This is a genomic window from Pseudomonas sp. LB3P31, assembly GCF_054897945.1.
This window is the reverse complement of sequence record NZ_CM142710.1, coordinates 4845001-4958603: the sequence shown is the minus strand read 5'-3', so window position 1 is coordinate 4958603 and position 113603 is coordinate 4845001. Positions and strand designations below refer to the sequence as shown.

102 protein-coding genes, 6 tRNA genes, 3 rRNA genes and 1 pseudogene (2 of these 112 only partly in view) are annotated in these 113603 nt (G+C 59.7%); 37 read left to right on the top strand and 75 right to left on the bottom strand.

The window, feature by feature from the left end; genetic code table 11:
* The 4 genes from fabD to ACYZTK_RS22640 all read right to left on the bottom strand — a co-directional run.
* Window positions 1–557 carry the 5' portion of an ACP S-malonyltransferase gene (gene fabD, locus ACYZTK_RS22655; RefSeq protein ID WP_462011865.1) on the bottom strand. Its footprint begins 382 nt before the window's first position, so the window shows 557 of its 939 coding nt (coding positions 1–557); its start codon is at window positions 555–557; its stop codon lies beyond the left edge, outside the window.
* A 125-nt stretch (window positions 558–682) separates the two neighbouring features.
* Window positions 683–1693, bottom strand: a complete 1011-nt coding sequence (gene plsX / locus ACYZTK_RS22650) for a phosphate acyltransferase PlsX (protein WP_462011864.1) — start codon at window positions 1691–1693, stop codon at window positions 683–685.
* 4 nt (window positions 1694–1697) lie between these two features.
* The gene (gene rpmF, locus ACYZTK_RS22645) at window positions 1698–1880 is read right to left on the bottom strand and encodes a 50S ribosomal protein L32 (protein ID WP_008152339.1); all 183 of its coding nucleotides are present in this window, start codon (window positions 1878–1880) and stop codon (window positions 1698–1700) included.
* Between the two features lie 13 nt (window positions 1881–1893).
* Window positions 1894–2421, bottom strand: coding sequence for a YceD family protein (locus ACYZTK_RS22640; RefSeq protein WP_004371317.1), 528 nt, complete (start codon window positions 2419–2421; stop codon window positions 1894–1896).
* A 105-nt stretch (window positions 2422–2526) separates the two neighbouring features.
* On the opposite strand from ACYZTK_RS22640, the gene ACYZTK_RS22635 reads away from it, so the two are divergent.
* Window positions 2527–3105 carry a Maf family protein gene (locus ACYZTK_RS22635; protein WP_462011863.1) on the top strand — a complete coding sequence of 193 codons (579 nt, stop codon included), beginning with the start codon at window positions 2527–2529 and terminating at the stop codon, window positions 3103–3105.
* A 115-nt stretch (window positions 3106–3220) separates the two neighbouring features.
* Here ACYZTK_RS22635 and sppA read toward each other — a convergent pair whose 3' ends face one another.
* From sppA to rluC, 3 genes are read right to left on the bottom strand one after another with little or no spacing between them, the layout of a single operon-like run.
* On the bottom strand, window positions 3221–4210 hold the full coding sequence (sppA, locus tag ACYZTK_RS22630) for a signal peptide peptidase SppA (protein ID WP_462011862.1): 990 nt from the start codon (window positions 4208–4210) through the stop codon (window positions 3221–3223).
* A 24-nt stretch (window positions 4211–4234) separates the two neighbouring features.
* Window positions 4235–4897: an HAD-IA family hydrolase gene (locus ACYZTK_RS22625; protein ID WP_462011861.1), complete on the bottom strand. Its 663-nt coding sequence runs from the start codon at window positions 4895–4897 to the stop codon at window positions 4235–4237.
* Window positions 4884–5846 carry a 23S rRNA pseudouridine(955/2504/2580) synthase RluC gene (rluC, locus tag ACYZTK_RS22620; RefSeq protein WP_462011860.1) on the bottom strand — a complete coding sequence of 321 codons (963 nt, stop codon included), beginning with the start codon at window positions 5844–5846 and terminating at the stop codon, window positions 4884–4886. Before rluC ends, ACYZTK_RS22625 begins: the two co-directional genes overlap by 14 nt.
* 700 nt (window positions 5847–6546) lie before the next feature.
* Between rluC and rne the strand changes: the two genes are divergently transcribed.
* A complete protein-coding gene (gene rne / locus ACYZTK_RS22615; protein ID WP_462011859.1) occupies window positions 6547–9807 on the top strand; it encodes a ribonuclease E in 3261 nt (1086 codons plus the stop codon).
* A 173-nt stretch (window positions 9808–9980) separates the two neighbouring features.
* On the opposite strand, the gene ACYZTK_RS22610 is transcribed toward rne, so the two are convergent.
* Genes ACYZTK_RS22610 through ACYZTK_RS22595 form a run of 4 tightly spaced genes read right to left on the bottom strand, consistent with a single transcriptional unit; the run spans window position 9981 to window position 14339 of the window.
* Window positions 9981–10571, bottom strand: a complete 591-nt coding sequence (locus ACYZTK_RS22610) for a nucleotidyltransferase family protein (RefSeq protein ID WP_462011858.1) — start codon at window positions 10569–10571, stop codon at window positions 9981–9983.
* Entirely contained in the window at window positions 10568–11551 is a 984-nt protein-coding gene (locus tag ACYZTK_RS22605) for an XdhC family protein (RefSeq protein ID WP_462011857.1), read from the bottom strand. The genes ACYZTK_RS22610 and ACYZTK_RS22605 overlap by 4 nt, the downstream gene beginning before the upstream one ends.
* Complete coding sequence (locus ACYZTK_RS22600; RefSeq protein WP_462011856.1) at window positions 11551–13872, bottom strand: xanthine dehydrogenase family protein molybdopterin-binding subunit; 2322 nt, start codon at window positions 13870–13872, stop codon at window positions 11551–11553. Before ACYZTK_RS22600 ends, ACYZTK_RS22605 begins: the two co-directional genes overlap by 1 nt.
* Window positions 13869–14339: a (2Fe-2S)-binding protein gene (locus ACYZTK_RS22595; RefSeq protein ID WP_462011855.1), complete on the bottom strand. Its 471-nt coding sequence runs from the start codon at window positions 14337–14339 to the stop codon at window positions 13869–13871. Before ACYZTK_RS22595 ends, ACYZTK_RS22600 begins: the two co-directional genes overlap by 4 nt.
* A gap of 771 nt (window positions 14340–15110) precedes the next feature.
* Here ACYZTK_RS22595 and ACYZTK_RS22590 point away from each other — a divergent pair.
* From ACYZTK_RS22590 to ACYZTK_RS22575, 4 genes are read left to right on the top strand one after another with little or no spacing between them, the layout of a single operon-like run.
* Window positions 15111–17273: a lipase family protein gene (locus ACYZTK_RS22590; RefSeq protein ID WP_462011854.1), complete on the top strand. Its 2163-nt coding sequence runs from the start codon at window positions 15111–15113 to the stop codon at window positions 17271–17273.
* Window positions 17274–17282: 9 nt separating this feature from the next.
* Window positions 17283–17519, top strand: a complete 237-nt coding sequence (locus tag ACYZTK_RS22585; RefSeq protein ID WP_462011853.1) for a hypothetical protein — start codon at window positions 17283–17285, stop codon at window positions 17517–17519.
* Window positions 17520–17521: 2 nt separating this feature from the next.
* The gene (locus ACYZTK_RS22580) at window positions 17522–18301 is read left to right on the top strand and encodes a hypothetical protein (protein ID WP_462011852.1); all 780 of its coding nucleotides are present in this window, start codon (window positions 17522–17524) and stop codon (window positions 18299–18301) included.
* Window positions 18298–19125 carry a hypothetical protein gene (locus tag ACYZTK_RS22575; RefSeq protein ID WP_462011851.1) on the top strand — a complete coding sequence of 276 codons (828 nt, stop codon included), beginning with the start codon at window positions 18298–18300 and terminating at the stop codon, window positions 19123–19125. Before ACYZTK_RS22580 ends, ACYZTK_RS22575 begins: the two co-directional genes overlap by 4 nt.
* A 153-nt stretch (window positions 19126–19278) precedes the next feature.
* On the opposite strand, the gene murB is transcribed toward ACYZTK_RS22575, so the two are convergent.
* From murB to ACYZTK_RS22535, 8 genes are all read right to left on the bottom strand, one after another.
* Window positions 19279–20298: a UDP-N-acetylmuramate dehydrogenase gene (gene murB, locus ACYZTK_RS22570; protein ID WP_462011850.1), complete on the bottom strand. Its 1020-nt coding sequence runs from the start codon at window positions 20296–20298 to the stop codon at window positions 19279–19281.
* Window positions 20295–20759: a low molecular weight protein-tyrosine-phosphatase gene (locus ACYZTK_RS22565; RefSeq protein WP_462011849.1), complete on the bottom strand. Its 465-nt coding sequence runs from the start codon at window positions 20757–20759 to the stop codon at window positions 20295–20297. The genes murB and ACYZTK_RS22565 overlap by 4 nt, the downstream gene beginning before the upstream one ends.
* Complete coding sequence (kdsB, locus tag ACYZTK_RS22560) at window positions 20759–21523, bottom strand: 3-deoxy-manno-octulosonate cytidylyltransferase (protein ID WP_462011848.1); 765 nt, start codon at window positions 21521–21523, stop codon at window positions 20759–20761. Before kdsB ends, ACYZTK_RS22565 begins: the two co-directional genes overlap by 1 nt.
* Window positions 21520–21705 carry a Trm112 family protein gene (locus ACYZTK_RS22555; RefSeq protein ID WP_007945752.1) on the bottom strand — a complete coding sequence of 62 codons (186 nt, stop codon included), beginning with the start codon at window positions 21703–21705 and terminating at the stop codon, window positions 21520–21522. Before ACYZTK_RS22555 ends, kdsB begins: the two co-directional genes overlap by 4 nt.
* Before the next feature lie 23 nt (window positions 21706–21728).
* Complete coding sequence (lpxK, locus tag ACYZTK_RS22550) at window positions 21729–22739, bottom strand: tetraacyldisaccharide 4'-kinase (RefSeq protein WP_462011847.1); 1011 nt, start codon at window positions 22737–22739, stop codon at window positions 21729–21731.
* Entirely contained in the window at window positions 22739–23170 is a 432-nt protein-coding gene (locus ACYZTK_RS22545; RefSeq protein ID WP_462011846.1) for an ExbD/TolR family protein, read from the bottom strand. The genes lpxK and ACYZTK_RS22545 overlap by 1 nt, the downstream gene beginning before the upstream one ends.
* Window positions 23167–23802 carry a MotA/TolQ/ExbB proton channel family protein gene (locus ACYZTK_RS22540; RefSeq protein ID WP_462011845.1) on the bottom strand — a complete coding sequence of 212 codons (636 nt, stop codon included), beginning with the start codon at window positions 23800–23802 and terminating at the stop codon, window positions 23167–23169. The genes ACYZTK_RS22545 and ACYZTK_RS22540 overlap by 4 nt, the downstream gene beginning before the upstream one ends.
* Window positions 23803–23900: 98 nt before the next feature.
* Window positions 23901–26135 carry a DNA internalization-related competence protein ComEC/Rec2 gene (locus tag ACYZTK_RS22535; protein WP_462011844.1) on the bottom strand — a complete coding sequence of 745 codons (2235 nt, stop codon included), beginning with the start codon at window positions 26133–26135 and terminating at the stop codon, window positions 23901–23903.
* A 136-nt stretch (window positions 26136–26271) separates the two neighbouring features.
* Between ACYZTK_RS22535 and ACYZTK_RS22530 the strand changes: the two genes are divergently transcribed.
* The gene (locus ACYZTK_RS22530) at window positions 26272–26787 is read left to right on the top strand and encodes a DUF2062 domain-containing protein (protein ID WP_462011843.1); all 516 of its coding nucleotides are present in this window, start codon (window positions 26272–26274) and stop codon (window positions 26785–26787) included.
* 138 nt (window positions 26788–26925) lie between these two features.
* On the opposite strand, the gene ACYZTK_RS22525 is transcribed toward ACYZTK_RS22530, so the two are convergent.
* The 4 genes from ACYZTK_RS22525 to ACYZTK_RS22510 form a co-directional block, all read right to left on the bottom strand.
* On the bottom strand, window positions 26926–27705 hold the full coding sequence (locus tag ACYZTK_RS22525) for an ABC transporter permease (RefSeq protein ID WP_462011842.1): 780 nt from the start codon (window positions 27703–27705) through the stop codon (window positions 26926–26928).
* Window positions 27702–28634, bottom strand: coding sequence for an ABC transporter ATP-binding protein (locus tag ACYZTK_RS22520; RefSeq protein ID WP_462011841.1), 933 nt, complete (start codon window positions 28632–28634; stop codon window positions 27702–27704). The genes ACYZTK_RS22525 and ACYZTK_RS22520 overlap by 4 nt, the downstream gene beginning before the upstream one ends.
* Window positions 28635–28767: 133 nt before the next feature.
* Entirely contained in the window at window positions 28768–29391 is a 624-nt protein-coding gene (locus ACYZTK_RS22515; protein WP_462011840.1) for a glutathione S-transferase family protein, read from the bottom strand.
* A gap of 43 nt (window positions 29392–29434) precedes the next feature.
* Window positions 29435–30094: a transglutaminase-like domain-containing protein gene (locus tag ACYZTK_RS22510; protein ID WP_462011839.1), complete on the bottom strand. Its 660-nt coding sequence runs from the start codon at window positions 30092–30094 to the stop codon at window positions 29435–29437.
* 246 nt (window positions 30095–30340) lie between these two features.
* Here ACYZTK_RS22510 and ACYZTK_RS22505 point away from each other — a divergent pair, with 246 nt between their 5' ends.
* Together ACYZTK_RS22505 and ACYZTK_RS22500 are read left to right on the top strand one after the other, a co-directional pair.
* On the top strand, window positions 30341–32788 hold the full coding sequence (locus ACYZTK_RS22505) for an acyl-CoA dehydrogenase (RefSeq protein WP_462011838.1): 2448 nt from the start codon (window positions 30341–30343) through the stop codon (window positions 32786–32788).
* A 74-nt stretch (window positions 32789–32862) separates the two neighbouring features.
* Window positions 32863–33270: a PA2817 family protein gene (locus tag ACYZTK_RS22500; protein ID WP_225570854.1), complete on the top strand. Its 408-nt coding sequence runs from the start codon at window positions 32863–32865 to the stop codon at window positions 33268–33270.
* A gap of 96 nt (window positions 33271–33366) precedes the next feature.
* On the opposite strand, the gene ACYZTK_RS22495 is transcribed toward ACYZTK_RS22500, so the two are convergent.
* Window positions 33367–34353, bottom strand: a complete 987-nt coding sequence (locus ACYZTK_RS22495; RefSeq protein ID WP_462011837.1) for a LysR family transcriptional regulator — start codon at window positions 34351–34353, stop codon at window positions 33367–33369.
* Between the two features lie 88 nt (window positions 34354–34441).
* On the opposite strand from ACYZTK_RS22495, the gene ACYZTK_RS22490 reads away from it, so the two are divergent.
* From ACYZTK_RS22490 to ACYZTK_RS22480, 3 genes are read left to right on the top strand one after another with little or no spacing between them, the layout of a single operon-like run.
* The gene (locus ACYZTK_RS22490; RefSeq protein WP_462011836.1) at window positions 34442–35068 is read left to right on the top strand and encodes an alanyl-tRNA editing protein; all 627 of its coding nucleotides are present in this window, start codon (window positions 34442–34444) and stop codon (window positions 35066–35068) included.
* A 56-nt stretch (window positions 35069–35124) separates the two neighbouring features.
* Window positions 35125–35895 carry a 2OG-Fe(II) oxygenase gene (locus tag ACYZTK_RS22485; protein ID WP_462011835.1) on the top strand — a complete coding sequence of 257 codons (771 nt, stop codon included), beginning with the start codon at window positions 35125–35127 and terminating at the stop codon, window positions 35893–35895.
* Between the two features lie 2 nt (window positions 35896–35897).
* Window positions 35898–36536 (top strand): LysE family translocator, encoded by a 639-nt coding sequence (locus tag ACYZTK_RS22480; RefSeq protein ID WP_462011834.1) that lies wholly within the window; start codon window positions 35898–35900, stop codon window positions 36534–36536.
* A gap of 115 nt (window positions 36537–36651) precedes the next feature.
* Here the strand turns inward: ACYZTK_RS22480 and ACYZTK_RS22475 are convergent.
* The 4 genes from ACYZTK_RS22475 to ACYZTK_RS22460 form a co-directional block, all read right to left on the bottom strand.
* Window positions 36652–36727: transfer RNA gene (locus ACYZTK_RS22475), tRNA-Gly, on the bottom strand.
* 3 nt (window positions 36728–36730) lie between these two features.
* A tRNA-Glu gene (locus tag ACYZTK_RS22470) sits at window positions 36731–36806 on the bottom strand.
* Window positions 36807–36910: 104 nt separating this feature from the next.
* Window positions 36911–36986, bottom strand: a tRNA-Gly gene (locus tag ACYZTK_RS22465).
* Between the two features lie 2 nt (window positions 36987–36988).
* A tRNA-Glu gene (locus tag ACYZTK_RS22460) sits at window positions 36989–37064 on the bottom strand.
* A 392-nt stretch (window positions 37065–37456) separates the two neighbouring features.
* Between ACYZTK_RS22460 and ACYZTK_RS22455 the strand changes: the two genes are divergently transcribed.
* Window positions 37457–38215, top strand: a complete 759-nt coding sequence (locus ACYZTK_RS22455) for a hypothetical protein (protein WP_462011833.1) — start codon at window positions 37457–37459, stop codon at window positions 38213–38215.
* 178 nt (window positions 38216–38393) lie between these two features.
* Here ACYZTK_RS22455 and ACYZTK_RS22450 read toward each other — a convergent pair whose 3' ends face one another.
* The 4 genes and pseudogenes from ACYZTK_RS22450 to ACYZTK_RS22435 form a co-directional block, all read right to left on the bottom strand.
* On the bottom strand, window positions 38394–39098 hold the full coding sequence (locus ACYZTK_RS22450) for a methyl-accepting chemotaxis protein (RefSeq protein ID WP_462014953.1): 705 nt from the start codon (window positions 39096–39098) through the stop codon (window positions 38394–38396).
* Window positions 39099–39140: 42 nt separating this feature from the next.
* A pseudogene (locus tag ACYZTK_RS22445) lies at window positions 39141–39452 on the bottom strand (HAMP domain-containing protein); the annotation flags it as partial.
* A gap of 1014 nt (window positions 39453–40466) precedes the next feature.
* On the bottom strand, window positions 40467–41855 hold the full coding sequence (locus tag ACYZTK_RS22440) for an aminotransferase-like domain-containing protein (protein WP_462011832.1): 1389 nt from the start codon (window positions 41853–41855) through the stop codon (window positions 40467–40469).
* Between the two features lie 218 nt (window positions 41856–42073).
* On the bottom strand, window positions 42074–42835 hold the full coding sequence (locus ACYZTK_RS22435; RefSeq protein ID WP_462011831.1) for an SDR family oxidoreductase: 762 nt from the start codon (window positions 42833–42835) through the stop codon (window positions 42074–42076).
* A 232-nt stretch (window positions 42836–43067) separates the two neighbouring features.
* On the opposite strand from ACYZTK_RS22435, the gene ACYZTK_RS22430 reads away from it, so the two are divergent.
* On the top strand, window positions 43068–44072 hold the full coding sequence (locus ACYZTK_RS22430) for an NADP-dependent oxidoreductase (RefSeq protein ID WP_462011830.1): 1005 nt from the start codon (window positions 43068–43070) through the stop codon (window positions 44070–44072).
* A gap of 143 nt (window positions 44073–44215) precedes the next feature.
* On the opposite strand, the gene pyrF is transcribed toward ACYZTK_RS22430, so the two are convergent.
* The 10 genes from pyrF to ACYZTK_RS22380 all read right to left on the bottom strand — a co-directional run bounded on the left by pyrF (window position 44216) and on the right by ACYZTK_RS22380 (window position 53032).
* Window positions 44216–44914: an orotidine-5'-phosphate decarboxylase gene (gene pyrF / locus ACYZTK_RS22425; protein WP_462011829.1), complete on the bottom strand. Its 699-nt coding sequence runs from the start codon at window positions 44912–44914 to the stop codon at window positions 44216–44218.
* A 115-nt stretch (window positions 44915–45029) separates the two neighbouring features.
* Window positions 45030–46082: an AI-2E family transporter gene (locus ACYZTK_RS22420; RefSeq protein WP_462011828.1), complete on the bottom strand. Its 1053-nt coding sequence runs from the start codon at window positions 46080–46082 to the stop codon at window positions 45030–45032.
* A 61-nt stretch (window positions 46083–46143) separates the two neighbouring features.
* Window positions 46144–46950, bottom strand: a complete 807-nt coding sequence (locus ACYZTK_RS22415; RefSeq protein WP_462011827.1) for a DUF4892 domain-containing protein — start codon at window positions 46948–46950, stop codon at window positions 46144–46146.
* A gap of 136 nt (window positions 46951–47086) precedes the next feature.
* The gene (locus ACYZTK_RS22410) at window positions 47087–47941 is read right to left on the bottom strand and encodes an alpha/beta hydrolase (RefSeq protein ID WP_462011826.1); all 855 of its coding nucleotides are present in this window, start codon (window positions 47939–47941) and stop codon (window positions 47087–47089) included.
* Entirely contained in the window at window positions 47938–48744 is an 807-nt protein-coding gene (locus tag ACYZTK_RS22405) for an alpha/beta fold hydrolase (RefSeq protein ID WP_462011825.1), read from the bottom strand. The genes ACYZTK_RS22410 and ACYZTK_RS22405 overlap by 4 nt, the downstream gene beginning before the upstream one ends.
* 101 nt (window positions 48745–48845) lie before the next feature.
* A complete protein-coding gene (locus ACYZTK_RS22400) occupies window positions 48846–49289 on the bottom strand; it encodes a hotdog fold thioesterase (RefSeq protein ID WP_462011824.1) in 444 nt (147 codons plus the stop codon).
* Window positions 49290–49321: 32 nt separating this feature from the next.
* Window positions 49322–50989, bottom strand: a complete 1668-nt coding sequence (locus ACYZTK_RS22395) for an AMP-binding protein (RefSeq protein ID WP_462011823.1) — start codon at window positions 50987–50989, stop codon at window positions 49322–49324.
* Between the two features lie 177 nt (window positions 50990–51166).
* A complete protein-coding gene (gene sixA / locus ACYZTK_RS22390; protein WP_462011822.1) occupies window positions 51167–51619 on the bottom strand; it encodes a phosphohistidine phosphatase SixA in 453 nt (150 codons plus the stop codon).
* Window positions 51616–51963 (bottom strand): DUF4389 domain-containing protein, encoded by a 348-nt coding sequence (locus tag ACYZTK_RS22385; RefSeq protein ID WP_462011821.1) that lies wholly within the window; start codon window positions 51961–51963, stop codon window positions 51616–51618. The genes sixA and ACYZTK_RS22385 overlap by 4 nt, the downstream gene beginning before the upstream one ends.
* A 43-nt stretch (window positions 51964–52006) precedes the next feature.
* Window positions 52007–53032: an NAD(P)H-dependent glycerol-3-phosphate dehydrogenase gene (locus tag ACYZTK_RS22380; protein WP_462011820.1), complete on the bottom strand. Its 1026-nt coding sequence runs from the start codon at window positions 53030–53032 to the stop codon at window positions 52007–52009.
* Between the two features lie 160 nt (window positions 53033–53192).
* Between ACYZTK_RS22380 and ACYZTK_RS22375 the strand changes: the two genes are divergently transcribed.
* The 6 genes from ACYZTK_RS22375 (at window position 53193) to ACYZTK_RS22350 (ending at window position 60761) form a co-directional block, all read left to right on the top strand.
* A complete protein-coding gene (locus ACYZTK_RS22375; RefSeq protein WP_462014952.1) occupies window positions 53193–55349 on the top strand; it encodes a TonB-dependent receptor plug domain-containing protein in 2157 nt (718 codons plus the stop codon).
* A gap of 1 nt (window position 55350) precedes the next feature.
* Window positions 55351–56283, top strand: a complete 933-nt coding sequence (locus tag ACYZTK_RS22370) for an ABC transporter substrate-binding protein (RefSeq protein ID WP_462011819.1) — start codon at window positions 55351–55353, stop codon at window positions 56281–56283.
* The gene (locus ACYZTK_RS22365; RefSeq protein WP_462011818.1) at window positions 56280–58181 is read left to right on the top strand and encodes a response regulator; all 1902 of its coding nucleotides are present in this window, start codon (window positions 56280–56282) and stop codon (window positions 58179–58181) included. The genes ACYZTK_RS22370 and ACYZTK_RS22365 overlap by 4 nt, the downstream gene beginning before the upstream one ends.
* A 247-nt stretch (window positions 58182–58428) precedes the next feature.
* Window positions 58429–58944: a 3-hydroxyacyl-[acyl-carrier-protein] dehydratase FabA gene (gene fabA, locus ACYZTK_RS22360; RefSeq protein ID WP_462011817.1), complete on the top strand. Its 516-nt coding sequence runs from the start codon at window positions 58429–58431 to the stop codon at window positions 58942–58944.
* Between the two features lie 15 nt (window positions 58945–58959).
* Window positions 58960–60180, top strand: a complete 1221-nt coding sequence (gene fabB, locus ACYZTK_RS22355) for a beta-ketoacyl-ACP synthase I (RefSeq protein WP_462011816.1) — start codon at window positions 58960–58962, stop codon at window positions 60178–60180.
* Between the two features lie 383 nt (window positions 60181–60563).
* Entirely contained in the window at window positions 60564–60761 is a 198-nt protein-coding gene (locus tag ACYZTK_RS22350; protein ID WP_462011815.1) for a hypothetical protein, read from the top strand.
* A gap of 56 nt (window positions 60762–60817) precedes the next feature.
* Here ACYZTK_RS22350 and ACYZTK_RS22345 read toward each other — a convergent pair whose 3' ends face one another.
* From ACYZTK_RS22345 to ACYZTK_RS22310, 8 genes are all read right to left on the bottom strand, one after another.
* Window positions 60818–61768: a hypothetical protein gene (locus ACYZTK_RS22345; RefSeq protein ID WP_462011814.1), complete on the bottom strand. Its 951-nt coding sequence runs from the start codon at window positions 61766–61768 to the stop codon at window positions 60818–60820.
* A gap of 222 nt (window positions 61769–61990) precedes the next feature.
* Window positions 61991–62533 (bottom strand): DUF2058 domain-containing protein, encoded by a 543-nt coding sequence (locus ACYZTK_RS22340; RefSeq protein WP_462011813.1) that lies wholly within the window; start codon window positions 62531–62533, stop codon window positions 61991–61993.
* A 28-nt stretch (window positions 62534–62561) separates the two neighbouring features.
* Window positions 62562–63395: a nucleoside triphosphate pyrophosphohydrolase gene (gene mazG / locus ACYZTK_RS22335; RefSeq protein ID WP_462011812.1), complete on the bottom strand. Its 834-nt coding sequence runs from the start codon at window positions 63393–63395 to the stop codon at window positions 62562–62564.
* 165 nt (window positions 63396–63560) lie between these two features.
* Entirely contained in the window at window positions 63561–65804 is a 2244-nt protein-coding gene (gene relA / locus ACYZTK_RS22330) for a GTP diphosphokinase (protein WP_462011811.1), read from the bottom strand.
* A gap of 75 nt (window positions 65805–65879) precedes the next feature.
* Complete coding sequence (rlmD, locus tag ACYZTK_RS22325) at window positions 65880–67280, bottom strand: 23S rRNA (uracil(1939)-C(5))-methyltransferase RlmD (protein ID WP_462011810.1); 1401 nt, start codon at window positions 67278–67280, stop codon at window positions 65880–65882.
* Window positions 67280–68182 carry a cysteine synthase CysM gene (cysM, locus tag ACYZTK_RS22320; protein ID WP_462011809.1) on the bottom strand — a complete coding sequence of 301 codons (903 nt, stop codon included), beginning with the start codon at window positions 68180–68182 and terminating at the stop codon, window positions 67280–67282. The genes rlmD and cysM overlap by 1 nt, the downstream gene beginning before the upstream one ends.
* Window positions 68183–68396: 214 nt before the next feature.
* Complete coding sequence (locus ACYZTK_RS22315) at window positions 68397–69821, bottom strand: histidine kinase sensor domain-containing protein (protein ID WP_462011808.1); 1425 nt, start codon at window positions 69819–69821, stop codon at window positions 68397–68399.
* Entirely contained in the window at window positions 69808–70530 is a 723-nt protein-coding gene (locus ACYZTK_RS22310; RefSeq protein WP_462011807.1) for a response regulator transcription factor, read from the bottom strand. The genes ACYZTK_RS22315 and ACYZTK_RS22310 overlap by 14 nt, the downstream gene beginning before the upstream one ends.
* Window positions 70531–70747: 217 nt before the next feature.
* On the opposite strand from ACYZTK_RS22310, the gene ACYZTK_RS22305 reads away from it, so the two are divergent.
* The 4 genes from ACYZTK_RS22305 to ACYZTK_RS22290 all read left to right on the top strand — a co-directional run bounded on the left by ACYZTK_RS22305 (window position 70748) and on the right by ACYZTK_RS22290 (window position 75461).
* Window positions 70748–73501, top strand: coding sequence for a response regulator (locus ACYZTK_RS22305; RefSeq protein ID WP_462011806.1), 2754 nt, complete (start codon window positions 70748–70750; stop codon window positions 73499–73501).
* A 51-nt stretch (window positions 73502–73552) separates the two neighbouring features.
* A complete protein-coding gene (locus tag ACYZTK_RS22300; RefSeq protein WP_462011805.1) occupies window positions 73553–74545 on the top strand; it encodes a 2-hydroxyacid dehydrogenase in 993 nt (330 codons plus the stop codon).
* 77 nt (window positions 74546–74622) lie between these two features.
* The gene (locus tag ACYZTK_RS22295) at window positions 74623–75057 is read left to right on the top strand and encodes a hypothetical protein (protein ID WP_462011804.1); all 435 of its coding nucleotides are present in this window, start codon (window positions 74623–74625) and stop codon (window positions 75055–75057) included.
* The gene (locus ACYZTK_RS22290) at window positions 75057–75461 is read left to right on the top strand and encodes an META domain-containing protein (RefSeq protein WP_462011803.1); all 405 of its coding nucleotides are present in this window, start codon (window positions 75057–75059) and stop codon (window positions 75459–75461) included. Before ACYZTK_RS22295 ends, ACYZTK_RS22290 begins: the two co-directional genes overlap by 1 nt.
* Window positions 75462–75544: 83 nt before the next feature.
* On the opposite strand, the gene ACYZTK_RS22285 is transcribed toward ACYZTK_RS22290, so the two are convergent.
* A complete protein-coding gene (locus ACYZTK_RS22285) occupies window positions 75545–76012 on the bottom strand; it encodes a redoxin domain-containing protein (RefSeq protein ID WP_462011802.1) in 468 nt (155 codons plus the stop codon).
* Window positions 76013–76126: 114 nt separating this feature from the next.
* Between ACYZTK_RS22285 and arsC the strand changes: the two genes are divergently transcribed.
* From arsC to ACYZTK_RS22270, 3 genes are read left to right on the top strand one after another with little or no spacing between them, the layout of a single operon-like run.
* Window positions 76127–76480 (top strand): arsenate reductase (glutaredoxin), encoded by a 354-nt coding sequence (gene arsC / locus ACYZTK_RS22280; RefSeq protein WP_462011801.1) that lies wholly within the window; start codon window positions 76127–76129, stop codon window positions 76478–76480.
* A complete protein-coding gene (gene wrbA, locus ACYZTK_RS22275) occupies window positions 76477–77073 on the top strand; it encodes an NAD(P)H:quinone oxidoreductase (RefSeq protein WP_462011800.1) in 597 nt (198 codons plus the stop codon). The genes arsC and wrbA overlap by 4 nt, the downstream gene beginning before the upstream one ends.
* Window position 77074: 1 nt before the next feature.
* Window positions 77075–77485, top strand: coding sequence for a DUF2069 domain-containing protein (locus tag ACYZTK_RS22270; RefSeq protein WP_462011799.1), 411 nt, complete (start codon window positions 77075–77077; stop codon window positions 77483–77485).
* A 148-nt stretch (window positions 77486–77633) separates the two neighbouring features.
* On the opposite strand, the gene ACYZTK_RS22265 is transcribed toward ACYZTK_RS22270, so the two are convergent.
* Window positions 77634–78308 carry a DNA-3-methyladenine glycosylase I gene (locus tag ACYZTK_RS22265; protein WP_462011798.1) on the bottom strand — a complete coding sequence of 225 codons (675 nt, stop codon included), beginning with the start codon at window positions 78306–78308 and terminating at the stop codon, window positions 77634–77636.
* Between the two features lie 33 nt (window positions 78309–78341).
* On the bottom strand, window positions 78342–79166 hold the full coding sequence (ttcA, locus tag ACYZTK_RS22260) for a tRNA 2-thiocytidine(32) synthetase TtcA (RefSeq protein WP_462011797.1): 825 nt from the start codon (window positions 79164–79166) through the stop codon (window positions 78342–78344).
* Window positions 79167–79435: 269 nt separating this feature from the next.
* On the opposite strand from ttcA, the gene ACYZTK_RS22255 reads away from it, so the two are divergent.
* A complete protein-coding gene (locus ACYZTK_RS22255; protein ID WP_462011796.1) occupies window positions 79436–80038 on the top strand; it encodes a Yip1 family protein in 603 nt (200 codons plus the stop codon).
* Between the two features lie 153 nt (window positions 80039–80191).
* Complete coding sequence (locus ACYZTK_RS22250; protein ID WP_462011795.1) at window positions 80192–80686, top strand: SprT family zinc-dependent metalloprotease; 495 nt, start codon at window positions 80192–80194, stop codon at window positions 80684–80686.
* A gap of 120 nt (window positions 80687–80806) precedes the next feature.
* Here the strand turns inward: ACYZTK_RS22250 and ACYZTK_RS22245 are convergent, their stop codons facing one another.
* Both ACYZTK_RS22245 and ACYZTK_RS22240 read right to left on the bottom strand, forming a co-directional pair.
* On the bottom strand, window positions 80807–81988 hold the full coding sequence (locus ACYZTK_RS22245) for a CaiB/BaiF CoA transferase family protein (protein WP_462011794.1): 1182 nt from the start codon (window positions 81986–81988) through the stop codon (window positions 80807–80809).
* 143 nt (window positions 81989–82131) lie between these two features.
* The gene (locus ACYZTK_RS22240) at window positions 82132–83466 is read right to left on the bottom strand and encodes a dicarboxylate/amino acid:cation symporter (protein ID WP_462011793.1); all 1335 of its coding nucleotides are present in this window, start codon (window positions 83464–83466) and stop codon (window positions 82132–82134) included.
* Between the two features lie 339 nt (window positions 83467–83805).
* Between ACYZTK_RS22240 and ACYZTK_RS22235 the strand changes: the two genes are divergently transcribed.
* A complete protein-coding gene (locus ACYZTK_RS22235; protein ID WP_462014951.1) occupies window positions 83806–84804 on the top strand; it encodes an AraC family transcriptional regulator in 999 nt (332 codons plus the stop codon).
* 4 nt (window positions 84805–84808) lie between these two features.
* Here the strand turns inward: ACYZTK_RS22235 and ACYZTK_RS22230 are convergent, their stop codons facing one another.
* The 3 genes from ACYZTK_RS22230 to ACYZTK_RS22220 form a co-directional block, all read right to left on the bottom strand.
* Window positions 84809–86155: an ATP-binding protein gene (locus ACYZTK_RS22230; RefSeq protein WP_462011792.1), complete on the bottom strand. Its 1347-nt coding sequence runs from the start codon at window positions 86153–86155 to the stop codon at window positions 84809–84811.
* Window positions 86152–86829, bottom strand: coding sequence for a response regulator (locus ACYZTK_RS22225; protein ID WP_462011791.1), 678 nt, complete (start codon window positions 86827–86829; stop codon window positions 86152–86154). The genes ACYZTK_RS22230 and ACYZTK_RS22225 overlap by 4 nt, the downstream gene beginning before the upstream one ends.
* Window positions 86830–86943: 114 nt before the next feature.
* On the bottom strand, window positions 86944–87546 hold the full coding sequence (locus ACYZTK_RS22220) for a hypothetical protein (RefSeq protein WP_462011790.1): 603 nt from the start codon (window positions 87544–87546) through the stop codon (window positions 86944–86946).
* Window positions 87547–87693: 147 nt separating this feature from the next.
* Between ACYZTK_RS22220 and ACYZTK_RS22215 the strand changes: the two genes are divergently transcribed.
* Both ACYZTK_RS22215 and ACYZTK_RS22210 read left to right on the top strand, forming a co-directional pair.
* Complete coding sequence (locus ACYZTK_RS22215; protein WP_462011789.1) at window positions 87694–88485, top strand: dienelactone hydrolase family protein; 792 nt, start codon at window positions 87694–87696, stop codon at window positions 88483–88485.
* A gap of 107 nt (window positions 88486–88592) precedes the next feature.
* A complete protein-coding gene (locus tag ACYZTK_RS22210; RefSeq protein WP_462011788.1) occupies window positions 88593–89318 on the top strand; it encodes a 4'-phosphopantetheinyl transferase family protein in 726 nt (241 codons plus the stop codon).
* 30 nt (window positions 89319–89348) lie between these two features.
* On the opposite strand, the gene ACYZTK_RS22205 is transcribed toward ACYZTK_RS22210, so the two are convergent.
* Window positions 89349–90968, bottom strand: a complete 1620-nt coding sequence (locus ACYZTK_RS22205; RefSeq protein WP_462011787.1) for an ATP-binding protein — start codon at window positions 90966–90968, stop codon at window positions 89349–89351.
* Window positions 90965–91678 carry a response regulator gene (locus ACYZTK_RS22200; protein WP_462011786.1) on the bottom strand — a complete coding sequence of 238 codons (714 nt, stop codon included), beginning with the start codon at window positions 91676–91678 and terminating at the stop codon, window positions 90965–90967. The genes ACYZTK_RS22205 and ACYZTK_RS22200 overlap by 4 nt, the downstream gene beginning before the upstream one ends.
* Before the next feature lie 735 nt (window positions 91679–92413).
* Between ACYZTK_RS22200 and ACYZTK_RS22195 the strand changes: the two genes are divergently transcribed.
* Complete coding sequence (locus ACYZTK_RS22195) at window positions 92414–95308, top strand: ribonucleoside-diphosphate reductase subunit alpha (protein WP_462011785.1); 2895 nt, start codon at window positions 92414–92416, stop codon at window positions 95306–95308.
* A 249-nt stretch (window positions 95309–95557) separates the two neighbouring features.
* Here ACYZTK_RS22195 and flgE read toward each other — a convergent pair whose 3' ends face one another.
* The 6 genes from flgE to ACYZTK_RS22165 all read right to left on the bottom strand — a co-directional run bounded on the left by flgE (window position 95558) and on the right by ACYZTK_RS22165 (window position 101463).
* Window positions 95558–96880, bottom strand: a complete 1323-nt coding sequence (gene flgE / locus ACYZTK_RS22190) for a flagellar hook protein FlgE (protein WP_462011784.1) — start codon at window positions 96878–96880, stop codon at window positions 95558–95560.
* Window positions 96881–96911: 31 nt separating this feature from the next.
* Window positions 96912–97637 (bottom strand): flagellar hook assembly protein FlgD, encoded by a 726-nt coding sequence (gene flgD, locus ACYZTK_RS22185; protein ID WP_462011783.1) that lies wholly within the window; start codon window positions 97635–97637, stop codon window positions 96912–96914.
* A 15-nt stretch (window positions 97638–97652) separates the two neighbouring features.
* Window positions 97653–98096 carry a flagellar basal body rod protein FlgC gene (flgC, locus tag ACYZTK_RS22180; RefSeq protein ID WP_462011782.1) on the bottom strand — a complete coding sequence of 148 codons (444 nt, stop codon included), beginning with the start codon at window positions 98094–98096 and terminating at the stop codon, window positions 97653–97655.
* A 3-nt stretch (window positions 98097–98099) separates the two neighbouring features.
* On the bottom strand, window positions 98100–98507 hold the full coding sequence (flgB, locus tag ACYZTK_RS22175) for a flagellar basal body rod protein FlgB (RefSeq protein WP_462011781.1): 408 nt from the start codon (window positions 98505–98507) through the stop codon (window positions 98100–98102).
* Between the two features lie 1147 nt (window positions 98508–99654).
* Window positions 99655–100482 (bottom strand): protein-glutamate O-methyltransferase CheR, encoded by an 828-nt coding sequence (gene cheR / locus ACYZTK_RS22170; protein WP_462011780.1) that lies wholly within the window; start codon window positions 100480–100482, stop codon window positions 99655–99657.
* 48 nt (window positions 100483–100530) lie between these two features.
* Window positions 100531–101463 (bottom strand): chemotaxis protein CheV, encoded by a 933-nt coding sequence (locus tag ACYZTK_RS22165; protein WP_462011779.1) that lies wholly within the window; start codon window positions 101461–101463, stop codon window positions 100531–100533.
* A gap of 83 nt (window positions 101464–101546) precedes the next feature.
* On the opposite strand from ACYZTK_RS22165, the gene flgA reads away from it, so the two are divergent.
* The 4 genes from flgA to ACYZTK_RS22145 all read left to right on the top strand — a co-directional run bounded on the left by flgA (window position 101547) and on the right by ACYZTK_RS22145 (window position 104165).
* Window positions 101547–102308 carry a flagellar basal body P-ring formation chaperone FlgA gene (gene flgA, locus ACYZTK_RS22160; RefSeq protein ID WP_462011778.1) on the top strand — a complete coding sequence of 254 codons (762 nt, stop codon included), beginning with the start codon at window positions 101547–101549 and terminating at the stop codon, window positions 102306–102308.
* A gap of 176 nt (window positions 102309–102484) precedes the next feature.
* Window positions 102485–102811 carry a flagellar biosynthesis anti-sigma factor FlgM gene (gene flgM, locus ACYZTK_RS22155; protein WP_462011777.1) on the top strand — a complete coding sequence of 109 codons (327 nt, stop codon included), beginning with the start codon at window positions 102485–102487 and terminating at the stop codon, window positions 102809–102811.
* A 48-nt stretch (window positions 102812–102859) separates the two neighbouring features.
* Window positions 102860–103327: a flagella synthesis protein FlgN gene (locus ACYZTK_RS22150; protein ID WP_462011776.1), complete on the top strand. Its 468-nt coding sequence runs from the start codon at window positions 102860–102862 to the stop codon at window positions 103325–103327.
* A 91-nt stretch (window positions 103328–103418) separates the two neighbouring features.
* Window positions 103419–104165 (top strand): flagellar brake protein, encoded by a 747-nt coding sequence (locus tag ACYZTK_RS22145; protein ID WP_462011775.1) that lies wholly within the window; start codon window positions 103419–103421, stop codon window positions 104163–104165.
* Between the two features lie 64 nt (window positions 104166–104229).
* Here ACYZTK_RS22145 and ACYZTK_RS22140 read toward each other — a convergent pair whose 3' ends face one another.
* From ACYZTK_RS22140 to ACYZTK_RS22100, 9 genes are all read right to left on the bottom strand, one after another.
* Window positions 104230–105615 carry an MFS transporter gene (locus ACYZTK_RS22140; RefSeq protein WP_462011774.1) on the bottom strand — a complete coding sequence of 462 codons (1386 nt, stop codon included), beginning with the start codon at window positions 105613–105615 and terminating at the stop codon, window positions 104230–104232.
* A gap of 70 nt (window positions 105616–105685) precedes the next feature.
* Window positions 105686–106927 (bottom strand): glutamine synthetase family protein, encoded by a 1242-nt coding sequence (locus ACYZTK_RS22135; RefSeq protein WP_462014950.1) that lies wholly within the window; start codon window positions 106925–106927, stop codon window positions 105686–105688.
* 199 nt (window positions 106928–107126) lie between these two features.
* The gene (locus ACYZTK_RS22130) at window positions 107127–107819 is read right to left on the bottom strand and encodes a sensor histidine kinase (protein WP_462011773.1); all 693 of its coding nucleotides are present in this window, start codon (window positions 107817–107819) and stop codon (window positions 107127–107129) included.
* A complete protein-coding gene (locus ACYZTK_RS22125) occupies window positions 107816–109420 on the bottom strand; it encodes a response regulator (RefSeq protein WP_462011772.1) in 1605 nt (534 codons plus the stop codon). Before ACYZTK_RS22125 ends, ACYZTK_RS22130 begins: the two co-directional genes overlap by 4 nt.
* 184 nt (window positions 109421–109604) lie before the next feature.
* A 5S ribosomal RNA gene (rrf, locus tag ACYZTK_RS22120) occupies window positions 109605–109720 on the bottom strand.
* Between the two features lie 156 nt (window positions 109721–109876).
* A 23S ribosomal RNA gene (locus tag ACYZTK_RS22115) occupies window positions 109877–112768 on the bottom strand.
* A 249-nt stretch (window positions 112769–113017) separates the two neighbouring features.
* Window positions 113018–113093, bottom strand: a tRNA-Ala gene (locus tag ACYZTK_RS22110).
* A 30-nt stretch (window positions 113094–113123) separates the two neighbouring features.
* Window positions 113124–113200: transfer RNA gene (locus tag ACYZTK_RS22105), tRNA-Ile, on the bottom strand.
* Window positions 113201–113284: 84 nt separating this feature from the next.
* Window positions 113285–113603 (bottom strand): 16S ribosomal RNA (locus ACYZTK_RS22100) (it continues 1218 nt past the right edge of the window).
* Together the 16S, 23S and 5S rRNA genes with 2 tRNA genes alongside form the textbook arrangement of a ribosomal RNA operon.

The following is a 113603-nucleotide window of genomic DNA, read 5'->3' as shown; positions in this document are numbered from 1 at the left end:
GCCTTGCAGCCTTCGATGGCGCGCTCTACTGCGGCCTTGGCACCGGCAATCACCACCTGGCCCGGCGAGTTGAAGTTGACCGCACTGACCACTTCGCCCTGGGCCGCTTCGGCACAGGCTGCCAGCACGTCAGCGTCGTCCAGGCCGAGGATTGCGGCCATGCCGCCCTGCCCCGCAGGAACAGCTTCCTGCATCAGCTGGCCACGGCGCTCGACGAGCTTGACCGCGTCAGCCAGGCTCAGGCTGCCCGCAGCGACCAGCGCGCTGTACTCGCCCAGGCTGTGACCGGCCACATAGGCCGGACGCGCACCGCCTTCTGCCAGCCACAGACGCCACAGGGCGATCGAGGCGGTCAGGATGGCCGGTTGAGTCTTGTCGGTTTGATTGAGTTGCTCTTCCGGCCCTTGCTGGGTCAGTGCCCACAGGTCGTAGCCGAGAGCATCGGAAGCTTCTTTGAATGTTTCAAGGACAACCGGATGTTGCGCGCCCAACTCGGTCAGCATGCCGAGGGACTGCGAACCCTGTCCTGGAAAGACGAATGCGAGGGAAGCAGACATGTAACAAGCCCCTAATGATCTTGTCGTCGGAGAAATGACGTCCCGCCTGGGGGACGCAAGAAACTGACAGTTGGATGGCCAATTGAACTGAGCGGTCACATTTAAGCATTGTCCGACGAAAACGCCTAAAGCAACAAATCCTCCAGACGACCGTGAATACGTTTCGGCAGATTTTCCTGGATCTCGATCAAGGCGCGCGATATCGCGCTCTGGAAACCCTGGACCCCGGCCGAACCGTGGCTCTTCACCACAATCCCCTGCAACCCGAGAAAGCTTGCGCCGTTGTGTCGCGCTGGCGCGAGGTCGGCCTGCAGGCGCCTCATCAGCGGCAACGCCAGGGCGCCGACCATTCTTGAGGCGAGATTCTTCCTGAACAGCGCTTCGATGCGCCCGGCAATCATGGTTGCCAAGCCTTCGCTGGATTTGAGCAGGATGTTGCCGACAAAGCCGTCGCACACCACCACATCCGCTTCGCCGCGATACAAACCATCACCCTCGACAAAGCCGATGTAATTGATACCCCGGGCCGTCTGCAACAGGGTCGCAGCGAGCTTGACCTGCTGGTTACCCTTGATGTGTTCGGTGCCGATGTTCAGCAACGCCACTCGCGGGCGGACGATGCCCAGGGTCTCGGCAGCCACCGAACCCATTACTGCGAACTGCAACAGGTGCTCGGCGCTGCAATCGACGTTGGCCCCGAGGTCGAGCAACTGGCAATAGCCCTTCTGCGTCGGAATCGCCGCGACCATCGCCGGCCGATCAATGCCCGGCAGGGTCTTGAGCACAAAGCGCGACAAGGCCATCAACGCCCCGGTATTACCGGCGCTGACGCAGGCCTGGACTTTGCCATCCCGCAACAGCTGCAGCGCGACACGCATCGACGAGTCCGGCTTGCCACGCAATGCCTGGGCGGGCTTCTCGTCCATGGCGATGACTTCAGACGCCGGCACGATAGTCAGGCGCGAGCGATCCGCAGCCGATTGGCCAGCGAGCAATTCTTCAAGGAGAGAGGGTTGACCGACGAGGATCAGGTGCAGCGAGGGCGTAGCATTCAGGCAAGCGAGGCTGGCCTGAACAATGCTGCGGGGACCGAAGTCCCCGCCCATTGCGTCAATCGCGATGACTTGAGCAGACAAGTGATTACTCGTCAGCGCCCTTGTCGATCACTTTACGGCCACGGTATACGCCTTCTGGCGATACGTGGTGACGCAGGTGAATTTCACCGGTGGTTTTTTCTACAGACAGAGTGCTTGCCGTCAGGGCGTCGTGCGAACGACGCATGTCACGGGCAGAGCGGGATTTTTTGTTCTGCTGAACAGCCATAATTGATTAACTCCTAAACGTTTGGGTCACGCTTTAACTGCGCCAATACACTGAACGGGTTGGACCGCGTTACCTCGTCCTCGCTCGGTTCGGGCTCATCGAGACCCGCCGGCTGCTGGCATTCTTCCGGATGATGAGCAGGCACAATGGGCAAGGCGAGCAAAAGCTCCTCCTCGATCAGTGACTGCAGATCCAATGGATCTTCGCCCAGTTCCAGCACGTCATAACCTTTCGGCAACGACTGGGTATTCGCACCCTCCTTCACCACAGCATAACTGCATTCGCTGTGAATCGGCAGGGTGACCAGCTCAAGACAACGCTGGCAAACCATTTTGACTTCGGTGTCGATAAAGCTGTGGATTACCACAGACTTACGTTCATCTCGTTCAAAAACGAATTTCGCCTGCACCGTACCGACAGTGTCGGAAAGCGGGTCGCAGAGTCTCTCCAAATCGGCCAGCAGCAGTTCACCTTGAAGGGTGGTGCCACGGTCAGCCAATTTGCGCGGGTCAACGTGAGGTGGAATCGGGTCATTCAACATAGGCGCAGCATTATAGGGATGCACCCAGCCATGTCAAAGGAAATTCAGCCCTGTGCGTCACTTGGAAGCCTCGTTAGACTTCGCGCATGACTTCTGGAGTTGCGCATGCTGCCTTTATTACTCGCTTCGAGCTCGAAATACCGCCGGGAATTGCTGGCCCGCTTGCAGCTGCCGTTCGTCTGCAGCTCGCCGGATATCGACGAAAGTCACCAGCCGCAGGAGCCCGCCATCGAGCTGGTGAAACGCCTCGCCAGGGAAAAAGCCCAGGCCCTGGCCGACACTCATCCTGATCACCTGATCATTGGTTCCGACCAGGTTGCGGTGCTCGGCGAACGCATTATCGGCAAACCCCACACCTTCGAAAAGGCCCGGGAGCAGTTACTCGCGGCCAGCGGCGCCAGCGTGACCTTCCTGACGGGGCTCGCCCTGCTCAATAGCCAGACCGGGCACTGCCAGGTGGATTGCGTGCCGTTCACGGTGCACATGCGCACTCTCGACCAGGCGAGCATCGAACGCTACCTGCACGCAGAGCAACCCTATGACTGCGCTGGCAGCTTCAAGGCGGAAGGATTGGGGGTGAGCCTGTTTCAACGCACGGAAGGCCCTGACGCTACCAGCCTGGTCGGGCTGCCGCTGATTCGGCTGGTGGATATGTTGCTGGCGGAAGGCGTGAGGATTCCCTGAAGATCAAAAGATCGCAGCCTCGTTGCACTCGACAGCTCCTACAGTGGAATGGGAATCCCTTGTAGGAGCTGTCGAGTGCAACGAGGCTGCGATCCCTTGACCTTAAAAACCTGAACTAGCGCAACGAAGGGCCGTGGAAACCCATCCACATCGCCAATTGCTCAGCAACACTGGCGCCGAGCTTTTTCGAGAAGCGATCGAACGTCGACTCCTGAACCGTGAAGTCAACAAGCTCTTTCTCGCCGATGACATCACGCGCCACCGAGCTGGCACTGCCCAGGCCATCGATCAACCCCAAAGGCAACGCCTGCTCACCCGACCAGACCAACCCGGAGAACAGCTCCGGATGCTCCTTGTCCTTTAGCCGATCGCCGCGACCCTTCTTCACGCTGCTGATGAACTGCTGGTGAGTGGTGTCGAGTACGCCCTGCCAGAACTGAGTTTCCTCAGGCTTCTGTGGCTGGAACGGGTCGAGGAATGACTTGTGCTCGCCGGAGGTGTAGGTACGACGTTCCACGCCCAGTTTCTCCATAGTGCCAACGAAGCCGTAACCGGCCGCAGTCACACCAATCGAACCCACCAGGCTGGCCTTGTCCGCGTAGATCTGGTCGGCGGCGCTGGCGATGTAATAGGCACCGGAAGCGCCAAGGTCGGAAATCACCGCGTACAACTTGGTATCGGGGTGCAACGCGCGCAGACGCACAATTTCGTCATACACATAACCTGACTGCACCGGACTGCCGCCCGGGCTGTTGATCCGCAGGACCACGCCCTTGACCTTGTCATCCTCGAAGGCCGCTCGCAGGGCACCGACAATGTTGTCGGCACTGGCCTGCTCCTTGTCGGCGATGACGCCGGTGACTTCGATCAACGCGGTGTAGTTGGCGCTGCGAGTGGCGGCTTTTTCCATGTCCATCAATGGCGTGAACAACATCAGCGCGCCAAACAGATACACAAAAGTCAGCAGCTTGAAGAAAATTCCCCAGCGACGGGACCGGCGCTGCTCCTGCACGCTGGCCAGCAAGGTCTTCTCCAGCAGCTTCCAGCTTTTCTCGTCACCGCTCTCTGCGCTCGCCTTGGCGGGCGCCTTCCATTCGTCGGTCATGCGGTCTACCCCAAAAAAATCCTGTTAGGCCCGCTGACTCAGCCAGGCGTGCAATTCTGAAAAACGATCAATCGCCAGTCGCGGCTCGAACAGTTTCAGCGCTTCTATCGACTGAGCGCCATAGCTGACGGCCACCGAGGCCATCCCGGCGTTACGCGCCATCTGCAGGTCGAATGACGAGTCGCCAACCATCAGCGCCTGCTCCGGACGAACCTCGCAATGGGCGAGGATCTGTTCCAGCATCAGAGGGTGGGGCTTGCTGGCAGTTTCATCGGCCGCACGGGTGATGTCGAAATAATCCTCCCAGCCATGGGCCTTCAGCACTCGATCGAGCCCGCGACGGGCTTTACCGGTGGCCACGGCGAGATGATAACCCTCGGCTCGGAACGCCTCCATCGACTCGACCACACCCTCAAACAAAGGCGAAGGCACGGCTTCGGCGGCAATGTAGTGATCGGCGTAATACTCACGAAAGGCAATCAGTTCGCCATCGCTGATTTCTGGATACAGGGTACGGATCGCTTCAGGCAGGCCGAGACCGATGATGCCCTTGACGGCAAAATCATCACGCAACTCGAACCCGGAGCGTTCTGACGCCACATGCATCGCATCGACAATCCGGCCAATGGAGTCCGCCAGGGTGCCGTCCCAATCAAATATCAGCAGTTTGCAATCAGATGGGTGCACTCAGGCGCTCCACGGTCTTGGCCCACATTTCATCTACCGGCGCCTGCAACTTCAGCTCGCCGCCATCGGGCAACGGCACGGTCAGCATGTAGGCGTGGAGGAACAGGCGCTTGCCACCCAGGTCGCGGATTTCCTTGCTAAAACCTTCGTCGCCATACTTGGTATCGCCCGCGATGCAGTGCCCGGCGTGCAGGGTATGCACGCGGATCTGGTGGGTGCGGCCGGTAATCGGCCTGGCTTCAACCATGGTCGCAAAGTCACCGAAACGACGCAGGACCTTGAACACCGTCACCGACTCCTTGCCCTCCTCCTCGTCGACCTCGACCATGCGTTCGCCGGAGCGCAGATTGCTCTTACCCAGCGAGGCACGGACCTGCTTGATCGAGGCCGCCCAGTTACCGCGAACCAGCGCCATGTAGCGCTTGTCCACGCCATCACCGCGCAAGGCGGTGTGCAAGTGCCGCAGCATGCTGCGCTTCTTGGCGATCATCAGCAGGCCGGAAGTGTCACGGTCAAGACGGTGAACCAGCTCGAGCTCCTTGCAATCCGGACGCAACTGACGAAAGGCTTCAATCACCCCGTAAGTCAGGCCGCTGCCGCCGTGAACCGCGATACCGCAAGGCTTGTTGATCACGATCAGCGCCTTGTCTTCAAAGACAATCGACGCTTCGAGGCGCTGCAACAGGCCTTGTGCCAGCGGTACCGGCTCATCGCGCTCAGGCACGCGAACCGGCGGCACGCGCACGATATCGCCCGCCTGCAGCTTGTATTCGGGCTTGATCCGGCCTTTGTTCACGCGCACTTCACCTTTACGCAAAATGCGGTAAATCAAGGTCTTGGGCACGCCTTTGAGCCGAGCGAGAAGGAAGTTATCAATACGTTGGCCGGCATATTCCGGCGAGACCTCAAGCAGTTGTACGCTAGGGGTCGAGGGGGCAGTAGTCGTCATGCTGCAGATGATATCAATTTTTTATGGAATTGAAGCACTTAATCATTACTGCTATAGTCGCGAACGCCGCCAAAAGCGGCCTGGACAGCGGACCAACGGTCAAAAACCGGCCCTGACCAATGCAGTTCACCAGGACGCGAGGCCGTCCTACGGGGCTTTTGCTACGTAACGGTGGAGTTTGCAGGTGTAACGAGCGCAGGTGACATGAGGCCTGATTCAAGCCGCAGAGCAGAGTTTTCACTCGCTTTGCGAGCCAATATTCATGGCCAGTTCACAAAGTGCAGTCAGCTGCGAATGACCCCGAGCGAAGGTTTCGGAAACAACGCCTAAATTAGCCATGATGCGTGACCTCCCCTTTTGGAGCTCACGGTAAATGCCAACCCGCTGCGGATTCTGCGCGCGGCAGCACCCGAATTATCAGGGATACGTGTAGGGTGGAGATGCACAACCGCTGGACTGTGTAGCATTAGGCTTTATCAAGACGCTTCATCTCGTCCACAGCCGCCGGTTGATTCCTCCTCCTGACTGAGTGCTTAAGTAGCCACAGCAAGCAGGACGCGTACGTCGCGATAACGGCCCAATTGGCCGCACATCGCTGGACACGGGAATGGCCAACCACTCCCGACGCACCTGACACCGACCTAGAGAAGTCGTGTGTGCCGAACGCCGTTTCCGGCAGCCCGGAAACCGACGGTACTACATGAAAAGAATGCTGATTAACGCAACTCAACCCGAAGAGTTGCGTGTTGCACTGGTAGATGGCCAGCGCCTCTACGACCTGGACATCGAATCCGGTGCACGCGAGCAGAAGAAGGCCAACATCTATAAAGGCCGGATTACTCGCATCGAACCAAGCCTTGAGGCTGCCTTTGTCGATTTCGGCTCCGAGCGCCACGGCTTCCTGCCCCTCAAAGAAATCTCCCGCGAATACTTCAAGAAAGCCCCCGAAGGCCGCGTCAACATCAAGGACGTCCTGAGCGAAGGCCAGGAAGTTATCGTTCAGGTCGAAAAAGAAGAACGTGGCAACAAGGGCGCCGCCCTGACCACCTTCATCAGCCTGGCCGGTCGTTACCTGGTTCTGATGCCTAATAACCCGCGTGCCGGCGGTATTTCCCGTCGCATCGAAGGTGAAGAGCGCAACGAACTGCGTGAAGCCCTGAACGGCCTGGTAGCCCCGGCCGACATGGGTCTGATCGTGCGCACTGCCGGCCTGGGCCGCAGCAGCGAAGAAATGCAGTGGGACCTCGATTACCTGCTGCAACTCTGGACCGCCATCAAAGAAGCCTCGCTGGATCGCTCCGCGCCATTCCTGATCTACCAGGAAAGCAACGTGATCATCCGCGCCATCCGCGATTACCTGCGCCAGGACATCGGCGAAGTGCTGATCGACAGCGTAGAGGCCCAGGACGAAGCCCTGACCTTCATCCGCCAGGTGATGCCGCAGTACGCCAGCAAGATCAAGCTGTACGAAGACAGCGTTCCGCTGTTCAACCGTTTCCAGATCGAAAGCCAGATCGAGACCGCCTTCCAGCGCGTTGTCGAACTGCCTTCCGGCGGCTCCATCGTTATCGATCCGACCGAAGCCCTGGTGTCCATCGACATCAACTCGGCGCGCGCCACCAAAGGCAGCGACATCGAAGAAACCGCCCTGCAGACCAACCTTGAAGCTGCCGAAGAAATCGCCCGTCAGTTGCGCTTGCGCGACATCGGCGGCCTGATCGTCATCGACTTCATCGACATGACCCCTGCCAAGAACCAGCGCGCCGTGGAAGAAAAAGTCCGCGAATGCCTGGAAGCCGACCGCGCTCGCGTGCAAGTCGGTCGCATTTCGCGCTTCGGCCTGCTGGAAATGTCCCGTCAACGCCTGCGTCCTTCCCTGGGCGAGAGCAGCGGCATCGTTTGCCCGCGTTGCAACGGCACCGGCATCATCCGTGATGTGGAATCGCTGTCGCTGGCCATCCTGCGCCTGATCGAAGAAGAAGCCCTTAAAGACCGTACCGCCGAAGTTCGCGCGCAAGTGCCGATCCCGGTGGCTGCGTTCCTGCTTAACGAAAAACGCAACTCGATCACCAAGATCGAACTGCGCACCCGTGCCCGCATCGTCATCCTGCCGAACGATCACCTCGAAACGCCGCACTTCGAAGTTCAGCGTCTGCGTGATGACAGCCCGGAAGCCCACATCAACCAGTCCAGCTACGAAATCGCTGCTGCCGCTGCCGAAGTGGAAGAAGTCCAGCCAGCCGCTGCGACCCGCACCCTGGTTCGCCAGGAAGCTGCGGTCAAGACTGCTCCGGCTCGCGCCAACGCTCCGGTGCCTGCCGAAGTTGTCGCTGCCGCGCCTGTTGCTGCACCGGCCGTCGTGCCTGAGCCAAGCCTGTTCAAGGGCCTGGTGAAGTCGCTGGTCAGCCTGTTTGCAACCAAGGAAGAGCCAGCTGCTCCGGTTGTGGTTGAAAAACCTGCGACCACCGAGCGTCCGGCCCGCAACGAAGAACGTCGCAACGGTCGTCAGCAGAGCCGCAACCGTAACGGTCGCCGCGATGAAGAACGCAAGCCTCGTGAGGAACGTGCACCGCGTGAAGAACGCGCACCACGTGAACCGCGCGAAGTTCGTGAGCCTCGTGAAGAAACCCCGGCCGTAGCCCGCGAAGAACGCGCTCCCCGTGAAGAGCGTGCACCGCGCGCCCCGCGTGAAGAACGTGCACCACGCGCTCCACGTGAAGACCGCAAGCCACGTGGCGAGCGTGAAGAACGTGTACGTGAATTGCGCGAACCTCTGGACGCGGTTGCTCCGGCTGTTGCCGCTACTGCTACCGCCGTCGCTGAAGAACGCCCGGCTCGCCAGCCACGCGAAGAACGTGCTCCACGCCCACCGCGTGAAGAACGTCAGCCACGTGCCGAGCAAGCAGTCGCTGCAGAAGCCGAAGAAGAGCTGCTGTCCAACGAAGAGCAACTGCAGGACGACGGACAGGAAGGCGCCGAAGGCGATCGTCCACGCCGCCGCTCCCGTGGTCAGCGTCGTCGCAGCAACCGTCGTGAGCGTCAACGCGATGCCAACGGCAATGTGATCGAAGGTTCGGAAGAATCCGAGTCTGCTGAAGGCGAAGGCGAAGGCGAAACATCTGCCACTGCCGAGGCGCCAAGCGCTGCCGATCTGGCCGCCGGCCTGGCTGTAACTGCAGCCGTCGCCAGCAGCGTGATCAGCGCTCCAGCCGAAGCCCAAGCCAATGAGCAGGCCGAACGCGCCACTGCCGCCACCCTGGAAACTGCTCCAGTCGAAGCGCCAGTGGTTGAAGCGACGTCCCCTGTCGAAGCTACTGCTTCGCCGGAAATCGAAGTTGCTCCAGTTCGCGAGGCACAGCCTGAAGTCGTAGCTGTTTCGCAACCTGCTGTCGTCACCGAGGCTCCAGCCGTGGTTGCCGAGCCAGCCGCCGAGACAGTCACTGAAACCGTGACCGAAACGGTTCGTGAAGTTCGCGAAGAGCAAACCGCTTTCAACTGGGTTGCCGAACCAGCTGTCGTGGAAGCCGCGCCAGCTCCGGTAGTGGAAACTCCGGTGTATCAGCCAGAACCAGTGGTTGCTGCGCCAGAGCCTGCTCCGGTGGTCGAAGCGCCGGTGGAAGCACCAGCTGAAGCACCGGTTGTAGCCGAAGTGGCTGCACCTGTGGTTGAAGCCGCACCTGCCAGTGCCCTGACCGAAAATGGCCGCGCGCCAAACGACCCGCGTGAAGTGCGTCGTCGCAAGCGTGAAGCCGAGCGCCTGCAGAAGGAAGCCGAACTGGCTGCCCCTGCTGCTCCGGCCGTGGTCGAGTCTGCACCGGTTGTTGTTGCTGAAGTGCCTGCTGAAGTCGCCGCTGAGCCTGTTGAGTCAGCGATCGACGAAGCACCGCGCTCCGTTCAGGAAGCGGTAGAGAAGCACGAGCAAGCCCAGGAAAAAGAGCACGAGCCTAAACCGCTCGTCTGATTCCAACGGCTGACAAAAAGCCCCGCCTGGTGATCCAGAGCGGGGCTTTTTTATGTCTGGAAGATCAAAAGATCGCAGCCTTCGGCAGCTCCTACAGGGTGAACACAATACAACTGTAGGAGCTGCCGGAGACTGCGATCTTTTGATCTTTTGATCTTTTGATCTTTTAATCCCTACACAAACACCAACGCCCCAGGCACATCCACATCCCACAACACCCCAGGATCATCCACCACCACTTCAACCACCCTGGCCGAAGCAAACAACGGCCTGGCACCGCGGTCACCCGACAATCCCTGCAACGCCGGCCCGAACGACCCTGCGAACCCCACCGGATGCCCATACTCGCCTTCATGCACCGGCACACTGATGGTGTTATCGGCCATGTCCGCCAACACCCGCTCAAGACTCGAAGGCAGGATGAACGGCATATCCCCCAACACAACCAACCAGCCGCCAAGCTGTGGGCACGCCGCCACACCGGCCGCGATGCTGTCACCCATGCCAGTGGATTCGATCAGGACCACCTCGAACCCGTAGGCCTGGGCCATGCGAATCGCCTGGGGTCGATCCTCGGTAGTCACCAGAACGCGCTTGCCTAAAGTAGCCGGCAGGCTTACCAGAACCTGTTCGATGACCGAACGAACCGCGCCGTCGCGCCCGGTGCAGTCGGCCAGCAACTTGTCCTTGTCGACCCCCGCCACCTGGCGAAACCGACTACCCTGCCCTGCCGCCAGCACAATGATGCCAATGGGCTCGCTCATGAATCCTCCTGCAAGAGCTTCTTCTGCTTGAGTTCGACTCCGTTCTTGATCGCGACAATCTCAGCCAGCAGCGACAAGGCAATTTCCGCCGGGGAATGGCTGCCGATGTGCAAACCGATCGGGCCGTGCAGCCGATCGATGGCTGCTGGTGACAAGCCTAGCTGAGCCAGGTTGTCCCGACGCTTCAGGCTGTTGACCCGAGAACCCAGCGCTCCCACGTAAAACGCAGGGGAATCGAGTGCCGTGAGCAGTGCCATGTCATCCAGGCGCGGGTCATGGGTCAGCGCAACAATCGCCGTGCGCTCGTCAGTCTGGATATTCAGTACCGCTTCATCGGGCATACCCGGCACAAACCGCCCGTGCTGCTCTTCCCAGCCGTAGACGAACTCGCTGCGCGGATCACAGATCAGCACTTCGAAATCCAGCAGCCGCGCCATCTCGGCGACATAGCGCGACAGCTGCCCGGCGCCGATCAGCAGCAGGCGCCAGCGCGGACCATAGATCGCCCGCAGGGTCTTGCCGTCAAACGTCAGCCCCTGGGACTTGTCGGCTGGCTCAAGCAGCACTTCTCCGGTCTCGACCGACAGCGAGCGCGCGACTATTTCATGCGCCTCGCACCGCGTCAGCAACTGCGCCACCCAGGCCGGATCGCCGACCCGCTCCTCGCTCAGGCGCAAGGTGCCGCCGCAGGGCAGGCCGAAGCGCGCCGCTTCCTCGCGAGTGACCCCGTAGGTGATCAATTGCACCGGCGGCCCGTCAGTCGGGATGCGCCCATCATGCAGACGGGCAATCAGATCATCCTCGACACAGCCGCCCGACACCGAACCGATCACCGCCCCGTCCTCACGCAGTGCCAGCATCGCACCAGGTGCCCGGGGCGCGGTGCCCCAGGTCTGGACCACGCTGTAAAGCACCACCCGCTGGCCTGCGTTGCGCCATTCCAACACGCTGCGCAGGACATTCAGATCGACGCTGTCCATCAGGCTTGCGCCTTCTGCCAACCTTGCAGCTGATAACGCACCGGCAGGTTACGAATACGCTGGCCAGTCGCGGCGAATATCGCGTTGCACAGCGCCGGCGCAATCGGAGGAACACCGGGCTCGCCGACTCCGCCCAGCGGCACGTCGCCCTTGGGAGTGACCAGGTGCACCGCGACCTCCTTCGGCGCCAGGGACATGCGCGCCACCTCGTACATATGGAAATTATCCTGCTGCACCCTGCCGTCCTTGAAACTGATCTCGCCCAGCACCGCGTTACCCAGGCCCATCACACACGCGCCTTCGAACTGCGAGCGGATGCGCTCCGGATTGATCTGCGGGCCGCAATCCACCGCGATGTCGGCCTTGTGCACGATCAGCGTGCCGTCGTCCTTGACCTCGACTTCGATCACTGCCGCGACATAGGTGACAAAACTGTAGTGCACTGCCAGGCCCAGACCGCGACCCTTGGGCAATTCACGACCCCAGCCGGCCGCCTTGGCCGCCGTTTCCAGCACTGCGCGCATGCGCCCGGTATCAATGGGATAACGTTCCGGCGACTCACCGTAGTTCCACTCTTCACTCAAGGTGCGCGGATCGATCTGGCGATCCGGGCCCAGCAGTTTGATCTGGTATTCGAGCGGGTCGCGGCCGGCCTTGTGCGCCAGCTCATCGACAAAGCTCTGGATCGCAAAGCCGTGGGGAATGTTTGACACCGAACGGTACCAGCCCACCCGCGTATGGACGGTCGCCTCGGGGTTTTCCAGGCGCACACTGGGGACCGCGTAGGCCATGTTGGTGAAACCCATGCCCAGTTCGAAAGCCGCTTCGTGGTTCATGCCCGGTGCAAACAACGCCGTGATGCTCGGTGCAACGGTGCGGTGCAGCCAGCCGGACGGCAGACCGTCCTTGTTCAGGCTGGCCTTCAGGTATTCGGCCGATACGGTGTGGAAATAGGAGCAATGGATGTCGTCTTCACGGGTCCATTGCACCCGCACCGCCTTGCCGGGAAATTCCTTGGCGAGGATCGCTGCTTCGATGACGAAATCCGGCTTGGACTTGCGCCCGAAGCCACCGCCGAGCAGGGTCACGTTCAACGTGACGTTATCAAAGGGGATGCCGAGGCGTTCGCCAATCCGTTCCCGCGTCACCTGGGGTGCCTGGCTCGGTGCCCAGGCTTCGCAGACGCCGTCCTTGAAGCGTGCGATGGCAACCATCGGTTCCATCGGCGATTGTGCCAGGTGCGGCAGGTAATAGGATGCTTCCAGCGTACTGTTGGCGCTGCCCATGGCCTCGTCGATGTTGCCGGTGTTGCGCACGACCTTGCCAGGCTTGAGCGCAGCCGCCTCCAGTTCCTTGCGGTAGGCGATCGAGTCGTAGCTGGCATTCGGGCCATCGTCCCACTCGATCTTCAGCGCTTCGCGGCCCTTTATCGCCGCCCAGGTGTTGCTGGCGATAACGGCTACGCCGCCCAGGGGCTGGAACTCCGACGGCATTGGCCGCCCTTCGATCTGAATGACTTTGAGCACGCCGGGCACTTTCAGCGCGGCAGCCGAATCAACGGATTTGACCTTGCCGCCATAGACGGCTGGGCGCGCAATCGTCGCATAGAGCATGCCGTCGAAATGCACATCAGCGCCGTAGACCGCACGGCCATTGACGATGTCGGCACCGTCGATCGCCTTGATGCCTTCCTTGCCGATGTAACGAAATTCCGCAGGCTGCTTGAGCCGCAGGCTGTCCCGAGCAGGTACCGACAATGCTCCAGCGGCAGCGGCCAGTGCGCCATAACCCAGCTCGCGTCCGCTAGGTTGGTGGACCACCTTGTGCAACTGCGCCCGACACTCGCCGACCGGTACTTTCCACTGCTCGGCGGCCGCTTGCTCAAGCATCGTCCGCGCGGCAGCACCGCAGCGCCGCATCGGTTCGTACCAATGGCGCATGCTGCGAGAGCCGTCGGTGTCCTGGTTGCCATAACGCACTTCATCACCAGGCGCCTGCTGCACCTTGACCAGCGCCCAGTCGGCATCCAGTTCATCGGCGACCACCATGCTCAGGCTGGTACGCACGCCCTGGCCCATTTCCGAGCGGTTGCACACCACGGTCACGGTGCCATCGGCGGCAATGCTGACGTACACCTTCGGATCATCGATCCAGCCGTTGGGCATACCTTCGGCGCCAAACCTGGGTGCTTTTTCCGCAGCAAGCGCGTCCTGCCAGCCCCAGCTCGCGGCAAGTACCAGCGCACTGGTGGCACCGACACCCCTGAGGAAACCGCGACGGCTCAAGTTGCTCAGCGCAAAATCGTTCGGCAACTGGCTCATGCGTTGGCCTCCTTCAGGTGGGTGGAGGCCTGGCGGATGGCGGTCTTGATCCGGTTGTAAGTGCCGCACCGGCAAATATTGCCCACCATCGCTTCTTCGATCTGCTCGTCGCTGGGGTTCGGGTTGATCTTGAGCAGCGCCGTCGCCGACATGATCTGGCCGCCCTGGCAGAAACCGCACTGGGCCACCGCCGTGTCGAGCCAGGCCTGCTGAACGATCTGTCCGACCGGGTCGCTGTGCAGGTTGTCGATGATGCTGACGTCCTGACCGACCACTGAACCAATCGGCGTGATGCAGCTGCGCGCCGGGGCGCCATCGATATGAATGGTGCAAGCGCCACACAGGCCCATGCCGCAGCCGAATTTGGTGCCGTTGTAACCGGCCACATCGCGGATAGCCCAGAGCAGCGGCATGTCCTCGGTGACATCGAGTTGATGGTCTTGACCGTTGAGTTTCAGGGTAATCATGGGCACGCCCGCATAGATAAAGACGGTTATGGGGTCGAGCAATCTGCCGCCAGAGGCTGGCGGTTGGCATCACGCAGATCGACTCAGGCTAAGGGGGCTCTCTTATGCCGACGGCGAGGTCTGCATCGGGCCTTTGGTGGAGTAAATGGTTGTATCGTTAGGCGGCTAAGTTAACCCAGGATTAACAAAAAAGCGCTGGGATTAGCTTTTTTACGCCTTGAGACTAAATCATGAAGCCGCCAGCAATCCTTATTTGAGAAAAGTAGAGGCTTGTCAGAATTAAAAGCGGATATCGGAGACTGTTCTGGCAGACTAGCCAGAGTGCGAACGCCAATAACGCAGAAAACCCCGTAAGAATAATTACCAACCTCAAACAAAACACCCAACTTTAAATATGCACTTATATATGCGTTACTTACGACGACGCATGCATACCTACACGTGCTGGGCGGTAAATGGCAGGATTTTAAAAGCCATAGGCAGGCGTAGTGACCGCCATAAACCCCAGCAAATACTAGGCGACACACCTAAACGGGGTTGGTAACGTTAGCAAAAGCGCTATGGACGACAAGTAAAAAGGAAACTTCCTACACATCTACCGGAACCAGTATCGCTATAATTTAGTTACGATTAAATATCGCACCTAACTTCTACTTCGCTGAGCGTTTCTGTAGGAAACGACTGTAAGACTTCAGGGAGATTTACAGGATTTTCGTAAAACTGGCAAAAATCACAGTTCCAGCCAAGACGACTTTTCACACCAATTATTGAATGTTAAATGGAAGACTTCTCATGTCTGATAGACACCATCGTACCGACACCATTTTGACGTACAAAACTATTCAAGTGGGTGAAACGGCAAAGTACTGGTTGGAATTCCAGTTAGTTGATGAGCGTGGAGAACCCCTGCCTCACCAACCTTATCGGGCGATCAACGAGGCAACCCGCTGCCAGCTGGTGCCGGAATTCAACGGCCAAAGCGATGCCCAAGGGGTGATCCGGCTGGAAAGCCTGCACCCACTGGCCGTGACCCTGCTGCTGACAGCGAATCCGCTGGCGGAAGTGTTGCAGACCCGACGCCTGCGCGCGCTGCGAGCCGAATTGCCTGTTTCGACGCCCTTGCAAATCCCTTATCGCTACAACGCGCCCCCAGCGGGTTTCTCTCCCTTGCAGAAACAGGCCTGGGCCGATGGGCACGAATATCACTATTTGCGCATTGGCCAATTATGCGATCGATTCCCGGACCTGAACCCTGCCTGGACAGGGCCGCACTCACTGCCAGCATTCCATTTTCCTGATCCGGACTTCAGCGGTTTCACGGTGCATGACGAACGGTTGAACCGCCGCCACGTATTGGAAATCTGTCCCTTCCGTGCCTGGTCGCTGGTACTGCACCACCAACCGGAATACAGCATGGCCAACGCCTACAACCTGGGATTGATGGCCAATCTGTCGTACAGCAACGTCGTCAAGAAGGCCTTGGAGATAAGGCCAGATGAGGATCCCAGCGCCATGTCCGGCTCGGTAGAGGAATTCTTTTTTCGCCAGTGCCTCGACCTGTCGCGCACGCCGATGATGATCGACGCCAACAGCACTCAGCTGCCGGCCTTGGTTGTAGACGTGCCGTTTGACCAGCGCTATGCCACAGCGGTCATGCTCGACTCACTGACGGCCGAGCGTCTGCCGGCTGGGTCGGACATTCCCTGGCGCATCATTGAAAACACTCAACTGTTCTATGTCATCAGCCAGACTCAGGTGGTGGTGGCCTGGCGCGGAACTCAGGAGCTGAAGGACTGGCTGACGGATTTGATGTACCGACCCGTGGCAACCGACGGCAGTGGCAGCGATTTGAAGGCTCCGGGTACGGCGCTGACTGGGGCGGGCAGTGTTCATTATGGGTTTTTGCAGGCGTTTGAGGTGGCTAAGAGGCTGTTCAAAGATCGATTCAGTGAAATAAAAGATGAAGCGTTTAACAAAGATTTTTTCATCTGCGGCCACAGTCTAGGTGGTGCATTAGCGTTGATTCACTCGGCAGAATTGAAGGACCGCAATCCAATTCTCTACACCTACGGCATGCCCCGCACCTTCACCGGCAAAGCAATCGAGCGCCTGCAAGACGTTACGCACTTCCGCCACGTCAACGATGCCGACACCATTACCAGCGTTCCGCCCGAGGCGGCACTGGACAACTGGCTGTACGACGCCCTCGGTCCGCTAGGCTCCGACCTGGGCTACATCTGGTCCGTGGGGCAGTTGCTGGCTGGCAAACTTGTTCGCTTTGGCGACCCGTACTGGCATCACGGGCAGCTCGTCATGTTCTACCGGGCCGACCAGCATCTGTCGTCCCAGGGCTCCTCCTACCCCGCCTATCGCAACAAGGACGGCCTGGGCGCGCCCTATCACAACACCATCACCCGACGTCTACCACACCGCACGCGCATCTACCTGGTGCCAAGCCTGAACGATGAATTCAGTCGCTTTGCTTTTGAAGAACAAAAGGTGCTTATCCGTTCGTTGAACCGGGAAAACCTCGCGCGCTTCCTGCCATCACACACCAATCCCGAGCGTAGTAACCAGCGCAGCAACCCGATGGATCACTCGATGATCAGAAACTACCTGCCGTTCTTGCATAATCAATTGCTGGAGTTGAGTGACCCCGAGCGGCCACTGGAGCGCAAGGACGTTCGGGCGCAGTTCGAACAGCAAATGCAAATGACGGGAATACCCGAACCGGAGAGGCACCGCAACAAGCAGTTTCTCGCCCTGCAAAAATTGTTACCCATGGCATTACGCATGACGCACGACCTGGAAGGTGGTCCCGAGGCCTTGCAGCGTTTCTGCCGCGAGCGAGAGTTTGGCGTGATGATCGAAGTCACCCAGCCCCGAGCCTGCGTTCCGGCAGAGCGCGACCAAGCATTTCAGCCACAGGGATAGGCGTAAACCATGAATATTCTGATCCACCCCGCGCAATTTCCAATGCAGCACGCGAGCTATCAGCTGACTGATGAAAGTGGAGCGGTCGCGAGCTACATCAGATACCGCGTCACCACCAAGGAACGCAAGGCGTACGAGGGCGTGAGCAACCGTGAAGGTGTTACCCAACTGATCCCCACTCCCTACCCCGACGAGATGACTATCGAAATCCCTGAGGGAGTGCCCTCCCCTCCGGAGAAATGTTGAGCATGAACGCGCTTCTCAGTTGCACTACCGCGAGCCTGTTGCTGTTCAGTCTCAGCGGTTGCGCTGTGGACCGTGGTCTGTCCCCGCCACTTGGCGGCGAACAAGTCAGCATGACGGTGAAGGTGCCCAAGAACCTAGCGGCCAGACCCATGCAGGTGATCTACCGCTCGGAGAAATGCACGATCAAGCGCTCCGGGCCGGATTGGAGCTCTTATGAAGAGGATGGCTATCTCGCTACCACGGTCCAGCCGCAACAGCAGGGGCAAAGTGACCTGTATGAGGCGAAGCTGCCTGTATATGGCGGGGGGCGATGCCAGTGGCGCTTGAGTAATGTGACCTTTGGTGTTACCTACGCCAACACATCAGCTTTCGGGCAAAATGTTCCATCTGGGGGCGGGGGCGGAGTGATCGTGGCATTCGATCATCACCTGCCACAACAGCGTTCAGTTTTCGAGCCAACCCAAGAAGCTAGTGGTGACTTGCTTGTCGGTGGTGACTATTACCCATGGATAAGTGAAGCCTTTCTGGGGGGACATGAGAAATTGGCCCGCTTGGTGGGAGCAGGGGATATCTACCTGACCTATAAGGCGCTAAATGCTAGAAAAGTTGTCTTCGAACCAATTTTGCATGCTGATAAGGTCGTCTATTCGAAAGAGCCTAAGGTAAAACAAAAAGGTAGTTACACTCGATTCACTTATCCCGATGGCAGTGCGGTGGCCGATGGTACCAGCAAACCAGATTTCAAGAAGCTCCAAGCCATTCGCCTGGGACAATCGCAATGAGTGCGCTGCGGGTTGTACCCATCCCCGCCCGCCGCAATTCAGTAATCATGAACGCCCTCATCCGTTGCACAGGCGCGAGCCTCTTACTGCTCAGCCTCAACGGTTGCGCCCTGGACCGTGGTTTGTCGCCGCCAGCAGGCGGCGAACAGGTCAGCATGACGGTGAAGGTACCCCAGAATCTCGCGGCGGAACCCATGCAGGTGATTTACCGCTCGGAGAAATGCACGATCAAGCGCTCCGGGCCGGATTGGAGTTCTTATGAAGAGGATGGCTATCTCGCTACCACGGTCCAGCCGCAACGGCAGGGGCAAAGTGACCTGTATGAGGCGAAGCTGCCTGTATATGGCGGGGGGCGATGCCAGTGGCGCTTGAGCAATGTGACCTTTGGTGTTACCTACGCCAACACGGCGCACTTTGGAGAGAACGTCAAAGCGGGACCAGGGGGTGGGGTGATCGTCATGTTCGATCATCATCCGCCACAGCGGCGCTCCGTGTTTGACCCGACTGAAAAGGTCAGTGGCGACCTGCTGATCAGGAAGGACTACTACCCATGGGTTAACGAGCAGTTCATTGGCGGACATGAAACGATCGTTTGGCTAGTCGGTGAAGGTGGCATCTATTCGTACTATCGCGCCCCAAATGCCCGCACGGTTATGTTCGAGCCCCTGCTTCATGCAGAGTACTTGGTCTACGCGAAGGGACCGAAATTGAAGCAAAAGGGAAATACAAACCAGTTCACATACTCCGATGGCAGTGTTGTGGCGGGTGGCAGCGATCCCAGCTTCAAGAAGCTCCAAGCCATTCGCCTGGGACAATCCCAATGAGTGCGCTGCGAGTTTCCCCGCGCGTGGCATTCGACCAACTCTCTGCTGCAACGTGTCATTGGTTGCAAGCTTTAAGCGGAAAGTAGAAACAAAACTGATTCTATTTGGAGTTGAGAATTCACACTCCGCCACTTAAAGCTCGCCGGCGCCCAATCAATACCGATTCGGCTCCATTTCCAGCTCGACTTGGAATCGTTGCAAGATATCTTGCTGAATCCTTTGCGCCAGCTCCAGCAACTGCAAGCCCGTGGCGGCGCCGTAGTTGACCAGCACCAGCGCCTGCAACTTGTGCACGCCCGCATCGGCGTCACGGAAACCTTTCCAGCCTGCGCGCTCGATCAGCCATCCGGCCGCCAGCTTCATCTGCCCATCGGGTTGCGCGTAGGCCACCAGGTCCGGGTATTCGCTTTTGAGTTGGGCGACCAGCGCAGCCGGCACCAACGGGTTTTTGAAGAAACTGCCGGCATTGCCCAATACCGCCGGGTCCGGCAGCTTTTCGCTGCGGATGCTGCAGATCGCCTGGCTGACGTCGCTGGCGGTCGGGTGATCGATACCTTGCTCGGTCAGGCGCTGGCGCACCGGGCCGTATTCCAGATGCAGATGCTCGCTGCGGTTCAGCTGAAAACGTACCCGCAGGATCAACCAGCGTCCGGGCTCCTGCTTGAACAGGCTGTCACGGTAGGCGAAGTTGCACTCGGCGAGGCTGAAGTCGCGCAACTCACCGGTGTGGCGATCGACGGCGGTCAGGCCGGCGAACACGTCCTTGATCTCTACGCCATAAGCGCCGATGTTTTGCATCGGTGCCGCGCCAACAGTGCCGGGGATCAGGCTGAGGTTTTCCAGGCCGGACAAACCCTGGGCCAGAGTGTGTTGCACGAACGGATGCCACGGCTCGCCGGCTTCCGCTTCAATCACCACCTGCTGGCCGTCATCGCTGATGATGCGCATGCCACGGGTGGCCATGCGCAGCACTAGCGCCTGGATGTCGGCAGTGAGCAACAGGTTGCTGCCCCCACCGATCACCAGCAACGGCACGTCATGCTCGGTGGCGTAAGCCAGGGCTTCGCGCACGTCGGCATCGCTGTGGGCTTCGGCAAACAGGCGGGCCTGCACGTCCACGCCGAAGCTGTTGAACGGTTTCAGTGAAACCTGGGTTTGCACTTGCAGACTCATAACCGGCCCTTCAATTCGACAACCAGCAAGTCACTGGCGCGCTCGATCAGGTCCAGTACCTGCTCGAAGCCTTGGTCACCGTCGTAGTATGGGTCCGGCACTTCGTCGAGTTCGCACTGGTAGCGGCGCAGGAACAGGTCGAGCTCAGCCCTGCCCTTGGCCGGTTGCAGTGCCTTGAGGTTGCGCAGGTTGCTGTTGTCCATCGCCAGGATCAGGTCGTACATGGCGAAGTCGGCGCGACTGACTTGCTGCGCGCGCTGGGCGGACAGATCGTAACCACGCAGGCGGGCTGCGGCTTGGCTGCGTTTATCCGGGGCTTTGCCAACGTGCCAGTCGCCGGTGCCGGCGGAGGCGACTTCTACCTGCTCGGCCAGTCCGGCTTCGCGCAGTTTGTGGCGCAGCACGCCCTCGGCGGTCGGCGAGCGGCAGATGTTGCCCAGGCAGACGAACAGAACCCGCATCACGCCTCCAGCAGGCGACGAACCCGCTCCAGGTCTTCAGCGGTATCGACGCCGGTGGGTGGTGCGATCAGCGCATCAGCCACGTGGATGCGCACGCCGTGCCAGAGGGCACGCAGCTGTTCCAGGGACTCGGTGTTTTCCAGCCAGCAAGGGCCCCAGCTGACGAAGTCATGCAGGAAACCGGCGCGGTAGGCATAAATGCCGATGTGGCGGCGATACGGCACGCCTTCCGGCAACTGCTCGCGACTCTTGGCAAACGCATCACGGGCCCACGGCAAGGTCGCGCGGCTGAAGGTCAACGCCAGGCCATTGAGGTCGCTGACCACCTTGACCACGTTGGGGTTAAACAGGGTTTCCACGTCTTCGATCGGCTCGGCGAGGGTGGCCATGCGCGCTTCGGTGTGGGCCGCCAGGTTGGCAGCGACCTGATCGATCACGCTCGGCGGGATCAGCGGCTCGTCACCTTGGACGTTAACCACGATGGCGTCGGGGGCCAGGCCCAGTTTCGCCGCCACTTCGGCCAGGCGATCGGTACCGGAGTTGTGGTCTTCGCGGGTCAGCACCACTTCGGCGCCAAAACCACGGCAGGCTTCGACGATGCGGGCGTCGTCAGTGGCGACCACTACGCGCTCGGCGCTGCTTTTGCTCGCCTGTTCCCAGACGTGCTGGATCATCGGCTTGCCGGCGATCAGCAGCAATGGCTTACCCGGCAGACGGGTCGAAGCAAAACGCGAGGGAATGACAACGGTAAAGGCTGTGGTCATTTATCCAGGCGCTCGTCGGTGGTCAACGTGCGCGCTTCGGTTTCCAGCATCACCGGAATGCCGTCGCGGATCGGGTACGCGAGGCCGGCACCCTTGCTGATCAGCTCGGTCTTGTCGGCGCTGAGTTTGAGCGGGCCTTTGCAGACCGGGCAAGCGAGGATATCGAGCAATTTGGTGTCCATGAGCATTCCCTGGATAAACGGAGTTAAGGCAAAAGACGATTCGGCACCAGGCGCATCAGCTGCGTATCGAACCAGGCGACAAAGGCCGGTGATGGCGCAGCATCGACCGCCAGGTACCACCAGTCGGCAGCGGCGAAGGCACGGCACTTCACCGCGTCCTTTTCGGTCATCACCAACGGCAATGACGGAGTGAAATTCAATGCCTGCACGCTGTACTCGGCGTGGTCGGCGAACGCGTGCGGGACCGGCTGCCAGTGTAGCGTCTCGAGGGTCGTGAAGAAACGCTGCGGATTGCCGATGCCGGCCACGGCGTGCAGCGCCTGACCCGGCGGAAAATGGTCGAGTGGCCGCCGTTCCCCGCTTTGCAGATTGATCAGGGCGGTGGGCTGCAACTGGAACGCAAAACCGTCCTGGCGATCTTCTGCAACGCCGTTGTAGAGCACCGCATCGACGCTCTCAAGGCGTTCTACCGGTTCGCGCAACGGTCCGGCAGGCAGGCAGCGCTGGTTGCCGAGGCCGCGGGCGGCATCAATCAGCACCAGTTCGAGGTCACGGGCCAGTCGATAATGCTGCATGCCGTCGTCAGACAGGATCAGATCCAGCGGCTCACTGGCCAGCAAGGCCTTGACCGCACGACTGCGGTCCGGGTCGATCATCAGCGGCACATCCGTGCGCTGTACTATCAACAAGGGTTCGTCGCCGGCAACATCCGCACTTTGATCGGCCTCCACCCGCCAGGGCAACTGCGGCGGCTTGGCGCCGTAACCGCGACTGACCACCCCTACGCGAAGGCCGCTGCGCTGGCAGTGCTGGATCATCCACAGAATCAGTGGAGTCTTGCCGGTGCCGCCGACTGTGATGTTCCCGACCACCACCAGCGGCACCGGCGGCTGATAGATCTCGCCCTCGCCCGCCAGGAAACGCTTGCGCTTGTTCATGACCACGCGCCGATACAGCCACTCCAGCGGCTGCAGCAGTTTCAGGGCTGGATGCCCCTGGTACCACGCGGCGAGCAATCGATCGGACATGGCCATCAGGGTGCGGGCGGCGCCGCCTCGACAGTGGTCATGCGCAGGTGGCTGAAGCCGAGTTTGCCGGCCGCATCCATGGCGGTGATGACGGACTGATGCTGGGTCTTGCCATCGGCGCTGATGGACAGCGGCAGACTGGTATCGCCACCGGATTCTTTCTGCAGCGCTTCCATCAGGGTCCCCAGGTCGTTCTTGGGCAAGACCTGGTTATTGACCGAGAACGAGCCCTCGGCATTGATCGCCACGTCCAGGTGCTTGGCCTGCTTATCGTCGTCAGGCGTACCGCTGACCGCTTCCGGCAGGTCGACGCGCAACTGGGTTTCACGGGTAAAGGTAGTGGTCACGACAAAAAACAGCAGCAGGATAAACACCACGTCAATCAGCGACGCGAGGTTTATATCGACCGTTTCCCGAGGCTTGCGGCGGAATTTCACGCTCGGCCCTCGGTCAGGTCAACATCCCGATCGCCCTGTACGACCTCAACCAGCTTGATCGCTTCCTGCTCCATGCCAACCACCAGCTCGTCGATCCGGCGTTGCAGGAAACGGTGGAAGAACACCGCCGGAATGCCGACCATCAGGCCCGCAGCGGTGGTGATCAAGGCTTTCGAGATACCACCGGCCAGAACTGCGGCGTTGGTGCTCATGCCCGTGCCCATGAACGCACTGAAGATATCGATCATGCCCAGCACGGTACCGAGCAAGCCCAGCAACGGCGCCATGGCGGCAATAGTGCCGAGGGCATTGATGTAGCGTTCGAGTTCATGAATGACCCGTGCGGCGGCTTCCTCAATGCACTCTTTCATGATCTCGCGGCCGTGCCTGGAGTTGGCCAGGCCCGCAGCCAGGATCTCGCCCAACGGAGAATTGGCGCGCAGTTCCTTGAGCTTGTCCTTGGTGAGCTGTTTGTCCTTGATCCAGACCCAGACCTGCCCGAGCAGGTGCTCCGGGGTCACACGGCTGGCACGCAGGGTCCACAGGCGCTCGGCGACGATCGCCATGGCCGCGATGGAACTCAGAATGATCGGCAGCATCATCCAGCCGCCGGATTTGACCAATTCCCACACAGTGACAGTCCCCTCGAAAAAGTGCGCCACTCTAACATAGGGGGTCCGCACACCGAAGACCACGATGGCGCATCCGGTCGGGGCCTGATGCGGGCCGTTCATTGCGTCGGCGGCGCTGGATCGCGCCAGAAACGCCGTTGCTGGCGCATAGTCGCCGGCGCCGCGAACGTGCCCAGTTGCAGATGAACGGCGCCCTGCTCGGCACTGTCGTAGATGCGCAGGCCGAGTTTTCGATAGCGGGCCATGACCGTCGGATGCGGATGGCCGAACGAATTGCCGTTGCCGCGGGAGATCAGCACGCCCTTGGGCTGGAGCACGCCGAGCAGAGCCATTGACGATGAGGTGCGACTGCCGTGGTGGGGAGACTGCAACCAGTCAGTGGCCTCAGCCAGCGGACTGTCGAGAAAAGCCTGCTCCGCAGCGTGTTCGATATCACCGGTGAGCAACAGACGCTCGCCCCCGGCTTCGATCTGCAGCACGCAGGAGCGAGAGTTGCTGTCCCTGGCCGAGGGCCATTGCCAGAGCTGGAAATTCACCCCGTCCCAATTCCACTGTCGACCACTCTCGCAGGCGTCAGCGAACAAGCCGTCAGACGCCGGAAAGGGTTCGCCACCGACGATCCGGCGCACTGATAATCCATCGGCGACCGCCCTGGCACCGCCGGCATGATCGGCGTGGGCGTGACTGATCAACATCAGGTCCAGCTCGTCGACCCCCAGCTTGTGCAAGGCCGGCAGCACCACCCGTGCGCCCATGTCCATGTCACCGAAACGGGGGCCGGCGTCGTACAGCAGGCTGTGATGGCGGGTACGCACCAAAATCGCCAGGCCCTGGCCGACATCCAGCAGCCAGACCCCGGCAATCCCCTCCGCCAGCATCGGGCGGGGCGGCAACGCCAACAACAGCAACATCGGCCAGCCCAGCCAGCGCATGGGCACACCCGCCGGCATCAGGAGCAGCAAGGCGCCGACTGCGGCCAATGCCCAGGTCCACAACGGAATCGCCACTGGCACCCAGGCGGGAAAATGCCCCGCCACCTGCGCCAGCCCCCGGAACAACCAGTCGATCAAGCCTCCAGCGAGCCACAGCAATCCTTCGCCGATATAAGGAATGGGCAACAACAAAGTACCGAGCAACGCGGGTGGCAGAACCAACAGACTGATCCAGGGCACGGCCAGCAGATTGACCAGCGGCCCGCTAAGACTGATCGGCAGGCCGAGGATCAACAGCAGCGGGCCTAGACCGATCGCGATCAGCCATTGCGCACGAGTCCAGGTTTGCCACCAGGGCGACGGGCCGAGGCGTCCACTGAAGGTAAAAATCAGAATCGCCACCGCCGCGAAGGACAGCCAGAAACCCGGCTGCAGGCTCGTCAGCGGGTCCATCAGTAGCACCCCGTTCAATGCCAGCAACAGCGGCCACCAGGCGCCCAGATGACGAAAGCGCAGGCGCCATAGCAGCACCAGGCCGATCATCGCGCAGGCCCGCCGCACCGGCACGTCGAATCCGGCGAGCAGTCCGTAACCAAGGGCCGCAGCGAACGCCAGGCCGCAGGCCCATGGCAGCCAGGGCAAGCGCCCTGGCCACAGGCCATAACGGGCCAGCCCGGCGATCAGCAAATACACCACACCGGCCAGCAAGCCGATGTGTTGCCCGGAAATCACCAGCAAATGCACGGTGCCGGTGTCTTGCAGTACCTGCCAGTCTTCGCGACTCAGGCCGCTGCCATCGCCCAGCACCAATGCTGCCAGCGCCCCACTACGCCCCTGCGCATCCACCGCCAGCAGGCGCTGCCGCAGGCTGTCGCGCCAGGCGCCACGGGCTTCGGCGAGTTTCTCGCCGTCCTTGACTGTGCCGGTGGCGCCGATGCGTTGCGCCAGCAGCCAGGCGTCGTAGTCGAAAGCGTGGGGGTTGAGCAGCCCGGACGGCCGTTTCAGCTTTACCGCCAGGCGCCAGCGCTCACCGCTGTGCACCGGCGGGCCGTCGTACCAGGCCAGGCGCATTCGTTGCGGCAGCCGGGTACGCCGCGAATGACTGTCGGTCAGTTCGAAACGCACGACCCCGTCGGCATTCTGCGGCAGTCCCGTCACCAGTCCCTCCACCCAGCGGGTTTCGCCCTCGAGCTGAATCGGCAGGCGATCGTCCAGCGCCCACTGGGCGTGGGTGCAGGCCCAGGTCAAGCCGAACAGGAAAAAACCCAGCGGATAGGCGCGAAACGGCAGCACTATCAGGGCTACTATCGGCATCAACAGCAACAACCAGACCGGCGGTAATGCCGGTAAAAAACGCAGGGTCAGCAAACCCAGCGCCAGCGCCATCATCCCTGTGCGCATACGCCCGTCCTTGAGAGTCCACCCCCTAGGCATAGCCGGCCCATCGCACGGCCGTCGTTATTAATTGTCACAAAGTCTGAATAGGCGGTTCATCGAATCCAGACATACTTGCCGCCTTAACCGACCGAGAAGCCTTATGCCCCGGCGCTTATTCAAACGCTACATGCCAGACCCGACGAGCATCAGGGAACACAAGTCCTTACGCTTTCTGGGCACCCTGCTGCATGACCCGAACCTCTGGCACCTCAACCGCCACTCCGTCGCCCGGGCGATGGCTGTGGGGCTGTTCGCTGCGTTTTTACCCATTCCATTACAGATGCTGGTAGCCGCTGCCCTCGCCATCATGGTGCGCGGCAATATTCCGATCGCCGTCAGCCTGGTCTGGCTGACCAACCCGATCACCATGCCGGTGGTGTTCTTCTGCACCTACCAGACCGGTGCCTGGTTGATGGACATCCCTGCTCGACACTTGCCGGACGAACTGACCTGGGAATGGATCAGTGGCGAACTGTCGACGATGTGGCAGCCATTCCTGTTGGGTTCTGTGGTCACGGGGCTGGCGCTGGGGGCGTTGGCTTATTGCCTGACGATGCTGTATTGGCGCTGGTGGGTTGCGCGGCAGTGGAAGCGGCGCAAGAAAAACCGGCTATAAAAATGCAAAACGGCCTCCATGTGGGAGGCCGTTTGTTTGTGCGGTGTCAGGAATTGACCCATCGCGAGCAGGCTCGCTCCTACAGGGGATCCCGTGTAGGAGTGAGCCTGCTCGCGATGGCAGGCGACTCGGTCGTCCTCAAGTACGCATCCCCCGCCCACTCACCAGCAACCGCGCGCAACCGATATACAGCGCCACCGTCGCCACCAGCATGAACGTGATCGCCACGCTGATCTTGATGTCCGAAACACCCAGGATGCCATAGCGGAAGGCGTTGACCATGTGCAGCACCGGGTTCGCCAGGGACACGGTCTGCCAGAACGGCGGCAGCAGGGAAATCGAGTAGAACACCCCGCCCAGGTACGTCAGAGGCGTCAGCACAAAGGTAGGAATGATCGAGATATCATCAAAATTGCGCGCAAACACTGCGTTGATAAAGCCCAGCAGCGAAAAAATCGTCGCTGTCAGCACCACCACCAGGATGGTCACGCCCAGGTGATGCACCTGCAAGTCGGTGAAGAACAGCGACAGTAGCGTCACGATCACCCCGACCATCAACCCGCGCAGCACGCCGCCCAAGGTGTAGCCGATCAGGATCGTATGCGGCGAAACCGGCGATACCATCAATTCTTCGATGGAGCGCTGGAATTTACTGCCGAAGAAACTCGACACCACGTTGCCGTAGGAGTTGGTGATCACCGACATCATGATCAAACCCGGCACGATGTACTCCATATAGGTGAAGCCACCCATATCACCGATCTGCCGTCCGATCAGGTTACCGAAGATCACGAAGTACAGGACCATGGTAATCGCCGGCGGCAGCAGCGTCTGCGGCCAGATCCGGGTGAAGCGCCTGATCTCGCGGTAGACGATGGTATTGAGGGCGACCAGGTTGGGTTGCAGCTCGGAACTCATACCGCCACCTTCGACAGATTTTTCTCCACCAGGGACACGAACAACTCCTCGAGGCGATTGGTTTTGTTACGCAGGCTCAACACTTCGATGTTCTGCTGTGCCAACTGAGTGAACAGCGCGGTGATGCCCATGGCTTTGTCGACCTGGACTTCGAGGGTGTGGCCGTCGATCAGCCTGGTCGGGTAGCCGAGCAGCTGCGGGGCGACGCTCAGGGTGTTCTTCAAGTCGAGCAGGAAAGTTTCCACATGCAGCTGGCCCAGCAACTGTTTCATGCTGGTGTTCTCGACGATGGTGCCGTGGTCGATGATGCCGATGTTGCGGCACAGCTGCTCAGCCTCTTCCAGATAATGCGTGGTGAGGATGATGGTGATGCCTTTCTGGTTCAGCTCGGTGAGGAAAGTCCACATCGAGCGGCGCAATTCGATGTCCACCCCCGCCGTCGGTTCGTCGAGGATCAGCAGGCGTGGTTCGTGAACCAGCGCACGAGCGATCATCAGTCGCCGCTTCATGCCGCCGGACAGCGAGCGCGACGGCGTGTCACGCTTGTCCCACAGGCCCAACTGAGTCAGGTACTGCTCGGCGCGTTCCTTGGCGATTTTCGGCGGGATGCCGTAGTAACCGGCCTGGGTCACGACGATGTCGAAGGTCTTTTCGAACTGATTGAAGTTGAATTCCTGCGGCACCACGCCGATGGAGCGCTTCAGCTGCGCAGGATTCTTGTCCAGATCGTGCCCAAAGATATTCACCGTGCCGCTGGTCTTGTTCACCAGGGTCGAGAGTATGCCGATGGTCGTGGATTTGCCGGCGCCGTTGGGGCCGAGCAGGGCGAAAAAGTCACCTTCGGCGACATCCAGATCGATACCACTCAGGGCCTGGAAACCGTTGCCGTAGGTTTTGGTTAGCTGCCGGATGGACAGAGCGGAACTCATATCGGATTACGCACCAAGAAGGGGAAGGAAGGGGTAAATAAGGGCGGACGGCGATGAACACAACCGCGGCGCTCGAGCGCAATGGTGCGTGTCGCCGTCACACAAGTACAGTCAAGTGTGTCGATAGTGAGTATTAAGTCAACGCGGTCATGACGGCTTTCTGATACGCCGGACGCTGTTTAAGCCGTGCATACCAGGCCTCCAGATGAGGCTTCGGGGCTCGCTCGATCGGCATCTCGAACCAGGCATAAATAAAACTGCCAAGGGGAATGTCGCCCATGCCGATTTCGTCTCCGGAGAGATAGGGTTGGGTCGCCAATGCCTGATCGGCCATGGCTAACAGAGCGTCGCACTCCTTGATCGCAGCCTGGATGGCCGGCCAGTCCTGTTTCTCGGCCGGAGTGCGCAGCACACCCCAGAACACCGTGCGGAATGGTCCGGCGAAGTTCGAGGTGGTCCAGTCCATCCACTTGTCAGCGCTGGCGCGAGCTTGCGGGTCAGCCGGGTACCAGGCGCTATCGATGGCGTGGCGGGCCAGCAGGTAGCGCACGATGGCGTTGGATTCCCACAATACGAAACCGTCATCTTCAATGACCGGCACTCGGCCGTTGGGGTTCATCACACGGTATTCGGCGGTATCCACAACGCCGAAGGAACCGCCTGCATCTATCGCTTCGTAAGCCAGGCCCAGCTCCTCGGCGGCCCACAATGGCTTTCTGACATTCGACGAATTTTTCCGACCCCAGATCTTCAGCATGACCGCCTCTTTATGGATGAATGCGCAGGCAGCATACGCCGGATCAGGCGCGACTCAAATCGCCCTGCATGTCCCCGAGCAGCATCGGTGAGTGCTCACCGAACAGGTGCGGATAGCATTTTTGCAGGTGCTCGAAGAAGAAGGTTTCAGGCACATCGGTGAACTGGCCATGATCGACCACGTACTCCATCAACTGCACGCCATCGCGATTGAAGGGGTGGAACACGCTGTCCTGGATGCCGTCGAACTCCAGTGGCGCGACGTTGAACAGTTCGCACAAGCCTTGGTTGAATGCTGGCGTGGCCTTGACCCAGCGTCCGTTCAGGAACAGTTCGGTATAACCGTGCATGGCGAATACATCAGTCTTGAGCAGTTCGAGCAATCGCGGAGTCGACAAGTGATTGCGCACATCAGCCAGGCCGATTCGAGCCGGGATTGCACAGTGTCGCGCCGCACCAGCGAGCAAGGTGGCTTTGGGCACGCAGTAGCTTTCCCCTGCTGCCAGCGCGTAGCTGCCGCACAGGGTCTGCGGGTCGCGGCTGAAGGTGTAGGGGTTGTAGCGCACGGCTTCGCGCACCGCGTAATACAGATTGATCGCCTGTTCGAGCGGGTCGCGACTGGCACCCCGATGTTTTTCAGCGAACTCCACTACTGACGGGTGGTCACTATCGATGAAGCGGCCGGGACTCAAATACTCGTGCATGAGATCAATCTCCTGGGGAAGGCCCGAGTCTAGCGACAGGTTGAGCACACAGATAACGGCATTTCGGCCAAACATGGGCGTATTGTCGCGCGAGCGGCGAACGATTGGCGCGGCCCGTTGCCAACCGAGCCTGCAAAACTTCTACAAGGTTTCTCACAAATCAACACCGCGCCCTGATCACCCTGTTTTACGGATGCCGTCTAAGCTCTGAGGGTTGGTTTTGCCCTGGTTCACGGAGGATTAAATATGCTGTTGTTGTGGATACTGGTTCTGATCGTCGGCATCGCCTACCTGGCTCACCGCCGCACCGCCCCGCTACCCGCCCTGTGCATCGTTGCCGTTTATGTGGTGGCAATGGGCGCCTTCAGTCACGCGCCCGGCTGGCTGTTGCTGCTGCTTTGGGTGTTGATTGCCGCCGTGGCGGCGCCGCTGTTGCTGCCAGATCTGCGCCGCAAGTTCTTCAGTGCGCCGCTGTTCAGCTGGTTCCAGAAAACCCTGCCGCCAATGTCGCAGACTGAACGTGATGCCATCGACGCCGGCACGGTATGGTGGGACGGTGAGTTGTTCAGCGGTCGTCCGGACTGGGACAAACTGCTGGCCTATCCAAAAGTACAGCTGAGCGAAGAAGAGCAGGCCTTTATCGATGGCCCGACCGAAGAGCTCTGCGCCATGGTCAGCGACTGGCAGATCGGCCAGGACATGGACCTGCCGCCAGACGCCTGGACCCACATCAAGGACAACGGCTTCTTTGCCCTGATCATTCCCAAGGAGTTTGGCGGTAAAGGTTTTTCCGCCTATGCCCACTCCCAGGTCGCGATGAAACTGGCGACCCGCAGCGGCGACCTCGCCTCCACCGTGATGGTCCCCAACTCCCTCGGCCCTGCCGAACTGTTGCTGCACTACGGCACTGACGAACAACGTAACCACTACCTGCCACGCCTGGCCCGCGGTGACGATATTCCATGCTTCGCCCTCACCGGCCCACTTGCCGGCTCCGATGCCGGGGCAATGCCGGACACCGGCGTCATCTGCAAAGGCGAATGGGAAGGCAAGGAAACCCTCGGCCTGCGCCTGAACTGGGAGAAGCGCTACATCACCCTTGGCCCGGTCGCTACCCTCCTCGGCCTGGCATTCAAGGCCTATGACCCGGATCACCTGCTGGGTGACAAGGAAGACCTGGGTATCAGCCTGGCGCTGATCCCAACTGATACCCCTGGCGTCGAGATCGGCCGTCGTCACCTGCCACTGGGCGCGGCGTTCATGAACGGCCCGAACTCCGGCAAGGACGTGTTTGTGCCGCTGGAGTTTCTGATCGGCGGCCAGGAAATGCTCGGCAAGGGCTGGATGATGTTGATGAACTGCCTGTCTGTTGGCCGTTCGATTTCCCTGCCGGCAGTCGGCACTGGCGCGGCCAAGTTCACCAGCCTGGTGACCGGTCAGTACGCCCAGGTCCGCGAGCAATTCAACGTGCCACTCTCGGCATTCGAAGGCATCCAGGAAGCCATGGCGCGCATAGGTGGCAACGCCTGGATGATGGACGCCGCGCGAATGCTCACTGCCAATGCGGTGGATCTTGGCGAAAAACCCTCGGTACTGTCGGCGATTCTCAAGTACCACCTAACTGAACGCGGTCGCGAGTGCATCAGCCATGCCATGGACGTGCACGGCGGCAAGGCGATCATCATGGGCCCGAACAATTACCTGGGACGCAGCTGGAACGGCGCGCCGATCTTCATCACCGTGGAAGGCGCCAACATTCTTTCGCGTAACCTGATGATCTTCGGCCAGGGAGCGATTCGCTGCCATCCGTTCGTGCTCAAGGAAATGGCACTTGCCGGTCGCGAAGACAAGGATCAGGCGCTGGTTGAATTTGATGCGCTGCTGCTCAAGCATATCGGTTTTGCGGTCAGCAACGCCGCGAGCACGCTGGTCCTGAACCTCGGTTTCGGACACTTCGAACGAGCGCCGGGCAACGCCCTGAGCCAGGGCTATTTCCGCGCTCTTAATCGCCAGGCCGCTGCATTCGCCATGCTCGCCGACCTCAGCATGATGTTGCTGGGCGGTGAACTGAAACGTCGCGAACGCCTGTCGGCACGCCTTGGCGATGTGCTCAGCAACATGTACCTGGCTTCCGCCGCCCTCAAGCGTTACCACGACCTGGACTCGCCCGAGCACATGGCGCCGCTGTTCACCTGGGCAATGGAAGAAAGCCTCGGTCAGTCGGAAAAAGCCCTGGATGAACTGCTGACCAACTTCCCGAACAAGGTGCTGGGCTGCCTGTTGCGAGTGATCGTGTTTCCATTCGGTCGTCGCCATAAAGGGCCGTCCGACAAACTCGGCGCTGAAGTAGCGGCAGTGATCGGCCGGGCCAAGGGTGATCCGACCCTGGAAGAGTTGCTGGGTGGCTGCTACCGTCCGCAGGCGGCAGATGATGCGGTCGGCGCGCTGCAGCACGCGTGCAATCTGCTGAATGCCGCGCAGCCGCTGCAGAAAAAGCTGCATGGGGCACTCAAGAGTGGCCAGGTCAAGCCGGCTGCCGGGGAACATGCGATTGATGCGGCACTGCAAGCGGGCGTACTGCAACCCGTCGAAGCGCTGACGCTGCGTGACGCCGAGGCGGCGCGACGCAAGGTGATCGATGTCGATGACTTCGACAAGGACGAGCTGGCGCTGGCTGACGGAAAGGTCCGCTGATCCCGCTCGACCTGTAAAAACGGGCGCAGGAGCTTTATACTCCTGCGCCCGTTTTGCTCTTGAGGACTTATCTCGTGTCCAACATCGTTGCCGATCATCTCGTCCTGCTGGACCACCTGCGCAGCATCCTGGTCGCTGTAGGTGAAGCCGAGCAGGTTCCAGAAGAAAGCCATGCCTTGTTCCTGGAGCGTTTCGACGAACTGCGTGCATTGCTTCCGGTCGATCCGATCGAAAGCCAGTACCTGGGCCAGGACATCCTGTGCCAGGTCATCACCCGCTACCCACAAATTGCCCACCTGGTCCCGCGCGACCTGCTGTGGTATTTCGCCGGGGACTGCCTGCACTACATGCCCGATGATGAAATCGACTTGTACCAGGCGCTGGAAGAACGCCGCTTCGAAGCCGAACAGAATGACGAACCGTTCGACTGGAATCAGGAGAAGCAGCTGTTGTCGATGTCCAATGACGACAGCAAGCACTGATTCACAATCAAAAGATCGCAGCCTTCGGCAGCTCCTACATTTGTACGGCGTACACCCCGTAGGAGCTGCCGCAGGCTGCGATCTTTTGATCTTCACTCAGAGCAACCCTTCACTTTCGGGCAATTCATAAGCCGCCAAGGCACCTCCCCGCCCCGGCTTGCCCAGGGTCGGCTCTTTCTCCAGGCACTCCACCAGATAATCAATAAACACCCGCAACTTCGGCGGCATGTACCGCGTCGGCGAATGCAACAGCCAGGCGCCGCCATGGTATGACGCCAGAAAAGTCCAGTCCGGCAGCACCTGCACGATCAACCCCTGTTCCAGCGCATAACGCGCGGTGAAGTACGGCAGGCTGCCAATCCCAATGTGCTGCAACACCGCGCCCAGTCGAACGCCGGTGTGGTTGGCGGCATAACGTCCGCGCACTCCGACCGTGACTGCCTTGGTACCCTTCTTGAATTTCCAGCGCGCATCACTCGGGGTTTCTCCCAGGTAGATGCAACTGTGGTTGAGCAAGTCGTGAGGATGCGTCGGCGTACCGTGTTCAGCCAGGTACTGCGGGGTGGCGCACAGCATATGATCGATGGTCAGCAACTGCCGCCCCACCAAACCTGCGGGTGGTCGATCGGTGATTCGAATGGCCAGGTCGACGTTGTCGTCGATCAGGTCCACCTGCCGATCCTCAAGTAGCAGTTCGACGTCCACTTTGGGATAACGCCGCAAAAACTCCGGCATATGCGGATGTATAACGAATCGCCCCACCGCCTTGGGCACGCTGATCCGTATCAGCCCCTCGGCTTCATCGGTGAACTGGCCACTGATCTCCATAACCGACTTGGCAGCGCTCACCATCTCCTGGCAACGCTTGAACACCTCCTCACCGCCATCGCTCAAGCGTAATTTGCGTGTGGTGCGTTGCAACAGGCGAGTGGCCAGCGCTTTCTCCAGGCGCGAGATGCTGCGACTGACAGCCGAGGGTGACGAGCCTAGCTGGCGAGCCGCTTCGGAGAAGCTGCCGGTCTCGACAACTTTGACGAATATCGCCATTTCACCCAGCAACGGCAGCGGTAAATTTATGCTCACAGCGCAACAGTCCTTTGATGTTTCAACGGATTATCACGCATTTCCAGCCTATCTATAATGAAAAACAGTAATTATTCGGACCTGAAACATGACGCTTCGCCTGTTTTTCCACAGTGATGAGCTTAATGCCAACGTGGAAGTGCTGGACTGCACGCCAAACGAGGACGAGTTCGCCGTCGTGTTGCGGGCCACACTGTTTCACCCTCAGGGCGGTGGCCAGCCTTTTGATACCGGCTGGATCGGTGAAAGTCAGGTGCTGCGGGTAGTACAGGATCCCGAGCGGATCATCCATTTCGTCGATCGGCCGGTCAGCTCTGGCATGAGCCGGATACGCGTCGATGAGCAACGTCGCCAGTTCAACACCCGTATGCACTCCGCTGGTCATTTGATCGGTCACTTTGTTCAGGCCAAAGGATGGATGCCGATCAAGGCGCACCACTGGCCGGGTGAAGGCCGGGTGCAATTCAAACCCACAGAGTCTGCGCATGAAGTCGACGCACAAACCGTCCAGCACGGTCTCGATCAGTGGATTGCCGACGACCTGCCACGCCTGACGTCGCTGCGCGAAGGCGCCAGGGAAATCAGCTTTGGCGAACTGCCTGCCTATGGTTGCGGCGGTACTCATGTGCGCAGCCTGAAGGATCTGGGCACGGTCACGATTACCTCTGTCTCCAGCAAAAAAGGCACCCTGTCAGTCCACTACAGCCTGGACTGAGCCTGCGGCCGCCTGGATTCGCGGCTTTCCTAATGCCCGGTTAGATGGACCTGAACATGATGCTGGACGTCGAGCGTCTCGATGAGACGTGCATAAAGAAATTGGCCAACGAGGACATTCTCGCGCTGCGGATCAAGGGCCTCCTGCCCTCCGCGCTGGCTATCGAGATTGGCAGCAAGATCCTCGCGCCGGGCTTTGAGGGCTATATCAATGCGCCGAGCATCGGCCGCATCGGCATGGCCTTCTATGAAGCCGAAAATCGCGCAGTGCTGGTCGAGGATTACTTCGAACGTGCTTCACGCAACATCACCGAGTTGCGCAACCGCTGCGCGCCTTACGCCTCGCCGGTGGATACCTTGCGCTGCATGCTCGACGAATCCTGGCCAGCCGGCGCCCACCTGGAAAACCTTTACGGTCGCAAGATGTACGTCGGGCTCTCCCGGGTAGTGGAACCTGGGGTGTGCTTTCTGGCCCACCACGACATTTTCGCCAAAGATGCCCCCCACAGCTTTCAGGCCAGAAGCCTGGAAGCACAGTTCGCCGGCAATGTTTACCTGAACATGCCCAGCGAAGGCGGCGAATTGCAGATCTGGAACCACGACATTTCAGCGGACCAGTTTGACGAGATGCGCGGTGACTGTTACGGCATAGACCCGTCGCTACTCGGCGCTCCTACCCTGCAGATCCGACCTGAGCCAGGCGACTTCATCCTGTTCAATTCGCGCTGCATGCACTCGGTGACACCGGGCATCCTGGCGCCGCGCCTGAGCCTTTCATTCTTTGTCGGTTACCGCGGCACTGCCTCCCCCCTGACCTTCTGGAGTTGAACATGCTGGGTAATTACCTGGGCGAGTTTCTGGCACTGGCAACCATCCACTTTCTCGCGGTGGTTGCTCCCGGACCGGATTTCGCCGTGACCATCCGCCAGAGCGTGCGCTTTGGCCGACTTGTAGGCATCTGCACCGCGCTGGGCATTGGCGCAGGCATATCGGTTCACGTGCTGTACACCCTGCTTGGCGTTGGCGCGTTGATGCACACCACGCCCTGGTTGTTGACCGTAGCCAAGGTTGCAGGGGGCGCCTACATTTTGTACCTGGGCGTCGGTCTGCTGCGCAGTAAGGCGAAAACCGTGCTGGAAGGCGAACAGGACAAGGACTCGCCGGTCGTTGAGCAATCCTTGATGAAGGCCTTCATCACTGGCTTCCTGACCAATGCCACCAACCCCAAAGCCACCCTGTTCTTCCTGGCGATTTTCACCACGATCATCAGTGCCACGACCCCGCTCAATATTCAAGCGCTGTACGGAGTCTGGATGTGCCTGGTCAACGCCCTGTGGTTTGTCATCGTCGCGTTGTTTTTTTCCAGCAACAAGGTGCGCGTGCTGTTCATGCGCATGGGCCATTGGTTCGAGCGGACGATGGGCGTGATCCTGATTCTGTTCGCCGGGCGCCTGATTCTTTCGATGTAAAAAACCAGGAGCGCAAAAGGCCCACTCAGTCTGACTGGCGGGTCTTTTTTACTCGCAGGATACAAATCCCGCGCAAACAAAAACGCCGCTCAATGAGCGGCGTTTTCGTTAAATATGGAGCGGGAAACGAGACTCGAACTCGCGACCCCGACCTTGGCAAGGTCGTGCTCTACCAACTGAGCTATTCCCGCAAATGGCGTCCCCTAGGGGACTCGAACCCCTGTTACCGCCGTGAAAGGGCGGTGTCCTAGGCCACTAGACGAAGGGGACACACAACTGAAACACATGGTGTGTGTTTCAGTGCCCAGAGATTAAATCCGAAGATTTTGCCCTGGTTTCACTCAGTGCCGCCCGAGAGCCACACTGCTTAAACTTGGAGCGGGAAACGAGACTCGAACTCGCGACCCCGACCTTGGCAAGGTCGTGCTCTACCAACTGAGCTATTCCCGCAATGGCGTCCCCTAGGGGACTCGAACCCCTGTTACCGCCGTGAAAGGGCGGTGTCCTAGGCCACTAGACGAAGGGGACACACGTACAACATTCACTTCCTACTGCGTTTCGCTGTGTGCTTTACGCTGTAAGTGGCGCGCATTCTATGGATGGATTGGGAGGTCGTCAACCCCCAACTATAAATTTATTTAAATCAATGACTTCGAACTGCTTTCAGGCGCGTTTCGGGCTTTTCCGCCGCCCGGGGTCTGACGCCTATATTCTGACACCTGCCAAGACGTTATAGTCGATCCGTAGCACCGATGATGGCAATGTGCACTCAAACACGATTGCTTATATAAGGCGCATCGCGGCCGATACAGGCAGAACACTGTCCGATTCAACCCGTCGTACAGCGCTATGCGCTCCAATGCCAAGCCACTACACTCGCTCGCGAATCCCATAAAGAGGTCTTACCGGTGACTCCACTCATGATCACCCTGCTCGTCGTAGCCGGGATCGCACTATTGATCGCCATTGGCTACATGAACCATGTGGTGGAAAACAACAAGCTGGAGAAGGCCCGCACCAAGGTTGAGCTCAACGATCGCCTGCGCCGTTGCGGCGAGATCACCGAGACATTCCCTGGTCAGTTGATGACACCGGCACTCAAGCTGTTGCTGACTCGCCTGGAACTGAATGTCTGCCAGCGCCTGTTGAATCTGGAGAAATCCAACGCTGGCCTCAAGGAACGGATTGCCGAGCTGAGCGCTTTAGTCGCCCAAGGCGAGTCGATCCCGGTCAACAACCCGCCAGCGCCGATCCAGACCGAAGCCAAAGCCAAAGACGTACGTTTCCTGCTGGAAGCCCTGCATGGTCAAATCACCCGCGCAGCCCAAGACGGTTTCCTGCCGACCAACGAAGCCAAGCGCTGGATTCGTGAAGTTCGACACATCCTGGTACTGCTGCACATCGAGTTCTTCAACAATCTCGGCCAGCACTCACTGCAGCAAAATCAACCGGGGCAGGCCCGCCTGGCGTTCGAGCGCGGCGTGCAATACCTGCGCAAACAGCAGGAACCGCAGGTTTACGCCGAACAACTGCAGTACCTGGAAAAACTCCTCGCTCGCGCCAACGCCCAGGTGATGGACAAGACGGCCCCGGCCGAGGACGAAGTGAACGAGCTGACCGAAGGCCTCAAGGACGTCGAAGCCGATGCCGACTGGAAGAAGAAAGTGATCTACGACTGACAGCGCCCGCCCGCGTTCACACCGGAAACCTGAGCGAGCTTGCTCGCGAAAAACCCAAGAGCGCCATGTGGTGTCAGGTTCCCAGCGTTATCGTTGGCGACCATCGTCGGAACGCCGCCCGGAGCAGGCTCGCTCCTACAGATTTAACCTGCGGGCCGAGCGGTATCGTTACCGGCCCCTACAGTTTGAAATGCCCTACCATCCCCTTCAACTCAATCCCCAACTGCGCCAGTTCGATGCTGGACGCAGCATTGCCTTGCATGGCCAGCGAAGACTGGTCGGCACTGGCGCGAATACTGGTCACGCTGCGGTTGATCTCCTCGGCCACCGAGCTCTGTTCCTCGGCCGCTGCGGCAATCTGCTGGTTCATCTGCTGAATCAACGACACCGCCGCCGCAATGCTGCCCAGCGCACTTTCGGTCTGCAGCGCGTCACTGACCGCCAGCTTGACCAGTTCACCACTGCGCTGGATCTGCTGCACTGACGACTGCGCCGCTGAACGCAGGGCGCTCACCAGACGCTCGATTTCCTCGGTAGACTGCTGGGTGCGCTTGGCCAGCGCCCGGACTTCATCGGCCACCACCGCGAAACCCCTGCCCTGCTCGCCGGCCCGTGCGGCTTCGATTGCTGCGTTCAGCGCCAGCAGGTTAGTCTGCTCGGCCACGCTCTTGATCACACTGAGCACCGTGCCAATGTTCTGGATCTCAGCGCTCAAGCTTTCGATACTTGAACTGGCCGAGGTGGCCGAGTCCGCCAGCAGCTCGATGCGCGCCATGCTCTGGCGCACCACTTGCTGCCCGCTTTCGACCTTGCCGTCGGCAGTCTGCGCGGCTTGAGCCGCCTCCTCCGCATTACGTGCAACGTCGTGCACGGTGGCGGTCATCTGGTTCATCGCAGTTGCCACCTGCTCGGTTTCCTCCTTCTGGCTACTGACTTCAAGATTGGTCTGTTCGGTGCCCGCCGATAACGATTGCGCCGAACTGGCCAACTGCTCGATACCTGCCTGCAGTCCGCTGACAATGCTGCTCAGCCCCGCCCCCATCTGCTGCATGGCCTGCATCAGCTGGCCGATCTCGTCGCGCCGCGTCACCTCGACCGTTGCGCTCAGATCACCCGAGGCGATTCGCTGGGCAACATGAATAACACTGCGCAGTGGCGCCACAATCAGGCGGGTAATCACCCACGCGGCAATCAAACCGACCAGCAGTGCCAGCGCCGAGGAACCGATGATCAGCATGGCGTTCTTTTTCAGCTCTGCCTGCATCGACTGGTCATCGGCAACGTAAGCCTGATCCACCCGCTCCACCACCTGGGCGGCACGCAGATGCAGCTGCGTGTAGACGGTTTTTTCTTGGGCCAGCAGCCCGGTGTACTCCGCGAGTTTTTCGCTGAAGCCAGCAATGTGGCCAGTCACTTCATTGAGGACTGTCTTGTAGCCGTCATCCGAGACGGTGGCCTTGAGCTGTTCAACCTGGGCCAGCGCCTGGTCAGCCTGTTCGATCTTGCCCTGGCCCGCACTGTCATCGCCCTTGCGGCTAAGGTCCAGGCGCACCCGCGCCTCGTTCAGGGCCTGCAGCATCAACCGCGAAACCTGGCTGACCTGGCCGGCCTGTTCGATAAACTGGCCGCCATCCTTGCCCTGCGACTCTTTCAAGGTATAGGCGCCGTCGTCGGCAAGCCCGGCTTGCAGGACATCAAGATTGTTGGCGACGCTGGAAACCGACCAGTTGGCCATCTCCAGCGCCAGGTCCTTGGTCTGGCTGAGCGAGACGAACTCGTCAAAGGCTTTTTGGTACGCGCCAAGGGACTGTTCGACGTCGACCATGACTGGAACATTCGCCGCAGACGTCTGCTTGAGCCCATCCGCGAGGGCGATCAGGTCATCGACCCCGGCGTGCAAGGCCTCGACGGTTTTCACGTCACCACGCAAGGCATACTCCTGCTCGAGCAAGCGCACCTTGAGCAAGCCGCTATTGAGTGAGGACATCTGCTTGAGGGCGTCGAAGCGCTGACTGATGGCCTGCAGCGACCACACCCCGATCGCGGCGATCAGCGCCGTCAACAACAGCACCAGGGCGAACCCCACGCCCAATTTTCTTGCCATACCGAGGTTGGCAAAACGTCCTTGCGCCACCGTGATCATTGCGTTGGGCCCCTTGACTGAGTCTATTCACGCAGATTCGCAATGGGCCCCAGTCAACACAAGGCTCTGGCGCCGGAATAATGGCAAAAAGCTACGTCTCCGTCGTTTTCAGAACGCTTGAGGTCGATCCAGTGAAGTCGCCTGAAAAAAACCTCGGGCTCGCCGGTCACAAGCATAGGCGACATTGATGCGCAGCCAGTCGGTCGCCTCTGCGGTGGAACTGAACGCGGTGGCCGACGACAACTGGATGCCGTGATACCGAGCCAAGGCGCCAATCTGCTGGTAGTCGTGCTTGCGCGAGCGCGCCCAGACGAACAGGCCTCCGCCAGGCTTGCCGAACACCTCCCACTCGGCGTCTTCCAGTATTTGCACTGCGATCTTTCGGTCGCTGTTCAACCGTTGTCGTTGGCGCTGCACCAACTTGCTATAGGCACCGCTGGCCAACAGGCAGGCCAGCACCGACTCGGCGAATGGCGAGGCGCCCTGGCTGCTGATCATCTTGACCTTGGCCAGCCGGGCGATGATCTCCGTAGGCGCTACCAGGAAGCCGACCCTGAGCGAACTGCTGAGGGTTTTTGAATAGCTGCCGACGTAGATCACCTTGTGGTCAATATCCAGCGCGGCCAATCGCGCGCCTGGCCCGGTTTGCAAATCCGCATAGACGTCGTCCTCGATGACCAGCACGCCATGGGCTTTGGCCAGCTGCAATACGCGCTGCGCAACTGGCCTGACCAGGCTGCTGCCGGTAGGATTCTGATGGAAGCTATTGATAAACAACGCCTGGGGCCGCTGCGTGAGCAGTACCCTTTCGAGCACAGCCAGGTCGGGCCCGGTCGGGGTTCGCGGCACCTCGATCATGGTCACTCCGTGCAAGCGCAGGAGATCGAACAACACACTGTACCCTGGGCTTTCCACCACCACACGGTCGCCCGGCTTGAGCAAGGTCCGCACGATCAAATCCAGCCCCTGGCTGGCGCCTGCGGTGGTCAGGACCTGATGTTCCTGCGCATGGATTTCCAGCCGACCGAGCCGCTTGAGAATCTGCTGGCGCAAGAGCGGCAGGCCAAGCGGTGTGCTGTAGTTGAACAGGCTGGCCATATCGGTGCGGCTGACCTGACGAATCGCGAAGGCCAGGTCATCGGTTTCCCGCCAGCTCTCGGGTAGTCCACCGCAGCCCAGGGGCAGTGCGTCATGCACCGCGTGCGGTGGTTGCCCAGCACCACCGCTCCAGGATAAGTCCCCATGCTCGATGGCCTGCGGCGCCGAGGCGACGAAAAAAGCCGGTCCACTGCGCGAGCCCAGCAGCCCTTTTGCCACCAGGCGCTCGCAGGCTTCGACGACGCAGGCCTGGCTAAGCAGATTGACTCGCGCAATCTGCCGTACCGGGGGTAGTCGGGTACCGGGTGCCACGTCGCTGCATCTCAGCCAGCGGATCAGTGAGTCGACGATTTGCTGTACGACCGGGACCAAAGCCTGGCGATCTATTCTCAGTTCCATGAGCAGCTGCCTCCTTGTTCGTTTTTACGCAAGGCAGTTAAGCAGGGTGCTCCTGAATGGATGGGGAACGGCGGATGGGAATGGGGGTGGATTTAATGTTCGGAAACAGTTTTGGGCTGTGGGGAGCGTGGTGGTTTCAGGATCAAAAGATCGCAGCCTCGTTGCACTCGACAGCTCCTACGCAGCTCCTGCGCGGCGCAAACAGGTGCAACGCAGTATCAGAAGGCTGTCACTCCGCCGTCTACTGCCAGTGAGTGTCCGGTGGTGAACGCGGCGCCGTCGCTGCACAGGTACAACACCGCGCTGGCGATCTCCTCGACCTTGCCGATGCGGCCGACCGGGTGCATCGCACTGGCGAATTCGCCCTTCTTCGGATCAGCCTCGTAAGCCCGTCGGAACATATCGGTGTCGATGACCGCCGGGCATACCGCGTTGACCCGAATTTTCTTCTTCGCGTACTCGATCGCCGCCGACTTGGTCAGGCCGATCACTGCATGCTTGGATGCCGCATAGATGCTCATCTTCGGTGCCGCCCCGAGGCCCGCCACAGACGCGGTGTTGACGATCGCGCCGCCGCCCTGGGCCAGCAGCAGGGGCAGCTGGTACTTCATGCACAACCAGACGCCTTTGACGTTGACGCCCATGATCGCGTCGAACTCGTCGAGCGTGCCGTCCGCCAGCCTGCCCTTTTCGATTTCAATGCCAGCGTTATTGAAGGCGTAGTCGAGGCGACCGTAGGTATTCACCACCTCATCCATAAGATGTTTTACCTCGCTTTCCTGCGTGACGTCGCAGCGCACGAAGGTCGCTTCACCGCCTAACGTACGAATCAGCGCCACGGTGCCTTCGCCGCCGGCTGTATCCAGGTCGGCCACCACCACTTTCAAGCCTTCAGCGGCAAACGCCTGGGCAGTCGCGCGGCCGATACCATTGCCGGCGCCCGTCACCACGGCGACCTGGCCAGAAAACGTCATGCTCATTGTCATGTCCTCAGAAAGATGCAGGGAAAGTGCGTCACCCAGTCTAGTCACAGGTGCTTGCAGCGCGGCAGCACTATCAAAAGGCCGGTTGCCTGCCCATGAGTTGCAGTGATGAAACCTGCGGCCTGACTATCACTGCACTGGATCTCAGTGCATTCGCCGTATCAGCCAAACTTGCGGCTTCGACCACTAAGAGCTATCAACAAGGCTTCATTCCTCTTGAGCGCCTGTCATGACTACCCAGACCAATCGCCAGTTCCTGCTCGCCAAGCGTCCAGTGGGCCCGGCGACTCGCGAGACGTTCACCTATCAGGAAGTACCGGTCGGCGAGCCGGCTGCGGGGCAGATCCTGGTCAAGAACGAATACCTGTCCCTGGACCCGGCCATGCGCGGCTGGATGAACGAGGGCAAGTCCTACATTCCACCCGTCGGTATCGGCGAAGTCATGCGCGCACTGGGTGTAGGCAAAGTCGTCGCCTCGAACAATCCAGGCTTTACCGTGGGTGATTACGTCAACGGCGCCCTCGGCGTGCAGGACTATTTCCTCGGCGAGCCACGGGGTTTCTACAAGGTCGATCCGAAACTGGCACCGCTGCCACGTTACCTGTCTGCACTGGGCATGACCGGCATGACCGCCTACTTCGCCCTGCTTGACGTTGGCGCGCCAAAGCCAGGTGATACCGTGGTGCTGTCGGGTGCCGCCGGGGCTGTGGGCAGCATTGCCGGGCAGATTGCCAAGATCAAGGGCTGCCGCGTGATCGGCATCGCAGGCGGCGCCGACAAGTGCAAGTTCCTGATTGATGAGCTCGGGTTCGACGGAGTCATCGACTACAAAAACGAGGACGTCGTCGCCGGCCTGAAGCGCGAGTGCCCGAAAGGCGTCGACGTGTATTTCGATAACGTCGGCGGAGACATTCTCGACGCAGTGCTGAGCCGCCTGGCCATGAAGGCACGCGTGGTGATTTGCGGCGCTATCAGCCAGTACAACAACAAGGAAGCGGTGAAGGGGCCGGCCAATTATCTGTCGCTGCTGGTCAACCGCGCCCGCATGGAAGGCTTTGTGGTGATGGACCACGCCGCACAGTTCGCCGCCGCCGGGCAGGAGATGGCGGGCTGGATGGCCAAGGGGCAGCTCAAGAGCAAGGAAGATATTGTCGAGGGGCTGGAGACGTTCCCGGAAACGCTGATGAAGTTGTTCAGCGGGGAGAATTTCGGCAAGTTGGTGTTGAAGGTTTAACCCGCCTCTTCAGTGACGCAAAATTACTGTAGGAGTGAGCCTGCTCGCGATGGCGGAGTATCAGTCGATAACAAATTTGACTGACACTGCGCCATCGCGAGCAGGCTCACTCCTACAGTGGGTTCAACTGTGTACGCAGACAGTTACGCCAACTCGGCTACTACAGCCGCCAACGCCTTGGCCGGATCAGCCGCCTGGCTGATCGGACGGCCAATCACCAGGTAATCCGAGCCCGCATCCAGCGCCTGGCGCGGAGTCAGGATACGGCGTTGATCGTCCTGGGCGCTGCCCGCCGGGCGAATCCCCGGGGTAACCAATTGCAGCGACGGGTGCGTCGACTTCAGGGCCTGGGCTTCCATCGCCGAGCACACCAGTCCGTCCATCCCGGCTTTTTCCGCCAGGGCCGCCAGGCGCAGTACCTGTTCCTGAGGCTCGATGTCGAGGCCGATACCGGCCAGATCCTCACGCTCCATGCTGGTCAGCACGGTCACGCCGATCAGCAGCGGTTTCGGGCCGGTGCGCTGATCAAGCACTTCGCGACACGCAGCCATCATGCGCAAGCCGCCGGAACAATGCACGTTGACCATCCACACGCCCATTTCCGCAGCGGCCTTCACTGCCATCGCAGTGGTGTTCGGAATGTCGTGAAATTTCAGGTCGAGGAACACTTCGAAACCCTTGTCGCGCAGGGTGCCGACAATTTCCGACGCGCAGCTGGTGAACAGCTCTTTACCCACTTTGACCCGGCACAGGGTCGGGTCCAGTTGATCGGCCAGCTTCAGTGCGGCGTCACGGGTGGGGAAATCCAGGGCGACGATGATAGGAGTCTGGCAGACGGACATGGGCGGGCTCTCAGGCAGGACGAAATCGGCGCGCATTGTAGCGGAACCAGCGGCGCTGCGGGACCCGATGATCGGTAAATCGTCCCGACTGATCCGCCAATTCCAGCTTTTTTCCTCAGCGGCGTTCTTCGATTCGGGCCTGGCTCTTGCTCCAGTCGGTCAACAGACTATAGGCCACAGCCAACAGAGTCGGGCCAATGAACAAGCCGATGAAGCCAAAAGCAATCAAACCGCCAAATACCCCCAGCAACACAATTACCAGCGGCAGGTTTCCGCCACGACTGATCAGGTAAGGCTTGAGCACGTTGTCGACACCGCTGATGATGAACGTGCCCCATACACCAAGAAAAATCGCCATCCCGTAGTCGCCCTTCCAGGCCAGCCACGCCGTTGCCGGGATCCACACCAGCGGCGGGCCCATGGGAATCAGGCTGAGCAGGAAGGTGACGATGCCCAGTACCAGCGCGCCGGGAACGCCGGCAATCAGGAAGCCGATCAACGCCAGCACCGCTTGGGCCGCTGCCGTACCAATCACTCCGTTCACTACTCGCTGTACCGTGCCGGCCACCAGCTCGATGTAATAGCCGGCGCGATCGCCAATCAGGCGCTCGAGCAACCCGTGGACGAACGCCGCCAGGCGCGGTCCGTCGCGGTAGAAAAAGAACACGAAGACAATGCTCAGGGTCAGCTCGAGGATGCCGCCGCCAATCTGCGCACTTCGGGCCAGCAGCCAGTTGCCGACCTGCCCCAGGTAAGGCTTGACCGACACCATCATCGCCGCGCCCTGCTGGTCGATGCTGTCCCAGATGCCCACCAGCCGTTCACCCACCAGCGGAATGCTGCCGAGCCAGGTCGGTGCTTCCGGCAGGCCGTCGACCTGCACGTCCTTGATGAAGGCAGTGGCGTCACGCACATGATCGGCCAGGTTGAAACCCAGCCATACCAGCGGCACCGCCACCAGCAACATCCAGCCCAGGGTCAGCACCGCAGCGGCCAGGGATTCACGGCCGTTGAGCCAGCGGGTCAGCAGACGCATCAGTGGCCAGCTGGCAAACGCCAGCACGGCGCCCCAGAACAATGCCGACCAGAACGGCGCCATCACCCATAAGCTCGCGCCAAACAGCACCAGGAGCAGGATCTGCACCAACAGCCGATCATTGTTGATCATGTAGGTCTCGTCATTCAGGAAGGAGTCGGCGAGCGCGCATCCGGCGCTCGCCTGGTGCAGCTTATCGCAATAGCTCGATGTGCAGGCCAGAGCCTTCGTTGCTACCGGTTTCCATGCGTGCCGCGCGCACGCCCTGCTTCATCAGTGACTGGCGCCAGGCTTCGGCATTCGGCCCGGAAACACTGACGCGCAGGCCGGTGTCCAGGTTCAGGCCGCGGGACAGCAAGCGCAGCCACGTATCGTCAGGATCGGCGGTCAGTTTCGGGAAGTCGAGTTCGCCTGTGCTTTTGAGTTGTCGCAGCAACGTCGCGGAAGTCGGCAGCAACTCGCCCAGAGGGGCGCCAGCGTCAAACTGCTCCGCATGCAGGTAGGCTTTGCGATTGCCCCGGGTGATGCTGTAGAGCGCAACCAGGGTGTTGTCCTGGGGAGCTGCCAGGCGTAGCAGCAGGTACGCCTGCTGATCGTCGGCCCCATACAGCTTGGCGTTGCCAAAGACTTCATTGGCCCACAGGCTGCTTTCCCCGCAATCACGGGCCTGGCACCAGAACAACAGCTCGGCGCCCTGCTTCTGCAGCGCCTCACGGGCTGCGGTGAAGGCGTCCGTGGAAGAATGCTCCGGCGGCAGCTCGTAGGTGACTGAGGTGATCTGCCCGCGGGCAGTGACTTGACCGTCGAAGCGCAATTGCCCGCTGATCTTGCGGATCGAGCCCAGCGGGTAGATTCGTTCCATCTCCACAGCGGGACGGTAATCGACGATTTGCGCGTCGCCCATCCGCGGCAGGATCTGCAGGTCCTGGCTGCCCGGCACATCGGCAGCGAACGACTGGGCACTGAGACAGCACAGCGCGAGAAAACTGAGTGAGCGCATGGACAGACTCATCGGATCGGCATGCCCTGGGCACGCGTGACGACCTTCTGGCCATTCGGGGTCGCTGCGGTGTAGAGGTCTATCATGGTTGTCTCCCATTTCAAGCCGCCCAGCCTCGACAGTTGCCCGGCGCAAGTCAAGGAACGGTGAAGAACCGATTGAAACAGTCTGCGACAAGATCCGCGCCGGCCTCGTCGTTCAGGTGCAAATGATGGCCACCTGACAGCTGTTCCCGGCTGAAGGGTAGACGCTCCAGCAACTCCTCGTGTCTGGCGAGCATACCTTCCGCAGCCACCACCAGTTTTGCCGGGCAACTGACTCGCTGGACAAAGGCCATCGCCTGCTCCGTGGTCAGGCGCAACGGCGACGGCAACGTCAGACGGTTGTCGGTGCGCCAGGTGTAACCACCCGGCACTGGCATCAGCCCGCGCTGGGCGAGCAATTCGGCAGCTTCACGACTCACCGCCACCAGGCCTTTCATGCGAGCTTCAATGGCTCGGTCGAGCGTGGTGTACACCGGTTTGCGTTTCTCCCGCAGATCCAGCTGCGCCTGCAAGGCCATCCCCATCCGTTCTGCAGCATTTTCCGCCTTGTCAGTAGGAGGAATGATGCCGTCGATCAACGCCAGGTGCGTCACGCGTTCGGGCATGGAACCGGCGATGATCAATGAAGCGATTGCGCCCATGGAGTGACCCATCAGGGCGAATCGTTGCAGCCCCAGTTGTTCGGCGACTTGCAGCACGTCGTAGGCGTAGTCCCACATGGCGTAGCTGGCACCTTCAGGTCGGTGTCCGGAATGCCCATGCCCGGCCATATCCAGCGCGATGATGCGCAAGCCGTGGAGCTTGGGCGCCAACCGGGCAAAGCTGTTGGCGTTGTCCAGCCAGCCGTGCAAAGCGATCACGGGCAACCCGTCTTCAGGTCCGAACAGGTGCGCCGCCAGTTCGATGTGCGGCAGGTTCAGGCGAATTTCTTCAACGGCATGGTTCATGCGCAATCCTGCTGGCGACGACCTTCCCAGCGGCTGAACAGGTTCTTCAGCAGCGTGGCGGTGTCCTGTGGACGTTCGAGCGGAAACATGTGGCCGCCAGGCATGGTCAGGAACTCGCCAAGCGGCATGCGCCCCACGCTACTCGCGTGATGGCGCATGACCACCCGGCTCTTGTGCCCGCGAACCACCGCCAGCGGCACTTTCAGCTGCCGGGCCCGACCCGGGCTGGTGTGGGGCACGCCACGGTAGATGCTGATTTCCGTGGCGGGATCAAAGCGCAGGCGTAACTTGTCGCCAACCTGCTGCAACCCGTGTTGCAGATAAGCGTCGAGGCATTCCGGATCAAAGCTGCGAAACAGCGTCTTGCCGGCGAAGTAGCGGCGCGCGCTGTCCAGGTCGGCGAATTCTTCGCGACGGCCCAGGGTACGACCGGCCGGCGTCAGGCGATCGATAAAACCAAAGCGCTTGGCAGCACGAATCACCCATTGGTCGGCGCGGGTCAGCACCGGTGAGTCGAGCATGACCACCCCGCGATACAGCTCCGGGCAGCGCAGCGCCGCGTGCAAATGCAGCACACCGCCAAAAGAATGGCCGACACCCCACACCGGTTCCGGTTGCTGCTGCAGATGATGGATCAGCTCGTCCACTAGGTTGCACCAGTTGTCATCCGCCGGAAAACGCGGATCGTGGGCGTGTTGCTGCAGATGCGTCACCTGATATTCAGGCGCCAGCGCCGCAAATAGTTTGCCGTAGGTCCCGGAAGGAAAGCCGTTGGCGTGGGCGAAAAATATCTGTTGCGACATACCGGCAAATCCATGAGCGAGAACAGGCGTTGATTGTCTGTAAGACCGCGTCCTGCGGCAATGACCGTAACTGCCAGGAATGATGACAGTCCGGTCATCGATCAGCGCGCGGGGGGGGTCTCGCCCAGGGGCACTACCGCCATGGTCAGGCGCGATACGCAACTGGCCTTGCCTTCGTCGCTGCTCAAGCGGATATCCCAGACGTGGGTGGTGCGGCCAATATGGATCGGCTTGGCGACTGCGGTCACCCGGCCACTGCGCAGGCCGCGTAGGTGGTTAGCGTTGATTTCCAGCCCCACGCAGTAGAACTTGCTGGAGTCGATGCACAGGTAGCTGGCCATGGACCCGACCGACTCGGCCAGCACCACTGAGGCGCCGCCATGTAGCAGACCGTAGGGCTGGTGCGTGCGATGGTCGATGACCATGCTCGCGGTCAGAGACTCGTCGTCGAACGATTCAAAGCGAATATCCAGCACTTCACCGATGGTGTTTTTCTGGATAGCGTTCAACTGTTCAATATTCGGGGTTGTGCGCCACAAACTCATCGCTGACATCCTTTGCTGGTTTTGTTCATCATTCAATCCTGCCACAGCACGGTCTCGTTGCGCTCGCTCCATTCTTCGAACCGCGCACCGTAGGCCGCTTCGATCACGTTGCGCTTGATCTTCAGGGTCGGCGTGAGAAAGCCGTTTTCCACGGCCCAGCTATCCTTGACCACCACCAGGCGGCGCAAGCGCTCGTGTTTGTCCAAGGCGCCGTTGACCTCCTCCAACAGTTTTTCCAGGCTTGAATGCAAGCCTGCGCGGGCGCTGCCGCCGGCGTCCTGCTGGCCGACTGCGGACAGCACGCACAAGCCCAAAGGTGCGCTCAAGCCATCGCCCACCACGCACACCTGCTCGATTCGCGAATGCACCGCCAGGCGATTCTCGATCGGCGCCGGGGCCACGTATTTGCCTTTGCTGGTCTTGAAGATTTCCTTCAGGCGTCCGGTCAGGCGCAGGTTGCCCTCGGCGTCTTCTTCTCCTTTATCACCGGTGCGCAGGAAGCCGTCGGCGGTCAGGGTATCGGCGGTTTTTTCCGGCTCCTTGAAGTAACCCAACATGGTCGCCCCGCTGCGTACCAGCACCTCGCCAGAGGGCTCAATGCGTACTTCGACCTCCGGACAGGGCTTGCCGATCCAGCCGGTTTTCTGCTGTCCGGGGAGGCAGATGTGCGAGTAGCCACAACTCTCGGTCATGCCATAGACCTCCAGCACATCCAGGCCGAGCTTGCGGTACCACAGCAGCAAGGTCTGCGGCACCGGTGCCGCGCCGGAGAGGGCCACGCGCAACGCATCCAGCCCGAGGCCGGCGAGCACCTTGTGTCCCACGCGCTTGCCGATGATCGGCAAACCGAGCAGGAAATCAAGGCGCTTTGCCGGGATTTTGCTGTACACGCCCATCTGGAATTTGGTCCAGATCCTTGGCACGCCAAACATGGCGGTGGGTCGCGCGCGCTGCAGGTCGGTGAGGAAGGTGTCGAGGCTCTCGGCAAAAAATACGGTTTGCCCGGTGTATATCGACGCGAGTTCGACGAACATCCGCTCCGCCACGTGACACAGCGGCAAATACGACAGCAGGCGGTCTGACTCGTTGAGGCCGAACAACTGCGTGCCACGAGTCGTGGCAAAGCCCAGGTTGGCAAAGCTGTGCATTACGCCTTTGGGCATGCCCGTGGTGCCAGAGGTGTAGATGATCGTCGCCAGTTGCTCGGCGGCGGGCTTGGGGTCGTCCTGGATCGGCGACGTTGCCTGCAGGTCGGCCCAGCTGAAATCGAAATTACCCGCTGGATGCAGCGGCAGGCAGATGGTCGGCAGGTCGGCAGCAACCCCGCGAGACATGCTCGGCCAGTCATCGAGCTTGCCAATGAAGGCCAGCGCCGCTTCGGAGTGCGCCAGGACCTGGGCCACGGATTCGGCGGTGAGATTGGGGTACAGCGGAACCGATACATGCCCGGCCATCCAGATCGCCAGGTCGGCAATGATCCAGTGCGCGCAGTTTTTCGAAATCAGCGCGATGTGACTGCCTTGCGGCAATTCCCGCGCCCGTAACCAGTGGGCGGCACAGCGCGCCTGATGGCCGACATCGGCCCATGTCAGGGTTTCGACCTGTCCACCGCCGGTGGGCTGGACCAGAAAGCGTTGGCGAGGATGGCGAGCTTCACGCTCGTAGAAGACGTCCAATGGCAATCGAAAAGCGGCAGACATGCGACTCGCTCCAGTTGTTTTGGTCTGGAGCAAGCGTAGTCAACCAAGCGGTTGCTTGGTTGGATATTTTGATTTTGTGAAAGCAAGGCTTGCCCGCGATTGGATCGCCGCGGTGGGCAGTCGTAACGAGACCAATCCATCGCGGGCAAGCCTTGCTCCCACAGCGATCTTTAAGCTTCAAGGATGCTTGATGCTGTTAAGCGTCATCGCCCCCGCCAACGGCCCTTCACCCTCAAGCTCGGCCAGGCCAGCTGTTTTTACCGATTCCGGTTCCTGCACATGCCCGTGCTGCAGGTACCCGAGCAGATTGCCCACCAGCGGGTTATGGCTGACCAGCAGCGCGTAATCGACCGCCACCAACTGCTCCGCTACCGTTTGCGGGCGGTAGTCTGGGGTCAGCCACTCAACAGTGCGAATCTCCGGCAGAAAGCCCAGGGCTTCACGCACCAGTTGCGCGGTCTGTTGAGCTCGCAGGAAAGGGCTGGCATAGATCGCCGTGAGCGGCTGGCCAACCAACTCGGCTGCGATGCGCAACACTTCGTCGCGGCCATTGGCCGTCAACGCCCGCTCGGAATCAGGACATGTACCGTAAGGCTCAGCTTCACCATGACGCAACACCCAGAATTTCATAACTTCGGTTCCTCATCGCGGGCTGGATGCGGGGCTGGCGGCACGGCGTGCGGCGCTTCACCTTCCGGGGTGCGCGGTGTCGGCCAGTCGGCGAAAGGCCAAGGTTTCTGGTCACTGTGGAAGCTGCCGAAACGACCGATCTGCGCCAGGAACTGGCTCAAGCTGTCGCCGAAATTCATCAGGCTGGCGCTCGGGGCGCCGTAGATCAGACGGTAGATCAGCTGAACCAGCACCACCGCGCCCAGAATGAATTGCGCCACTTGCCAGACCAGCACGTAAACGATCATCCACAACACACGCAGCAGGATGGACTCGTACTTGGCTTCTTCTTTCTGTTCGTTCATGTCTCGCTCCCTGATTCGGTAGATTGAACTGCTGCGGATAAATTCAGTTAAAACCACTGGTGGAAATGAAGTCGACGTCGGTTTTCGGTTCGCCCCGCATCAAATGCCCGATCACCTGCTCCAGCGTGCGCCCTTCGAACAGGATCGCGTGCAGCCCGGCGACCAGCGGCATGTACACGCCAACTTCCTGGGCCTTGGCCTTGAGCACTTTCAGGGTGTTGACCCCTTCGGCGACTTCACCGAGGCGCGTCACCGCGTCTTCCAGAGTCAAACCCTGGCCGAGGGCAAAACCCACCTGGTAGTTACGGCTCTTCGGCGAAGAACAGGTAACGATCAGATCGCCGACGCCCGCCAAGCCCAGGAAGGTCATCGGGTTGGCGCCCTGATTCACCGCAAAACGGGTCATTTCCGCCAGCGCCCGGGTGATCAACATGCTCTTGGTGTTTTCGCCCATGCCGAGCGCAACCGCCATGCCGGCGATGATCGCGTAGACGTTCTTCAATGCCCCGCCCAACTCCACACCGTAGCGGTCGGCGCTGGCATAGACGCGGAAGGTACGGCCATGCAGGGCCGCCTGCACCCGCTGGCACAGTTCTTCGTCTTCGCTGGCGACCACCGTGGCGGTGAGCGCATGTTCGGCGATCTCCCGAGCGAGATTCGGTCCCGACAGAACGCCGATGCGCGCTTGCGGGGCGATCTCTTGAAGGATCTCGCTCATCAGCTTGAAGGTGTGGGCCTCGATGCCTTTGGTCAGGCTTACCAGCAATTTGCCGCTCAGGCGTTCGGCATGCGGCACCAACACCGCGCGCAGCGCGCTGGACGGTAGCGCGACGAAGCAGAGGTCGCAGGCCTCCAGCGTGGCTTGCAAATCGGTGACCGGCTCCACCGCCGGCAAAATCTTGATGCCTTTAAGGTAGCGCGGATTCTCACGATTGACCCGGATGGCCTCGGCCTGCTCCGGGTCTCGCATCCACTGCCGGACCTGATGGCCGTTTTCAGCGAGAAGATTGGCCACGGCGGTACCAAAGCTTCCGCCTCCCAGGACTGCGATTGGGCGCTGTTCAGTCATATGCAATCCATTAATCCATACCAGTGGCGATGCCGGCATTATACGGGGCGGCCCGGTCGCGGCCAGCCCTCAAGTCAATTAGCCCGCTCTGCAGCAACAAGCGGAATTAATCCCGGGTAATGCAGCATCGTGCATGGAAAAGTCCGATGGCTCGGTTAACATGCGCGCCATTCACCACGATCAAGGATGTGATGTGTCTTTGGGCTCTACCTCACCGCGCTCGCCGCTGGTTCTGGCGCTGATCTTCAGCTCGCCGCTGCTGGCAGACGACCTGTTTCTGGATGGAGAGCCATTGCCGCAAGTCCTGACGGCAACTCGACTCAAACAATCGCCTGCGGCGGTGCCAGGCAGCATGACGGTGATCGACAGTCAGCTGATCACGGCCAGTGGCGCCCGGGATATCAGCGAACTGCTGCGCCTGGTGCCCGGGATGATGGTAGGCAACATCAGCGGCAACCAGGCCGCAGTGAACTATCACGGCACCAGTGCCAGCGAAGCACGGCGCATGCAGGTGCTGATCGATGGCCGCTCAGTGTATCGCGCAGGCTTGTCCACGGTGGACTGGAGCGATATTCCGGTGCCGCTGGACGACATCGAGCGCATCGAAGTATTTCGCGGGCCGAACACCGTCAGCTACGGCGCGAATGCGTTGATGGCGGTGGTCAACATCATTACTCGCCGCCCCGCCGATAGCCACGGCACCCGGCTGAAAATCACCCAGGGCCAGCGCGGCATCAATGATTATTACGCCAGCCAGGGCACAGGCTGGGACGGTGGCGATCTGCGCCTGTCGCTGTCCGGACTGCAAGACGACGGTTTCGACTCGGACCGCAACGGCGGCGATTACCGCGACAGCCGGCGCCTCAACCGTATCAACCTGGCGATCAGCCAGACGCTGGATGAACGCCAGAGCATCGACTGGCAGCTCAACGCCAAGGACGGTACCAACCAGCGCCCGTACACCTACCGACCGGTGTTCTCGGGAATCACCGATGCCGGGAACAATTCCGACGTGGTCGCCAAGACCTACGCAGGCTCCCTGCGCTGGAACCTCGACATCGATCCGGATCACAGCCTTTATGTACAAGGCACGGCCCAGCACTGGGACCGCCAGCAAACATGGCGCGCCTGCGACGCCGAAGTGTCGTTCAGCCCCGAGCTGACCCGACTCTGGCAGATCAACCCCAATTACACTGAGGGCCTGGCGCGCAACATCGAGCGTTTCACCGGCGCCGGAGCCCCTCCAGGCACTGCTGCTGAACAGCAACTGGCCAGCCAGGTACTCAGCCAATGGAACAACGGCGCGCGCCAGACCTTGTGCGGCGACCTCGACCAGAGCACCCGGGAATCGCGCTTCGACCTCGAATTGCAGGACACCCTGAGCCTGGCCGATAGCCTGCGCCTGGTCAGTGGCTTGAACTATCGTTACGACCGGGCAGACTCCGAGACCTACTTCAATGGCACCCTTAACGACACCACCGTGCGGGCATTCGGCCAGCTCGAATGGCGCGCGACCGAGCACTGGCTGTTGCAGGGCGGAGCGATGTTCGAGGACACCCGGTTGATTGGCAGCTCGCTTACCCCGCGCATGGCGGTCAATTATTTGATCAATCCGCGCCACGGCCTGCGGGCGGTGTACTCGGAGGCCATTCGCTCGCCGGACATGTTCGAGAACAACGTCGACTGGAGCTACCGGGTCACCAAGCTGCACCCAAGCGCCTACGGCCAGTCCAGCGCGCGCTATTTTGTCCGCACCCGAGGCCCGGGCGACCTTGAGCAGGAACACATGCGCTCGCGGGAGCTGGGCTATAACGGCTACTTCGTCGAAGTGGGGCTGGCCGTCGATGTGAAAGTGTTCCACGACGAAATCAGCGGGATGATCAGCGAACCGCTGCGCAACAACCAGTACATCGCCAGTAACTCCAACAAAGCGCGTTATACCGGAGCCGAAACCCAGCTGGATTGGAGCATCAATCAAGCAGACCGCCTGCGCCTGACCTATGCCTACGTCGATGCCAAGGCGAGCAACCCCGCAGATCAGCTGCAAACGGCGCGTAACAGCGGTTCCGCCGGTTGGCTGCGAGATTGGGGGCATGGCTGGAACAGCGCCCTCTTCTATTATGGCGACGATGCGCTCAATGGTTACCGCTTCGAACGAGTCGACACGCGCATCGCCAGGCGCATTCACTGGGGCAAGGCCAGCCTCGAACTGGCGGGTGTGCTCCAGCAACGCCTCGACAATCAACCCACCACCTTCATCGACAACCAGTATGACCAGCGTCGAGTGATGTACTTCAGTGCGGAGCTGGAGTTTTAGGATGCCGGGCTGTCCGTCAGGGAAGACGCCAACCATTGGCCGCCTGCTGGCCGTACTGTGCCTGTTAATTATCGGCCTGCTGAACCCGCTATCGGCCAACGCCGTGGACATCCTGCTCACCGGCGCCGATGACAGCCCAGGCATGCGCTCCTTCACTGCGGCCCTGAGCGAGCGGCGCCCCGGCGATCGTGTAAGTTTCGAGCCCCTGGCCAATCTGCCTGCTCCGGGCAAACTACCCGCCAACACGCGCCTGATCCTGCTTGATTCGCCCAGTCTGGACTGGCGCCTGCGAGATGCCCAGGGCCCACCGACGCTGGTGCTGCGCATCAGCCGCCTGCAAGCCCGCCAGCGCCTGGGCGTCGCCCTGCCTCCACACTTGAGCCTGCTGTGGAGTGATCCACCGCTGCAACGCCAGCTGCGCCTGATCCGTATTTTGTTACCCCAGGCGAAGCGGATTGGCGTGCTTTACGACCATCACAGCGAATTTCTCCTCCAGGAGCTGCGCCAGGCCGCTGCTCCGCTGGGACTGGAAATCGTCGCCGAACACTGGGACGACACCAACGACAGCCGCCCCCTGCAAAACCTGCTGAAAAACAGCGACGTATTGCTGGGCCTCGACGATCCGGACCTGTACAACCCCAAGACGGCAAAAAACCTGCTGCTCAGCAGTTATTCACGGCAACTGGCCCTGGTCGGGCCCAACGCCGCGTTCGTCAAGGCGGGCAGCCTGGCCAGCACCTACAGCGACCAGAACGACTGGCTAAGCATTCTCGATCAATTACTCGACCGCTCGCCGAACACTTGGCCGCGCACCCATTATCCCTACCGGTTCAAAGTCTTGAGCAACCCGCAGGTCGCTCGTTCATTGGGTATTGAACAGATCGATGAAGCATCTGTCGCATCACAGTTGGCCGAAGGAGTAAGCCGCCCATGACTTTCCATCGTCGCTGGGACATCAACACCCGCACGCAACTGATCAGCCTCGGCCCTGCCCTGTTGCTGACGCTGCTGTTGATCAGCTTTTTCACCTTCGTGCGCATCCAGGACCTGCGCCAGGAGCTCAACCACACCGGCCAGCTGATTGCCAACCAACTGGCGCCGGCCGCCGAGTACGGGGTTATCTCGGGTAACAATGAAGTGCTCGAAGGCCTGCTCAAAGCGACGCTGGCCACGCCCAATGTGCGTTTTCTCGAAGTCCAGGACAGCGCCAACCGCATCCTCGTGTACGTCGAGCAGCCTTCGGAAATCCACAACCGTTCCCAGCAGGTCGAAGTGTTCCAGGCCCCGGTGCGCCTGCAACGGATCGCGCTGAACAATGATTTCTTCCAGAACAGCCGCGTCGCCAACTTTGCCCCGACCGAGGATTACCTGGGGCGGGTCATCGTCGGCCTATCCAATGACGCATTCAGCCAGCGCCAGCAGGAGATCCTGCTCAAGGCCGCGATCCTCGCATTGTTTGCCCTGCTGTTTACTTTCCTGATCGCCCGGCGCCTGGCGGGCAGCCTGTCGCAACCGATTCGCGACATCGGCAACGCGGTCAAGGCGATCCAGGATGGCGATTACAAGACGCCCCTGCCGATTGTCGATGACACCGAGCTGGGCGCGCTGTCCCAGCACATTAACAATCTCGCCAGCGGCCTCGAGCAAGCCAGCCGTGAACAGCATCAGGCGATGGCGCAGCTTATTCAGACGCGCGAAGAAGCGGAAAAGGCCAACAACGCCAAATCCGATTTCCTGGCGATGATGAGCCACGAACTGCGCACCCCGATGAATGGCGTGCTGGGCATGCTGCAATTGCTCGAAACAACCGAGATGACCGAAGAGCAGGTGGAATACGCAGCGCTTGCCTCGGAGTCCACTGAACACTTGCTCAAAGTGATCAACGATATCCTCGACTTCTCGCGAATCGAGCGTTCCGCGCTGGAGCTGGAACACATTCCGTTCAACCTCGCGGACCTGATCAGCAGCTGTGCCCAGGCGTTCCAGCACAGCGCCGCGCAGCGTGGACTCGAGCTTTCGCTAGTGATTCCCGAGGACATGCAGGCGCTGCAGGTTCAAGGCGACCCGACGCGCATCCGGCAGATCCTGGTGAACCTGGTAGGCAATGCGCTGAAGTTCACCGAGCACGGCCGCGTCAGCATCGAACCGCAGTGGCAATCGCTGGATCACGAACTGCTGTGGTTCACCTGCACCGTTCGCGACAGTGGCATCGGTATCTGCGCCGAAAGCCTGGAGTCGATGTTTAACGCGTTCCAGCAAGCCGACAGTTCCATTTCCCGGCGATATGGCGGCACTGGCCTGGGCCTGCCGATTGCCCGCACCCTGGCTGAGCGCATGGGCGGCACCCTGCGCGCCATGAGCGAGGAAGGACTGGGCTCGGTGTTTACCCTGGAAATTCCGCTGGCGCATTACAAACAAGCGCTACCCGCAATCGAACCGCGCACTCGCGCCAACCCCGGCGACGGCAAGGGCCGCAACGTGCTGCTGGTGGAGGACAACCCGGTCAATCAAACCGTGATCGAGGCAATGTTGCGCAGCCTGGGCTTTACTGTCAGCGTCGCAGTAGATGGTGCGCAGGCGGTGCGAAGTGCCGAAAGCCTGATCTTCGAGGCGATCCTCATGGATTGCCGGCTGCCGGTCATGGACGGCTACGAGGCTACCCGGAAAATCAGGAAGCTGCCCGGCTGCGACAACCTGCCGATCATCGCGCTGACCGCCAACGCCTTGCAGGGCGACCGCGAAGCGTGTTTAACGGCGGGAATGAACGATTATCTGGCCAAGCCGTTCAAACGCAACGACCTACAGCAAATTCTGCAACGATGGGTGCAGTAGTACAGGCCTTTGACCATCTGCGACTGGCGTGAAAGGCGAAATTGCGGCAGTCTTAGGCACCCGATCAGGCCCTCCAAGGGGCTTGAAAAATAATTTCAGTGCACAAGTGTACTTTCATGTCCTTGTTGCTGTGACTTTCACCACAACGCAATAGTCTATGAGTAGGCTGCTGACTCGAGGCATTAAACGCTTCGATCGGCCGGGAAGATTTGCCCCACCTGCCGCATCGGATTATTGAGGAGCTCGCATGACCAAACAAAACGCCTTTACTCGGGAAGACCTGCTGCGCTGCAGTCGCGGTGAGCTGTTCGGCCCAGGTAACGCGCAACTGCCCGCCCCGAATATGCTGATGATGGATCGCATCACTCATATCAGTGCGGAGGGTGGCAAGGATGGCAAAGGTGAATTGGTCGCCGAGCTGGATATCACTCCTGACCTGTGGTTTTTCGCCTGTCACTTCGAAGGTGACCCGGTGATGCCAGGCTGCCTGGGCCTGGATGCCATGTGGCAACTGGTCGGTTTTTTCCTGGGCTGGCAGGGTCTGCCTGGCCGCGGTCGTGCGCTGGGTTGCGGTGAAGTCAAATTCACCGGCGAAATCCTGCCGACTGCTAAACTTGTTACCTATAAAATCGACATCACTCGCACGATTATCAACCGCAAACTCTCCGTGGCCTTCGCCGACGGCAGCGTAAGCGTTGACGGCAACCTGATCTACACAGCCAAAGACCTCAAGGTTGGCTTGTACAAAACCACTGACAACTGATTAAGGGTTAATCGCATGCGCCGCGTCGTAATCACTGGTCTGGGCATCGTTTCGTGCCTGGGCAATGACAAAGAGACCGTCTCCGCTAACCTGCGTGCAAGTCGCCCTGGCATCCGGTTCAACCCGGAATACGCCGAAATGGGTCTGCGTAGCCAGGTTTCCGGCTCCATTGACCTGCCCCTCGAAGAACTGATCGATCGCAAGATCTATCGCTTTGTTGGCCACGCGGCGGCTTACGCCTACCTGGCTATGAAAGACGCCATCGCCGACTCCGGTCTGAGCGATGAGCAGGTCTCGAACCCGCGTACCGGCCTGATCGCCGGTTCCGGTGGCGCCTCCACGCTGAACCAGATGGAAGCGCTGGATATCCTGCGCGAGAAAGGCGTGAAGCGCGTCGGCCCATACCGTGTAACGCGGACCATGAGCAGCACGGTTTCCGCTTGCCTGGCCACGCCGTTCAAGATCAAGGGCCTGAACTATTCCATCGCTTCTGCCTGCGCCACCAGTGCTCACTGCATCGGTACTGCCATGGAGCAGATCCAGATGGGCAAGCAGGACATCGTGTTCGCCGGCGGCGGTGAAGAAGAGCATTGGAGCCAATCGTTCCTGTTCGACGCCATGGGCGCACTGTCCAGCCAGTACAACGAAACCCCGGAAAAAGCTTCCCGTGCCTACGACGCCAAGCGTGACGGTTTTGTCATCGCCGGCGGTGGCGGCATGGTCGTGGTTGAAGAGCTGGAACACGCTCTGGCCCGCGGCGCAAAAATCTACGCGGAAATCGTCGGCTACGGCGCGACCTCCGACGGCTACGACATGGTCGCGCCAAGCGGCGAAGGCGCCATCCGCTGCATGCAGATGGCGATGTCCACCGTTGACGCACCGATCGACTACCTGAACACCCACGGCACTTCGACTCCGGTCGGCGACGTCATGGAAATGAAAGGTGTGCGTGAAGTGTTCGGCGACAAGGCTCCGGCCATCAGCTCCACCAAGAGCCTGTCGGGTCACTCCCTGGGCGCCGCTGGCGTTCACGAAGCTATCTACTGCATGCTGATGATGGAAGGCAACTTCATGGCGGGTTCCGCCAACATCGACGAACTGGACCCGGAAGTGGCTGACATGCCGATCCTGACCAAGACTCGCGAAGACGCCACCATCAATACCGTGATGAGCAACAGCTTCGGTTTCGGTGGCACCAATGCCACGCTGGTACTGAAGCGCTGGTCGGGCAAGTAATAAGCCCCGCCTCTGCTGCGCCACACAAAAAAAACGCCCCGACTGGTTCGGGGCGTTTTTTTATGCTTGCCAATCACCGCGATCCCCGGTAGGAGCTGGCGCAGCCTGCGATTTTTTGATCTTAAAAAATCAAGATCAAAAGATCGCAGGCTGCGCCAGCTCCTACGGGTGTTGTGTGAGCCAAGCCATCTTCGAACATGAAGCTTTTGTCATGAAACCAAACGCCCTGCGACCGAATGTCACGGATTTAAAGGGCTGCAGGACTTTCTCGTGTTTTGCAAAAAACCCTTACCCAAACCAGCTGTTTACTTAGCAAGCTATCCAAATATATAACAGAGTCCTGCACATGCCTTGGTGCAGGTAACTGAAATTGGAGCAAGCAGATGACTGTGAAAGTAACTGAACGCGACGATTCACATAAGTCCCACGAAGGTGTAGCCGCCGGTATCCGGATCTGGGATGTGCACCAACAGGATTTGCTGGTCGGTATGTTTCACTCCGAGTCTGACGCCCACAGCTACAAGGCCGAGCTGGAAAAGCTGGAACAGAACGCAGTGTCCAGGACAGCTGAACCGGCGTGACCTGAGAATGCCTGCCCAGCCACGTACTGCGGCAGGCATCTGCGTGAGGGGGCCAGTCAGTCCAGCTCTACTGCAGCCAGGTGTAGCGTGTCCTCGATGATTATGGAAGGCACCACGCTGGTGATCCTGCCTTCCTCAACACGCACGAACTCACAGCTGCCGTCTCCCATCCCATCGTTTCTCACGGCGAATCTGACACTCTGCGGATAACTTTTTTCTTCAATGAAAGGCATACCGCAAGCTATCAGGAAATCGATCTTCGAGCCGAGTGTTTCCAGTTCCTGGTCTCGCTCTCCCTCTTCCAGCACACTGTAATCGAGACATAGATTCAAACTGAAAGTAACACCCGGAATCAAGGTATTATAAAACGCCGAATTGTAACTACCTGCGGCGTGCTCCTCCGCCGCCACCGAACTCAGGTTCTTCACCTTAACACTCAGATCATCCGAAAGTTTGAAAAACCAATATCCGTTTTCACTTTTCACATGCGACCCAAAATCAATCCCCGACACATGGCGCTTGGGCCACATCGACAACTCTGGAGAACCATCACTGTGAAAGTTGAAATTATTGACTGACAGCAGATAGTTGATCACGTCAAAGTAAGCATCCTCTCCCTCTCCGACTTTGATCAACGTGGCACAGGTGCCGGCGAGCAATATTACTTTTCCATGTGTTTCCTGGCGCGCCCAACTCATCAGCCGGTCCATGCATTCAGGCATCCTGTCCATACACGCCCAGCCGAACTCCAGTAGATCGTCCTCACTGCGGACGCTCTCCCAAGGTACGTTCCAGAAGAATTCGGGCAGTGTGAAGAACAGGCAGGCGCTGCCCGGATATTGCTCACGTGCCGCCTGAGCGGCTGTGTCGAGCCGGTCGCTGACGAACTGCACCCGTCGATCGAGTTCCTGGCTCACATAATCAGTCATGGACTGATCCGGCTTTCGCGGCCAGGAAAATTCGGAATTGAAAGTAGGCTGTTGCAAAGAAGCGATAGTAATCAGCATCAAAGACCTCGTTTAATCGTAATTGACGACACTCCTTCCCGATAAAAAACAAATCTTTAAATTAATTAACAACTATAACAATCTCAATGTTAACTGAAAGATTTTATTACACATAAGAAAGAAGAGCCCAAGCAAGCGTACTGACACGCCTGCCCGGGCTCAACACTATTTTCCGCAAATAAGTACTAGCGCATATGTAGCACCAATAATTACTTCAATAAGTTACCACATCAAATCATCTGGAATCTGATAGGCCGCGTACGGATCATCTTCCGCCGCCGCTTCTTCAGTCTGCACGTTCAGCTGCACGATTCGCTGCGGATCGCGCTCCTGAATCTTCAGGGCCGCCTCACGGGGGATTACCTCGTAGCCGCCGGCATGGTGCACGATCGCCAGCGAACCGTTGCTGAGCTTGTTGCGCATCAGCGGGTTGACGGACAGGCGCTTGACCTTCTTGTCGTCGACGAAGTTGTAGTAATCCTCGGTCGTCAACTTCGGCAGGCGCGAAGCCTCGATCAGTTGCTTGACCTGGGCGGCACGCGCCTTGGCCTCGGCCTTTTCCTGCTGCAGGCGGTTCAACTCCTGATCACGCTTGACCTTTTCGGCCATGGCTTCCTGAGCCGCCCGTTGCTGCGAATCATCCTGCTCGATCTGGCCTTTATGGACCAGGCGTTGCTGCTTCTGCTTTTCTTTGCCGACCTGTTTGGCCTGCTTCTGGTTGACCAGCCCTGCTTTGAGCAACTGGTCGCGAAGGGAAATGCTCATGGTGCTTAATACTCACTTAGGCAACTGCTCAACCGCAGCTGGGCATATTCTTTTCCTGGCGTTTGGCTTCGCCCCACAAGGCGTCCAACTCTTCGAGGGTGCAATCTTCCATGGGACGGTGGGTGTCGCGCAATGCCTGTTCGATAAATCGGAAGCGCCGTTCGAATTTGCCGTTGGCGCCGCGCAGTGCAGTTTCCGGGTCAACCTTGAGATGGCGAGCCAGGTTGACCACGGAAAACAGCAGGTCACCGACTTCATCGGCCACCGCAGCGGGATCGTTATCGGCCATGGCCTGGAGCACTTCATCGAGCTCTTCGCGAACCTTGTCCAGCACCGGCAACACGTCCGGCCAGTCGAAACCGACCTGCGCTGCGCGCTTTTGCAACTTTGCCGAACGGGACAACGCCGGCAAGGCAGCGGGGACGTCATCGAGTAACGACAACTGCTCGGGCGCAGACGATTGCTCAGCGCGCTCCTCGGCCTTGATCTCTTCCCAGCGCTGCTTGACCTGTTCTTCGTTCAGGCGCGGGACATCCAGCGGCGCGTACAGATCGCCGGTGGGAAATACGTGCGGGTGCCGACGGATCAGCTTGCGGGTGATGCTGTCGATGACTCCGGCGAATTCGAAGCGCCCTTCTTCCCGCGCCAGCTGGCTGTAATAAACCACCTGGAACAGCAAATCCCCCAGCTCACCCTGCAAGTGATCGAAGTCGCCGCGCTCGATGGCATCAGCCACTTCATAGGCTTCTTCGAGGGTGTGCGGGACGATGCTGGCGTAGGTTTGCTTGATATCCCAAGGGCAACCGAACTGCGGGTCGCGAAGGCGGTTCATCAGGTGCAGTAAATCTTCAAGGCTATACATTACTCTTCTCGCTCAACATACCTGTGGGAGCAAAGACCTGTGGGGACAGACCCTGTGGGAGCAAAGCTTGCTCGCGATGGCGGTTAACCTGATACACCGCTTTCGCGAGCAAGCTTTGCTCCCACAGGGCTTTGCTCCCATAAGGATCAGTGCAACATCAGAGATTCAAGGCGTACGGTTACGCCGGGTTTCGATGATGTTCGGCAGCTGGGAAATCCGTCCCAGCAATCGACCCAATGCATCCAGCCCCGGGATCTCGATGGTCAGGGACATCAGCGCGGTGTTGTCCTCCTTGTTCGAGCGGGTGTTGACCGCCAGCACGTTGATTCGCTCGTTGAGCAGCACCTGGGACACATCACGCAGCAAGCCTGAACGGTCGTAGGCGCGGATGATGATGTCCACCGGATAGGTGAGGACCGGTACCGGGCCCCAGCTGACCTGGATGATCCGCTCCGGCTCACGCCCGCCCAGTTGCAGCACCGACGCGCAGTCCTGGCGGTGAATGCTCACGCCGCGGCCCTGGGTGATGTAGCCGACGATCGCATCCCCCGGCAGCGGCTGGCAGCAACCGGCCATCTGCGTCATAAGGTTGCCGACGCCCTGGATCTGGATGTCGCCGCGCTTGCCCGGTTTATAGCCGGTGGCCTTGCGTGGAATCAGCTCCAACTGCTCGTTGCCGCGTTCCGGCTCGACCAGTTGCTGCGCCAGGTTCACCAACTGCGCCAGACGCAAATCGCCAGCACCCAATGCGGCGTACATGTCCTCGGCGCTCTTCATGTTGGCCTTGTCGGCCAGCTTGTCGAAATCCACCGCCGGCAGACCGAGGCGAATGAGTTCGCGTTCGAGCAAGGTTTTACCGGCGGCGACGTTCTGGTCGCGCGCCTGCAGTTTGAACCAGTGGACGATCTTCGCCCGTGCCCGCGATGTGGTGATGTAACCCAGGTTCGAGTTCAGCCAGTCGCGGCTTGGGGTGCCGTGCTTGCTGGTGATGATCTCTACCTGTTCACCGGTCTGCAGGCTGTAGTTGAGCGGTACGATGCGCCCGTTGATCTTCGCGCCACGGCAGTTATGACCGATTTCGGTGTGCACCCGATAGGCGAAGTCCAGCGGCGTCGAGCCCTTTGGCAAGTCGATGGCATGGCCGTCGGGGGTGAAGATGTAGACCCGGTCCGGCTCGATATCGACCCGCAGCTGTTCCGCCAGCCCGCCGATGTCACCCAGCTCCTCGTGCCACTCGAGCACCTGGCGCAGCCAGGAGATTTTCTCCTCGTAGTGATTGGAGCCGGACTTGACGTCGGTGCCCTTGTAGCGCCAGTGGGCGCAAACCCCCAGCTCGGCTTCCTCGTGCATGGAATGAGTGCGAATCTGCACTTCCAGCACCTTGCCTTCAGGACCGATCACTGCGGTGTGCAGCGAGCGGTAGCCGTTCTCTTTCGGATTGGCGATGTAGTCGTCGAATTCCTTCGGAATGTGCCGCCACAGGGTGTGGACGATGCCCAGCGCGGTGTAGCAGTCGCGCATTTCCGGGACCAGTACGCGAACCGCACGAACGTCGTAGATCTGGCTGAATTCCAGACCCTTGCGCTGCATTTTGCGCCAGATCGAGTAGATGTGTTTGGCCCGGCCGCTGATGTCGGCATCGACGCCGGTGGCCTGCAGTTCGACCTTGAGCTGGCTCATCACGTCAGCGATGAACCGCTCGCGATCCAGCCGCCGCTCGTGCAGCAGCTTGGCAATCTGCTTGTACTGGTCCGGCTCCAGGTAACGGAAGGACAAATCCTCCAGTTCCCACTTGATGTGCCCGATACCCAGGCGGTGGGCCAGCGGCGCATAGATGTCGAACACCTCGCGCGCGACCCGGTTGCGCTTCTCGTCGTCAGCGGTTTTCACCGCGCGAATCGCGCAGGTGCGTTCGGCCAGCTTGATCAGTGCGACTCGCACGTCGTCGACCATCGCCACCAGCATCTTGCGCAGGTTTTCCACCTGGCCCTGAGTGCCCAGCACCAGGGATTGACGGGGGCTCAGGCTGGCGCTGATCGCCGCCATGCGCAGTACGCCGTCGATCAGCTTGGCGACCACCGGCCCGAAGCGCTGACTGATCGCCGGCAACTCGATCTGACCCTCGCGCACGCCACGGTACAAAACCGCCGCCACCAGCGAGTCCTGATCGAGTTTGAGGTCGGCGAGAATTTCCGCGATCTCAAGGCCCGTGCGAAAACTCGAGGTCCCTTCGGACCACAGGTTCTTGGCCGCATTGGCCTGTTGTTCAGAGGTGCGAGCGAACTCGCACGCTTCTTTCAAGGCTTCGCGATCCAGTGCCAGATCGACACTGACCGCGTGATCGAGCCAAGCCTCGAGATTGATACTGCCGTCGGTGTTGATCGGCTGGTGTGCTCTCACCTGTACCATCTTGCATACCTTCCCTACGACGCAGATTCAATGCGTCAAATCGCTGACCTTTATTGCCGGGAGACACTCGTGGGGCTAATTCGAGCGCTGTGCGGGCGGGTCAGTCGGACCAGACGAGCCATCCTGGCTCGCTTCAAATAACGCCATGGCCTCGACATGTGCCGTCTGAGGAAACATATCGAGAATCCCGGCACGTTTTAACCGGTAGCCCTGCTTGATCAATTCGACCGTATCGCGCGCCAGCGTCGCCGGGTTGCACGACACATACACCAGGCGCTGCGCGCCAAGTGATTTGAGCTTGCGCACGATCTCGTACGCACCGTCACGCGGTGGGTCCAAGAGTACCGCACAAAAGCCTTCGACTGCCCACTCGGCATCGGTCAAAGGCTGGGATAAATCGGCCTGGAAAAAATGAGTGTTATGCAGATTGTTGCCAGCTGCGTTGGCGGCTGCACGCTCGACCATGGTCTGCACGCCTTCCACCGCCACCACTTCGCGCACGACCTTGGCCAATGGCAGGGCAAAGTTGCCAAGGCCGCAGAATAGATCGAGTACCCGATCATCCGGCTGCGGTTTCAGCCAATCCAGCGCCTGGGCCACCATGGCTTCATTGACGCCAGCATTCACCTGGACGAAATCGCCCGGGCGGTAGGCCAGTTCCAGATCCCAGCGTTCCAGTCGATAACCCAGGGATTGATCGGCGTCGACCGGTTGTGGTTCGCCTTCACCCTGCAGCCACAATTGCGCGCCATGCAAAGCGCAGAATTCCTTGAGAATCGTCAGGTCGGCCTCGGACAACGGCGCCATGTGCCGCAGCAGTACCGCCAGGGATGAGCCGCTGAACAATTCCACATGCCCCAGCTCCTTGGGCTTGCTCAAGCGCCGGAGCATTTGCGGCAAACTCGTCATGATCGGTTGCAAGGGCTGTACCAGCACCGGGCATTCGCTGATCGCAACGATGTCCTGACTACCGGCCGCACGGAAACCGACTTCGAGTTGCTTCGCTTTCATGTCCCACCGCACCGCCACTCGGGCGCGACGGCGGTACCCGAATTCCGGACCACTCAATGGCGCTGCCCACTCCTGAGGTTCGACACCGGCGACCTTGGATAATTGCTCGGCGAGCATGCGTTGTTTCAGTGCAAGCTGCTCTCCATGGGGCAGGTGCTGCACGCTGCAGCCACCGCAGCGCCCAAAGTGCGGGCAAGGCGCGGGACGGCGCAGTTCACTGGCCTGGAACACCCGTTCGGTACGCGCCTCCACCACCTTGCCGTGGGTGCCGAGCACCCGTGCTTCAATTTCTTCACCCGCCAGCGCGCCCAGGACAAACCAGGTGCGGCCTTCGAAAAACGCGATGCCACGGCCGTCGTTGGCCAGGCGCTCGATGGTCAGGCGCTGCTTCTTGCCGGTGGGGATTTGTGGTGCCTTGCTGCCGCCAGTCGGCTGGAAGCGCAGACCTCTCTCGTGCTTGGCCATCAGTTGGGCGCGTCGAAAATGCCGGTCGACAGGTAACGGTCGCCACGGTCGCAGATGATCGCGACGATCACCGCGTTTTCAACTTCCTGGGACAGGCGCAGCATCGCTGCCACTGCACCGCCCGAGGACACTCCGCAGAAGATGCCTTCTTCGCGGGCCAGACGACGGGTTACGTCCTCGGCTTCTGTTTGCGCCATGTCGACGATCCGGTCCACGCGATCAGCCTGGTAGATCTTCGGCAGGTATTCCTGAGGCCAGCGGCGGATGCCTGGAATGGCCGAGCCTTCCATGGGTTGCAGACCGACGATCTGCACGCTTTCGCTCTGCTCTTTCAAGTAGCGCGAAACGCCCATGATGGTGCCGGTGGTGCCCATGGAGCTGACGAAATGGGTAATGGTACCTTCGGTCTGGCGCCAGATTTCCGGGCCGGTGGAGGTGTAGTGCGCTTCAGGATTGTCGCCGTTGGCGAACTGATCCAGCACCTTGCCACGGCCTTCGGCTTCCATGCGCTGGGCGAGATCACGCGCGCCTTCCATGCCTTCTTCCTGGGTCACCAGAATCAGCTCGGCACCGTAGGCAGTCATGGCGGCCTTGCGCTCGGCGCTGGAATTGTCCGGCATGATCAGGATCATCTTGTAACCCTTGATTGCGGCAGCCATCGCCAGCGCAATCCCGGTGTTACCGGAAGTCGCCTCGATCAGCGTATCGCCGGCCTGGATCTGCCCGCGCAATTCGGCACGGGTGATCATCGACAGCGCAGGACGGTCCTTGACCGAACCCGCCGGGTTGTTCCCTTCCAGCTTGAGCAAAAGGGTATTGCTGGTGGCGCCAGGCAGGCGCTGCAAACGAACCAGCGGGGTATTGCCGACGCAATCGGCGATGGTTGGGTACTGCAATGTCATGGCGTATTCGCAATCCAGACTGCGGGGGCGCCCATCATACCGGCAAACCCGCAAAGGCCATATCACGCAAAGTGCGGTGCTTATGGCTTGTGGGAATAAGCAGATAAAAGTCTCACCAGTGGTGAGACATTTATCAGAGGCATTCTGACATTCCACTTGCGGAAGGGATGGCCTCTTCGCCAGCAAGCCGGCTCCCACAGGGGATTTGTGTTGTTCAGATGATTTGTGGGCGACGCATGTCCACTGTGGGAGCGGGCTTGCTCGCGAAGGCGTCAGGAATAACACCACCGCCTTCAGCCACCAACCGCATATTCATCCGCAACCCCGTCCCGCTGTTCTGCGCCCAGATACTTCCGCCCTGGCGCTGCACCGCATTGCGCGCAATGCTCAGGCCCAGGCCAAAGCCGCCGTTGCCCGGGCGCGAGCCGTCGAGCCTGGTGAACGGCGAGAAGATCCTTTCGAGGTCAGCTTCAGCCACACCACCCCCCTCATCCTCCAGCCACAAATGCCAGAAGTCGCCGTCACGCCGACCGCCCAGGGTCACTACCCCACCCTGGGGCGAGTGACGAATGGCATTGCGCAAGATGTTTTCCAGCGCCTGGGCCAGGGTGTTGAGATTGCCGCGCACCCAGCAGGAAGCATCCACGGTGCAGACCAGTTGCGCAGACGGCCAGCAACTCTCATAGCAGGCATTTTCCGTGAGCATCTCCCACAGCGCCTGGACCTGGATCGCTTCGTCGGGCAAGGGCGCGCGTTCGGTGTCGAGCCAGGCCAGTTGCAAAGTGTCCTCCACCAACCGCTGCATGCCGTCCACTTCGCGACCGATGCGCTCGCGCAATTGCATCAGGCCCTCCTCGCTTTCGCTGGCCACCCGCAGGCGGCTCAGTGGCGTGCGCAGTTCGTGGGACAGGTCGCGCAGCAGCTGCTGCTGCAGGGCGACCGTACCCTGCAACCGTTCTGACATGTGATCGAAGGCCCGACCCAACTCGCCCAGTTCATCCTGACGGTTGGTGGTGCGGCTCGACAGGCGCACGCCCAGTTGATCGGCGCGCCAGGCGTTGGCCTGTTCACGCAAATTGTTCAGCGGCACCACCAGCAGGCGATACAGCCCGACGCACAGCAGCAGCGTGAAGAGCCCGGGGATGATCCCGTTGGTGATGACGCGCCAGAACAGCCGATATTGGCCCGGCACAAAACGCTGGGGCAACTCGATGACCAGGCTGCCGGCGGATGAGTCGCCGGGAAAGGGCACACGCAGCCATGGCAGGCCTTTCTTGTGAATGGGCCAGTCTAGGCCGCGCAGGAAGGTCAGGCGCTCGGTTTCCTTGACCGTCAGCTCCTGGCTGCTTAAAGACTGCAGGTCACCACTGATGACGCCGACCCACCCCGCCTCAAGCTCGCGCATACCCTGCAACCAGCGATCGACGCCGGTCTCCTGGCCCCGCTGCCAGGCTTGCTCGGCTTCGGCGGCATAGCGCGACAAGGTGCCCCGGGCTTCATCCGAAAGGAACTGGTTGCGCTGCTCCATGTAGCGGCCCCAGGACCAGCTCAGCCAGATCATCAGCAGACAGAACGCTACCAGCATGAAGGCCAGTTTCCAGAACAGCGAATGCCGCCCCGGCAGGTCAGACCACTTCATCGGCGATACTCAATACGTAGCCTTTGCCCCAGACCGTGCGCACTTCGCGCTCCAGGTAGTCGATGGCCTTGAGCTTGCGGCGGATCTGGCTGATGTGCATGTCCAGGCTGCGATCATGGGCCGCGTAGCCGCGCTGCAGGACCTGCTGATAAAGGAAGGCCTTGCTCAATACTTCGTCGCCATTGCGGTTCAGGGTTTCCAGCAGGCGGTACTCGCTGCGTGTCAGGCCCGCAGCCCGGTCACGGTAGAAGACGTCGAAACAGCCATCGTCAAAGCGCAGACTGTCGACCACAGGCGCACAAGCGACCGGCGCTGGCCGGCGGTCCAGCGCCACCCGCCGCAGTATCGCTTCGATGCGCACCCGTAATTCCGCCATGCTGAATGGCTTTGGCAGGTAATCGTCCGCACCCAGCCGAAAGCCGCTGATGCGATCGGCTTCCGCCCCGAGCGCTGACATCAGCAGCACCGGGGTCGAATGACTCTCGCGCAACTGGGTCAGCGCCTGGAGGCCATCCAGCCCAGGCAGCAGGATATCCATCAGCACTACATCGAAGCGTTGTTCGCGCGCCAGGTCCAGGCCCTCCTGGCCGTTCTTGCACCAGGTCACCTGAAAGCCGCTACGGCCCAGATGCTCGTGCACATAGGCGCCGAGGACCAAATCGTCTTCGATGGAGAGGATGCGTGGATAATCGCTTGAAATGGGAGTCATGAGTATCTGCAAATAATTCTCAGTTGATTGATTATTCAAGATTGCCTCGCCAGGGGCAACCCAAGGTTCATCGGCCCCCTCGATAGGCCGCGTCGTCCGACGAACAACCGGCACAATTTTTACGGCGATTGGCCGCAAGCAAATCGCTACACTGCGCAGGTGGCGCGAACCCGGACGTAAGCGCAGGTCATTCAATCGCTGGATGCAGGAGAGATGCGTGCTCAAGAAACTGGGAATAAAAGGCCGCGTATTGCTGCTGACCCTTTTGCCGACCAGCCTGATGGCCCTGGTGCTGGGTGGATATTTCACCTGGATGCAGCAGTCCGACCTGCAAACCCAGCTGATGCAGCGCGGCGAAATGATTGCCGAGCAGTTGGCGCCTCTGGTCGCCCCCGCCATGGGGCACCACAACAACGAAATGCTCGAACGCATCGCTACCCAGGCGCTGGAGCAACAGGACGTTCGCGCCGTCACCTTCCTCGCCGCCGACCGCACGCCCCTGGCACATGCCGGCCCGACCATGCTCAATCAGGCGCCCTTGGGCGACGGCTCGCAATTGCTGCGGCGCAGTGGCAATGACGCGACACGTTACTTGCTGCCGGTATTCGGCAAGCATCGCAACCTGGCGGGCGACCTGATTCCCGAGGAGGCTGATCGACTGCTCGGCTGGGTAGAGCTCGAACTGTCCCACAACGGCATGTTGCTGCGCGGCTACCGCAGCCTGTTCGCCAGCCTGCTGCTGATCGGCGTCGGTCTGGGTGGTGCGGCGCTGCTGGCGTTGCGCATGGGCCGCACGATCAACCGGCCAATCGGCCAGATCAAGCAGGCCGTGGCGCAACTCAAGGACGGTCACCTGGAAACACGCCTGCCGCCCCTCGGCAGCCAGGAACTGGACGAACTGGCTTCCGGCATCAACCGCATGGCCGGCACCCTGCAGAATGCCCAGGAAGAATTGCAGCACAGCGTCGACCAGGCCACCGAGGATGTGCGCCAGAACCTGGAGACCATCGAGATCCAGAACATCGAGCTCGACCTGGCGCGCAAGGAAGCCCTGGAAGCGAGCCGGATCAAGTCCGAATTCCTGGCCAACATGAGCCATGAAATCCGCACCCCGCTCAACGGCATCCTGGGTTTCACCCACCTGCTGCAAAAAAGCGAGCTGACCCCGCGCCAGCTCGACTACCTGGGCACCATCGAAAAATCCGCCGACAGCCTGCTGGGCATCATCAACGAAATTCTCGACTTCTCGAAAATCGAGGCCGGCAAGCTGGTGCTCGACCACATTCCGTTCAATCTGCGCGACCTGTTGCAGGATACCTTGACCATCCTCGCCCCCGCCGCGCACGCCAAGCAGCTGGAGCTGGTCAGCCTGGTGTACCGCGACACGCCGTTATCGCTGGTGGGTGACCCGCTGCGACTCAAGCAGATCCTGACCAACCTGGTCAGCAACGCGATCAAGTTCACCCGCGAAGGCACCATCGTCGCCCGCGCCATGCTTGAAGACGAACACGAAGACAGCGTGCAATTGCGCATCAGCATCCAGGACACCGGCATCGGCCTGTCGAGCCAGGACGTGCGCGCGCTGTTTCAGGCATTCAGCCAGGCAGACAATTCGCTGTCCCGGCAACCCGGCGGGACCGGCCTGGGCCTGGTGATTTCCAAGCGCCTGATCGAACAGATGGGCGGCGAGATCGGCGTCGACAGCACGCCTGGCGAAGGCTCGGAATTCTGGATCAGCCTGAGCCTGCCCAAGACCCGCGACGACGCCGAGGATCTGCCCGGCCCGCCGCTGCTGGGACGTCGGGTTGCGGTACTGGAGAACCATGAACTGGCACGTCAGGCCTTGCAGCACCAACTGGAAGACTGTGGTCTCACGGTGACGCCGTTCAACACCCTGGAAAGCCTGACCAATGGCGTAACCGGCGTGCACCAGACCGATCAGGCGATCGACCTGGCCGTGCTGGGCATTACCAGCAACGACATGCCGCCGGAGCGTCTCAACCAGCACATCTGGGACCTTGAGCATCTGGGCTGCAAAGTGCTGGTGCTGTGCCCGACCACTGAACAGACACTGTTCCACCTGTCCGTGCCCAACCCCCACAGCCAGCTTCAGGCCAAACCGGCGTGCACACGCAAGTTGCGCCGGGCCTTGTCCGACCTGGTCAACCCGCGTCAAATGCGCAACGAGCCGGGCGAGCCGCTGTCCAGCCGCGCGCCGAAAGTGCTGTGCGTCGACGACAATCCGGCCAACCTGCTGCTGGTGCAAACCCTGCTCGAAGACATGGGTGCCAAGGTGCTGGCGGTGGAAAGTGGTTATTCCGCAATCAAGGCGGTGCAGAGCGAGACCTTCGACCTGGTGCTGATGGACGTGCAAATGCCCGGTATGGACGGACGCCAAAGCACCGAAGCGATTCGTCAATGGGAGAGCGAGCGGCATTGCACACCACTGCCAATTGTCGCCCTCACCGCCCACGCCATGGCCAACGAAAAACGCGCTCTGCTGCAGAGCGGTATGGATGACTACCTGACCAAACCGATCAGCGAACGGCAACTGGCGCAGGTGGTGTTGAAGTGGAGTGGCCTGGCCTTGCGCAATCAGGGCCCTGAACGTATCGGTGACCGGCACGCCGGCGCCCCGGAGCTGCAGGTACTGGATCACGAGGAAGGCCTGCGCCTGGCCGCCGGTAAGGCGGACCTGGCAGCGGACATGCTGGCCATGTTGCTGGCATCTCTGGAAGCCGACCGTGAAGCCATTCGGTTTGCCCGCGACATCGATGACCACAACGCCCTGATCGAGCGCGTCCATCGTCTGCATGGCGCGACCCGCTACTGCGGCGTGCCGCAGTTGCGCGCCGCCTGCCAACGCAGCGAAACCCTGCTCAAGCAACAGGACCCGCGCGCCTATAGCGCCCTTGAAGAACTCGATCGGGCAATCAACCGCCTGGCGGCTCAGGCCCGAATAAACGCGTGACCTACCGCAGGCTTCGCAAGCTGCTACACAGGGTTATCAAAGGAGGATTGCATGCGTACTATTCTATTCAGCAGTCAGACCTACGACCGCGACAGTTTCCTTGCCGCCGATCTCCCTGCCGATATCGAACTGCAGTTTCAACCCGCGCGCCTGAGCATCGATACCGTGGCGCTGGCCGAAGATCACGAGGTGGTGTGCGCTTTCATCAATGATGACCTCAGCGCCCCGGTGCTCGAACGCCTGGTCGCCGGCGGAACGCGCCTGATCGCGCTGCGCTCGGCGGGTTATAACCATGTCGACCTGGCGGCTGCCAAGCGTCTTGGACTACCGATTGTGCGCGTTCCTGCCTATTCGCCGCACGCCGTGGCCGAGCATGCCGTGGCGCTGATCCTGGCGCTCAACCGCCGTCTGCATCGGGCCTACAACCGTACTCGCGAAGGCGATTTCAGCCTGCACGGCCTGACCGGTTTTGACCTGGTGGGCAAGACGGTCGGGGTGGTCGGCACCGGGCAGATCGGCGCGACCTTCGCAAAAATCATGCATGGCTTTGGCTGCCAGTTATTGGCGTTCGACCCCTATCCCAACCCGCAGGTCGAAGCCCTGGGTGCGCGTTACCTGAGTTTGCCAGAACTGCTCGCGCAGTCGCAGATCATCAGCCTGCACTGCCCGCTCAACGAGCAGAGCAAACACCTGATCAACCGGGCGTCACTGGCGCATATGCAACCCGGCGCCATGTTGATCAACACCGGGCGCGGTGGCCTGGTGGACACACCGGCATTGATCGACGCCCTGAAGGACGGCCAGCTGGGTTATCTGGGGTTGGATGTATACGAGGAAGAGGCGCAGCTGTTTTTCGAAGACCGCTCCGACCTGCCGCTGCAGGATGACGTGCTCGCGCGATTGCTGACCTTTCCGAACGTGATCATCACCGCGCACCAGGGGTTCCTGACTCGCGAAGCTCTGGGGGCGATTGCCGCTACTACATTGCAGAATATTGCCGCCTGGGCCGCAGGAACCCCGCAAAACCAGGTGAATGCAGGTTGAACCGGATCGAAGGTCAAACGCCCGCAGCATGATCAGCAGATGTCCGTGCTAGCATGCCGCGCATATTTGGAGGACCCATGGTCGAACACGATTTCCGCTATACCCTGATGAACCCGCAACACACCCTCACCGAATGCCGCGCCCTGGTGCCGGGGCGTTATCAGGTCACCGGCAACGGCGGCTCGATTCGCAACAATGACGTGCTGGTCGTGACCCTCAAAGGCGCCAAGGACCTGTCCATGCGCCTGACCGTCGAAACGGTTCGCCACCTGATCAACCCTCCCGGCCAATGGGTGGCGGTGGCCAGTGGGCCGGTGTTCGGCGAGTTGGCGATACACACCTGGAAAGTCAATTGCGACAGCTGCGCCAAGGAACTGAGTTTCGAGTTCGCGGTGGACGCCAAGCTGGGCAACAAGGTTGAGAAACCGGCGGCCAATGCGCGGATCGCCGAGCTGGGTTGGACCAGCGTTGCTGACAAGCATCTGTGCCCGAAATGCCAGGAGCCTGCGTGATGCAACGCCTCGCCCTGACCGCATTGGTTAGCGCCGGCCTGCTGGGCTGCGCGGCTCAACCCGTGCAGCTGCAGCAGAATCGCAGCTATATTCTGGAGTGGATTGGCGAACGTCCCTTGATGGATTACAGCCACCTGACCATTACTCTGGGTGAAGACGGTCGCGCCTATGGCAATGGCGGCTGCAACCACTGGTTCGCGCCGTATACCCTTGAAGGCGACAAGCTGAGCTTCGGTAAAGTTGGCAGCACTCGCAAACTCTGTGCGCCGGCGTTGATGGAGCAGGAGCAGCGGTTCCTCCAGGCCCTGGAAAACGTCCATCGCTGGGATGTGTCGCCGATCGAGCAGATGCGCTTCTGGCCGGCGCAAGGCAAGCCACTGCGCTGGTGGCTTGAAGAGGGTTAAGCCTCAGAAAAGATCGCAGCCTTCGGCAGCAGCCGAACACTGTAGGAGCTGCCGAAGGCTGCGATCTTTTTCTCAAAGCCCCCTCAATTTTTCGCCTGCAACGCCTCCAGCTTCGCCAGCACCCCCGCCGCCGTCTGCTCACCCAGCAACTGCTCACGCACCTTGCCCTTGTCATCGATGATGTACGTCACCGGCAACGCCTCGCTGCGCGGCACTTCGAACAATTCGGCCGGATCCTGCGCCAGCACGGTGAAACCGATCCCCAGTTTCTCACTGGCGCTTTTCAGCTCTTCACCTTGCACGTTGTCGAAGTTGACCCCGAACACTCCGATGTTCCTGCCCTTGAGCTGCTCGGCCAGGGCATTCAGTTCCGGAATCTCGGTTCGGCAAGGCCCGCACCACTCGGCCCAGTAGTTAAGTACCAGCCATTGTTTGTCCAGACGCTCGGCAGCCACTTTTTGCCCGTTCTGGTCGATCCCGTAATCGTTGCCACATCCCCCCAGCATCAATGTGCCGATGATCGCCAGTGCCGCTGCCAGTCGTCTGTTCATGTCGTGATCCTTGTCGAAAAAAGAATACTGCCGCGGCCCATTGCCTCCCCAGGTTCTGGAATCCGCGCTGCACAGTTAGAATAGCCGTCACCTTACGCAAGATGCGACCCGCACATGACCGATCTGACGCTTTATCACAACCCGCGCTGCTCGAAATCCCGCGGTGCGCTCGAACTCCTTGAAGCCCGTGGCCTGGCCCCTACCGTGGTGCGCTACCTGGAAACGCCGCTGGACGCCGCGCAAATCCAGAGCCTGCTGAAAAAGCTCGGGCTGGGTGCCCGGCAACTGCTGCGCACCGGCGAGGACGAATACAAAACCCTCAACCTGGCCGATAGCAGCCTCAGCGAGGCGCAATTGATTGCTGCCATCGCGGCTCACCCGAAACTCATGGAGCGGCCGATTCTTGAAGTCGGCGACAAGGCGGTGATCGGTCGTCCGCCGGAGAACGTGCTGGAGTTGCTGCCGTGAGCGCGCCGTACATTCTGGTGCTGTATTACAGCCGTAGTGGCTCGACCAATGAAATGGCCCGGCAGATTGCCCGCGGCGTCGAGCAGTCCGGAATGGAGGCGCGCCTGCGCACGGTTCCGGCGATTTCCACCGAGTGCGAAGCCGTGTCGCCCGACATCCCGGACGCAGGCGCGCTGTATGCGAGCCTCGATGACCTGAAAAACTGCGCCGGCCTGGCCTTGGGCAGCCCGACGCGATTTGGAAACATGGCCGCGCCGCTCAAGTACTTTCTCGATGGCACCAGCAACCTGTGGCTGACCGGCGCCCTGGTCGGCAAACCGGCCGGGGTGTTCACCTCGACCGCCAGCCTGCATGGCGGCCAGGAAACCACCTTGTTGTCGATGATGTTGCCGTTGCTGCATCACGGCATGCTGATCACTGGGTTGCCGTACAGCGAATCGGCGCTGCTGGAAACCCGCGGTGGAGGAACGCCGTACGGCGCCAGTCACCACGCCGGGGCGGATGGCAAGAGCGGCTTGAACGAACACGAAGTGGCCCTGTGCCGGGCATTGGGCCTGCGCCTGGCGAAGACCGCGCAAAAGCTGGGGAACTGACGTGGCGAAAAAGCCGAAGGTATTGCCGTCCATTGAGTGGCTCGAACCGCGGGTACGGGCGATGCGAGCCATCAGCCTGCTGTGTTATCTGGGGCTGGTGGGCTTGCTGTGTGTTTATTACCTGCTGATCGCCGATCTGCATGGCGCACGACCGTGGGTGATTATGCTGATCGAACTGGTGCCGCTGTTGCTGCTGGCACCGGGCATGATCATGGGCAGCGCCCGTGGGCATTCGTGGATGTGTTTTGTGGTGAACCTGTACTTCATCAAAGGCGCACTGGCGGCCTATGACCCGAACCGGCAGCTGTTTGGTTTGCTGGAAATGGGCGCTAGTCTGGCGGTGTTCTGCTCGGCGCTGATGTATGTGCGGTGGCGGTTTCAGTTGAATCGCAAGTTGGCGGGTGAAGGCTAAATCTCCGTCGCCTGATACACCGCCATCGCGGGCAAGCCTTGCTCCCACAGAGTTGTGTGAACAACACAAATCCCCTTCTGCAGGAGCAATGCCTGTGGAAGCAAGGCTTGTGGGAGCAAGGCTTGCCCGCGATGGATTCACCTCGGGCTCAATGATTAACGGTATAAGCCAGCATCATCGAAATCTGGCTCATCGCCCGCCCGCCACTCTGTTCATGCCACTGGTTGAACACGTCCTGCACCAACGCCAGATCCCGCTGACTGGTCGGCACCTTGTCGACGATCTTCTGCGCATTCAACCCCGCCACCACGTCATAGCTCGGCACAAAGGTGTCCTTGCCGACCATCCGCAGGAATCGCGGCGCCGACAAACCGCCCAACTGACTGCCGCGCTTTTTCAGGAAGGTCCACAACCCGACGATATCGGACACCGGCCAATCGGCGATCAGCGCGCCAAAGCTGCCATGTTCGTGGGCGACATCGAGGATGAACTGCGCATTGCGCGGCACACTCTTGAGTTTGCCCAGGTGGCGGATGATCCGCGCATCCTGCATCAGACGCTCCAGATGTTCGGCGCTCATCAGCACAACTTTTTCCGGGTCGAACCTGAAAAACACTTCCTCGAAAGACGGCCATTTCGCGTCTACCAGGCTGTGCTTCAGCCCGGCGCGGAACACGCGCAGGGCCATGGTCGAGAGGTAGCGGTCATCGCTGATCTTGCGCAATTGCGCGGGTGTCTTGGGAACGGGCAGATGGGCTTCCAGTTCAGCCGCCGAACCGAAGCGGTTCAGACAGTATTCGTGTAGCCACTTGTAATCGCGCATGCCCTCTCCTGAGGATTTAAATGAGAACCCCTGTTAGAGGTTTACGACATTGACGAACCGCGAAGCGGCGGTTTCATCAATCTTGAGGCTGGTGAAATCAAACAGATTACGGTCAGCCAGTTGCGACGGGAGCACGTTCTGCAGACTGCGGAAAATGCCTTCGATGCGCCCCGGGGTCTTGCGCTCCCACTCCAGCAGCATGTCCTTGACCACCTGACGCTGCAGGTTTTCCTGGGAGCCGCAGAGGTTGCACGGAATGATCGGGAATTGCTTGAAGTCCGCGTAGGCCTGAATGTCTTTTTCGTTGCAGTAGGCCAGTGGGCGGATGACCACGTTGCGGCCATCATCGGAGCGCAGTTTTGGCGGCATGGCTTTGAGTGAGCCGTTGAAGAACATGTTCAAAAAAAATGTTTCGACGATGTCGTCGCGGTGATGACCCAGGGCCATCTTGGTAGCGCCGATTTCATCGGCAAAGGTGTAGAGCGTGCCGCGGCGCAGGCGCGAGCACAGCGAGCAGGTGGTCTTGCCCTCAGGGATCAACTCCTTGACCACCGAGTAGGTGTCTTTCACGACGATGTGATACTCGACGCCCAACGCTTTCAAATAGGCCGGCAACACATGCTCGGGGAAGCCGGGCTGTTTCTGGTCCATGTTCACGGCCACGATCTCGAACTTGATCGGCGCAACCTTCTGCAAATGCAGCAGCACATCAAGCATGGTGTAGCTGTCTTTGCCGCCAGACAGGCAGACCATCACCTTGTCGCCATCCTCGATCATGTTGAAATCGGCGACAGCCTCACCCGCCTGACGGCGAATGCGCTTCTGCAGTTTGTTCTGGTTGATCGTAAGAGTGCCCATGACGCGAATCCGTGAGATGTGACGAAAGGCCGGCATTTTACGCAAAAACCCAACCACCACGTAATACCCCGTTGCTGACGCAAACCCATCGCGATTAAGCCGGGCATTTACAGCGCGATTTGCTCTAAGCCCTATCACCTGCGCCGTTAAGTCCTTTCTATACTGCGACATAAGGTCGCATGACTATCCAGACCTATCCCTTACTTGGCCACCTTGGCCCGTAGGCGCTCCGCTGGGGGGCGATGGTAAAAACAAGAGGAGTGACTGGCATGATCCATCACGTAGTGGGGCTCTTCACCCACCCTGACCAAGAATGGAAGGAGATTCGTGGCGACCAGGAGGAAAGCATCAGCCACATGTATCTCACTCACACCCTGATTCTCGCGGCGATTCCAGCTGTGTCGGCATTTATCGGCACCACCCAGGTGGGCTGGGTCATCGGCAGTCGGGCTCCGGTGATGCTGACCCAGGAAAGCGCACTGTGGATGACCATCATGTCGTACCTGGCGATGCTCGGCGGCGTAGCCGTGATGGGCGCCTTCGTACACTGGATGGCTCGCACCTATGATGCCAACCCGAGCCTGGCGCGCTGCGTGGCATTTGCTACCTACACCGCGACTCCGCTGTTCATTGGTGGCCTGGCGGCGCTGTATCCACACATGTGGCTGGGGATGGTCGTCGGCACCGCAGCCATTTGCTACACCGTGTACCTGCTGTATGTCGGGCTGCCGACGTTCATGAACATACCATCGGATGAGGGCTTTTTGTTTTCGAGTTCGGTACTGGCCGTAGGATTGGTGGTGCTGGTGGCCATCATGGCATTCACGGTGATTGTCTGGGGACTGGGCGTGGGGCCCGTCTACACCAACTGACTGCACATAAAAACCAGATCTGCCAATACAGGCCGCCGCGAGGCGGCCTCTTAATGTCCGGGAATGACCCGCCGCGACGACCATTCGGCGCCCGGACGATTCGCAAGTACCCGGGGTTGCGGCATACTCGACGTCTCTGGAGACCCATCAAGCATGCCCGAGCAACTCAACACCCGCGTCGAAGATTGTTACCAACTCGCTGAATCCTTTTTCAAACGTCCATTCAAGCGCCCCGTGGTGAGCCTCAAGCTGCGCGGTCAGAAAGCCGGTGTCGCGCATTTGCACGAGAACCTGCTGCGCTTCAATCCGCAGCTATATCGCGAGAACGCGCAGGACTTCCTCAAGCAGACCGTGGCTCATGAAGTAGCGCACCTGATTGCCCATCAGCTGTTCGGCGACCGCATTCAGCCTCACGGCGAAGAGTGGCAACTGATCATGCGCGGGGTGTACGAACTGCCGCCCAACCGCTGCCACACCTATGACGTCAAACGCCGCAGCGTTACCCGCTACATCTACAAGTGCCCGTGCGCCGACAGTGACTTCCCGTTCTCGGCGCAGCGCCATGGGCTGGTGCGGCAGGGACGGCGGTATTTGTGTCGCAGATGCAGGAGTACGCTGGTGTTCAGTGGGGAGATGAGGGTCGAGTAGGCGAGATTTGCAGTGGCAGCACGGGCCCCATCGCGAGCAGGCTCACTCCTACAGGGATTCTGTGAACGGCACATATCCATTGTAGGAGTGAGCCTGCTCGCGATAGCGTCCTCATCATCACTACACAACTACCTTGGCACGGCGCAATTCTTCGATCCGCTCGGCGCTAAACCCGAGCCCCCGCAACACCTCATCCGTATGCGCCCCCAACTCCGCACCGATATGCCTGGGCTCAGGCAAGCCTTCGGAAAATTTAAGCGGGCACGCCATCTGCGCCTGAGTCGAACCATCACCGCGCGGCACTTGCGTCACCACTTGCCGCGCCTGCAGTTGCGGATGCCTGACTGCCTCGCCAAGGCTGAGCACCGGTTCGACGCATGCATCAAGCTCGGCAAACAAAGCGCTCAACTCGGCAAAGTCGTGTTTCTCGAACTCGATCCTCAATGCCTCCTTGAGCTTTTTCTGATGCGCCGGGTGCGGCGACAACCCCAGTGTTGCCGCCTCCTCCAAGCCCAGCGCAGTGCACAGTTGCTTCATGAACGCCGGTTCCAGGCTGCCCACCGATAACCACCGCCCGTCACGTGAACGGTAGTAGTCGTAAAAACTGCCACCATTGAGCACCTGGTTTTCCCGCGCCGGCTCCTCGCCACAGGCCAGATACCCGGCGCCCGCCATGGCATTCAGGGTGAATGCGCAATCGGTCATGCTCACATCCAGATATTGCCCCTGCCCGGTCTGCTGGCGCGCAATCACCGCTGCCAGCAGGCCGATCACTCCATGTAGCGAACCCCCCGCGATATCGGCCACCTGCATGCCCAGCGGCAGCGGCCCACTGTCAGCCCGGCCGGTATGGCTCGCCAGTCCCGCCAGGGCGAGGTAGTTAATGTCGTGGCCGGCGCGGTCCTTGTAGGGCCCGGTCTGGCCGTAACCGGTGATCGACACATAGATCAGCTTCGGGTTGATCGCCTTCAGGGCTTCATAACCCAGGCCCAGGCGCTCCATCACCCCTGGCCGAAATTGCTCCAGGAGGATGTCGTGGTCTTGCAGTAATTGTTTGACCACTTCCAGCGCCTCGGGCTGCTTGAGGTCCAGCGCCAGACTGCGCTTGTTGCGATTGAGGTACGCGTGGCTGGCCGACACCCCCTGGTCGTGGGGCGGCAGCACCCGCAACAGGTCCATGCGGGTGGGCGACTCGATGCGCAAGACATCAGCGCCCATGTCCGCCAGCAACAGGGAGGCGAACGGCCCCGGTAGCAGTGTCGAGAAATCCAGAATCTTCAGTGAAGCCAGTGGACCGGGCATGTGATACCTCCAGAGCGTTCCTCCCAGCCTAGGCAGCCATTGGCATTGGAGCAATCACCGGATACATCAGCCGTAGTGACCGTTGCGCTCAAATCGCGCCCATGAAAAAACCCGCCGCAGCGGGTTTTCTCATTACAACAGTCTTACTTGACGTTGCTTGGGGTCGGGCCTTCGGCTACGCCGAGGTCGTCTTCGGCACGTTCGTCGGAGATACCACGACCGCCAGATGCCAGCTCAGCGTGCATCACGTCGACGTCCAGCTCCTTGACCCACTTGGCCACAACCAGGGTGGCGACGGCATTACCCACCAGGTTGGTCAGGGCACGGGCCTCGGACATGAAGCGGTCGATACCGAGGATCAGCGCCAGGCCAGCAACCGGCAGGTGGCCGACGGCAGACAGGGTGGCGGCCAGCACGATGAAACCACTACCGGTTACGCCAGCTGCGCCTTTGGAGGACAGCAGCAACACCACCAGCAGGGTGATCTGGTGACTGATGTCCATGTGGGTATCAGTTGCCTGGGCAATGAACACCGCAGCCATGGTCAGGTAGATGGCGGTACCGTCGAGGTTGAACGAGTAGCCAGTCGGAATTACCAGACCTACCACGGATTTCTTCGCACCCAGACGCTCCATCTTGATCAGCATGCGCGGCAGTACCGATTCCGAAGAAGAAGTACCCAGCACGATCAGCAGCTCTTCACGGATGTAACGAATCACTTTCAGCACGCTGAAGCCGTGAGCGCGGGCGATACCGCCGAGCACGATCAGGATGAACAGCAGGCAGGTGATGTAGAAGCAGGCCATCAGCTGACCCAGTTGCACCAGCGAGCCCACACCGTAGGCACCGATGGTGAACGCCATGGCACCGAAGGCACCGATTGGCGCGAGCTTCATGATCATGTTGATGATGTTGAACATGACGTGGGCAAAACGATCGATGAAGTCCAGCAGCGGCTTACCGTAGGCACCCAGGCGATGCAGGGCGAAACCGAAGATCACCGAGAACATCAGCACTTGCAGGATGTCACCGGTAGCGAACGCGCCAACGATGGTGGACGGGATTACGTTCAGGATGAAGCCAACGATGCTCTGATCTGCACCGGCCGCCACATACTGGGCAACTTTGGAAGCATCCAGAGTGGTCACATCGATGTGCATACCATTACCTGGCTGCACGATGTTCACCACCACCAGACCAACCAGCAGGGCGATGGTCGAAACGATTTCGAAGTACAGCAGCGCGTAACCGCCAGTCTTGCCAACCGACTTCATGTTCTGCATGCCAGCGATACCGCTGACGACGGTGCAGAAAATAATGGGGGCAATGATCATCTTGATCAGTTTGATGAACCCGTCACCCAGCGGCTTGAGGGCTACGCCGGTCTGCGGGTAGAAGTGACCGAGCAGGATACCGATGGCGATGGCAACGATCACCTGGAAATACAGGGATTTGTACAGTGGCTGACGAGTCGTCATTGCAAAGTTCCTCAAAAGTGCCCGCTGACAACATCCATCTGTTGTCCATGACACCTGAATTGCGAACCCTCCTGCACTGGAGGGATTTGTTTTTTCGAGCTGCGCGATGGCAGACATCTGCACGTTGCATCGCAAGGCCCGTGCCACCTTCACCAAATTGCCAGCTAGGCATTGGACATCAAGCCTTACAAGTTTTTCATCACCAGCGGTCACCGCAGAGATGTGGCGGATTTCCGCCGATCTGCCAGGTCACGTCCGACAATTTGGCGGATATCCGCCTTGTTGAGGGACCCATCCGTGTCTACTATCCGCCATTCAATGGACGGACCTTTCTTTCATATGCGCGAACGCACCATCGCCAGCCATTTCGCCCGTGCCGCCCTCGGCGGTGCTCGTCGACGTGGGTACGATTACTCGGGCCTGCTCCAGCAACTGGGGATCAGCCCCGAGCTGCTCGACGAGCCCCGAGCGAGGATTGCGCCCGAGCAGTTCACCCGACTGCTCCAGGCTCTATGGCTCGCGCTGGACGACGAGTACCTGGGTTTTGGACCGACGATCAGCCGACCCGGCAGTTTCGCGATGATGTGTCATGCGCTGATTCACTGCCGTAGTCTGGATAAGGCTCTGCATCGCGGCTTATTATTTTATAGCCTGTTCCCCGACGGCCCGCGCCTGACCATAAGCCGCGAAGACGAAATGATCCGCCTGAGCCTGGACGATTCGCAATTCCAGGATCCAGACCATTTCCTCACTGAAAGCCAGTTGATGGTCTGGCATCGCCTCAGCAGCTGGCTGATCGGCCAGCGCATCCGCCTGGAACAGGTGACCTTCAGTTATCTGCGCCCAGAACATGGCGCCGAATACGATCTGCTGTTCTCCTGTCCCCTGGTTTTTGGCGCAGCGCAGAGCAGCCTGCTGTTCCACAGCCGCTACCTGAACATGCCGCTGCTGCAGGACGAGCGTACCCTCAAGCACTTTCTCGAGCGCTCACCCGCCGACCTGCTGGCTCGCCCCGATGACGGCGACAGTCTGAGCAGCCAGTTGCGGCGTTTGCTCAGCCGCGACAGTTCGCGCTGGCTGGATTTGGAGGCGGTGGCTGCGCATCTGAATATCAGCCCGCAGACCTTGCGCAGGCACTTGCGCGAAGAGGGTTCGAGTTTTCAGGGACTGAAGGATCAACTGCGGCGGGATATTGCGATCTACCACCTCAGCCGCACCGATCTGTCATTGCAGCAGATCGCCGAGCAACTGGGGTTTTCCGAGCCTTCGGCGTTTCACCGGGCGTTCAAGAAGTGGACCGGACTGACACCGGGGGCCTATCGGGCTCAGGAAAACTGAACCCCTAGGCCTGCGGAAAATGAATCCGGAACGCCGCCCCGCCCATGGGCGAGTCATCCAGGGTCAGCTTCGCGCTGTAGCTCTCGATGATATCCTTGACCACTGCCAATCCAATCCCTTGCCCCGGATGCTGACGATCCAGACGCTCTCCTCGCTGGAGAATCCGCGCGCGTTGATCAGCCGGCACACCGGGACCGTCATCCTCGACGCACAGCTCGATGCCATCCACCGAGTCCCGCATGCTGACCCGCACCTCGCCCAGGCATAGCCGATAAGCGTTTTCCAGCAGGTTGCCCAACATTTCCAGCAACGCCCCCTGCTCGATCGGCACATAACAAGGTTCGGGCAGGTTGAAGCTCACCTGCACACGCTTGTCGCGATACACCTTGTCCAAGGTGTCACACAGGCTTTGCAACACCGGGCGCAAGCGCACCTGATGGCGTACCAGGCCACTTTTGCGCAGGCTGGCCCGTTGCAACTGGTAACTGATCTGCTGGCTCATTCGCTCGATCTGACTTTGTAGCACTCGCGCCTGATCGCGGTTTTCGGGGCGCTGGGCCATGTCCTCGCTAACCCCTTGAAGAACGGTCAAGGGGGTTTTCAGGCTGTGGGCCAAGTCGTCCAGGGAATCACGGTAGCGACTGCGTTGTTCTCGTTCGCTGTGCAGCAAGCGGTTAAGAGAGCCGGTGAGGCGCAGCAGTTCACGCGGGTGCTGCTCACTGAGGCTTTCCCGGGTGCCACCTTCGATTTCGTCCAGCTCCTGGCTTAACCGGCGCAACGCGCGCAAACCCCATGTCAGGCCGATCCATAGCAACGCCAGCAGCACCAGCAACGCGGCGCCGAAGCCCAGGTAGAGATTTTCCCGCAAGCCCTCGAGGGTCACCTCATATTCACGAACCGGCTGCAAAGCGACGATGCTGAACGCTGCGCTTTTGCCGCCGAGCAGTTTGACCTCGACGTCGTAGACGAAGAATTCCTGGCCATTGGCCTCGCGAATCCTCGCGAATTCATTACCGCGCCCGTCGTAACGGGGCGTGTAATTGATATGTTCTTCCTGGGTACCGTTCGAGCGCCAGACCAGATGACCGTCGCGATCGTAGATATAGCCCAGCAGACGGCCATCGGTGAGGTTAAATCGCTCATCGGGCAGTTGCGCCGGCATCCGCAAGTTGTTGCCATCCACCCGCGCTGCGGAGATCAGCGTAGTGACATCCGAGGCCAGACGCTGCTCGATGGAGTCCTGAAGCGCCAGGCTGAAGGCGCCCTGCATCGCCGGCAGTAATGCCAGCATGAACAACACTGCCAGGGTCGTGGCAGCGAGCATCAAGCGAACACGTAGCGAACGAATCAAGTGCAGCGCTCGGTGAACAGGTAGCCGAGGCCACGTACAGTATCGATCGGCTTGAATCCAGCCGGCCCCTCGAGTTTGCGGCGCAGTCGGCCTACCAGCACTTCGATGACATTCGGATCGCGCTCGTCGTCATCGGGGTAGAGCTGCTCCATCAAGCGATCCTTCGGCACAACTTGCTGATGATGGCGCATCAAATATTCGAGAATGCGGTACTCGTACGCGGTCAGCGCCAGTGGTTGCTCATCCAGTGTTGCCTGTTTGCGATTCAGATCCAGCAGCAAGGGCCCGGCCACGATAGTTGACTGGGTGAAGCCGCTGGAGCGGCGCAACAAGGCATTGAGCCGGGCGTCCAACTCTTCGAACTGGAATGGCTTGACCACATAATCATCGGCGCCGGCGGCAAGCCCTTCGACTTTATCCTGCCAATTTCCGCGCGCTGTAAGAATGAGGATGGGAAAGACCTTACCCTGTGAACGCAACTGACGGATCAGGTCAAGCCCGCCCATTCCTGGCAGGCCAAGGTCGATCACTGCCAGGTCATGGTTGAATTGCTCGGCCTGGTACAGCGCCTCTTCGGCGTTGGCCACGGACTGCACCACATGACCACTGTCCGTGAGGCGGGTTTGCAGGTGATGACGCAACAGTGCTTCATCTTCGACAACCAGCAACTTCATTGCAGACTCCCTAGAAAACCAAAATCTCCAGGGGCACTAAAGTGCACCTCGAGGGCTAACGGGCCTGGATGATCCCGGTGAAGAGATCGGCGCAGGCCCGTCTGAGAACGCATGTTAGAAAGCGTAGTTGGCGGCCAGATATGTCTGGGCGCTGCTGATCATGTTCAGCGAACCCTGTTTGCTGCCACTGCGTTCCCTCATCTCGGTGCTGGCATTGCTGCGCAGGTAACGATACCCCAGTTCAAGCGAAGTGTTTTTCGAAACCTGTTGCAGAACTCCCACCTGTCCGCCCAAGGCGTAGCCGATGTCGCTGTCGCGGCTGAAACCGCTGGACTCCTGGGTCATTTTGGTCAAGCCAAGGGTAGCGCCGGCGAACAGTTTGGTAGTGTCACCCACAGGGAAAAACTTATCGTAGCTGCCCAAGAGGTTTTCATGGCGAATTTTGATACCGCTATGGGAGTCCGACACATAGTCGTAAGTAGCGTAAATACGGCCATCATTGTTTTGTCGACCGAGCCTGACGCCCCAGGTGCCGTTCTTATCAATCACGCCGTTGGTGTTCGGATGATTGAGGTTGTCACTCAACAGGCGGGACTTATTGACCTTGTCGCTGGTCTGTCCAAGAGTAAGGCTGGCAAAATTTTCTTCAGCGGCCCCGGCAACAGTACTAGCGCCCAGGACGGTGATAGCCAGCAGCAGTTTTTTGAATCCAGTCATTGGGTGTTTCCTTGTGTTGTTATGTGCGTGTTGGGTATGGGAGAAGATTACCCAGCGCGCCCTGAACTCCCCCTGAACGCCTTCTGAACCTGGGCTGAACCAGATCCAACCGACCCTTTTCGATGACTGACTGTGGGAGATCCAACCATGCGTGTGTTTCTAGCCCTCGTATTAATCGCCTTGAGCGGACTCAGCCAGGCGGCAATCCAGACCCGGGAAATTCCCTACCAGAGCGCCGACGGCACCAAGCTGATCGGTTATTACGCCTACGACGACGCGATAAAGGGCCCACGCCCGGGGATTGTGGTGGTGCATGAATGGTGGGGGCTCAATGACTACGCCAAGCGTCGTGCCCGTGACCTTGCGGGCCTGGGCTACAGCGCGCTGGCTATCGACATGTACGGCGACGGCAAAAATACCGAGCACCCGAAAGACGCCATGGCCTTCATGCAAGCCGCCATGAAGGACAGTTCGGCGGCGAGTGCGCGCTTTCAGTCGGGACTTGACCTGCTGAAACAACAACCGCAGACCGATCCTGACAAACTTGCGGCCATTGGTTATTGCTTTGGTGGCGCCGTGGTGCTTAATGCCGCGCGCCAAGAGTTGCCGCTGGCGGGCGTGGTGAGCTTCCACGGTGCGCTGGCGACTAAAACGCCGGCTGCGCCCGGCAGTGTGAAGGCGAAAATCCTGGTTGAGCATGGGGCAATGGACAGCATGGTCACCCCCGAAAACGTCGCGGCGTTCAAGGCGGAAATGGATAAGGCCGGCGCGGACTATCGCTTTGTCAGCCTCAACGGCGCCAAGCACGGCTTCAGCAACCCTGATGCGGATCGACTGGGCCACGGCGAGCATGGCGGGCCGGACATCGGTTACAACAAGGCGGCGGACGAGAAATCCTGGGCGGACATGCAGGCGTTCCTGAAGAAGATCTTTTCCTGAATCAACTCTGAGCAAAGTTACTGTGGCGGGGCTGATCCCTCGTCACAGGACAGCCAAAGCAGCAACGACCCTACCCAGCCAGGAGGCAACCCGGCAAAATGCCAGACATGAATTTCTCCCCCGCCCTGCCCGCCTGCTGCACTCCGCTCGACGCTCGTTGGCCGCTGCCGTTTGCGCTGCCCGATACCGTGCTGCTGAGCACTCACTTCGATAGCACTTTGCTAGCCAGCGATGACTTTCAACGCAGTGCCATCGCCGCACCTGCAAGCATCCAGCGCTCAGTCGCCAAACGCCAGGCGGAGTTTCTTGCCGGACGGCTCTGTGCCCGAGGCGCGCTGCAGCAACTGGACGGGCTGGATTTCAGCCCGGAGATTGGCGCAGACCGGGCGCCGGTGTGGCCCGCACACATCAGCGGTTCGATCACCCATAGCACCGGTCGGGCTGCAGCAATCGTTGCAAAAAAAAACCATTGGCGCGGATTGGGGATGGACCTGGAAAACATCCTCAATCCGGAACGAGCCGAACGCCTGGCAGCGGAGATTCTCACGGCAGCGGAGTTGAAGCGCATGGCCGCAGGTCGTCGAGAGCAGTTGGCGCTGCTGGTGACACTTACGTTCTCGGTAAAGGAAAGCCTGTTCAAGGCGCTGTATCCGATCGTGCAGCAGCGGTTTTACTTTGAGCATGCTGAAGTGCTGGAATGGAACGAGCGCGGTGAAATTCGCTTGCGCTTGCTAACGGATCTGTCCAGTGAATGGCGCAATGGCTCGGAGCTGGAAGCACAGTTTGCAGTGATGGATGGACAGCTGTTAAGCCTGGTCAGCATCAAGGCTTGAAGACACACTCCAAAAAACCGACGCAGGCCGCTACAAGTGTTGGCGTTTCTCCTGGTTTCGCGGCCAGCTCAGGCTGAAACAGGCGCCGCCCAGGCTTTTGCTTTTGCCGATCAGCGCGCGCCCATCGTGCCAATGGATGATGCGCCGCACGATTGACAAGCCCAGTCCGTGCCCGCCCGACGCCCGCGTACGACTGTCGTCGAGGCGCAGAAACGGGGTGAAAATTCTTTCCCAGGCAATCTCCGGCACACCCGGGCCGTCATCCTCGACATCAATCCGGCACCGCTGCTGACCCACTTGGTAGCTGACGGTGACTCTCGACGTGGCATGACGCATGGCGTTGCTCACGAGGTTCTGCAGTGCCCGGTGCAGGTAACGCGGTTCGGCCTCGACCCAGGCGTCATCGCAATCGGCGGCTGACAGGCATAGCCCCCGCTGCACCGTGACCCCAGCCCGCAGCGGCGCCAGTTCTTCAATCACCTGATTGACCAGTGCATCCAGGTCGATGCGCTGAAAATTCAGGGCCGGCGAACCCTGCTCAAGGCGCGCGTAGGTGAGCATCTCATCCACCAGCTTGTCGAGATCCTCGATGTCGTGGTCCATGCCTTCACAGTACTTTTGCAGCGCCTGGGGAGTGGTGGCCGAGCCGATCATTTCCAGGCCGAACCGCAGGCGCGCGACCGGAGTGCGCAGCTCGTGGGAGACCGCGCGAACCAGTTCGCGCTGAATCGCCAGCAACTGCTGCAAGTGCTCGGCCATGCCGTTGAACGCGGACGCCAGACGCCCTACCGAGTCCGCGCCGCGGGCAGGCACCCGGGTTTCCAGGCTGCCCTTGGCGATGCGGGTGGCCGCAGCTTCCAGCCCGAGCAAGCGGCGTTCCAGCTGACGCACCAGCAAATAGACGATCAGGCCGATCAGGCTCAGCCCCAGGGCCGCGATCAACACCAGCCACTCCGGCGGATAAGGGTTCATCTGATACAGCGGACCGATCTCCAGCACCCACGGGGTGCCGACCATGCCGGCAAACACCCGGATAGAGTCACCGCCCTTGCCCAGCGCCATTACCGTATCGCCCTCGGCCACCCGGCGGCTCTGATCCTCATCCATGTCCGCTTCATCGACCGTGACCAGGCGCAAGTCGAAACCAAAACCCTTGTCTTCCTTCAGTTGCGCCAGCCGCTTGGGCTGGTCGGCGACCGGAACGCGCACCAGTTCGTCGGCCAGCAGGTAAATGGTCGCCCGGGCCAGCTGCTCGCTGATCTGCTGCACCTCCCCGGTCAATACCACCTGTTCCTTGGCGCTGACCAACCGGTACACCATCGCCGCATGCGGCCCGGTCTGCTCCACCAGCGCCTGCCCGCGCAGCACGCGAGTACGTTGAGTGAGGTCGAGGTCGGTCTGGGCGAATGTCTTCAGCGTGAGCGGAATTCCCAGCAGGCGCTCCCACACCAGCAAGGCCCGGTGGCGCTCAGTCTCGTTCATCGGTTGCAGGTTGTCGGCCATCAGCGAGAACGTGCCGTGTGCCAGGCGCTCACGGTACTGCTCGCTGCGCACCTGGTTGAGCAGGTTCAGGGCGAGGACGCCGAGCACCGCCACCAGGATTAGCGCCGCACACATGCCGCCATAGATGCGCAGGAAGATCGAGTTCACAGGGTGCAGGCTTCCGGAACGAACAGATAACCTTTGCTGCGGATGGTCTTGATCAAACGAGGATGGTCCGGGTCGTCGCCGATTTTCGGGCGGATGCGCGAGATACGCACGTCGATGGAGCGGTCCTGGCCGTCATAGCCGATGCCGCGCAGGGCGGTGAAAATCTCTTCCCGGGACAGGATGCGCCCGGCGTTGTCCACCAGCAGCCACAGCAGATCGAACTCGGCACTGGTCAGCTCGATGCTGGCGTCACGCAGCCAGGCTTCGCGCAGCGCGTTGTCGACCACCAGCGGGCCGAACTGCAGGCGTCGCTGTTTTTCCGGGGCCACTTCAGGCGCTTCGCTACGTCGCAGCAACGCCTGGATACGTGCCAGCAACAGCCGTGGGCGCACCGGTTTGCATACATAGTCATCCGCCCCCAGGTCCAGGCCGAGGATCTGGTCGGTGTCGTCAGTGCGGGCAGTGAGCATCAGGATCGGCCCCTCGTAACGCTGGCGGACCTTGCGGCAGATGCTCAAGCCGTCTTCGCCGGGGAGCATCAAGTCGAGAATCACCAGGTCAGGCTGCTCGTTGATGATGCGCGCTGCGGCCAGTGCGCCATCGCCCTCGATCGAGACGCACAGGCCATTGGCTTCCAGGTAATCGCGGGTCAGTTCGGCCAGACGCTGGTCGTCCTCCACAATCAATACCTGCCAGGCTTCTTGCTCCACGGTGACCTCTGCTTGCCGAAACGCTGATAAGGAAGGATCCGCCCGTCTTTTGTAATGAGTGGGGAGGATAATAATGCGTGTGTCCAGGCCGATTGTATAAACGGCGGCCACCGAGAACACAAGCTGGCAAATGCGTTCGGATATGACCATTTTTTGTGGTAGGGTTCGCGCCCTTAAAAAACCACCCGGCTGTTTTAGACCGGCAAAAAACCATGACAAACGGTCTACTCCAGCAGGGTCGCGGGCTACACGCACGTTCCGGGTTTCACCCACAATATACGCACAGGTTTATCCACAGGTAGTACGTTGCAACACCCTCCAAAACGCACTATCTTGTAGCTCGACGCAAAAAAAAACCCTACATGTAGGGTTTTGCAGAAAAAACCAAACACAAACCGGACATCAAATTCAAGCGCTTTAATTGCCTCTGCCTGGTTGATTTTTACCTATTTATGAAAGACCAGACCGCGCAAGCGGATGGCTACTGTTTTTGGACCGAAAACGGCGAAAGCGGTACGGGTGTTGCAGTCATCAACTGTCGCCCAAATGGAATGCGGTTTCAGGCTCAAGGCCTGGTCCGAAGACTTCGGCATGGAAGCGGCGCCCCAATAGCCCCTTCCTGATCTGTCCGAAGTTGGTATGCCCGGCTCCTTGCCGGTTGTAGTGCTTCAGGACAGAACGGTGGGCACCGTGATGGTGCCCAAACAAACATAGAGAATGTGGAGACAACCCCTAATGCAAACCGACACAACTCGCGAGAACCCGCAGGGCTCCTTGCCGCAGGCCGCTGATTCGACTTCGGATCTGTCCGCCACCGCGCCTGGCCAGCTGCGCGTGATCAAGCGTAACGGCACTGTCGTTCCTTACACCGACGACAAGATCACCGTGGCGATCACCAAAGCGTTTCTCGCAGTTGAGGGCGGCACCGCTGCCGCTTCGTCGCGAATCCACGACACCGTTGCGCGCCTGACCGAACAGGTCACTGCGACCTTCAAGCGTCGCATGCCGTCGGGCGGCACCATCCACATCGAAGAAATCCAGGACCAGGTCGAACTGGCCCTGATGCGTGCCGGCGAGCAGAAAGTCGCTCGCGACTACGTGATCTACCGTGACGGTCGTTCGAAAGAACGCGCTGCCCACGCGCCGGCCGAGGAAGCGGTCAACGCTCACCCGTCAATTCGCATCACCCGCGCTGACGGCACCTTCGCGCCGCTGGACATGGGTCGCCTGAACACCATCGTCACCGAAGCATGCGAAGGCCTGGAAGAAGTCGACGGCGACCTGATCCAGCGCGAAACCCTGAAGAACCTGTACGACGGCGTGGCCCTGACCGACGTCAACACCGCCCTGGTGATGACCGCCCGTACCCTGGTCGAGCGTGAGCCGAACTACTCGTTCGTCACCGCCCGCCTGCTGATGGACACCCTGCGCGCCGAAGGCCTGAACTTCCTCGAAGTAGCCGAAAGCGCAACTCACCACGAGATGGTCGACCTGTACGCCAAGGCCCTGCCTGCCTACATCGCCAAGGGTATCCAATTCGAATTGCTGAACCCGGTCCTGGCCACCTTTGACCTGGAAAAACTCGGCAAGGCAATCAACCACGAGCGCGACCAGCAGTTCACGTACCTGGGCCTGCAAACCCTGTACGACCGTTACTTCATCCACAAGGACGGTATCCGTTTCGAACTGCCGCAGATCTTCTTCATGCGCGTCGCCATGGGCCTGGCGATCGAAGAGAAGAACAAAGAAGACCGTGCGATCGAGTTCTACAACCTGCTGTCGTCCTTCGACTACATGTCGTCGACCCCGACCTTGTTCAACGCAGGCACCCTGCGTCCACAGCTGTCGAGCTGCTACCTGACCACCGTGCCGGACGACCTGTCGGGCATCTACCACGCGATCCACGACAACGCCATGTTGTCCAAATTCGCTGGCGGGCTGGGCAACGACTGGACCCCGGTGCGTGCCTTGGGTTCGTACATCAAGGGCACCAACGGCAAATCCCAGGGCGTTGTACCGTTCCTGAAAGTGGTGAACGACACCGCTGTAGCCGTCAACCAGGGTGGCAAGCGCAAAGGCGCTGTCTGTGCCTACCTGGAAACCTGGCACATGGACATCGAAGAGTTCATCGAACTGCGCAAGAACACCGGTGATGATCGTCGTCGTACCCACGACATGAACACTGCCAACTGGATCCCGGACCTGTTCATGAAGCGCGTCTTCGATGACGGCCAGTGGACCCTGTTCTCGCCGTCCGAAGTACCGGACCTGCACGACCTGACCGGCAAGGCCTTCGAAGAACGCTACGAGTACTACGAAGCATTGTCCCAGTACCCGGGCAAGATCAAGCTGTTCAAGACCATCCAGGCCAAAGACCTGTGGCGCAAGATGCTGTCCATGCTGTTCGAAACCGGCCACCCATGGCTGACCTTCAAAGACCCGTGCAACCTGCGCAGCCCGCAGCAGCACGTTGGCGTGGTCCACAGCTCGAACCTGTGCACCGAGATCACCTTGAACACCAACAAGGACGAGATCGCCGTTTGCAACCTGGGCTCGATCAACCTGCCGAACCACATCGTCAACGGCAAGCTGGACACCGCCAAGCTGGAACGCACCGTGAACACCGCCGTGCGCATGCTCGATAACGTTATCGACATCAACTACTACTCGGTGCCACAAGCGAAGAACTCCAACTTCAAGCACCGTCCGGTTGGCCTGGGCATCATGGGCTTCCAGGATGCGCTGTACCTGCAGCACATTCCTTACGGTTCCGACGCTGCCGTCGAGTTCGCCGACAAGTCCATGGAAGCGGTCAGCTACTACGCGATCCAGGCTTCCTGCGACCTGGCCGACGAACGCGGCGCCTACGAGACGTTCCAGGGTTCGCTGTGGTCCAAGGGCATCCTGCCGCTGGACTCGCAACAGATCCTGATCGAGCAACGTGGCCAGAAGTACATTGACGTTGACCTGAACGAATCCCTGGACTGGGCACCGGTTCGCGCCCGTGTACAGAAAGGCATTCGTAACTCCAACATCATGGCCATCGCGCCGACCGCAACCATCGCCAACATCACCGGCGTGTCGCAGTCGATCGAACCGACCTACCAGAACCTCTATGTGAAATCGAACCTGTCGGGCGAATTCACCGTGATCAACCCGTACCTGGTACGTGACCTGAAAGCCCGCGGCCTGTGGGACTCGGTCATGATCAACGACCTGAAGTACTACGACGGTTCGGTGCAACAAATCGAGCGCATCCCGCAAGAACTCAAAGAGCTCTACGCGACTGCCTTCGAAGTGGACACCAAGTGGATTGTTGACGCGGCAAGCCGTCGTCAGAAGTGGATCGACCAGGCTCAGTCGCTGAACCTGTACATCGCTGGCGCTTCGGGCAAGAAGCTCGACGTGACCTACCGCATGGCCTGGTACCGTGGTCTGAAAACCACTTACTACCTCCGTGCCCTGGCCGCGACCAGCACCGAGAAGTCGACCATCAACACCGGCAAGCTGAACGCTGTTTCCAGCGGCGGCAACCACGGTGAAGATTCGGTCCTGGCAGCTCCAGCAGGTCCTGCTCCGGTACCGAAGGCTTGCGCCATCGACGAGCCGGATTGCGAAGCTTGCCAGTAAGCTGAGCCAGTGAGCGCTGAAAGGCGCTTACCCGAAACCCCCGATCAATCCTCTGGATTGTCGGGGGTTTTCTTTTGCCTCAAAAGATCGCAGCCTCGTTGCACTCGACAGCTCCTACGCGGCCCGTGCAAAAACCGCATTCCACTGTAGGAGCTGTCGAGTGCAACGAGGCTGCGATCTTCTGATCTTGAACCCCCCCCATAAAAAAACCCCTCTAATAAGAGGGGCTTTTGTGCACCACTGCAACCATCAAGTCATCTGAATAATGGTCTGCATCAGCGTGCTTTGAGTCGAGATGGTCTTGGCGTTCGCCTGATAGTTGCTCTGCGCCTTGATCAGGTCGACCAGTTCATTGGTCACGTTGACGTTGGACTCTTCCAGGGAGTTGGAACGAATGGTCCCCAGGCTGCCGGTTTCCGGCGAGTCGTAGCCGGGAATACCCGAGGAGTACGTCTCTTTCCACGCGGTACCGCCGACAGGCTGCAAGCCCTGCTCATTGGTGAAGCTGGCCAGGGAGATCTGGCCAATTGGCTTGGTCTGGTAGTTGCTGAAGTTGGCAAGCAATACGCCGCTGCCGTCGATGGTCAGGTTGGTGATCTGGCCGGTCGCGTAGCCGTTCTGCACCGGGATCGACCGTGCAGTATCGGCGTTGTATTGCGTGGTGACACCCATGGCGATGGTAATGCCATCCGGGTTGGCTGCGGCACCGTTGGCCTTCCACACGCCATCGGTCACAGTTCCTGGCACCCAGTTGGTGACCTTCAGGTCGTTGCTGATGGTCGCGGTCGCTGGCGTGGTCGGTGGCGTCACCGGTGTGCTGATTTGGGTCAGCTTGCCAGCGGAGTCGAAACTCAGGGTCGATGGGACAGGGGTGGACAGGCTGCCATCCATGTTGCGGCCGTCGACCAGGGTGTAGTTGTCCCAGGTGTTAGGGCCTGTCTTGACCATGAATTGCTCCATGGTGTGCAGGTTGCCCTGGCTGTCGTAGATCGGCGTGTTGAATTTCTTGCTGTAGGTTTCGGTCTTGCTCGGATCGAACTTGTTGGTGGCGATTGTCTGGTCGATCACCTTGTCCGTGGAGTTCAGATTGATCGTCGAGGACACCGCGTCGGTGGTTTTCGGCGCCAGGTTGGAAGTGTCGATGCGCAGGTCGGTCAACATACCGTTCTGGATCTTGCCATTGGCATCCACACCGTAGCCCTGCAGACGCGCTGTGCCGCCGGAGTTGGTGACGTAGCCCTCCTTGTCGTACGTGAACGTACCGGCGCGGGTGTAGGACAGCGAACCGCTGTCGTTCAGCACGAAGAACCCGGACCCGTTGATGCCCAAGTCCAGCACGTTGCCGGTGTTGGTGATGTCACCCTGGGTGAATTGCTGGGACACGTTGGCTAGGCGCACGCCGCTGCCGACAGTCTTGCTGCCGGTACCCAGCTTGCTCGCCGAATAGACATCCTCGAATTCTGCGCGGGACGACTTGAACCCGGTGGTCGCGACGTTGGCGATGTTGTTGCCGGTAACGTCCAGTTGTTTGTTGGCTGCAAAGAGACCGCTAAGGCCGATATTGAAAGACATGTTTTACTCCTTTATGCCGGGTTAGTCGGCTTTACATACCAATGGTTTGGACTTTGGACAGAGCGATGCTGCCCAGCCCGGCCAGGTTGAGCATGAGCTCGCCACCGGTCTGGCTGATGGTCACGCTGTTGACGGTGGCCGGCAGGTTGGTGACCAGCGATACCGCCTGGCTGTCGATGGTGGCCGTCGCCGCGAAGGTGTAGGTGCCCGACTCGACCGTTGCGCCGGCGTCGTCCTTGCCGTCCCAGATAAAGCTGGCATTGCCGGCGGTCTGGCTGCCCATATCGATGGTGCGCACCACCTTGCCGTCCTTGTCGGAAATCTTCAGCGTGGCAGCCGGCACCGAATCGGGAATGGCCACCGTGCCGGTCATGCTCTTGGAGGTATCGACCACGGCCTTGCTACCCGGTGCAATCACCGAACGGCCCACCAGCGACGAGGCCTGCAGGGCCTGGGACGAGTTATAGTTGCCGGCAATGCCGCTGACCGTGTCGTTGAGCGTGGTGATGCCTTCCAGGCTGCTGAACTGCGCCAGCTGGGCGACGAACTCGCCGTTGTCCTGGGGCTCCAGCGGGTTCTGGTTCTTCAGCTGGGTTACCAGCAATTGCAGGAACGCGTCCTTGCCCAGGGCCTTCTTGCCGGCAGCACTGCCGGTGGCCGAGGCCAGGCCATCACTGGTGGTGGAGGTGTTCTTGACTGAGGAGTTGGCCAGGATGTCGTTGAGGCTCAAGCTGCTTGTCGTATCGGTAACACTCATCTGAGTCGCCCCTTATCACTGACCGAGCGTCAGGACCTTCTGCATCATGGTTTTGGCAGTGTTCATCATTTCGGCGTTGGTCTGGAACGAACGGCTTGCGGAAATCATGTCGGCCATTTCCTCCACGACGTTGACGTTCGGGTAGTAGACGTAGCCCTTGGCGTCGGCCGCTGGATGGTTCGGCTCGTAGCGCGCTTCAAGATTGCTCTGGTCCTCGACCACGCCCAACACCTGCACACCCTGCCCGACCGCTTCCTGGTCCTGGAACAACGAATCGCTGCCACCGGTTTGCGCGCCCTGGAACATGGTGGCAAACACCGGATGCCGTGCGCGGTAGGTCTGGTCGATGCTCGACGAAACGGTCTCGGCGTTGGCGATGTTACTGGCGACGGTGTTCAGGCGAGTGGTCTGGGCACTCATGCCGCTACCGGCAATGTTGAAAACACTGGACAGGGACATGACTTACTCTCCACGCAAGGCTGAAATCAGCCCTTTGAATTTGCTATTGAGCAGGGTGAAACTGGCCTGGAAGTTGACCGAGTTTTCCGCGTAGTTCGACTGCTCCAGCTGGGCGTCCACGGTGTTCTGGTCGATCGATGGCTGCATCGGCGTGCGGTACAACAGCGCCTCGTCGCCATTGCCCAGACCCTGGGCCTCGATATGCCGGCTATTGGTCATGTTCAGCGCAAACCCGCCACCCTTGGTTTTCTCGCTTTGCTCGGCGAGCACTTTGGAAAAATCCAGGTCCCGAGCCTTGTAGTTCGGGGTGTCGGCGTTGGCGATGTTGTTGGCCAGGACTTCGGCGCGCTGGGCGCGGAAGTTCAAAGCCTGTTCGTGGATACCGAGCGCTTTATCGAAGCTGATGCTCATGTCGGGAAACCTTCGGGTGACCTGATTTTTCGTATGTTGAACTTAGCAAGCGCCGTGCCAATCGATGAAAGCCCATAAACCGGGGGTTTGCGCGGTGGTGGCATTTGGGCAACGACAGAAAAGCGGCAATGGGTTTCCGCTGGCTGCCGCTTTTCTGCCGCTTTGTGGTCAGGGTGTTTTCCTGGGGCCGTGTGTGTGTGTGTGGTAACTGCTGTAATTGGTTTCGCCCTACGGCGGGTTACGCGGTTCTTCTGTAGGAGCTGTCGAGTGAAACGAGGCTGCGATCTTTTGATCTTGCTGTGTACATATCCGTTGCTGCGGTCACGGCTTCCTTTGGTTCCGCCCTTACGGCGGGTCACTTTGAAAAGCGCAAAGTAACCAAACGCTTCTTGCCCCACCACTTGGCACCTCGCCTAGGCTCGGTGTGCCCTCACTCCGGCATTGCTCCGCGGGTCGCTGCGACGGGCCATCCATGGCCCAACGCAGCTAAACCGGCATCCTTGCCGGTTTACCCGCTACGCAATACCTGCGTTCGGCCAGCGTGGTTTTATGGGGCGCCTGCAATCAAAAGCCTCGCCGTGGCGGCCTTAGGGCCGACCAAGGCATCAAGCCGGCGCGCTGCGCTTGTTTGGTTGTGCACCTTCCTTGAATTTGAAATGAGAACCTGTGGGGGGGTGACACCTGTTGGAGGTGACACCTGTGGGAGCAAAGCTTGCTCGCGATGGCGTCATACTTGTCGGCATCAGTGTTGAATGGTAATCGGTCATCGCGAGCAAGCTTTGCTCCCACAGGGGTACTTGCATACGAGGGTGTGCCATTCGCCACTGATGCACGGCCGAACTATCGGCCAGGTCGGCTCTCAGGCCGCCTCGGCCTGGTTGTTGATCGCGGACGCCCCATAAACCACGATGGCCGAACGCAGGTATTGCGGAGCGGGTAAACCGGCAAGGATGCCGGAGTGAGGGCACACCGAGCCCTAGCGAGGTGCCAAGTGGTGGGGCAAAAAGCGCTTGGTTACTTGGCGCTTCTCCAAGTGACCCGCTGTAAAAGCGGAACCAATGCAAGCCATGACCACGAGAATGGATATGCACACCAAAAAAAACGGGAGCCCCCAAAAGGACTCCCGTTTTTTCAACATCCCAACCAATCACTTCGCCTGATAAATAATCCCAGGACTGCACTGAACCATCTGGTAATGATCCGGCAACCCATTCAGCGCCTCGGAAGCACCCAGGAACAAATACCCACCCGGCTTCAACGTACTGTGAATACGCAACAGAATGTCTTTCTTCACCTCGGCGGAAAAGTAGATCAACACATTGCGGCAGAACACGATGTCGAATTTGCCGAGGGCCGCGTAGCTGTCCAGCAGGTTGAACGAGCGGAACTCCACACGGCTCTTGATCGGCGCCTTGATCGCCCAGCGTCCCGGCCCTTTCGGGTCGAAGTAGCGTTGCAGGCGCTCCGGCGACAGGCCGCGGCCGATCGCCAGGCTGTCGTACTCGCCGGTCTTGCAGTTGGTCAGCATGGTGCCGGAAAGGTCGGTGGCAATGATCTGCACGCCCATCTTCAACTGGCCCAGGTTGACCCGCTCGAACTCATCGATGGACATCGACAGCGAGTACGGTTCCTGCCCCGACGAACAGGCCGCCGACCAGATCCGCAAGCGCTGGCCAGGAGCGGCCTTGATCGCTTCCGGCAGCACCTTGTTTTTCAACACTTCAAAGGGATAGGTGTCACGAAACCACAAGGTCTCGTTAGTCGTCATGGCGTCCACCACCATCTCGCGCAAACCACTGCGCGGCTGGGTCTGGATGCGCTGGACCAGCTCACCCAAAGACTTGATGCCTTGCTGCTCCATCAGTTTGTTGAGGCGGCTTGATACCAGGTATTGCTTGTTTTCACCGAGCAAAATGCCACAGGCTTTTTCCAGGAAGACCCGGAACTGTTCGAAATCCAAATTACCCGTAGACAAAGATGCCGCCTCTTAACTCGTATTAGTACCGCCAGGGGCAAAGGGCCCCTAGCTGATGTCTGCTGCTTTGATCCGGTCGACTACCCGGGATGCCAGGTCATCAGGACGGAACTTGGCCAGGAAGTCATCGGCACCGACTTTCTTGACCATCGCCTGATTGAACACTCCCGACAACGAAGTATGCAGGATGATGTGAAGCTTTTGCATGCGCGGGTCGCTGCGGATTTCGGCGGTCAAGGTGTACCCGTCCATTTCCGGCATCTCGATGTCGGAAATCATCATCAGGAACTCTTCTTCCGGCTTTTTCCCTTCATCGACCAACTTGCGCAGGTAATCCAGTGCCTGCCGACCGTCATTCAGCGCCACCACTTCGACGCCAACCGTTTGCAGGCAACGCGAGACCTGCTTGCGCGCCACCGACGAGTCATCGACCGTCAGCACCCGCAGCGACAATGCCTTGTGCTGGGTTTCGACATCCACCACACCCACGGAAATCGCTTCCGGCGTGGGTGCCACTTCCGCCAGGACTTTCTCGACGTCGATGATTTCGACCAACTGATTGTCGACCCTGGTCACAGCCGTCAGGTAGTGATCGCGGCCAGTGCCCCTGGGTGGCGGATGGATCTCTTCCCAGTTCATGTTGACGATGCGTTCCACCGAGCGCACCAGGAAACCCTGGGTCTTGGTGTTGTATTCCGTAATGATCACAAACGGATTGCTTTGGTCCAGCAACCGGCCTGAACCGGTCGCCATCGCCAGGTCGAGGATCGGAATGGTCGCCCCCCGAATACTCGCCACACCGCACACGACAGGATTGGACTTGGGCATCAGGGTCAGCTTGGGGCATTGCAGCACCTCACGAACCTTGAATACGTTGATCCCGTAGAGCTGAGGTCCGTCGAGACGGAACAACAACAGCTCCAGGCGATTCTGCCCTACCAGTTGCGTGCGCTGGTTTACCGAATCCATTACACCAGCCATGCCCAGACTCCTAACACCAACGCTTAAGTGTGTTGCGACGCACATTCATTGCTAAACGGCACGGCGCTTGCTTTTTAACTCTTATGAACACAGAACCGACATTTTTCCGACGCCTGACCGCACATTTGCGCACTTTGCTGTGCGCGACGGCCGCCGCTTGCCTGTTCAACGCTGGCAGCCTTGCCCTTGCCGACTCGGTTACCTTGCCTGACATGCTTATCGGCGTGACCCAGGGTTTTCTTGAATTCACCGTAGAAGACTATCTGGCCACCAGTCAAACCGAAGGTCGCTACGAGATCGAGGTCAACCAGCTCGATCCGCGCCTGCGCATGCCGATGTGCGACAGGGAATTGACAGCCACCCTGGAAAGTCCGGCAAAGCCGCTGGGGCGGGTCACCGTCAAGGTTCGTTGCGAAGGCGCCTCGCCTTGGACGGTGTTCGTGCCTGCCCAAGTCCGACTGTTTCGCGAAGTAGTTACCGCCACCCGCCCCCTGCGCCGCTTGGGCGTGATAGAGCCTGAAGACGTGATTTTGCGTGAGCGTGACATCAGCCTGATCAGCCAGGGCTACCTGACTTCAGTGGACCAGGCGATCGGGCAGAAACTGACCCGACCAATGGTCGCCGATCAACTTGTTACCTTGGTGAACATCGAACAGGCAGAAGTGATCAGCAAGGGCGACCAGGTCGTGATCACAGCCCGCAGCGGCACACTCAGCGTGCGCATGCCCGGCGAGGCACTGTCCAATGGTGGTCTGCGCGACCAGATTCGAGTGAAAAACCTCAACTCCCAGCGAGTCATCAAGGCGCAAGTGATCGCGCCTGGCCAGGTGGAAGTGGCCATGTAGGACGCCAGTCAATGAAGACAGTCGCCGAAGAGATGGCGCGGCCTTCGACTGTTCCCTAAACTAAGCTTGGCAGGGCAAGTGCTGACGCGCGCAAGCTCATTGATAAATGGGCCTAAAGTTATCTTGGGTATGGCCGAAAACATGGCAAGCGTCCAAATACCCAGAGGTTTTTTATCATGGTCATCGATTTCAACCGATTAAACAGCTCTCCGTCACTTACGGGCAGTACACGTACCAGCGCCACCAAGGAAGCGGCTGAAAATGCCAAGGCCGCGCCGCTGAATACCCCGGCCCCAGAGGCCACTACCGTTAAAAGCGGGGAATCGGTACATCTCAGCAATGAGGCCCAGCAGTTGCAGAAGGTCACTGACAAGCTGCGCGATCAGCCTGAAGTCGACAAAGCCCGCGTGGCCGAGTTGAAAGCAGCGATTGCCGATGGCAGCTATAAAGTCGACAGCAACCGCGTAGCCAGCAAACTGCTCAACTTCGAAGCCCAGCGCTAGGCCCCGGTCTGCGCCAGGCTTTTGGACGCTTAAAACCCAAGGCCAGTCATGCACGATACCCATTTACTGCAACTGATCATCGACGACTTTGCCCCAGCGCAAGATTTGCTCGAGTTACTGCAAACCGAGTCCCTCGCCTTGCATGGTCGCGACATGCGACTGCTCGAAGACATTCTGGCGCGCAAGCAGGCTCTGATCATTCTGCTGGAACAGCATGGCCGCAAGCGCAGCGAAATCCTCGCCAGCCTCAACCTGCCGCTCAATCGCCAGGGTCTGGAACAACTCGCCAGCCAATCGAGCAACGGCGATCGACTGTTGTCGCAAAGCGACGTTCTGACTGATCTCCTGGCCCAGTGCCAGGCCATCAACGCCACCAATGGCCAGTCCATCATGATGCAACAGAGCGCCACGGCTACCCAGTTGAAAATCCTGCACGGTGGCGACACGCCTGCGCTGTATGACGCGCGCGGATCAACCTCCAGCCTGGCCAAACGTGGCCCGCTCAGTCAGGCGTGAACCTGGCGCGACCCCGTACTATCAAGACGAGAAACATGCTGGCAGAATGCTAGCTAGCCGCTGTCAAATTTTGTCTGGAGATTGATGAACCGTGTTCAATGCCTCAAGCGCGGAAGATACTCCGCAGCCACCCAAGGTGCTCACCACACCCCTTGAGATCTCCGGCACCCTGCGTCAGCTGCAAGACAGCCATGACCCGCTGATCATCACGTTCCATGAGCGCACGCAGCGTTTCCAGAGTTATCTGGTGGGCATCGACCGTGACAGCGGCACGATCGCCCTGGACGAAATGATCCCGCGTGACGGAGAACGCTTCCTGTTGGCCGGCGAACCCTTCAAGGTCGAAGGTTTTCACGACGGCGTGCGAATTGCCTGGGAAAGCAATGGCGCGCTGACCATCGACGAGTCCGGTGGCACTCGCTGCTATCAGGGCCCGCTGCCCGATGAAGTGGTGTACCACCAGCGCCGCAACGCCTTCCGTGCCGCGCTGAAACTGGCGCAACTGGTCGACGTCGATCTGGATGGAGAAAGACTCAAGGCGCCGCTCAAAGGCAAGTTGCTGGATATTTCCGCGACTGGCTGCAAATTGCGCTTCGACGGCGACATTACCGGCAGCCTGCAGTTGGGCCAGGTCTACGATCGCTTCGCCGCTGCCCTGCCGTTTGGCAAAATGACTGCCCCGGTTGAACTGCGCTACCTGCATTTCGAAGAGAAGATCTCCACCACCTTCGCCGGCGTGCGCTTCCACAACATGAGCGGCCTGGTGCAGCGTCAGGTCGAGCGATTTGTCTATCAGTTGCAGCGTGAAGCCCGTCGTTTCGACAAAGACGACCTCTGACAGCAGACGGCAAAAAAAACGGGCAGTCCCTTGCGGTGACTGCCCGTTTTTTTATGCCTGGAGATTAAGGACGCGCCTCGGTAAAACTCTGCTCACGCCCCTCATCCGGATCATCGGGTGATGGATCGTCGGTTTCCGGTTTGGATTCCGGCTCCAGCTCTGGTTCGGGCTCAGGCTCTGGTGTGACCGGATTCTGCATCTGGTCCTGAACCACTTGCTCGTCAACCCGCGGGTCGAGAGCTGCCACCAGGGGCGAACTGGACATGCTGTCCGGCATCGCCACGTGATGCAGCGGTGCATCGTCCACCTGATGGAGGTTGGTAACGGCTTTCGGCCGAATCCGCCACACCAGCACCAGTGCAAAGAAGCTGAAGAACGCATACAGCATCTGGCTGCCGAACAGCTTCATCAAGACCCCGGCCACCAGCGGTCCGATACTGGCGCCGACGCCGTAAGTCACCAACAGCATCGCGGTCAGGGAGACCCGGCGATCACCTTCGACGTGGTCATTGGAGAACGCCACGGCCAAGGGATACAGGCAGAACTGCACCAGGGAACAGAAGAACCCGGCGATGAACAACACTTCCAGCGGCACCTGTTTGAGAATTGCCAGCGGCAGCGCTGCCACTGCCAGGGTGAAAGCAAAGCAACGAATCAATAAGGCCCGATCGTAGCGGTCGGACAGCCAGCCCAGCGGCCACTGCACCAGCAGCCCGGCAAAAATGCAGCTACCCATGAACAGGCCGACCTGTTCGGTGGACAGCCCTTGCTGCGAGGCATACAGCGGCGCCAGACCGTAGAACGAGCCGACGATCAGGCCCGCGCCCAGCACCGTGCTCAATGACTGCGGCACCCGCTTGATAAAGAACCGCGGTTCCATGGGCGCCGGGTGCAGGGGTGCCGGGTGAATCCGCCGGGTCAGGGCCACTGGCACCAGGCACAGGGCGAAACACAGGGCAACCAGCATCAGCAACTCCAAACCCAGCGCCGGGTGCATGACCAGAATCAACTGACCCAACACCAGCCCCAGGTATGAAGCGATCATGTAGCCGCTGAACACCAGGCCGCGCTGCTTGGCTTCGGCCTGTTCGTTGAGCCAGCTTTCGATGACCATGTACTGGCACATCATGCCAAGGCCGACGATCACCCGCAGGAACAGCCAGGCGGGGAGCCAGTCAATCAATCCATGACCCAGCACGGCCGCGCCGACGATCCCGGCACAGGTTGCATAGGCCCTGATATGCCCGACACGGGCAATCAGCCGGTGACCAATCTTGCCCCCCAGCACCAGGCCGAAATAGTTGGCGGCCATCAAGGCACCCACCCACAGGCTGTCGACATTGTCGGCGGCCAGGCGCAGGCCCAGATACGTACTCAACAAGCCCGAGCCGATCAACATCATCAGCGAGGCGAAATACAGCGCTCGAAAGGATTTCCAAATTTGGCGCATCGGCGTTCCGAGCGGCTCCTTGCAGTAAGTGTCGGGCTATCCGAAAAGATAGCCCGGTGGCGCTGATTCGTCAGGCCTGGGCGGCCAATACACGACGCTCCCAGGGGGTAATTTCGTCAAGGAAGCTGGTCAACTCCAGGGTCTTCGAAGCGACGTAGCCTTCGATGAACTCCTTGCCAAACAGTTCCTTCGCCAAGTGACTACGTTTCAGACGTTCGAGAGCGGCATGCAAGGTACAGGGCAACGAAAGATTATCCGGCACCTCGAACTCACCCTGAATCGGCTCGCTCGGCTCCAGGCGTTTCTGCATGCCATACAGTCCGGAAGCGAGGCTGGCAGCGATCGCCAGATAAGGGTTGGCATCTGCACCCGGCAAGCGATTCTCGACCCGACGGGCGACTGGTGGACTGGCGGGAATGCGCAGGCCAGCCGAGCGATTGTCGTGGGACCAGCAGGCATTGTTGGGCGAAGCGAACGGATGGCACAAGCGCTGATAGGAATTCACGTTCGGCGCGAACAAGGCGGTGAAGTCCGCCAGGGCGGCCTGCTGCCCGGCAATGAAATGGCGGAACATGGCAGTCGGCTCGCCCGCCTCGTCACTGAAGACATTTTTCCCGCTGCCGATCTCGACGATGCTTTGATGGATGTGCATGGAACTGCCGGGCGTGTGCGCCAACGGTTTGGCCATGCACACCACGGTCAGGCCGTGTTTGAGCGCCACTTCCTTAAGCATGTGCTTGAACAGGAAGGTCTGGTCGGCCAGCAGCAATGGATCGCCATGCAACAGGTTGATCTCGAACTGGCTGACACCCATCTCGTGCATGAAGGTATCGCGCGGCAGGCCCAGGGCGGCCATGCATTCGTAGACTTCGCTGAAGAAGGGACGCAAGCCGTTATTGGAGCTGATGCTGAACGCGGACTGTCCATCTTCACGACGACCATCCAGGCCGACCGGGGGCTGAAACGGCTGGCTCGGGTCGGCGTTAGGCGCGAACACGAAAAATTCCAGCTCGGTGGCCACCACCGGTGCCAGGCCGAGCGCGGCAAACCGGGCTATTACTGCCTTGAGCTGCCCACGGGTGGACAGGTTCGAGCTTTCGCCGCTGAGTTCGTCGGCATCACAGATGGCCAGCGCTCGCGGATGCTTGCTCCATGGCAGGCGATGGATCTGAGCGGGGTCAGGAACCAGCGCCAGGTCGCCATCGTCACTGCCGTAGAAGCGTGCTGGCGGGTAACCGCCCATGATGCATTGCAGCATCACCCCCCGCGCCAGTTGCAGGCGACGACCTTCGAGGAAGCCCTCAGCGGTCATTACCTTGCCACGGGGTACGCCGTTCAAATCCGGCGTGACACATTCGATCTCATCAATGCCCGTCAGTCGCTGTGCGAGTGAGCGCTGGCCATCGGTTGTCATGACGCAATCCTTGTTATTGTGCGAGCCGCGAGCGGCGACCCGTACAAAATAGGCTCCGCGTGTTCGGAATATCAAGCAGCGCCAGGCAAAAATAATTTCAAGGCAAGTAAAGACTGAACAAGCCGCCGCCCAATGGACCGCCGTTACTGATCTCGGTACGACCGCCCTGGCCATTACGCTGATGCAACGCGGCAATCCTGCCGGCGAAATACAGGCCCAGTCCGGTGCTGCCAGTGCTGTGGTTGATGCCTTGGACGTAGTCGTCCTGACGCTGGATCATCTCGGGCGAGTAACCTTCACCATCGTCATTGACCGTGATCACCAGTTGGCCGGCGGCATCGCTGACGCTGATCAACACCGCCTGGCGCGCATATCGGATGGCATTGTTGATACTGTTGGCCAGCACCGAGGCGATCAGTTCCCGGTCGAAGAATCCCAGGGGGCTTAATGGATCTACTTCAAAGGTCGCCATGATCCCGCGACTGGCGAACACATCCTGATGACAGGCAAGCTGCGCCTCGATGAAGTCGTCCAGCTCGTGGTATGCCGGCTGCAGCGGCATCTGGTTGATGCCCAGTTTGTAAAGCCCGAGCAACTGCACCAGCATGCCGTTGAGATGGCCGAATTCGAATTCAATCACGCCGTGCTCCGGCGTGTGCCGCGCCGGATCAGGCAAGCGACTCAGCCATTGGCTGTGGGCCTGCATCAGCATGGCTAGGGAATTTTTCATGTCGTGCACGGTGGAAGCAATCACCGTGGAAAAGTCCAGTGCCGGTTCGTTGTGGTTCATGCGCCGAACGCCTTGATTTTCAGTTTCTGGTAGCGCGGGAAGCGCGGATCGGTGTCGGGCATCAGGCCGACCATTTTCAGGCAGGTCTGGCACTCGACGAGTTCGGCCGAGGGCGCACTGGTGTCGGTGCCATGCAGTAAAGACTGCGCCATGTTCAGGGCGATACTGATGTTCTTCGGTTGCAGCCCCAAGGCTTTGCGGAACACTGCCCGGGCCTCCACCAGGTTGCCGGTCTTGTATACGCGCACGCCCTGGCGGTTGAGGTCTGCGGCCAGGTTGCCCGAGTTGAGGATGGTCGGGTCATCGGTCAACTTCGCGATACCCTTCATCACGGTAGGATCATCGCCGTAGATTTCCGCGCAGTTCTTCAGCATCGAAGCACCCGCGTCGGGCTGGCCGAGCATTTGCAGTTGCTTGGCCACCACCAGCGCCGCCTCGGCGCTCATGAACTGCTCCATGCCGTCCAGGCGCTGCATCGCTTGTTCGGTGAGCTTCTCGGCGGTTTCGGCATCGTTGATCAACAGGCTGGTGGCCTTCATCAGCCGCGCGCGAATCTGCAGCCCAGGATCTGCCGGATTGTCCTTCGCTACCGCACTCAGAGTGGTATTGATCTCCAGGCGGGTGCGCGTATCCAGCCCCTTCTCGCTGCCTTTGCTGATCAAGGCATGCGCCAGGCCGAGGTTGCTTTCAGCATCCTTGAAACGCGACTGAGCGCCTTGCGCCACTGCTTGCCGATAGGCCTTGGAGGCGGTTTCGAAATCCTCGTTGGCCATCGCCAGCTTGCCCAGCTGCGCTTGCCGGCGCACTGCCAGCGGCGACAGGCGGATGGCGTCTTCCAGGACCCGCTGGGCACCCTTGATGTCCCCTTCGGCCACCAGCACATCGGCCATACCGTCATACAGGGCCGGCATCATCGGAAACACTTTCAGGGCTTTTTCGTAGATGCCCTTGGCCTGGGTGGTTTGCCCGCGCTTGAACAACAACTTGCCCAGACCGGCGAAGGCCCAGGGTAACGGGCGGTCGGCAATGATGCCGTCGTAGAGTCGCTCCAGCGCCTCGTTCTGATTGAGGTCGCGCAGCGCATCGGCGCGATAGCGCAAGCACAGCGGCGAATAGCGGATGTCCTGCTTGCACAACGCAATGCAGGCGTTGAGTACTTCCATCGGTTTGCCCCGGTCAAGCGCCTGGAGGATCGGCTTGAGCAAGGTCTTGCGTTGCACCAGGCGCTCCAGACGCTGGGCGAGGCCGGCACGATTGAAGGGTTTGGTCAGGTAAGCGTCGGGCTCGTGTTCCAGCGCGCTCAGTACCATGGCCTGGCTGGTTTCAGCGGTGACCATGACGAACACGCTTTCATGGCTGATGAGCTTTTCCACCATCAGGTCTTCGAGCACCTGTTGACCGTTCTTCTTGCCGTCACCGAGGTGGAAGTCCTGCAGGATAAAGTCGTAGGACTTCTGCGAACACATGCGCAGCGCTTGCTCACCGGTGTCTGCGGTGTCCACATCCTTGACCCCCAACTCCTTGAGCATGGACCTGACGGAACTGCGGAAGTCCGAGAAATCATCGACGATCAGGAACCGTTTTTGGTGATACGACAGCATCGAGGACTTCCAGGCAGTTTGAGAAAATGACATAGGCCGTTCGGGTTATCGGCCAGAGGTGACATTCCCTTGAGAGGTGCGATACATAAGTGTGCGGATTATATGAGGGGGGTGTCGCTGAACTTTCCTGCAGACAAAAACAAAACCCCTACCTGCATACGCAGATAGGGGTTTCGGAATTTAATCTTGACGATGACCTACTCTCACATGGGGAAACCCCACACTACCATCGGCGATGCATCGTTTCACTGCTGAGTTCGGGATGGGATCAGGTGGTTCCAATGCTCTATGGTCGTCAAGAAATTCGGGTACCGAATCGTGGCCAGCTGGCCGCGCTTCAGCAAAGTGGGTATGTGATAGCTGTCGGTGTTTAGTGAGCATCGAACTTTCGGTTCATTGCGTCTTCACACACCGCAATCTGATGCTCTTTCGAGAAGCAAATTGCTTGGGTGTTATATGGTCAAGCCTCACGGGCAATTAGTATTGGTTAGCTCAACGCCTCACAGCGCTTACACACCCAACCTATCAACGTCGTAGTCTTCGACGGCCCTTCAGGGGACTCAAGGTCCCAGTGAGATCTCATCTTGAGGCTAGTTTCCCGCTTAGATGCTTTCAGCGGTTATCTATTCCGAACATAGCTACCCGGCAATGCCACTGGCGTGACAACCGGAACACCAGAGGTTCGTCCACTCCGGTCCTCTCGTACTAGGAGCAGCCCCTCTCAAATCTCAAACGTCCACGGCAGATAGGGACCGAACTGTCTCACGACGTTCTAAACCCAGCTCGCGTACCACTTTAAATGGCGAACAGCCATACCCTTGGGACCGGCTTCAGCCCCAGGATGTGATGAGCCGACATCGAGGTGCCAAACACCGCCGTCGATATGAACTCTTGGGCGGTATCAGCCTGTTATCCCCGGAGTACCTTTTATCCGTTGAGCGATGGCCCTTCCATACAGAACCACCGGATCACTAAGACCTACTTTCGTACCTGCTCGACGTGTCTGTCTCGCAGTCAAGCGCGCTTTTGCCTTTATACTCTACGACCGATTTCCGACCGGTCTGAGCGCACCTTCGTACTCCTCCGTTACTCTTTAGGAGGAGACCGCCCCAGTCAAACTACCCACCATACACTGTCCTCGATCCGGATAACGGACCTGAGTTAGAACCTCAAAGTTGCCAGGGTGGTATTTCAAGGTTGGCTCCACGCGAACTGGCGTCCACGCTTCAAAGCCTCCCACCTATCCTACACAAGCAAATTCAAAGTCCAGTGCAAAGCTATAGTAAAGGTTCACGGGGTCTTTCCGTCTAGCCGCGGATACACTGCATCTTCACAGCGATTTCAATTTCACTGAGTCTCGGGTGGAGACAGCGCCGCCATCGTTACGCCATTCGTGCAGGTCGGAACTTACCCGACAAGGAATTTCGCTACCTTAGGACCGTTATAGTTACGGCCGCCGTTTACCGGGGCTTCGATCAAGAGCTTCGCGTTAGCTAACCCCATCAATTAACCTTCCGGCACCGGGCAGGCGTCACACCCTATACGTCCACTTTCGTGTTTGCAGAGTGCTGTGTTTTTAATAAACAGTCGCAGCGGCCTGGTATCTTCGACCGGCATGAGCTTACGGAGCAAGTCCTTCACCCTCACCGGCGCACCTTCTCCCGAAGTTACGGTGCCATTTTGCCTAGTTCCTTCACCCGAGTTCTCTCAAGCGCCTTGGTATTCTCTACCCAACCACCTGTGTCGGTTTGGGGTACGGTTCCTGGTTACCTGAAGCTTAGAAGCTTTTCTTGGAAGCATGGCATCAACCACTTCGTGTTCTAAAAGAACACTCGTCATCAGCTCTCGGCCTTAGACTCCCGGATTTACCTAAGAGTCCAGCCTACCACCTTAAACTTGGACAACCAACGCCAAGCTGGCCTAGCCTTCTCCGTCCCTCCATCGCAATAACCAGAAGTACAGGAATATTAACCTGTTTTCCATCGACTACGCTTTTCAGCCTCGCCTTAGGGACCGACTAACCCTGCGTCGATTAACGTTGCGCAGGAAACCTTGGTCTTTCGGCGTGGGTGTTTTTCACACCCATTGTCGTTACTCATGTCAGCATTCGCACTTCTGATACCTCCAGCAAGCTTCTCAACTCACCTTCACAGGCTTACAGAACGCTCCTCTACCGCATCACCTAAGTGATACCCGTAGCTTCGGTGTATGGTTTGAGCCCCGTTACATCTTCCGCGCAGGCCGACTCGACTAGTGAGCTATTACGCTTTCTTTAAAGGGTGGCTGCTTCTAAGCCAACCTCCTAGCTGTCTAAGCCTTCCCACATCGTTTCCCACTTAACCATAACTTTGGGACCTTAGCTGACGGTCTGGGTTGTTTCCCTTTTCACGACGGACGTTAGCACCCGCCGTGTGTCTCCCATGCTCGGCACTTGTAGGTATTCGGAGTTTGCATCGGTTTGGTAAGTCGGGATGACCCCCTAGCCGAAACAGTGCTCTACCCCCTACAGTGATACATGAGGCGCTACCTAAATAGCTTTCGAGGAGAACCAGCTATCTCCGAGCTTGATTAGCCTTTCACTCCGATCCACAGGTCATCCGCTAACTTTTCAACGGTAGTCGGTTCGGTCCTCCAGTTAGTGTTACCCAACCTTCAACCTGCCCATGGATAGATCGCCCGGTTTCGGGTCTATTCCCAGCGACTAGACGCCCTATTAAGACTCGCTTTCGCTACGCCTCCCCTATTCGGTTAAGCTCGCCACTGAAAATAAGTCGCTGACCCATTATACAAAAGGTACGCAGTCACCCAACAAAGTGGGCTCCCACTGCTTGTACGCATACGGTTTCAGGATCTATTTCACTCCCCTCTCCGGGGTTCTTTTCGCCTTTCCCTCACGGTACTAGTTCACTATCGGTCAGTCAGTAGTATTTAGCCTTGGAGGATGGTCCCCCCATATTCAGACAAAGTTTCTCGTGCTCCGTCCTACTCGATTTCATGACTAAGAGATTTTCGCGTACAGGGCTATCACCCACTATGGCCGCACTTTCCAGAGCGTTCCGCTAATCTCAAAGCCACTTAAGGGCTAGTCCCCGTTCGCTCGCCACTACTAAGGGAATCTCGGTTGATTTCTTTTCCTCAGGGTACTTAGATGTTTCAGTTCCCCTGGTTCGCTTCTTAAGCCTATGTATTCAGCTTAAGATACCTAACTTATGTTAGGTGGGTTCCCCCATTCAGACATCTCCGGATCAAAGTCTGTTTGCCGACTCCCCGAAGCTTTTCGCAGGCTACCACGTCTTTCATCGCCTCTGACTGCCAAGGCATCCACCGTATGCGCTTCTTCACTTGACCATATAACCCCAAGCAATCTGGTTATACTGTGAAGACGACATTCGCCGAAAATTCGATAATACTCAAAACTGAGTAACTCACAAATTTTACCTTAGCCTGATCCGTTACCAGTGAAAGTAACGTTCAGTCTATCTTTCTATCACATACCCAAATTTTTAAAGAACGAACTAGTCAAAGACTAGAAATCAACATTCACCATCTCAACGATGGAATGCTCATTTCTAAGCTTTATACAATCAGAAGCAGTAGTGGTGGAGCCAAACGGGATCGAACCGTTGACCTCCTGCGTGCAAGGCAGGCGCTCTCCCAGCTGAGCTATGGCCCCGTATTTCTACAGGCGTTTCCCACACAAAATTGGTGGGTCTGGGCAGATTCGAACTGCCGACCTCACCCTTATCAGGGGTGCGCTCTAACCAACTGAGCTACAGACCCAATTTCGGGCTGCTTCTAAAATCGTCTTCTTCAATGAATCAAGCAATTCGTGTGGGAACTTATGGAGCAGCTGATGTCGTCGATTAAGGAGGTGATCCAGCCGCAGGTTCCCCTACGGCTACCTTGTTACGACTTCACCCCAGTCATGAATCACACCGTGGTAACCGTCCTCCCGAAGGTTAGACTAGCTACTTCTGGTGCAACCCACTCCCATGGTGTGACGGGCGGTGTGTACAAGGCCCGGGAACGTATTCACCGCGACATTCTGATTCGCGATTACTAGCGATTCCGACTTCACGCAGTCGAGTTGCAGACTGCGATCCGGACTACGATCGGTTTTCTGGGATTAGCTCCACCTCGCGGCTTGGCAACCCTCTGTACCGACCATTGTAGCACGTGTGTA

Bases quoted from the DNA above. Each gene is read 5' to 3' on its own strand.
- ACYZTK_RS22435 (WP_462011831.1), bottom strand. From the start codon at position 42,835: ATGAGCATGACGTTTTCTGGCCAGGTCGCCGTGGTGACGGGCGCCGGC.
- mazG (WP_462011812.1), bottom strand. From the start codon at position 63,395: ATGTATAGCCTTGAAGATTTACTGCACCTGATGAACCGCCTTCGCGAC.
- ACYZTK_RS22195 (WP_462011785.1), top strand. From the start codon at position 92,414: ATGCAAACCGACACAACTCGCGAGAACCCGCAGGGCTCCTTGCCGCAG.
- ACYZTK_RS22375 (WP_462014952.1), top strand. From the start codon at position 53,193: ATGCGCGCCATTCACCACGATCAAGGATGTGATGTGTCTTTGGGCTCT.
- ACYZTK_RS22640 (WP_004371317.1), bottom strand. From the start codon at position 2,421: ATGTTGAATGACCCGATTCCACCTCACGTTGACCCGCGCAAATTGGCT.
- ACYZTK_RS22515 (WP_462011840.1), bottom strand. From the start codon at position 29,391: ATGCTGAAGATCTGGGGTCGGAAAAATTCGTCGAATGTCAGAAAGCCA.
- ACYZTK_RS22555 (WP_007945752.1), bottom strand. From the start codon at position 21,705: ATGGACACCAAATTGCTCGATATCCTCGCTTGCCCGGTCTGCAAAGGC.
- flgC (WP_462011782.1), bottom strand. From the start codon at position 98,096: ATGTCCCTGTCCAGTGTTTTCAACATTGCCGGTAGCGGCATGAGTGCC.
- ACYZTK_RS22595 (WP_462011855.1), bottom strand. From the start codon at position 14,339: ATGATTACCCTGAAACTCAACGGTCAAGACCATCAACTCGATGTCACC.
- flgA (WP_462011778.1), top strand. From the start codon at position 101,547: ATGAACACAGAACCGACATTTTTCCGACGCCTGACCGCACATTTGCGC.
- ACYZTK_RS22370 (WP_462011819.1), top strand. From the start codon at position 55,351: ATGCCGGGCTGTCCGTCAGGGAAGACGCCAACCATTGGCCGCCTGCTG.
- ACYZTK_RS22490 (WP_462011836.1), top strand. From the start codon at position 34,442: ATGACGCTTCGCCTGTTTTTCCACAGTGATGAGCTTAATGCCAACGTG.
- ACYZTK_RS22300 (WP_462011805.1), top strand. From the start codon at position 73,553: ATGCGTACTATTCTATTCAGCAGTCAGACCTACGACCGCGACAGTTTC.
- lpxK (WP_462011847.1), bottom strand. From the start codon at position 22,739: ATGGCCATGTCCGATCGATTGCTCGCCGCGTGGTACCAGGGGCATCCA.
- ACYZTK_RS22350 (WP_462011815.1), top strand. From the start codon at position 60,564: ATGACTGTGAAAGTAACTGAACGCGACGATTCACATAAGTCCCACGAA.
- ACYZTK_RS22395 (WP_462011823.1), bottom strand. From the start codon at position 50,989: ATGTCTGCCGCTTTTCGATTGCCATTGGACGTCTTCTACGAGCGTGAA.
- fabB (WP_462011816.1), top strand. From the start codon at position 58,960: ATGCGCCGCGTCGTAATCACTGGTCTGGGCATCGTTTCGTGCCTGGGC.
- rlmD (WP_462011810.1), bottom strand. From the start codon at position 67,280: ATGGCCAAGCACGAGAGAGGTCTGCGCTTCCAGCCGACTGGCGGCAGC.
- ACYZTK_RS22440 (WP_462011832.1), bottom strand. From the start codon at position 41,855: ATGGAACTGAGAATAGATCGCCAGGCTTTGGTCCCGGTCGTACAGCAA.
- ACYZTK_RS22250 (WP_462011795.1), top strand. From the start codon at position 80,192: ATGCCCGAGCAACTCAACACCCGCGTCGAAGATTGTTACCAACTCGCT.
- ACYZTK_RS22590 (WP_462011854.1), top strand. From the start codon at position 15,111: ATGTTAAATGGAAGACTTCTCATGTCTGATAGACACCATCGTACCGAC.
- ACYZTK_RS22265 (WP_462011798.1), bottom strand. From the start codon at position 78,308: ATGCGCGATTACAAGTGGCTACACGAATACTGTCTGAACCGCTTCGGT.
- ACYZTK_RS22365 (WP_462011818.1), top strand. From the start codon at position 56,280: ATGACTTTCCATCGTCGCTGGGACATCAACACCCGCACGCAACTGATC.
- ACYZTK_RS22310 (WP_462011807.1), bottom strand. From the start codon at position 70,530: ATGACTCCCATTTCAAGCGATTATCCACGCATCCTCTCCATCGAAGAC.
- ACYZTK_RS22225 (WP_462011791.1), bottom strand. From the start codon at position 86,829: ATGAAGTTGCTGGTTGTCGAAGATGAAGCACTGTTGCGTCATCACCTG.
- ACYZTK_RS22420 (WP_462011828.1), bottom strand. From the start codon at position 46,082: ATGATCAACAATGATCGGCTGTTGGTGCAGATCCTGCTCCTGGTGCTG.
- flgD (WP_462011783.1), bottom strand. From the start codon at position 97,637: ATGAGTGTTACCGATACGACAAGCAGCTTGAGCCTCAACGACATCCTG.
- rpmF (WP_008152339.1), bottom strand. From the start codon at position 1,880: ATGGCTGTTCAGCAGAACAAAAAATCCCGCTCTGCCCGTGACATGCGT.
- kdsB (WP_462011848.1), bottom strand. From the start codon at position 21,523: ATGACCACAGCCTTTACCGTTGTCATTCCCTCGCGTTTTGCTTCGACC.
- ACYZTK_RS22520 (WP_462011841.1), bottom strand. From the start codon at position 28,634: ATGAGTTCCGCTCTGTCCATCCGGCAGCTAACCAAAACCTACGGCAAC.
- ACYZTK_RS22285 (WP_462011802.1), bottom strand. From the start codon at position 76,012: ATGAACAGACGACTGGCAGCGGCACTGGCGATCATCGGCACATTGATG.
- cysM (WP_462011809.1), bottom strand. From the start codon at position 68,182: ATGACATTGCAGTACCCAACCATCGCCGATTGCGTCGGCAATACCCCG.
- ACYZTK_RS22315 (WP_462011808.1), bottom strand. From the start codon at position 69,821: ATGAAGTGGTCTGACCTGCCGGGGCGGCATTCGCTGTTCTGGAAACTG.
- ACYZTK_RS22585 (WP_462011853.1), top strand. From the start codon at position 17,283: ATGAATATTCTGATCCACCCCGCGCAATTTCCAATGCAGCACGCGAGC.
- ACYZTK_RS22340 (WP_462011813.1), bottom strand. From the start codon at position 62,533: ATGAGCATTTCCCTTCGCGACCAGTTGCTCAAAGCAGGGCTGGTCAAC.
- ACYZTK_RS22215 (WP_462011789.1), top strand. From the start codon at position 87,694: ATGCGTGTGTTTCTAGCCCTCGTATTAATCGCCTTGAGCGGACTCAGC.
- ACYZTK_RS22610 (WP_462011858.1), bottom strand. From the start codon at position 10,571: ATGAGCGAGCCCATTGGCATCATTGTGCTGGCGGCAGGGCAGGGTAGT.
- flgB (WP_462011781.1), bottom strand. From the start codon at position 98,507: ATGAGCATCAGCTTCGATAAAGCGCTCGGTATCCACGAACAGGCTTTG.
- ACYZTK_RS22240 (WP_462011793.1), bottom strand. From the start codon at position 83,466: ATGACGACTCGTCAGCCACTGTACAAATCCCTGTATTTCCAGGTGATC.
- ACYZTK_RS22295 (WP_462011804.1), top strand. From the start codon at position 74,623: ATGGTCGAACACGATTTCCGCTATACCCTGATGAACCCGCAACACACC.
- ttcA (WP_462011797.1), bottom strand. From the start codon at position 79,166: ATGGGCACTCTTACGATCAACCAGAACAAACTGCAGAAGCGCATTCGC.
- ACYZTK_RS22605 (WP_462011857.1), bottom strand. From the start codon at position 11,551: ATGGACAGCGTCGATCTGAATGTCCTGCGCAGCGTGTTGGAATGGCGC.
- ACYZTK_RS22255 (WP_462011796.1), top strand. From the start codon at position 79,436: ATGATCCATCACGTAGTGGGGCTCTTCACCCACCCTGACCAAGAATGG.
- ACYZTK_RS22165 (WP_462011779.1), bottom strand. From the start codon at position 101,463: ATGGCTGGTGTAATGGATTCGGTAAACCAGCGCACGCAACTGGTAGGG.
- sppA (WP_462011862.1), bottom strand. From the start codon at position 4,210: ATGACCGACGAATGGAAGGCGCCCGCCAAGGCGAGCGCAGAGAGCGGT.
- ACYZTK_RS22505 (WP_462011838.1), top strand. From the start codon at position 30,341: ATGCTGTTGTTGTGGATACTGGTTCTGATCGTCGGCATCGCCTACCTG.
- flgM (WP_462011777.1), top strand. From the start codon at position 102,485: ATGGTCATCGATTTCAACCGATTAAACAGCTCTCCGTCACTTACGGGC.
- ACYZTK_RS22220 (WP_462011790.1), bottom strand. From the start codon at position 87,546: ATGACTGGATTCAAAAAACTGCTGCTGGCTATCACCGTCCTGGGCGCT.
- ACYZTK_RS22415 (WP_462011827.1), bottom strand. From the start codon at position 46,950: ATGCGCTCACTCAGTTTTCTCGCGCTGTGCTGTCTCAGTGCCCAGTCG.
- ACYZTK_RS22565 (WP_462011849.1), bottom strand. From the start codon at position 20,759: ATGCGGGTTCTGTTCGTCTGCCTGGGCAACATCTGCCGCTCGCCGACC.
- ACYZTK_RS22150 (WP_462011776.1), top strand. From the start codon at position 102,860: ATGCACGATACCCATTTACTGCAACTGATCATCGACGACTTTGCCCCA.
- ACYZTK_RS22450 (WP_462014953.1), bottom strand. From the start codon at position 39,098: ATGACCGCCACCGTGCACGACGTTGCACGTAATGCGGAGGAGGCGGCT.
- ACYZTK_RS22345 (WP_462011814.1), bottom strand. From the start codon at position 61,768: ATGCTGATTACTATCGCTTCTTTGCAACAGCCTACTTTCAATTCCGAA.
- arsC (WP_462011801.1), top strand. From the start codon at position 76,127: ATGACCGATCTGACGCTTTATCACAACCCGCGCTGCTCGAAATCCCGC.
- ACYZTK_RS22125 (WP_462011772.1), bottom strand. From the start codon at position 109,420: ATGCTGTCGTATCACCAAAAACGGTTCCTGATCGTCGATGATTTCTCG.
- ACYZTK_RS22130 (WP_462011773.1), bottom strand. From the start codon at position 107,819: ATGAACCACAACGAACCGGCACTGGACTTTTCCACGGTGATTGCTTCC.
- ACYZTK_RS22380 (WP_462011820.1), bottom strand. From the start codon at position 53,032: ATGACTGAACAGCGCCCAATCGCAGTCCTGGGAGGCGGAAGCTTTGGT.
- ACYZTK_RS22580 (WP_462011852.1), top strand. From the start codon at position 17,522: ATGAACGCGCTTCTCAGTTGCACTACCGCGAGCCTGTTGCTGTTCAGT.
- ACYZTK_RS22140 (WP_462011774.1), bottom strand. From the start codon at position 105,615: ATGCGCCAAATTTGGAAATCCTTTCGAGCGCTGTATTTCGCCTCGCTG.
- ACYZTK_RS22600 (WP_462011856.1), bottom strand. From the start codon at position 13,872: ATGAGCCAGTTGCCGAACGATTTTGCGCTGAGCAACTTGAGCCGTCGC.
- murB (WP_462011850.1), bottom strand. From the start codon at position 20,298: ATGAGTCTGCAAGTGCAAACCCAGGTTTCACTGAAACCGTTCAACAGC.
- ACYZTK_RS22455 (WP_462011833.1), top strand. From the start codon at position 37,457: ATGATCACCCTGCTCGTCGTAGCCGGGATCGCACTATTGATCGCCATT.
- pyrF (WP_462011829.1), bottom strand. From the start codon at position 44,914: ATGTCCGTCTGCCAGACTCCTATCATCGTCGCCCTGGATTTCCCCACC.
- ACYZTK_RS22135 (WP_462014950.1), bottom strand. From the start codon at position 106,927: ATGACCGCTGAGGGCTTCCTCGAAGGTCGTCGCCTGCAACTGGCGCGG.
- rne (WP_462011859.1), top strand. From the start codon at position 6,547: ATGAAAAGAATGCTGATTAACGCAACTCAACCCGAAGAGTTGCGTGTT.
- ACYZTK_RS22210 (WP_462011788.1), top strand. From the start codon at position 88,593: ATGAATTTCTCCCCCGCCCTGCCCGCCTGCTGCACTCCGCTCGACGCT.
- fabA (WP_462011817.1), top strand. From the start codon at position 58,429: ATGACCAAACAAAACGCCTTTACTCGGGAAGACCTGCTGCGCTGCAGT.
- ACYZTK_RS22535 (WP_462011844.1), bottom strand. From the start codon at position 26,135: ATGCGCACAGGGATGATGGCGCTGGCGCTGGGTTTGCTGACCCTGCGT.
- ACYZTK_RS22575 (WP_462011851.1), top strand. From the start codon at position 18,298: ATGAGTGCGCTGCGGGTTGTACCCATCCCCGCCCGCCGCAATTCAGTA.
- ACYZTK_RS22235 (WP_462014951.1), top strand. From the start codon at position 83,806: ATGCGCGAACGCACCATCGCCAGCCATTTCGCCCGTGCCGCCCTCGGC.
- ACYZTK_RS22525 (WP_462011842.1), bottom strand. From the start codon at position 27,705: ATGAGTTCCGAGCTGCAACCCAACCTGGTCGCCCTCAATACCATCGTC.
- ACYZTK_RS22480 (WP_462011834.1), top strand. From the start codon at position 35,898: ATGCTGGGTAATTACCTGGGCGAGTTTCTGGCACTGGCAACCATCCAC.
- ACYZTK_RS22400 (WP_462011824.1), bottom strand. From the start codon at position 49,289: ATGAGTTTGTGGCGCACAACCCCGAATATTGAACAGTTGAACGCTATC.
- ACYZTK_RS22510 (WP_462011839.1), bottom strand. From the start codon at position 30,094: ATGCACGAGTATTTGAGTCCCGGCCGCTTCATCGATAGTGACCACCCG.
- ACYZTK_RS22245 (WP_462011794.1), bottom strand. From the start codon at position 81,988: ATGCCCGGTCCACTGGCTTCACTGAAGATTCTGGATTTCTCGACACTG.
- ACYZTK_RS22430 (WP_462011830.1), top strand. From the start codon at position 43,068: ATGACTACCCAGACCAATCGCCAGTTCCTGCTCGCCAAGCGTCCAGTG.
- ACYZTK_RS22485 (WP_462011835.1), top strand. From the start codon at position 35,125: ATGATGCTGGACGTCGAGCGTCTCGATGAGACGTGCATAAAGAAATTG.
- ACYZTK_RS22290 (WP_462011803.1), top strand. From the start codon at position 75,057: ATGCAACGCCTCGCCCTGACCGCATTGGTTAGCGCCGGCCTGCTGGGC.
- ACYZTK_RS22410 (WP_462011826.1), bottom strand. From the start codon at position 47,941: ATGAACCATGCCGTTGAAGAAATTCGCCTGAACCTGCCGCACATCGAA.
- ACYZTK_RS22405 (WP_462011825.1), bottom strand. From the start codon at position 48,744: ATGTCGCAACAGATATTTTTCGCCCACGCCAACGGCTTTCCTTCCGGG.
- sixA (WP_462011822.1), bottom strand. From the start codon at position 51,619: ATGAAATTCTGGGTGTTGCGTCATGGTGAAGCTGAGCCTTACGGTACA.
- flgE (WP_462011784.1), bottom strand. From the start codon at position 96,880: ATGTCTTTCAATATCGGCCTTAGCGGTCTCTTTGCAGCCAACAAACAA.
- ACYZTK_RS22635 (WP_462011863.1), top strand. From the start codon at position 2,527: ATGCTGCCTTTATTACTCGCTTCGAGCTCGAAATACCGCCGGGAATTG.
- relA (WP_462011811.1), bottom strand. From the start codon at position 65,804: ATGGTACAGGTGAGAGCACACCAGCCGATCAACACCGACGGCAGTATC.
- rluC (WP_462011860.1), bottom strand. From the start codon at position 5,846: ATGACGACTACTGCCCCCTCGACCCCTAGCGTACAACTGCTTGAGGTC.
- ACYZTK_RS22385 (WP_462011821.1), bottom strand. From the start codon at position 51,963: ATGAACGAACAGAAAGAAGAAGCCAAGTACGAGTCCATCCTGCTGCGT.
- ACYZTK_RS22530 (WP_462011843.1), top strand. From the start codon at position 26,272: ATGCCCCGGCGCTTATTCAAACGCTACATGCCAGACCCGACGAGCATC.